Below are 113824 nucleotides of genomic sequence, written 5' to 3'. Positions count from 1 at the left end.
ACGTTATGCAGCAGGCTAGGTTGAACTCCATCACCGGCGTTATGCCTTGCTTCCGCGGCGGCGTCGTCGCGTCGGCGGCCGAGGGTTCCGCGCGGTCGGGTGAGCGCGTGGCGTTGTGCCGCCTAGGCGGCGCCCGGACCTGGACTCCGCGCTGCATTGCGCTTCCGGCTAGTCCACCAGGCCTGCTCGCCTCAGCCCTCGGCGGACTACAGCTTCGGCGGCATCGCGCTGCCACCATCGCCGTGGCTTCGAGTGCCGAGGCTCGGCATAACCGGTCATTCCAGCGGACGCCTTCGGCGCCCGCTGAACTTCGACGTTGAACCACAGAAGACCGCGCCATGCCGCCCATTTATCCGAGGTCGCCAATTGCGCTCGCCGACGCACGGGCAGTAGTAGTCGCGTGGGCTTTCTTGTTACTTCTTGGCGTCAACTGGCTTGCCCACATGTGGCTTCGTCCCGCCAACGAAGTGCTACTGCCAATCAACTTTGCGCTCTTTGCGGTTGCGGCCGTGGCTCATTTGGTCCTGAGCTTCCGCCACAAGTGTCCGGCTTGTGGGAAGCATCCCACCATCCAAGGCTTCACGCCGCCCCACTCGGAGTCAGTAGGCCAATCTCGCCTTTCAGGCTGGGGTGGCGTGGTCATCAATGTCATCCGTCGTCGCAGGCTCATCTGCATTCACTGCGGTGAGAAGTACCGCATCCAATGAGCACTACTGCAGGCCCGCTGTGGTTCAACCCGTCGCTGCAGCGGACGGCTACGCCGCCCGCTGAGCTTTATCGTTGAACAGCACGCCCGTGAAGAGCGTTCCACCGGGATCTGTCGTGGTCGTCGTCATTTCGCCGGACCAGAGACCTCAGCTCGTTGAACTATCAGAGGAAGATCAAGTTGCGACGACGTTGCTTCTGGGTGGCGTCGCGTTTACAGACACCGGAACAGGCGATTGGCAGGGCTTCTACGACTGGCTCAGAAACCAAGAAGGTCAGGTTCTTGGCGTCAGGCAGTGGGTTGACGATCCGAACTCACTCCTCTTGACGGGGAGCTTCTCGGGCGCAGAAGCAGATTCGAAACACGGTGTCCTGATGATCTACTTTGGGGATGAACGAAAGTTCGACGAAGCTTCTTCTGGCGATCAATGCTTTGGCAATAACCGCTTGCTGAGGGCCGGGAGCAAGGTCGCGGTTACGTTCTCGGCCAGCTATCTGGCATGAATCGATAATGGCCCGTACTCGAGCTGTCCAACCCTTCGCTCCAGCGGACGGCTTCGCCGCCCGCTGAGCTTTTACTACAAGGGCTTCCCCGGTAGTCAAACGAAACGAATCCGATGGACCGCTCTGCGGGCCATTTGTTCATCTGCATTTCCCTCAAGACCTGCAGCCGTGGCGTCGGTAGGCGCTGACAAGGACAACAAGGTGCGGACTGGCCAAACTACAAACGGTCATTCGTGTGGCACTCGATGCCACGGACCCTGATGAAGGACGCACGCGGGGGACCCATTCGTTAGCCGGCAAGTCTTGCGCCGCCCTTGAGCTCATCGGTCACGCCCCGCGCAGGTCCAAACCTGTTGTCATCAACGTTTGCCGTCACACGGCGGTGGTTCTGTGTTCCTTCGGGTTCAATGGGTGGCGAGTGGACGCCAGTTCAGGCAGGCAGCGCAAACGCTTCACCGCGCCTCAACACGGCCCAGGCCATGCGCGCGTTCTTGGCTGCAATCGCCACCGCGGCTCTCCAGTAGCCTCGTCGCTCGGCCAGCGCCACGGCCCAGCGGCTGATGGGGTCGGTCTTGTTCTTGGCCACCGCTAGCAGCGCCTTGGCACCGAGTACCAGCAGGTTGCGCAGGTAAGCGTCGCCGGCCTTGGTGATGCGCCCGAGCCGGGTCTTGCCACCCGAGCTGTACTGGCCCGGCGCCAGGCCCAGCCAGGCGGCGAACTGGCGTCCACAGTCGAAGTCGTGCCCGTTGCCGATCATGGCCAGCAGGCAGGTGGCCGTGGTCGGACCTACGCCGTCGAGCTGCATCAGCCGCTGGGCTCGCTCGTCGTCCTTGGCCATGGCCTGGATGTGGGCGTCGTACTGCGCGATGCGCTCGTCCAGCCGGGTGACTTCGCTGAGCAGGTCGCCGATGACGGTGTTGGCGTAGCCGGGCAGGTCTTCCAGGCACTCGCAGGCGCGGCAGCGCACGGTGGCGGCCTTGAGCGGCAGCACGATGCCGAACTCGCTGAGCAGGCCGCGGATGCGGTTGAGCGTGGCGGTGCGCTGCTCGACGAACCCCTGGCGGGCGCGATGCACCATAAGGCAGGACTGCTGGTCGACGTCCTTGAGCGGTACAAAGCGCATGTGCGGGCGCTGGATGGCCTCGCAAATGGCGGCCGCGTCGGCCGCGTCGTTCTTGCCGCGCTTGCCCGTCATGCGGTAGGGCGTGACGAACTTCGGGGCGATCAGGCGCACGGTGTGGCCCGAGGCCTGGAACAGCCGTGCCCAGTGGTGGGCGCCGGAGCAGGCCTCCATGCCGATGACGCACGGCGGCAGGCTGGCAATGAGCTCGTGGAGCTTGTCGCGTGGCACCGCCGGGCGGATCAACTCGGCCTTGCCCACCTCGTTGACGCCATGAACCGCGAAAACGTTCTTGGCGAGGTCGATACCCACGGTCAGAATCGTCATGGACTTCCCCTTCCGAATGAGTTGATGAGAGATCGCACTTCCCATCGTGGCACTTGGTTGCCGTTTGCCGCAACGCGGCTGGTTCGGGACGGGGAAGTCCCTTTCATTCGTTAGTCATCACCAGGACGCCGAACTGTGGACCGAACTTCATCCACCAAACTCAGCCGTGGGGCGGAAGTCTCCGTCATGCTGATCGGTGCCGTGGGCGCTGCCGCCCTTTCGGCGTGGCTGTACCTCGATGAAGGAGCGCTGTCGCCGACTGTCATTCTTCTCGCTGTGCTGTCTCTTTGTGCACTCGTTTCAGTTTGGCGAGGCGACCGAGTGGCTTCGCCATTGATTGGCGCCTCATTCGGGGTCTACTTTTTGTGGCTAGCAGTCCTTGGTTACAGCTCGGGAGTAGTTGGCTTTCCATCTCGAACGGTTCCCGCTGCACTAGTCTCCAGAATAGAGTGGCCAATATTCTTCTGGCTTCTGTTGGCCTTGCCGGCAATCATCGGGGGATTCTGTCTTTGGGGAGCTGTGAATGATCTTCGACCTAATCGCCGTCGGTTTCGGTGATGACTAACCTGCCTTTGGAGCGGACCGCCTTCGGCGTCCGCTCATCTTCACGTTGCGCTGCAAGATGGCCGTGAGCCCACGCTTACCTTGAAGCGATCTTCGATCTGAGAGGCATCCGTAAGGTCCCGACGAGCCTTATGACCGCATGGCGCGCCGGCGCCGTTTCCCTCGAGCCTCGAAAGCGTGCATGGTCATGGTGAAAAGCCGCCCTGGGTCAGGCCTGCCGCCGCAAAATCAACGCATGAGCACCTTCAACGGGTTGGCAACAGACGGCTTCGTGGACCTGGGCGTTTTTCTTCCCGGCCTGACCACGGCCGAGGCGGCCAAACAGATCGCCAGGCTGCTAGGCTGCAGCAGCTTCACTGAGGCAGACGTCCTGCGGCCTCACCATTCTGAGGAACGTCCGCTGAATACCTACGGGGGCAACTTTGGCCTGCAGTCACTGCCGCTGCACACCGACTTGGCGCACTGGCACAGGCCACCACGCTACGTCATGCTGCGCTGCGTCGTCGGGAGCGTCTGCGTACGAACGCCTCTCTTGCATCACATGCGCGCCCTGCAGGGGGTTAACCCAGCGATCGTCCGGCGCGCGCTATTTCGGCCGCGACGCCGCTTGGCGGGGCGCATGTTCTTCGTACGAATCCTGGACGACCAACTCTTCAGGTGGGATCAGCTTTTCTTAGAGCCCGAGAACGCGGAAGCCGATCAGGTTCGCGAAGTGCTGACCACCCTAGCCGCTACGACAGCTACATCGGTGGGGCTCGACGAGACGGCACACACACTACTGATCGACAACTGGGCTGTCATGCATGGCCGAGATGCCGTGCCTGCAACCGCGATGTCGCGCTGCATTGAACGGGTCTACTTCGAGGGAGGCGGGGTATGAACGCAAAGACACCGCACGAGTGGTCTGCGCCGGCGTTGATGGCCAAGGCGCAACGGTATGCGGACCTCATGCTCGACCAGCCACGGGAGGACTGGAAGTTCGGCTTCTGGTCATCCTTGTGCTTGGAGATGCTGATCCGCGCGGCGCTTGCGCACACGTCACCCGTGCTTCTTGCAGAGCCCAAGGATTGGACCAATATCGCGCACGCGCTGGGCTTGAGACCCGCCGGCGCCAAGGCTCCCAAGTCTATCGGCGTCATTGACGCCGCGAATCGCATCAGCGCTCTGTATGCGGAGTTCAGCCGTGACGACGTCAACTTCTGCACCATTCATCTCCAGTGGCGCAACGCGGAGTTGCACACCGGCGAGCTGGCATTCGACTCGCAAGGCACCGCCTGGCTTCCGCACTTCTATGTCTGCTGTGACAAGCTGCTGGGCCTTGCTGGCTCATCCTTGGGCGAGCTCTTTGGCGCTCACGAGGCAGCGGTTGCTGAAACACTGATCCAGGCAATGCAGGACGAGACTGCAAAGTCCGTGCAAGGCGTCATCGCGAAGCACAAGCAGGCGTGGCTCGCTTTGGCAGATACCGAGCGCCAAAAGCTCTTCACGCGGGCGGCGACGCTTGCCGAGCGCTCGGTGGGCCACCGCGTGGTCTGTCCAGCATGCCAGTCGGCTTCGCTGACAGTCGGCGTGGCGGCGGGCCCCGGGATCGTGCAAATGGAAGACAACGTCATCGTCACCCGCACGCCGATGCTGCCGATCCATTTTGAGTGCAAGGCCTGCGGTCTCAAGATCAACGGCCTCTCGAAGCTCAACGCTTGTGGCTTAGGCGACACCTACACGTCTGCGTCCTACGAGGACCCCGTCACCTACTTCGCAGTCGAGCCGGAGATCCGATATATGGAGGCCGATATGGAGGACGACAACAACGAGCCGTAGTGCGGCGGCCGCCGTGAGCCGTCTCCCGGCCATGAGCCAATGGCCTGCACCAGGCAGATCCCGGCCGCTAGACCGGGGTTTGGTTGTGCAGGGCACCGCTAGAGCACGCAGATACATGACGGATCGCCTTGCGTGAACACAAGCGCTACGGCGTTGTGATACTCGGCTAGCCACTGGTACTTGGCTTGGACTGAGGGGACGTTCGTGCCGCCATGCGCCATCTCAATCGTGCGAGCATGACCGGCGAACCAGTAGCGCAGGTTTTCCAGTCGCCAGGCCTCCATTTGCTGGTCGCGCGCTTCTTCAGGTAGGCCGAGCAGAAACGACCGATTCGAAGACGTAGGAGTCCAGTCGATTTCCCTTGCAAAGATGGATAGATAGTCGAGAAAGCGAACGTGAATGGATTTTCCGGCAACCACACCGGTGTACTCCCGAATCATGCGTGGCAACGGGTCACTGTCCGTCGAATAGGCCTTCCGCTCTTGATGTTTCGCTAAGAATTCATAGACGCGATCGGTGACCGCGATCACCGGAACGCACGCAGTACCTTCCTGCGCGTAGGCATTCGCTAGGCTCTTGCTGACTAGCGTTGACCCGTCGCGGTACCACCAATCCAGATCAACGCCACCCCGCAGAAACAGCGCGTGCTCGATACAGGACGCCTGCGCGCACGCCATGGAGTGCAGCTCGCTCATGAAGGCATCAAACGTGCCGCTGACCTCGGTCATCTTTGATGCCAGCGGCACATTGACGATGACGGAGTCCGAAAAGGCTAGAACCGTCTTGGCATAGGCCGCATGAATTTCCCGTTCGGCGGCGTCCCTGGGCTTGTGCTCGAAGGCCTTGCGGATCCGCTTGATGCTCTTCAGCAGCGCTTGTAGATCACCCTGTGTATTGGCAGTCGCCACCTGCGCGCCGAACCCGAGGATGTCGAGGAACGCCGTCAACCCGAATGAAAGCTTTGACTTCTTGATCACCTAAAGCTCCTCATCAATCGCGACCGCCAACAAAAGAAAACCCCCGGCATCGCCGAGGGTCTGAACGCCGTCGCCGTCATCGCGGGCGCCTGCTCAGGGAGGAAAAGCAGGGAGCGGATGCTCAATGCGGATCGTAGGGGCCATGGCTGACCCCACCCTTTCATCGATCCCTAAGCTGCACCCGCTCCTCGACCCACCTGCGAACCAGCGTGCTCGCGTCGTTGCGCGCGTCCTGCAAGGCCTGCTCCCGTGTGTCCCGGTGCCGGATGCATTCATGTCGCAGCGCTGTCCCGCTCGTGGTGTCCACAGCGAACCGGACCACCCCCAGGTACCCCAGCTCGTAGAACTGCACCGAGGCCAACGCGCAGGCCGACCCATCGGTTGCAAAGAACAGGTTGTCCATGGGTTCTCCTTGACGCTTGGCGAGCGTGTGTTTATCGAAGGGTAGGAGGGAGTCGCAACCGGTTCAAGTCATGACCATGGGAAGGCCCTATCGGAAGTCCCTGCTGCTGGTCTCCAACTCACCTAACCATCCTGTCAGGTCTTCCACTCTCTGGGCGATCAGGCTGCAGGCGTCACCCTGCCGCTGCCACCGTCCCCGGACAGCGAGTAGCCGTGACCCCAGCAACTCCTTGCGCTGTGCCTCCTTGACGCTTGGCCAGACGATGACCTGCACATTACCCGTCTCGTCTTCCAGACTGACGAACATCACGCCCTTGGCCGTCTCGGGTTGCTGGCGCAACGTGACGATGCCGCAGTAGTCCAGCTCGCGGCCGTCGCGCATCCGTGAGAGCTGCTGGGCCGTGACGAAGCGACGCTGCTTGAGCCTCGGCCTCAACAGCTGCAAGGGATGGCTGCGCAGCGTCAGGCCGAGGGTGCGGTAGTCCCACACCACCTCTTCACCTTCGGCAGCGGCTTGCAGCTCCAGCACCGGCTCGTCGACCGGCGCCTGGCGCAGCAGCTCGGGCGGCTTGCGCAGCGCGGCAGCGTCCCACACCTGCTGGCGCCGGTGGCCGCTGAGGCTCATCAACGCATCGGCCGCCGCGAGCTGCCGCAGATCCTGGTGCTCCAGATCCGCCAGGCGCGCAAGCTCCTCTGCGCTCTCGAAGTAGGCATGGGTGCGCGCTTCCATGATCCGACGAGCCGATGCCTCCTTCAGCCCCTGCACCAGCCGCAGTCCCAGCCGCACGGCGGGCTGGTGCTCAATGTCCTCCAGCGTGCAGTCCCAGTCGCTGTGCAGCACGTCGGCTGGCCGGACTTCGACGCCATGCCGGCGCGCATCCTGCACCAGCTGGCTCGGCGTGTAGAAACCCAGCGGCTGGCTGTTCAGCATCGCGCACAGGAACTCCGCCGGGTGATGCTTCTTCACCCAGCAGGAGGCATAAACCAGGATCGCAAAGCTGGCCGCATGGCTCTCGGGGAAACCGTAGCTGGAGAAGCCCTTCATCTGCTCGAACACATTCCTCGCGAAGTCAAGGCTGTAGCCGCGGGCCAGCATGCCTTCGATGATGCGCGGCTCGTACTTGTTGAGGCTGCCGGTGCGTCGCCAGGCTGCCATGGCGCGCCGGAGTCCGTCGGCCTCGCCCGGCGAGAAACCGGCACAGAGGATGGCCAGCTGCATGCACTGTTCCTGGAACAGCGGCACGCCGAGGGTGCGCCCCAGCGCCTTCTCGATCTCCGGGCTCGGGTAGGTCACCGGTTCCTGCCCGTTGCGGCGGTTCAGGTACGGGTGCACCGAGCCGCCTTGGATCGGCCCGGGCCGCACGATGGCCACCTGCACCACCAGGTCGTAAAAGCACCGCGGCTGGTGCCGAGGCAGCATCGACATCTGCGCCCGGCTCTCGATCTGGAAGACACCCACCGTGTCCGCCTTGCAGATCATGTCGTAGGTCTCCGGGTCCTCCGCCGGGATGTCCTGCATCTCAAAGACGTGACCCTTGCGCAGACCAATGAGGTCCAGCGACTTGTGCAGCGCCGTCAGCATCCCCAGGGCCAGCACGTCGACCTTCAGCAGCCCCATCAGGTCGAGATCATCCTTGTCCCACTGGATCACCGTGCGGTCTTCCATCGCGGCGTTCTCGATGGGCACGATGCGGCTGAGCGGCCCATTGGTCAGCACGAAGCCCCCCGGGTGCTGACTCAGGTGCCGCGGAAAACCCTGCAGCTGCTCGACCAGCGTGCGCAGCTGCTTGATGAGCAGGCTGTCCTTGTTGAGGCCGGCCTCAGCGATGACGTCGTCGCCGATGGCGGTGTCCCACTGGCTGACGCCCTTGCTGAGGCGCTCCAGCGCTTCCTCGTCCAGCCCGAGGGCTTTGCCGACATCCCGCAGCGCGCTCTTGGGCCGGTAGCTCGTCACGATGGCCGTGAGCGCGGCGCGATCGCGCCCGTACTTGCGGTAGAGGTACTGGATGACTTGTTCACGCTTCTCGTGCTCGAAGTCGACGTCGATGTCCGGCGGCTCACCACGCTCCTTGCTGATGAAGCGCTCGAACAGCATCGAGCTGCGCAGCGGGTCCACCTCCGTCACGCCGCAGCAGTAGCAGACCACGCTGTTGGCCGCCGACCCGCGACCCTGGCAGAGGATGCCTTGGCTGCGGGCGAAGGCGACGATGTCGTAGACGGTGAGGAAGTAGTGCTCGTACTGCATCTCCGCGATGAGGGCGAGCTCATGTTCGATCTGAGCCTGAGCCTCCGCCGGCACGCCATGCGGCCATCGCCGGCCCGCGCCCTCGTAGACGATGCGGCGGAGGTAGCTCTGCGGCGTCTCGCCGGCGGGGATGACTTCGTCCGGGTACTGGTACTTCAGCTCATCCAGGCTGAACTCACAGCGCTCGGCCACGCGCAGCGTCTCCAGCATCAGCTCCGGCGGGCAGCGCTCGGCGATGCGTCGGCGGGTCCGCAGGTGCTGCTCGGCGTTCTGGCGCAGCTTCAGGCCGCACTCACGGACGGGCATGCGCAGCCGCGTGGCGGTCAGCACGTCCTGAAGCGGCTTGCGCGAGCGGACGTGCATGTGCACGTCGCCGACCGCGACCACCGGCACGGCTGTCAGCTCGCTGCACTCGCGCAGCTTGTAGAGCTGGATCTCATCGTCGAGGCGCCGCAACTGCTCCCAGCCGAGCCAGCAACAGCCGGTCCAGTGCCGCAGCAGCCACTTGGCGATGGTCTGCATTTGCTCCAAGGTGCAGCTGCGGTCTGGCACCGCGATGACGACGCAGTCGGCGAGCGTCGTGCTGTCGATCTCATCCAGGTCGAGGTGATAGGTTCCCTTCTCGGATCGCCGGCGCAGGTGGGTGATGAACTCGCAGAGGTTGCCGTAGCCATTGCGGTTGGTGGCCAGCACGACGAAGCTGAACGGCGTGTCCGAGCGCACCTCGAACTGGCTGCCGACCAGCAGCTTGATGCCGGCCTCCTTGGCCGCCACGTGGGCGCGGACGATCCCGGCCAGGCTGCATTCGTCGACGATGGCGATGGCGCTGTAGCCCAGCGCCTTGGCGCGCTCCACCAGTTCCTCGGGGCGGCTCGCACCGCGCAGGAAGGTGAAGTTGCTGACGCAGCGCAGCTCGGCGTACGGTGGAATCACAGCGATGCCTCAACCGAAGATGCCGTGCAGGTACCAGGCGACGCTGTCGTCGAGCTTGGTTTGGAACACCCACAGCAGGCCGGCATGCTTCGACTCAGCGACCCAGTAGTCGCGAACGACCAGGCGGCCCGTGCCCGCGTCTTCGTCCCGGTCCCACCAGCCGGCCTCGATGCGCTGAGGGCCCGCCAGAAGTTGCAACTCGCCCTGATAGACCGGCCGGTGGTTGCGCACAGCGAGCTTCAGAGGCTCGCGCAACGCCCAGGTCGGTTGAGGCAGCTCCGTGGTGGCCACGGGCCGGCGGGGCAGCGGCTCCGCTGCAGGCTGCCAGTGCGCCATCCATTCCTGACGGTGGTCCTCATGCACCCGACAGCGCTTGATCGCGTCCGGCCCCAGGCGCGCCGCCATGCGCTCCAGCGTCAGGTGCGCCGCCTCACCCTCCTGCACGGTGTCCGGCAGCAGGGACAGGTTGGCATCTCCCTGGTCGTGCACCTCGTCGGCGGTCAACTCCAGGTCGCCAACCGGCGCGAGCAGCTGCAGCTTGGCCAGGTGCTCGGCCAGCAGCCGGCACAGGTGCTCGACATCCCGCGTGGGGTCGGCCGTGCCCACGGTCAGCTTGCCGCCCGATCCTGCCTCACGCGAACGCATGCTGTCGTGCCACCAGTGCAGTGTGAAGGCCGTCGTGCCGGCGTGTCGCGCCGCGAGCCAACCGCACATCTGGACCAGCAGACGGCGCGCACCTTGCAGGAGGGCCGGTGCGTGTTCGACCCGGAACGGCAGCTCCAGGCGTGCGCGGAAGGTGTCGGGCAGGACTTCCCACTCGTGCGCCTCCGGCTCGTGACCGTAGGCCCGGTCCAGTGCCTGGCGTAGCTCACGCCCGAAGCGCCTTGCGAGGCCGGCACGAGGCAGCGCGCGCAGATCGCCCAGCGTCCGGCACCCCGTCTGCGCAAGCGTCGTGGCGTGCGGCCGCACGTTGCTGAGGCTCTCCATCGGCAGCCGGTCCAGCAGATCCTGCAGCGGGCGTTTGAAGCCGTTCTCGATGTCGCAGCGGGCCAGTGCATGCGCTGCCAGGCTGGTGGAGGCCCAGGCGACCTTCTGGACGCCCAGCTCGTTCGCTTCCGCGACGACCCGGTCGCGCAAAGCCCGCTTGCCCCCGAACAGGCGTGTGCTGGCCTCGACCTCCATCAGGACGGCGTCTTCAGAGAGGGTCACCCGGGGCGTGAACTGCAACGCCCAGACGGCCACGGCACGAAGCGCGTCAAGGCTCGGAGGCTGGGGCGTGTTCGGATCGCTCGCGCACGGCGGCAGCAGCAGGGCTGACCACAGCATGGCTGGGCTCGACAGGGATGAGGCGGCTGGGCCAGCGCAGCCGCGGGGTCATGATCTTGTTCAGCCCACCTGGCACGGAGGACAACATCAATGTCGCGTCCAGCGGCGTGCCCTTGCGCTTGAGCACTTCGACGGCGATCAACCAATCGGTGAGCACACGCACCACCACGCGAAGCGGTGCGGCCGACGCGTCGCGGGCCGCGTTCAATGGCCGGCATAGGAACACCGGCCCCTTGCAGCGGCCTGCGAGGACCTGCAGCCGGCGGATCTGCTCGGCCCGCACGAGCGGCAGCCAGGCCACGGTGGCACCGAAGCTGCCGGACTTGACCAGCTGCTCGGTGGCCCACAGCCGGTCCCGGGGCGTGTCGACATCGACCCAGACCAGGTGGCGCTCGTCGATGCCGTCGTGCCGAAGGCCTGGGGCATGGGGCGCCATCGATGGTCCGACGAGGGCCACCGTGCGTCCGGCACCGGTCAGCGCCGACAACGCGGGGCTGAGCAGCCGAAGCTCGGCGACAGAGAACTGGGGCACCAGCACTTCAGTGAGTGATCCAAAGGGCCACCCGCTGCCAGGCAGCTCGGCGTCCAGCTTGGCGAAGCCACTGGCCAGCGTCTCGGCCACCGGGCCGCCCAGCTGATCGCCGCGCCACAGGGCTGCTTCCACCTGCGCAGGCAGCGGCTCGCCAAGGCTGGCGATGGCGTTCTGCGAGGGTGGAGGCAGGCTGGCGAGCGGCGGCGCCGTGTCCAGCCCGGCGATGGCGGGCGGCATGAGAGTGGCGAGTAAAACTGTATGGATATACAGTATATGGAACGTCGGCCGCCGTCCAGTAGGGCAAGATGCCCTGGACGGGCAGGAGTTGGCGAGCGAGGCTTCAGACTGCCCTCAAAACCCTGTGAGCCACCGTTGACGGGCCAACGCCCCCTGGACGAATCCCATGTGCTATTCCGCCCAGATCCGCGCCGACTACCGCGACTACACGCGGCTCTTCGGTGCGCACCTCAGCATCAAGGAGTTCGTGAAGCTCTTCTACGGCCGGCAGGAGGCCAGGCTCAAGATCCCCAAGGCGCTGGAAGCCGCGTTCGAGCGTGACGCGTCAACGCCTGAAGAGCTGGAGATCCGCGGCCTCATCGAGGCCTTCAAGGCGGATCGCGCGATGGCGCTGGAGCAGGAGCTGTTCGCGCAGCGCAAGCGCCTGGCGGACGCCGAGCGGACCCTGCAGACCAAGCAGACTAAGAGCGCGCTGGACAGCCAGCGCATCGCAACCGCGAAGATCTCGAAGGCGCGGCTCGACCTGGAAGACCTGCGACGCACCGAGCTGCTCGACCGGGATTCGCGCATCTTCCCGGGCGTCTACGCGCCGGTGATGGTCGTGCGGGATGGTCAGAAGGTGGTGCTGCCGATGCGCTATCAGTGCCGGCCGGCGGGACGGCCGGCGTCGTACGACGTCCAGTACCCCGGCACCTACAACGCCCGCCGCGACAACCTCGAGAAGTTCTGGCGTGGGCACTTCGGCGTCACTCACGGGATCATGATCGTCAATGCCTTCTACGAAAACGTGAAGCGACACGACATGGAGCACCGCGAACTGGCGCCTGACGAGAAGCCCGAGAACGTCGTGCTCGAGTTCAAGCCCAGTCCGCCGCAGGACATGCTCGTGGCCTGCCTGTGGTCGCACTGGACGCAGCACGGCGAGCCGGAACTGCTGTCCTTCGCGGCCATCACGGATGAGCCGCCGCCCGAGGTCGCCGCTGCCGGCCATGACCGCTGCATCATCCCGATCAAGCCAGAGCATGTCGACGCGTGGCTGAACCCCGACCCGTCCAACCTCAAAGCGCTCTACGACATCCTCGATGACCGCGCGCCCGCCTTCTACGAGCACCGACTCGCGGCCTGACGGAGAAGAAGATGAGCGCGCTGCAGGGGGGCAATGCCAGCCAACTGGCGCTGGGCGGCTTCGGCGAAGGGAGCGTCGTGAAGCTGGACGGCGGCAAGCGGCTGCGGCTGGATGACCGGGTGGACTTTTGTCCAGCGACACAGGCGTGGCAGACCACACGCGATGGCCCCGACGGCCCGGCGCAGGGCATCGGCTTCACGTCGTTGCTGGCGTACCTGAAACGGGTACGCGAGGCGGAAGGCCGCGCGGTGGAGGCACCCGCCGAGCGCGCTTCAGACCGGCAAGTGGTGTGCGACTACTGTGGCCGGCACGCCGAGCTGCACGGAGGCCTGGCGGTGTATCCGGATCGCAAGGATCTGGAGGACCGACAGTTTTGGGTGTGCTGGCCATGCAACGCCTGGGTGGGCTGCAAGAAGGGCACGGACGAGCCGTATGGAGAACTGGCGGATGAAGAGCTGCGTGAGGCCCGGATCTCAGCGCACAAGGCGTTCGATCCGGTCTGGCAGAACGAGCTGATGACAAAGTTGGACGCCTACAACTGGCTTGCGCAGGAGCTCGGTATCGCGCCGTCGGTATGCCAAATCGGACTGTTGACCCTTGAGGGCTGCATCATGGTCCGGGAGGCAGTTTGGGCGCGCTTTGGCGCGGTGGCCGCAACGCTACCGAGCCCACCAACACGCTGAGCGCACTCGAGCGGGCAGACGCCTGGGGTAGCTGGGTCGCCGTGACGGTTACGGTAATTACCGTAACGCGTTACGGTACCTGGCCGTGACGTCGATGGCACTGCGGCCACCCAGCAGCGCGTCGCGGCGGGTCTTCTGCTCTTGCAGCTCCTCTGGGGTCGCCGGCGGCCCCTCCAAGGTATAGATGCTGCCGGACCTGGTCAGGACCTGACCCCCTTCGACTTGCTCTACTGCGCTCGTTATCCTCAGCTTGCTTACGTTGACCCAACCGACGACGAGTCGCACCAAGCTGCCGTCGTCATCCACCACCTCAAGCACCGACCAGCAGCGCAGCGTGGCAGTTGACGGCGATTCAGGGAAACCAATGGGGGCCAATAGTTTCATCGCTCGTCCTCCTCCAGTCGAGTTGCGACTTTCATACCAAGTTGCGACTTCAACGCAGGTCGCAGCTGCTATCGGCGCTGCGGCAGCGCTCCCCCTCGGCTTTGAAAGGGTCAACGGCTTTCTTGACCCGGCCATCAGGCCCACTGAGTGGCGCGGCTCTTTCGCCATGAGATCGAGAACCTGCTCGCGCGTAAGGCCAGTGGCGAATATGCGTGCCGCTTTCGCCGCCAACTCAGGGGAGATGACGACGTGTTTGCCTGCGGCGATGCGCACTCGTTTCACTGGAAGTCCCTGGCAACCGTTCAGGCAGAAAGACCGCCGCTCATGCGCTCAAGAAGGACTTCCACCCGTTCAAGTCCGTCCTCGGTGAACAGCAACTCCGACGGTGTCGCGCCATTGAGCTCGGGCAACGGCTCAGTAAACCAGGCATCCAACCAATCGGACAGCGCCACGTCGTCGCGAGAGCCGCCGCTGCCTTCGATCATCTGCCCTAGCTTGCGCAAAAGCGTCGCCTTAGCTTGTGTGGGTACCTTCACGATGGCCGCCGCCCGAAGGTGATGCCCATGAAGTAGGGGCCTGCCCCGTTCACATGCAGCCCTTCCGGGCATTGGCGCGGCGCAACCGGCGGTTGGGCTTGGTGCGATGGCGCTGGCGCGGCGCCGTCGGCTCAACGCGCAGGATCAGCTCCTGCTCGATTGGCTGCTCGTGGTCCGGCACGACGCTGCAGTCGAATTTCTCGCCGGCTGTGTCCGCCAGCAAGACGCTGTTGCCGCCGGCTGACCTGCACCGCCACACCTCGCGGATCTCTCGCGAGGTCCATTGGTTCGTCGGCGACTTCCAGCCCGGCATCATGCAGACGATGCCCTTCACCCGGTGAGGTTCTATCGTGCTGAGCAGGTCGACTAGGTCGCTATCCCAAGCAATGCAAAGCGTGCGGGTGATGGTGCAGCCCGGGTGTTCTGCGTCAACATTCTCCACCGACACTAGAAACCAAGGAACGTGCAGAGTCAGTTCGATGACGCGCCAGTGCTGGCTGCCGGGTTGGGCCAGTTCGGGAGGAAAAGAAAACTCGAATTCCGGCTGGGAAACGAACATGTCGTGGTCGCCGTGAACGCTGATGGGATCACGGGCTCGATGTTGAACTCCAGCGGATTGTTCTGGCGGCCTCGCCATATCCAAATTCTTGATATGGCAAAGGGTCAGCTACGGTGCGAAGCTGAGAGATCCCCATGTTCAAAAGTCTGCACAGCCGCCACAACAAGATCTACCTGGACAAGCTCCGTCAGTTGCGGGAGTCCCGACAGCTTCGTCAGGCCGACCTCGGCAAGCTGCTCGGCCGCAGCCAGGGATGGGTGAGCTACGTCGAATGCGGCGAGACCACCCTTGACATCATCGAACTTCGCCAGTGGCTCGACGCCTTGGACTACAAGTTCCTGCGCTTCGTCAGGGAGCTCGATGCCGACCTCCGGGAGGTGGAGCAACTGCGCCTGCGCGTCAAGCCTCGCGAGCGGCGCCCGCGAGGCGCCTTGCACCAGCTCATCCAAGCCATTCCGAGGGATCAAGCCACTCCGGTGCCGGACCGCATCCGCAAGGGCACGAAGGGCTGATTCCTAGAGGACGGCTGAAGAACGCCATCGCAACCCCGGCTGGAGACTTGAGACACTGAACGAAGTCGCCCACGATGAAGCCTCGCCTACGGCTCGGCGAGGGGAGGCGCCGCCGCCAGGTCAGTGGCCGTCTTCGGCGTCGTCAGGCCGCAACAGGCCTGGCAGTTGATTGCTACGGATGCGCTTGTCCAGGCGCTTCACGAATTTTTCCATCGTCGTGCCGCAGGCTTGGCACCACAGTGCCAGTTCAAACACATCCAGGCGCCGCTTCCCCGACTCGGCGCGGCTCACCAGGTCCTGCCCAATGCCGAGCTCGGCCGCCAACTCTCGCTGATTCCAGCCTTTGCGCCTCCTCAGCTCCTGGAGTTCTTCCAGCAGGAAAGCGTATTTCTCGTTGTGAAGCGGGCTTCTCATCCAGCAGCAGTTGCCTATGCAACCCAGCAGGATCAGAGAGATGCCAAAATATGGGAAAACGCCATCAAACTGACTACCCGGGCGACACCGCGAATGGGGGGCGGCTGGTGCGCCGCAACGAGAGCACGCGCGTCGCGATTGACATCCCTTGCCCCTTTCGCCGTCGTCGATGGACGGGAGCGGCGGCAGGCCGCTGAGCCCGCAGGAGAGGAGGGCGCTGTCAGGAGACCGCCAGCGGCCGGCTCCGCAGCTGCAGCACGAACGCTAGGTGCAGTGCAGCAGGCAACGAGCATCGCCCCACTTCCTGCGCGGTCGGCATCGCGTTTTACCGCAGCCGGGACCGCCAGGTGCTGAACTCCAGCCTCGCGCAGATCTTCGACGAGCTGGGCAACGGGTTGATCCTTCGAGGCATGCCGATCGACATGTCGCGTGACGACCGGGTGCCGCACCTCAACGCGGACCGGGCATACGACCTTCTGACGGCGGCACTGAACGAGTACCGCGTCGCGCTACGCGCGTGCCGGCCCTCGCGCGTCAACCCCGACGGCCAGCCTCGTAGCACCTGAGCGTTCGTGATGACGCTGGCCAGCAGCCGCCACCATCGTCACCAGCAAACTGGACTTCACCGAGTGGGACCAAGCCTCCCGGGCCAACCGGCTGCTGGCCAGCGCGAGCCTGGACCGGCTGCGCCACAACGCCTACTGCCTGGTGCAGGACTCGCAGTCGTACCGGGCCCCGAAACAGATCGCCCAGGTCGCGAAATCGGCCTCGCAAAAGCCCTCTGAATGCACCCCGGCGTAGCCTCTCGGGACGCGCGTTTTACCCACCTGCTCCTGGCTCCAATATGCCCAACATCGGTGGCTCCATTACGGCGGTCGGTGACACCAATGACTTCGATGTCGTCGTGGCCGTATGACCGCACATCCTTCAACTGCGCTTTGAACCCTTGGATCCGCTTGATCTTCGCTGAGAGGGGGTGTTGTCAGGCAGCGGATCCAATAGCAGCTTTGTACCGCCGGGCAGCATCGAGGCGTTGTAGGCAAGTTGCCTGTGCCTGACGAGGAGCTTGTCGTACTTGCTCTTTAGCTCGTCGAATGCCGCCTGCAGGCGCTCGACTTCCGATTCCTCTGGATCATGATCGCGACTCCCACCAGCGGAGTCCGGAGCCACAAAGCGTGCATGGGCCTTGGTCCACGCATCGTTGATATCGTGGTTGCCGACGAGTGATTGCCTTGACCACGACTTCTCGCCGGCGAGTAGGTCGATTGAGATCTGCTGCTGCACATGGCTCCAGAACAAAGGTCGACGCTTCCACTTCTTCAGCAACTGCACGATGTGCTTGACATCGGCCTCTGTCATCTTGCGCATGGCTACTTCATTCCTACTGTGATTGCCATCTAGACACCGAACTTTCTGAGGCGTGAACGAAGCTCCGTACTTGAGAGTGCCGTCGGTGCTGGACTAAAGGTCACAATGGTTCCAAGTTTCACGGCGGGATCCGCTTCGACGCCAAGGATGAAGTCGCACCGATCAAGAATCTCCATCTTCTGCCGGAGATGCTTTTCAATGGACAGCAGTCGTGGGTTCTTGCGCAGCTTCTTGCCAGCGATCTGGATGATGCGAGTCGCCTCATCACGCATGTCGTTGATTCGGGGAAGTCGGCGCTGATCACCTTTTCTCCAAAGATGCTGGCCGCACCGCATGCAGTCCCCGAACATCTCGCAGGGATCTAAGGCCAGGTCCGAGCGGCAACCGCCAATCTCCGTGAACTGCTTCGGCGCGGCATTCTCGGCCAGAAAAATCTTCCGTTCCAACACACGTGCCGGTGATGGCGCCTGGTCAGCGATGGGGCCGATGAAGTCAGAGTCTTGATCGGGGTCGTACGTATCGATGGATTCTTTGACGATCTGGCTGGGTGTTCGATAGTCGTAGCTCTCGCCTGCCCAGCCGGACTCTCTGCCGGCGAGCTGGTTGGCAAACAGTGGGCTTACGCCAGCGATTAAGGCAGCCGTATGGTGATATCGACGGCTACGCTGGACCGACACCGAAGGAAAAGATCCATCCCCGTGACGGATCTCAAGGAGGCTGAACAGGACGGGTGCGTTGGCGCTGTTCCCAGCGACCCAGGCATTGAGAACCTGGATAGACAGCAGGGTTGGTAGCCACCACGTCCCCTTGCTCGCCCCACGAGCCAAGTGCGGGCTCTGCTCTGCACGGAAATGGACCGCCAATGCTGCATCCAGCCGCACGGACTTCTCGTTCGTGGTGTACGGCCAGTGCGGAAACTCGGAGCGCTTGAACTCGGCGAGAAGATGTGCAAGCAAGTCATCGCGCGAGATGTACGACCGGCACCTTCTCGCTTTTGGACCTGAGAAGACTTTGCGAAGCGCTTGTTGGACCGCTGCGCTTTTCGCGTTGGCTCCGATAAGCCTTCTCGCGGCCTGATTGTGGACGAACTGATCGCGTCGGGCCCCAACCGGAACTTTGATATCGACAGGAAGTCCATCGCAAGCCTCGATGAGATCGCGAATTCGGACCATGGTTGTCTTGCCGGGCTTGCCGAAAATGTCACCTGGCTTCTCGACAAAAAATGTGACGGGAACCTTTCCGTTTAGTCGTTGGGGGAACGTTGACCTGCTGGTCGCATCGGGGTTGATGATCTCGTGCATCTGCTCCTTGTTGAGGTACTCGCTTTTAAGCAGCGGCTTGATGCGATCGGGAATGAACAGCGTGTGAACGTCCTGTATGTCGTTGGGGGCCTGACTGATGTAGAACTTGAAGGCGGCTCGGGCGTCGCTGGTGTAGCTTCGGACCACATCGAAGATCTCTGCTGCCAGTGGGCCAAGCTTCTTGCTGACAGGAACGTCCTGCTCAATTGAAATCTTGGGCCGCGGTACGCGCAGTCGATAGCGACCGTTATTCGGATACAGAGCGTCGTGTCGCAGGGCCTGGAGATCCGACGGGCGCATCGACGCCGTCGTCAGGGAAAGCCCCATCAGCCCGGCGTAGTACGTGGGCATGCCGTCAGGCCCGAACTCCTCACGGGCTCGTCGATAGGCCAGCCCGATTGCGGCAACTTCCTCGCTCGTGAGATGCCCCTTGTCTTCGGGGGGCGCCTCGGTTTGTCGCTTCTTGCCAAACCTCGGTGGGGACTTGATAGCAGACCGAAACGCGAAGGGCGTGCCTAGCAGTTTGAAGCCGGGATACTTCTTGTGTTTTTGGTCCCCTTTGAAGCGCCCGCCGGCCTGCAACAGAAGAGCCATGTGCTCGAGCGCCTTGCCTGCGTCAAAGGCGACGGTGCGCGAGCCTTTCGACCTCTGCAGCGCGAGCGCTGCGCGATGGAAGGCAACATGCGAAAGATTCGATGGATCGTTGTCGCCGCCATTAAGACCGCGCAAGGCTTTCTCAAGAAAGATCAGTGCTCTGACGGAGGACTTTGGAATGCTGTCAAGACGCCGGATGACGCAGTACACGTTCAGGTAGGCCTTGGCGAATGACAAGAACCTACCTGGTCTGATGAGCGCCAGTGGATTCTTGATCTCTGGCTCGGTGTCGCCTCTTGCCCTTGAGAAGTACTGGCCGGCCGACGCGTTCTGCAGATACTCCTGCCTCACGAACCATGATCGGGTGTTCTTGTGGCTGTGCGGCAGTAGAGCATCGCTGTAGGCGAAGAATGGATCCTTGCGGTCGTACTTCGGTCGATGCGACTCGAACCCTGCGGTGCCGCCTGGCTCGGCCCACTCGATGAAATCGTCGATTCGCTGCTTTGTCGTTAGCGCATGGGATTCGAAGTCGAACGACAAGTACTCACGCATCTGCGGCCTTGATGATCCGAATAACGTTGCGGACTGCTGCGAGGATCCCAGCGCGGAGCTTCACAGTCTCCGCGGGCATCCCGGCCTTAATGGCTCGTTCCTGTTCTTCGACCAGCATCGCTTCGACGATCTCATGGGGACCATCAGAAAACGCCTCGAACTTTCGGCACCCATAGCATCCAAGGCAAAACAGCGCTTCGCAGGGGGTGCTGCCGCATGAGCCGACGTCGTCTTCCATGGATGGGGCGGCGATCCGATGCTCAGGGTCCTGGTAGGTCGCTTCAGATCGATCGACGACCTTCCCGCGGAAGGCTTTTTCAATCTCCTCGTGCACTGGCTCAAGGCGCGTCTCGTACTCGGCAAAGGCTTCCTCTGTCAGATTGACATACCGTACCAATGAGACCGTCGACGTCTGATAGCCGGCTCGTGCAAGAACTTCTAACGGAGCCCCAGCGACAGCAAGGTCGGTCAGCTTCGTGTGCTTCAGGCGTCTGCTAAATATTTCGGTCGCTTCGAGCTCGCCGGTCATGGCGCTCAGTGGGCGACGAGTGCGGATGATCAAGCTTGGAATCTGAATGCTGCTCTTCTCGGTGAAGAGTGCTCCACTGGTTCTACGGACACAGAACAGAGACCAGGTCCCAGGCACCTTTCCGCCGTGAACCTTCTCGACGTACTCAAGGTGATCGACGAGGGCCTGCGACACCCCGGGTGACATCCGAGTCCACCGCATGTAGTTGCGCGCAGGAACGCCAGACTGCTTAACCATGGGCACGTGCAGGCGTACATGAACAAGGCGACCATCGCTGTCTCTCAAGACCTCAACGTCTTTGAACTGAAGCTGACCCATCTGCGCAGGCCTCAATGCTTCGGAAATCATCAGACGCCAGAGCAAATGGTCCTGGGGGCTAAAGCGGCCCGACGTATAGAGATCCTCGACGTTCTCCAAGAGTCCATGCACTTGTGCGGTGGACAAAGGGCGCTCGCTCGGTACTGCGTTCTGCACCTCAATCATCCCGCGAGGCTTGCGCGGCGATGTTGACGAGAGGTGATCGCTCAAGTCCGGGTGAATCCCCGGTCCTAGTTCTTTCATCCAACGCAGTAGGGCACCTCGGAGGATCTTCTCCTGCGATGCAGACTTCTGCTTGGAGTACCAGAGGTACATCTTGAGTGTGATCGTCTTGATCTTCTGGCCGTTCAGCGCCTCGGATACCGTTCGAGTGAAAAGGCCTAGCTCTTCAAGCCACTTATCAACGGTCGAAGTCTTTCGCTTGCCGTCCAACGCCGCGAGGAGCGCATAGCTCGCGGTGGCGAGAGTCATCGGCGAGAGAGCCGCTAGCTTCCTTTTGAAACGGAATGCCGTCCTTCCCCTGTTGTCCGATGGGACATGCATTTCATCGAGGTTGACCGTGACAAAGCACCGACCGTCGACGGAGTAGATTCGCTCAGGGATCTGAACGACCTCCATCCACGTCCTTCGGTCGATGGGGGCGTCGAAGCCAGGAAAGTCAGGCATGTTTAAGCTTGCGGTCACGCTCCTCGACGTACTCGGCCGCCTCTCGCATCAACGACCGTGCAGCGTAGTGCGAAGGCATATTTGAGTTCGGCGCCCATCTGCCGCGCGGCACCATGCGCTCCTGAATCTCCTTGCCTTTCAGTCCCTTGGCAAGAAGCGAGTCATACAGTTCAGTCATGTGCGTATGTCTCAACGTGCACGGCACGAAACTCTCCGGCAGACCGAAGCGCCCCTTCAGCTTTGCCACTATCCGGTTGAGATTTCGCTGACCAAGCGGCCGGCCAATGAACCGGCCTTGCTGGTTTACAAACAAGTAGGGGGTCTCGAGGCCATCAGGCCTCGAGTCAATTGCTGCCCGCCGCTCGTCCAATACGTAGCGGATCAACGCGGAAGCCAACCGGCTGGGTATGGGGAGCATCCCAGGGTTCGTCTTGACTGCAGGCTCAATGACGCGCTCATCGTCAATGTCGTTGGCCCGTCTGACGACGGTGACGATTGCGCGGGAGCGACCTCGGTCTAGCTGGTACGCGTCATTCACGTCCGACACACGAAGCTTCAGTACTTCGCCGGCCCTGAGGCCTTGATCCAGCAACTGAAGGATCAGGTTGTCTCGACTGCGTGTGGCGTCGTTGGAGAAGAGATTCTCGTCATGCATGACCTGATGAAACGCATCAGCTTCTTCAGGACGAAGTGACGCAGGATCCGAAGCCTTGGGCTCTGCAAGGAGCTGCTTCTCAAACCAGCTCTCGATCTTGCGCTTGCGAACCTCTGTAAGCGCCACCTCCTGAACGTCATCTTCATCTCCAGTCGCCAGTGACGTGGTGAGCCACTGAAGATACTTCGAAGCGTTTCTGAGCCGCCGATTCCGGTACGGAGTTCCCACCACGTCGTCAGATGGGAGGTAACTCACATTTGATTTGGCCGCCTCAATCTCCTTCTCGATGCTCCTAGCATTTCGCTGACACCATCGACCGAAGTCTTCGACCTCACGCTGCGTGAGTGGTGCCTTGTCCGCAGCAGCTCGGTGCTCAGGAGGCACCCAGTTCTCGTCCCGCTGCCGCTTCATCTTGCACCATCGATCGAGAAACCGGAGATCGTCTAAGACGGCGACCTGAGCGTTGTACGAACATAGCCCATGTTCGTGATCGAGATATGCGGTTTGCAGCTCATTGAAGCAGCCGCTTTCGGGATCCATCGGAAAAAGCCGGCGGACTGCACGAGTGCGGCTGCCGCGACCCAATTGATCCAGCACAACCCGAACGCTCGGCTGATGACGAGGCAACGTGGCGGTCATCGCAAACGCTTCAATGCGGCGAGTTCGGCTGCCGATAAGGCAAGGCTGAGGTCATTGCGAGCGCTCTTCTCTCAGGCCTCGCGATACGTCGTTTGGCTCCGCAGATGAGACGAGGTGACACTGCACGCACCGTCCTTCCTTTCTACTCTGTGGGCGCGCCCTTGGACGCTGCGTGGGGCTGCATCGTCCGCGGCGTGTAAGATGGGCGTTGCCAGGATTGGGCGGAAGCTTCTTCAGAAGATTGCGCCAGCGCTGAACATGGGATTCAGCGATCTCCGCGTGCTCTGATGATGAAATGTTCATGCCAACGATCTCCGTTGACAGCGCGCAGTGCAAGTCGCTCCCAACCAGATGGAAGTGAGCGGTGGCGCGATTCGCGCAGTGCTCGAGGTGCTGCGACTGTCAGATTGCAGGTCGGCAGATTCTCAGTTCGACGCAAGCAACATGCAATTGGAAGCGCTTAAATACACAGAGAAGAGCGCACTCCGCATAACGCGTAGAAGTAATTGCTCTCTGTGGTGAAGTCGTACGACGTCCCGTCGCCGACTCGTCTTTGCTTGTCTGGCCTCGTGCGGTTCACTTTCCACTACTTCGTTGGCACGTCAACAGCATTCTTGGGCATCAAGCTTACAAAAATGCGGCTGTTCCAATAACTTTGCCGCCGGACAGGCAGACCATGACCTTGTCGCCGTCCTCGATCATGTTGAAGTCGGTGATGGCCTGGCCCACCTGGCGATGCAGGCGCTTGGACAGCTTGTTGATCTCGTGCGCGGCCTTCTTGTCGGCAGCGGCTTGATCTGTGATTTCTAGGACTTCGGACATGGCGTTCACCACGCACCCAGTTCGGTGCTGATTGAGACTTCGCAGTCGGGAAAGATTTCGAGCTTCGTCAGCTTCAGCCGCACGCCGACGACGCCGGGCAGGCTCATCAGTCGGTTGCTGAGCTTGCCGAGCAGGGCTTCGACGAGGTCGGTGTGCTCGGAGGTGCACTCGTCGATGATGGCCGTGCGTACGCGGCGGTAATCAAGCACGTGGCCGATGTCGGCGTCGCGCGCGACCACGGGCAGCGCGCCGAGGTTGACCTCGGCATCGACCTGTATGGGCTGCGGCCCGGTGCGCTCGAAGTCGAGCACGCCCAGATTGGCGCGAAAGCGCAGGCCCTGAAGATGGATGACCTGGCGGTTGTTGTAGCGCTGCGGCGCGGCAGCCACCTGCGGGCGCAGTGCCAGCTCGATCTGCTTGGCCGCCTGCACGCCGTCGGCCAGCGCCGTCTGCACGCAGGGGTGCCAGCGGCGGCTGGCGTCGCCGGCGACGAATACCCGTTGGCGCGAGGCCTCGTCCAGCAGCACGAAGGCCGAAGGCTCGGGCTCGAAGCCCAGCAGCGCGGCGACGACATCGAAGCGTTCGCCGCCGACTGTCACGCCCTTCGCGTCGGGCAGCAGCGCGTCGGGCAGCGGCGTAGCCAGCCGCACGCTGATGCGCGGGTGTGCCTCGGCGTGCTCAGCCAGATGGGCCTGGGCGCGCCAGCTGCCGCGCGACCAGACCGTCACGTCATGGCCGCGTTCTGCCAGGAAGATGGCGTTCTCGGCCGCGTTGTCGCCGGCGCCCAGCAGCAGCGCGCGACCCGGCGGCAGTGACTCGCGGCGGCTCGTGAGCTGGTGCGCGTCCAACACGCGGTCGTGCGGCACGGCGAAGTAGCGCGCCGGGTGCAGCAGCCGCAGTCCGGTGGCAATCAGCAGCGCCCGCGCCCGCACATGCTCGCCGGTGGCCAGCTGCAGCGCCCAGCCGTCGGGCGTGTGGCGAGCCGACTGGGCCTGCGTGCCCAGTCGCAGCGTGAGCCCCGGCGTCGCGCGGGCCTGAGCTGCGTAGTGCTCGCCCAGCGCTGCCAGGCGTGCCGCCGGTTCGCCCAGCACCCAGTCCTGCGCGAAGTTCAGGCCGGCCAGTGCGGCGCACAGGCGTGTTTCGCGCTCCACCAGCAGCGTCGTCATGCCCATTTGGCCGAGCCACGACGCGGCGCTGCAGCCGGCGGGGCCGCCGCCGAGGATGACGACGTCGACATGGGTGGTCGGCGGAGGGCTGGACATGGGGGTGACGCGCGCGGGCAAAGACCGCCATTGTCCCAAACTGCGCTCCGGCGTGCTGCCGGGGCGGCTTCGGCACTTCAGGCGACCTGCGCCTGGTAGCACACGGCGGCTTGCGCGCGGGTCGAGACGGCCAACTTGTCGAAGATGTTGGCGACGTGGCGCTTGACCGTGTGCGGGCTCAGGTCCAGCGCCTTGGCGATGACCTTGTTGCTCTCGCCGGCGGCCATGCGGGCCAGCACCTCGATCTCACGCGACGTCAGCTGCTGTGCGAGGCCCGCGTTCCGTTCAGCGGGCGCTTCGTCGGGCGCGCGGCGCGCGTCGTCCAGCAGCCGCAGCGCCGCGTCCAGCACTGCGCGCTCGGCGGGCGTGACGTCGGCACCATGGGCCAGCGCGATTAAGCGCGACAGCCGGGGCCGTCCCAACGTGCTGAGCGTCGGCACATAGCAGGCGGCGGCCTGTAGCGTGGTACGCAGTGCCTCGCGGGCTTCGGCCGCCAGGCCGGCGTCGTCGCGGGCCAGCGTCAGCAGGGCGGCGGCGTAGCCGCGGATGCCGACCGTGTCGAGCATCGCCAGCGCGTCCACCACATCGCGCAGCAGCTCGCAGCCCGCGGCGGCGTCGCCGCCGGCGAGCAGCGCGAGCGCCTGGGCCAGGCGACGCAGTTGCCGAGAGAACGGCCACTCGCCGGCGCTCTCGGTTTCGGCGGACAGCTGCTGTGCCAGCAGGTGCTGCACGGTCTCCGCATCGCCGACGCCATCGGCCATGCGGCTCCAGAAGTACAGCGTCGTGCGCCGCCACGGGCTGCCTGGCGGGAAGGCCGCAGCCACGGCCTCCATGCTCGCACGCACGCCGGCCCGGTCGCCGCGCAAGGCCGCCAACTGGCCGTTCAGGCAGCCGCACGACCACTGCAGATGGCCCGGCAGGCCGATCCAAGCGGCATCGGCCTGCGCCTGGGCCATCTGGACCTGCATCTCGGCCAGATCGCCCCGCGACAGCGCCAGCCACGCGGCCAGCAACCGCGCGCTCAGCCGCAGCGGCAACGCGTCCTCGCCGGCCACGGCCAGCGCCTGCTCGACGAACCGGCGTACCGGCGCCTGCAGACCGGGCAGCGTCGCGAAGCGGAAGTTGGGCACGCATTGAGTCCACAGCTCCGCCGAGGCCCCGGCCACCAGCGTGTCCGTCATGCGGGTGATGTCACCGGCTACCGCGGCATGCGACCCTTGCGCGGCGTGAAGCCATGACAGCGTGCTGTCGCGTTGCACCTGGCCGGCGGGGCTCAGCGCTGCATCGCGCAGCGGCTGCAGCAGTTCGTCGGCGGCATCAAGCCGCGCCAGGCCGATATCCGCCTGCGCCTGCAGCACGCCGGCCAGCGAGGCCATTTCGTACCAGCCCTCGGCGAGAAAGCCGGCCCGCGCCGCCGACATGGCGTGCTCCAGCGAGGACCAATCCCAACGCAGGCCCGCCAGACGCCCGCGCACGAACTGCCAGGCCGGCAGCCTTGCCGCGGGTTCGGGCGGAAAGCTGTCGAGCAGCCGTTGCACCGTACCCAGCTCGCCGCGTGCGAGCAGCCCGCTGGCGGCGTCCATCAGCGCCAGCGCCGCGCGTTCCAGCATGCCAGCTCGCAGCAGGTAAGCCACGCGCACGTCCGTGTCGGACTCGGTGTCGGCGGCGCGCAGCAGCAGCAATGGCAGTTCCTGCGGCATCTGCTCGGCCAGCCGGGCCTGCAGGAAGTCGCGGAACAGCTCGTGCATCAGCCATGCCGGCTCCAGTCCCGGGGCCCGGCGCATGAACAGCCCGCGGGCCTCGATGAGTTGCAGCCAGCGCCCCGCCTGCGGTTCGTGGGCCACGGCCGCGCAGCGCGGGGCCGACCACACCGGCAGCACCGAGCATCGCAGCATGAACGCCTGCGCCGCCGCCGGCAGCCCGTCCAGCAGCTCGCGCGCGAGCTGGTCGAACATGTCGTCGCGCTGCAGCAGCGCCAGCGCACCGGCGTCCTGCCCGCCCGGGTGCAGGCACTGCCACAGCGACACCGCCGCGGGCCAGCCCTGCGTCGCCTGCCACAGCCGTTCGGCCATGCCGGCGGCGCTGCCCTGGCGTGCCAGCAGCGTGGCCACTTCATCGGGCGTGAAGCGTAGTGCATCGGCCTGCAGCACGTCGGCCGCCACCGGTATAGGCGCGCGGCTGGCCATGACGAGGCGCCAATGCGCCGGTAGTCGCGCCGACAGCAGCTGCAGCAACAGCGGCAGGCTGGCATCGGCCAGGGCTTGCAGGTCGTCCACCACCAGCACACCCTCGGCGGGCTCGCCGGTGACCAGGGCCTGCACCAGCGCGTCGACGAAGGCGGCCAGCGGGCCGGCCTGGCCGTCCAGCGCGCGCACGAGCGCCTGCGGAGAACGCCGCCATGGCAGGTCGTAAGACTCCAGGCCAAGGCACCAGCCGGCGCACAGCTGGGCCACGTCCTGCCCTGGGCGAGACGAGAACCAAGACACGGCCCGTGCCGGTGCGCCGGCCTCGTCGAGCCAGCGCTGCAGCAGCGTCGCCAGCGCCACGGTCTTGCCATAGCCGGCGGGCGCGCAGAGCGCCAGCAGGCGTTGCTGCGCCAGCCGCTCGCGCAGCCGCTGCTGCAGCGCGGGGCGGGGCAGCAGCTCGGCCTGAAGCACGGCAGGCAGGCTGCCGCGGGCCTCCGCCGTGTCGGGGTCGATGGCTGACGGCATGTTCATGCCAGTCAGTTTAGGAAGCGGGCTGCGCCGCTGCCGGAAGCCATGGCCCGCCGCTGCGGGCGCATGGCCCATTCAGGCGATGCCGTCGGCGGACGCCATTCCTAGAGTCACCGCATGAACACCATCGCCGCCCCGCGCAGCTCCCGACTGCGCCTGTCCTATGTCGTCATCGAGACCCGCCGCCCCGAGCGGTGGCGCCGCCATTGCGAGCAGGTTCTGGGCCTTCCGCCGCCGCGGGAGGAGGCCGACGGCAGCCTCGGCTGGCAGCTGGATGGTGCCTGGCACCGCCTCATTGTCAAGCCGGGCAAGGCCGACGACCTCGCCGCGCTTGGGCTGGAGGCGGTGGACGAAGCGACGCTCGACGCGCTGCTGGCCGGCTTGCGCAGCGCCGGCGTCGAAGTGGGCAGTGCCCCCACCGGTCAGCGCATCAACCGCCATGTGCAACGTCTGCACGAGCTGAAGGACCCCGAGGGCAACGGCATCGAGCTGTGCTGGGGTCTGGCCGCGGCGCGCGAGCCCTTCAACAGCGACGCCTTCCCGGGCGGCTTCCATGGCGGCGACACCGGCTTCGGCCATGTGGCGCTGGTGGCGCGCGACCTGGCCGCGATGGAGGCGTTCTATACCGGGCTGCTAGGTTTTGGTGTCACCGAGCGACTGGCCACGCGGGTGGGGCCGCTCGACGTGCGCGGCACCTTCATGCACTGCAACGCGCGGCATCACACCGTTGCGCTGATGGCGTTGCCGCTGCGCCGCCGCCTGCACCACCTGATGCTCCAGGCGGCGGACTGGCGCGACGTGGGGGCCGCCCATGCCCGCGCCCGCGCGCACCGCGTGCCGATGAGTCTGGCGCTTGGTCAGCACCCCGACCCCGACGGCACCTTCAGCTTCTATGCCGCCAGTCCGTCGGGCTTCGACATCGAGATCGGCGCGGCCAGCGGCGAGATCGACCCCGTTCACTGGCGCGAGACGGCCACCAGCGTTACGAGCCGCTGGGGCCATGAACCGCAATGGCATCTGCAGTGGCAGATGGCCAAGGCGCTGCTGACGGCCTGGCTGCCCCGCCGCCGCACGGCTTGATCCCCCACCTTTCGATGGAGACCCCATGACCCGCATCCGCCCGTTGCTGGCGCTCACCGCGGTCGCCCTGGCCACGGCCGCCGCCGCCCAACCCGACACCACGCTGCAGCAGTTGCTCGACTCGCTGCCCGACCCTCCCGCCACGCCGCAGGAAGCGGCGCGGTGGCTCGATGCGCAAGAGCGCCCCGTGCATACCGGTCTGGCCGCGCATCGCCGCGCGGTCGAGGTGCACAAGGCCGCGATGGGGCGTCTGGCCAGCGCCGACGCTGCCGCGGGCCGCACGCAGGCCGGTGTCCAAACCGAGGCGCTGGCCGTGGGGCTGAACGACGTCGGCATCGACCTGCAGCGCATGCAGTCCGACTCGGCCTACGCCGCGCAAATGCAGCAGCGCCTGCAGCGCATGACGCCGGCCGAGCAGCTGGCCCTCGCGCAGCGCATGAACGCGTCGCTGCAGCAGGACCGCCGCATCGACAACGCCGCGCTGGCGATGGACCGCGACACGCCGGCCGCGAAGGCCGCGTTTGAGGCCGGCCAGCAGTTTGCCCAGGCCAACGCGATGGCCGAGCGGCGCGCCCGCGAGGCGCGGCTGTGGCGCGACACCGAGGCCGCCGTCGCGCAGGTCTACGCCCGCAAGCTGGAACCTGGTCTGCCGCGGCCCGCGATGGCCTTCGACAACATCGGCTGCCAGGCCGCCTGCCAGGCGCAGTGGCAGGCCTACGCCGCTCGCGTGCTGCCGTTGATGGTAGAGCGCGAGACCGAGATCCTGAAGCTGCGAGCGGCTGCGCTGCGGCAGCAACGGGCATGGGTGGCCGCAACGATCAAGCCGATCGATGCCCACCTGTCCGCCACCGCATTTGGCGACAAGTCGACCAGCCGCGTGCACCGCGAGCAGATCCTCGCCTACGACCTGAGCGCCGTGGGCGAGGTGGAGGCGGTGTCCGATCGCCTGCTGGACGCCGTGCGCCATGCCGCGGTCGTCGTGCGTTGCGACAAGCAGGCCGTGCTCGTGCCTGGAGCCGTCTGCAGCGGCTCTTGATCGGCTGCCAGTCGGTCTGCATGGGCGCCCGGCGTTTGCTGCGGCGCCCACACGCGCCAGCGCTGCGGTGGCGCGCATCTGCCCGCACGAGGGCGGGCCCGGCCGGCATCATCGGCGGCGTGTCCGCGCACCCAGCAGCGCCAGGCCGCCCAGCAGCAGTGCGGCGCTGGCAGGCTCGGGGACCGGCGAGGTCGGGGTCACGGCGCGCATGAAGGCGCCGGACTCCGATGTGTACGTCCACCCGGGCGGCAACTCCCAGTCGAACTTCATCGTGTTGGAGTAGTCCGTGACGGCACCCCCCTCGGCCCTGACGCTGATGCGTTCGAAGAAGTAGATTTTGAGCGGACCGGAGGTCGGCGCCTCGAACGTGCCTTCGACCACGCTGTCATCGTCGCCGCTCAGCCCGCTTGGATGAGTCCAGCCATTCGGGTCCACGCCGAAGTAATAGGAGGCATAGACCGCGTTCCAGCTCCACCATTTGCCGGGGGTCTTGGTGCCGTCGATCGAGAAGCTGTAGTTGAACGTGCTGGGCGCGCCCTGTGCGCTGGGCTTCAGCGTGATGACGTCCCATAGCGCTGCCGTCGCGGTGGTGCCCCAGTTGCATTGCAGTTCGTAGGGCGCGCAGCCGCTGCGCAGCACCGGGTCGTTCGTGGAATAGGCATAGGCATGCAGCGCGCCATGGTCGAGGTCCGCCGACGCGGTGGCCATCACGTTGACGCTGCTGTAGTTGACGGAGGCGCTGATCTGGTACGAGCCACCGCCTTCGTTGCGGTCAGCCCCGACATCGACGCCGTAGTCGGCATGGGCGGGCATGGCGACGGCCAGGCACAGGGGAATCGCGGCGAGCGCGGCAAGCGGGCGGGTCTTCATGGGCAGTTTTCCTTTGAGGCAGTGGCGAGAGAAGGCCGGCGGCGGGCCAACCGGCCGTGGAGATCAATCGGCAGGCCGGGCGATCCAGCGCACATTCAGGCCATCGGTGGGCGTGGGCGCGTCGCGCAGCTGTTCTGGCACGTAGAACAAGGCGTCCAGCTGTCCGGACGGCTCGAGACCAATGCTCCCGGTGCGCTCGCCCTGCAGGCGGCGCAGCACGGCTGCGTTGGCGTAGATCGGCGTAAAGCCCTTGGTCAGCCTGCCGATCCGCAGGACGAGCTCCTGGGTCTCGGGTGGGTTGTCCACACCGTTGAAGTAGTCGGTACGCTTTGTCGCCTGCACGGTGAACGACGAATCGATCAGGTAGGTGCAGTTCGTGTAGAGCACTTCCAGGATGGCTACGGAGCCTTCAGCAGGCGGCCCGTCGCCCATGGTCTGGGTGCGGGAGTAGAACTGGCGTTCGTCGTCATTGATCTGCACCCTGCCTGCGCCGCCATGGCCGTCCGACACCCAGGCGTCGATGTCCTTGGACTGGGTCTGCCTGCGCAGGCGCAAGGTCATCTGTCCGGCATGACGACTGTGCAGCCGGTCAGCGTCGTCGCCGGACTGCACGTCGATCGGGTCGAAGGAGATGTCCAGGTCCATCGCCTCCACATTGCGCAGCCATTCGCACGAAGTGGCCAGCGGCCGGTTCACGGCCACATGGCTGATCAGGATGGTGACCGGGCTGCCCGTGGTCGCCGGGTCGCGGACCTCCGCGGCGACGTCCACCACCAGCCGGTCGGCGTTGCCGGGCACTTCGGCCGGTGCGGTGTAGACGGCATCGGCCGGCGTCGTTGTGGAGGCGAGGCCGGTCACGGTGCCGATGCTGCTGTTGCCGCCCGGCGCGCCATTGACCTGCCACTGGATATCGCCGCCCGGGTTCGCCCAGGTCTTGCATGCCGCCAGGATAGTGACGAGCTTGCCGATGTCGTCCATTAGCACCTGCTCGCAGGATTGGATCTCCAGCGTTAGCGTCTGGCCTACCTCCAGCTCGCCGGCGGGCGGGCGTAGCTGCAGCCCGACGAACGCCGACCAGTCGCTGAAATGCGTGGTCTGGACCGTCACGGTGTGCTGCGTGGTGTCGATGACCGGCTGCGGCATCGGCCGCCACAGCCGATAGGCGTCCTGGTAGGCGACGCCCAGCTGCTGAGGCGTGGCGGCGATGGCGTCGCCCCCCGCGTCGTAGTGGAAGCTCAGGCGCATCGGCCGCGCCGTCTGCAGGCCCTCGGGCTGCAGGCGGTAGGCGCGGCCCAGGCCGCCGTGGGCGGTGTTGTCCAGCGGCTGGATGGACACCACCGTGTCAGTGCCCAGCGCGCCCGCCGGCACGGTCAGCGTGACGGCGCCGTCAGCGGAATTCAGGCTGCCGCCGGCCGGCCCGAGCGTTGCCTGTGCAACGTTGCCGGCCGGGCTGCCCTTGGCGGTGGCGTGCTGGGCCAGGTCGGCAGGTTTGGGCACGGGTGGTGGCGCGGGCGGCGGTGGTGTTGCGGGGGTGGTCGGTGTGGGGGGCGGTGCAGGCGGGAGCGTTGGGTTGCTGCTGCCGCCGCCGCAGGCGCTCAGCATGGCGGCCAGCGCCACCCCCGCGGCAAGCCAGCGGGCGCTCATGCCGCCCTCGCGCGGCGGCGTTGCATGGCCAGCCCGCCCAGCGCCAGGGCCAGCAGCGGCACGGTGGCCGGCTCTGGCAAGGCCGCCGGGCCTGCGGTGGTGCCCACGTCGAAGCGGATGTTGTCAATGCCGGTATTGCCGGCCACCTGCGGGTCGGCCCACTGGATGCGCAGGCCGGTCGCAGACGACAGGTTCAAGTCGAAGCCGGTGTGCGTGCCGGTCTGCACGCTGTCGCCGCGCGAGCCGATGGTGCCGACATAGCTCCACAGCAGCTCGCCCGTATCCAGCGCCAGGACGCTGACGGCCACGTCACGGCGCTCCGAGTGGTAGTAGCCGCCCAGGTCGAAGTGCGACAGCGTGACGGCGTCACCGGCGGCAAGCGGCATCAGGTCCACCCACGCCGGCTGGGCACGGCTCTCCACGTTGTTGAAGGCCACGCCGTACAGCTCGTTGTAGCCGATTGCGCGCCAGCTCAGCGTGCCGCCGTCGGCCGAATGGGTTCACGTCCACGACGCCAGCCACATCGCCGTAGCCGGGCAGCAGGCGCGCGTAGTCGCTGCAGGTGCCGCTGGTGGTGCGGCAGGCGTTGGTCGGCGGCTGGCCGGCGTTGCCGAAGCTGAGGAGGTAGGCGTGGGCGGCAGGGGCGGCCAGCGCGAGCGAGGCCAATGCGGCGGCCAGCCGCAGGGAGGTGCAGGGCTTCATCGGATGACGGGCGAGGAGTTGGGCCAGACGCACGCGAACGCGCGCCACGGTGGACCGCGCTGCTGCGCACGAGGCGCCGTCAACCGCAGTCCATGCCCGTCAGTGTTCCCGTCGCCGCTGCGGCGGCTCATCGCCCGAACGGGCCATGGCCCGCTCGGGCGGAGGTGATTTATGCCGTGCGCAGCCGCCGAATCACCCGCCAGCCCAACAGCACTGCCAGCAGGGCGCCGTACACCGCCGGCTCTGTGAAGTTGTGCTTGCCGGCGCGCATCCAGATGAAGTGCATCAGCGCGATGACGGCTACCGCGTACACCGCCTTGTGCAGCGTCTGCCAGCGCTTGGCACCCAGCGCCTTGATGGCCTTGTTGAAGCTGGTGGCGAACAGCGGCAGCATCAGCGCCCAAGCCGTGAAGCCCATCAGGATGAACGGCCGCTTGGCGATGTCACGACCGATGTCAGCCATGTCCAGCCCCATGTCCAGCCAGCCATAGGCCAGCAGGTGCAGCGTGGCGTAGACGAAGCTGTAGACGCCCAGCAGGCGCCGAAAACGCGCTAGCGCCGACAGCCCGGCTAGCTCGCGTAGCGGCGTGATGGCCAGCGTCAGCCACAGGCCGCGCAGCGTCCAGTCGCCCAGCCGGCGGATGAGCGCCTCGGCTGGGTTGGCGCCCAGCTGGTTGGTGGCCGCGGCGTAGAACAGCCAGGCCAGCGGCAGCAGGCATAGGAGAAACAGCAAGGGCTTGGCCGCCCGATGCAACAAGGCTCCTTGGACGACGCTCCGCGTCGTCCGTCCCCTGAGGGGCGCGGAGGCGCTTGGGGCTGCCCGGCGCTCGTCCGGCAGAGCCTTCGTCAGCACCTGCTTCATCAGTAGTTGCGCTTCAGGTCCATGCCCGCGTACAGCTGCCCGACCTGCGCCTCATAGCCGTTGAACATCAGCGTCGGCCGCTTCTTTGCGAACAGCCCGTCTTCGCCGATTCGGCGCTCGGTGGCCTGGCTCCAGCGCGGGTGCGGCACGTTCGGGTTCACGTTGGAATAGAAGCCGTACTCCTGCTGCGCGGCCTTCGTCCAGCTGGACACAGGCTCCTTCTCGGTGAAGCGGATCTTCACGATGCTCTTGGCCGACTTGAAGCCGTATTTCCAAGGCAGCGCCACCCGCAGCGGTGCGCCGTTCTGGTTGGGCAGCACCTCGCCGTACATGCCGAACACCAGCATCGCCAGCGGGTGCATGGCCTCATCGATGCGCAGGCCTTCGACGTAGGGCCAATCCAGCACGCCCGAGCGCACGCCGGGCATCTGCTGCTTGTCGGCCAGGCTCGTGAACTCCACGTACTTGGCCTTGGAGGTCGGTTCAGCCTTCTTCAGCAACTCCGACAGCGAGTAGCCGACCCACGGGATCACCATGCTCCAGCCTTCCACGCAGCGCAGCCGGTACAGTCGCTCCTCCATGGCACTGAGCTTGAGCAGCGTCTCGATGTCGAACCGGCCCGGCTTGGCGCACTCGCCCTCGATGCTCACCGTCCACGGCCGCGTCTTCAGCGTGTGGGCGTAGGAGGCGGGGTCGGCCTTGTCGGTACCGAATTCGTAGAAGTTGTTGTACGACGTGGCGTCCGTGTAGCTGGTGGGCTTGTCCATCACCATCGCACCGGGCACCGCCGAGCGCGCGCCCGGCAGCTTGGGCAGCTTGCCGCCGCCCGGCGCGACCTGTGCGAGCGCAAGCGGCGAGGCTGCCGCGAGGCCCAGCGCGGCGAGCGCGTCACGCCGGTTGAGATAGGCGTGACGCGGGGTGATCTCGCTGGGAAGCGGGTCGTGGAGGGCGGGTACTCGGATCAGCATGGAAACCTCTTTGCGGCGACTTACCGGATAAGTCGCGGCGCATCGGCAAGAACTTACAGCGGGGTCCAGAGAGTCTGCCTTGGATCGGATGGCCTGATGATCCCGTATGGCAAAGGTCATCGTGCCGCATGCCACCCAGGGAAGCCGCAGCCAGTATGGCCTGGAGCGATTGCCGTTCCTCAAAGGCGCCGGGCAAGAAGCCAACTGCGGCGATGTCATCGGCTCAAGCAGCAGGAGCACTACTAGGACCTGGGCAGTTGGTACTGCTTGATTGACCGGGAAGTCCCGGTAGACCCGCATGCACTCGTTGAGCACGTGGGAAATTGAATATTTATCGACTATAAATTGGAAATGCACACGCCTCGGCCGCCCATGGACGAACAAGACGATCACGAGAACAGTGGCGCGAAGGAGGCATCCCGTGCGCCCAAGCAGGCGCGAAGCCTCGCTCGGTACAACAAGCTTTTGGATGCTGCGCACGAGCTCCTGCAGACGCTGTCGCCCCAGGATCTTGGGGTCTATGTCGTCGCAAAGCACGCCGGGGTCCCGCCGGCTTCCGCCTACCATTTGTTCCCGACGCCAACAGCGATCGTCGGTGCGCTCGCGAGCCGATACCAAGCGGTAATTGAGGATCAGGTAGCGGCGGCTCAGGCACCCGCGGATGGCATGTGGCAGACCTTGCTGAAGGCGCACATGGCGGGCCTTGTGGCCACGTACAACGGTAATTTGCCGATGATGAAGGTGATGGTCGGGACACACTCCCGCTACGCCCGCAACCGCGACGGCGAATTCTTCATGGACGGTTTGGCGAGAGCGCTCGCGCAGGTCGGTGCGACGTTCTTTCACATGCCCATGGTCAAAGGTGCTCATGAGCGCTTTCTGGTGCTTCTGGGGCTCATCGATTCGGTGTGGGCACTGTCGTTCTCCCGACACGGCCGCATCACCCGCGAGTACGAGCTTGAGGCCGCCGCCGCCGCGGTGGCCTACTGCCGCACGTTCCTTCCCGAGTACCTGGAGCTCCGTTCCTGAAGGTGAAGGTAGACGTGCTCGCGCCGGAAGCGGCCCGTCGAGGCGAAGGTCACGAATTCCGGATAAATATCGGTTTTAAGGGAGCGTTTCGAGCTTTTGCCCCTTAGCATCCTTCTCCGTCAACGCTGTGAAGCGCCACGTCGCCTCAGGCCACGGGCTTCACCGAGAAAGAGAAAAGGAAAAATGGCTACGTTCGGGGCATCGCTTACTGTTGGGAAGAAGTTGGCCTTCGGTTTTGGAGCATCGCTCGCTCTTGGCCTGGCAATCGTGGCCTATGGCTCGTTCATGTTGCATCGCGCAACCGAGAGCACCGACTTTCTGTCGACCGACCGAATGGTCAAGATCGACAGGTACACGGAGGTGATGGACAACTACAACATCGCGGCAAGGGCGGTTCGCAACATCGCTCTGCTGGAAGATCCGGGGATGATCGCGAAAGAAAAGCGCGTCATCGGCGAGCTCCGCGAGAAAAACGCCGAGTTGCTTTCGCTCTTGCGCCAGACGGTCAAGGACCCTGAAGGGGTTCGCTTGCTCAACTTCATTGAGACCACCAACCCAACCTACGCGAAGGCGCTCGACAGGGTGATCGAGGAAGGGGAGAAGAACAATCACGTGGTGGTTACCGAGCTTCTCGTCAACGAGGTTCGTCCCCTTCAGTCGGCCCTCTTCAAGGCTGTGGACGATTCGCGGGATCGTCAACAAGCACTGGCTGCAACTCTCGCCAAGGAGACCGCCAAAAGCGCGCGTCAAGCTTCCATGGCGATGATCTTGCTGGGCATTTTGATGGCGGCCGTCGGCGGATGCGTATCGTGGTTAGTGGCACGCCAGATCTTGGATGCACTTGGCGCCGAGCCCTCGCAGCTCAGCCTCGCCGTGGCTCAGGTGTCGGAGGGCGACCTGAGCCAAGCGATCGCTGTCCGCGAGGGTGATCAGGTCAGTGTGATGGCCTCCATACAGCGGATGCGCGATTCTCTGCGCAGTGTGGTCAGCGCCGTCCGTGAAGGAGCAGACAACGTTGCGACGGCCAGTACCCAAATCGCACAAGGCAACGTCGACCTCAGCCAGCGCACGGAGGAGCAGGCGTCGGCGCTGCAGCAAACCGCGGCGACGATGGAACAACTTGGCTCAACCTCCGTGAGCAATACTGACAGCGCGCAACAGGCCAGCGAGTTGGCTCTCAAAGCCTCGGCCATCGCCGGAGAAGGCAGCGCGGAATTCAAGCAGGTTGTGGAGACCATGGACGGCATCAGTGAGAGTAGCCGTCAGATCTCGGACATCATTACCACGATTGACGGCATTGCTTTCCAGACGAACATCCTCGCGCTCAATGCTGCTGTAGAGGCTGCGAGAGCCGGCGAGCAGGGACGAGGATTCGCCGTCGTAGCGGGCGAAGTGCGGACTCTTGCGCAGCGCACTGCCGATTCGGCAAAGGAAATCAAGAGGCTCATCACGGCGAGCGTCGAGCGGGTCGAGCGAGGCGCTGCACTCGTCGAGAGTGCAGACAACACAATGAGACTGTTGGTCGGTTCGATCCAGCGTGTGACGGAGATCGTCAGCGAGATCAGCAACGCGTCCCACGAGCAGTCGTCGGGCGTACGGCAGGTAGGCGAGGCCGTGAGCCAGATGGACCAAGTCACGCAGCAGAACGCGGCATTGGTGGAAGAGGCCGCCGCGGCGGCTGAGAGCCTGAAGCAGCAGGCAGCAGCACTGGTAGAGATTGTTTGTGTGTTCCGTCTGCCGGTCGGTCTCGATCTGCGAACAGCAAATGGCGCCCATGGAGCCGTGGCGTGACACGGACACGTAGAGAAGCTTGCAGATGAGCCGGTGTCCGCTAAATCATCAGGGGTCAAGCAGCCGCTGCACCTCACTCGGCATGGTCCACTCCGCCCTGGCGGACAGCGCAACGTATCCCGAGGCGGAGCGCAAGTCGCAAGGTAAGGAGTAGTGATGACGATTCCATACCTCCCCACCTTGATCCTGGTCATTCCGCTGGCAGCGTTGCTTGTGATTGCGCTGGTCTTGCTGCGGCGGCGGGGACAGGACTACCGTCTGGCAAAGATTCAGGCTGAGCGACTTCGAAACTTCCTGCTGGCGCTTGCGCGCTCCAACCGGATGGTGCTTTGCGAACAGCGCGAAGAGCAACTCTTGCAAGAATCCTGTCGCATCTGCGTGGAGACAGGACATGCGTTGCTGGCCTGCGTCTATGTACGGGATGGTGACCTTGCTCATCGCGCAGCAATGGCAGGTCCTGCCTCGAGGGTATTGGAGAACGTACCCTCCCCGCTGCCTCTGCAAGACCCTGACGTGCAGGACTCCTACACCGTAAGGGTACTGAACAAGGGCGTGCGTCTCGTGAGCAACGACTATGTGCTGGACGGGCAAGCCGGGCGCTGGCGAGAGGAGGCCGTGGCGCAAGGCATTCGGGCGATTGCTTGGATTCCTCTGCACCGTGGCGGCAGCGTGCACGCTGTGCTCATGCTGTGCGCTGGCGAGCGCGGCTTCTTCGACGAGGAGTTGCTGAAGCTGCTGGATGAACTTGGGGCAGATCTGTCCTTTGCGCTGGATAGCATCGACATTCGAAATGAAGCGGAGCTTGCGCGGCTTGAGGTTGAAGCGGGCCACAAGCGTTTTCGCACTCTCTTCGACGCAGCACCGGTTCCTATGGCTATCGTATCGATACCAGATCGGCGTATTCGCGAAGCGAACGCAACGCTGCTGCGACTCTCCGGCCTGGATAAGTCCCAATTGCTGGGCACTGAAACGGCATCCAACGCCTATGCCATCTTGCCGGAGGACCGGGATTTGTTCTATCGCATCCTAAGCGAGACCGGGCATGTGCGCGATCTGGTGCTGCGTATCCGGCAGCCTGATGGAAGAGTGCAGCGCTCAGTGTTCAATGCAGAGCAGATCAACTACTCAGGCCAAGCCTGCTTCTTGGTTACTTCGGCCAACGTGGAGTTCATGCACTCCGGCCATTGACAACGGCGCAGCATTCCGGCCGGCTCCGGCTGCGAGATCGACTTGGGGCACGTTCCGCCCCCATGTGACTTGGCCTGCAACCCCTGAGCCTGCTGCACTTAGTTGGTCAGTCCTCGGGGACCACGGGCCACTGGTGCCGCTGAAGACGATGTGCTGACGGCTTACCTGAAATCCCGACTCTCCGTCGGCAACCTTCCCAGCCACGGATTGAGGTTCTTGAACCCGCGCGCCAGCAGGTGCCGCACATCGCCATCCCCGCGTTGCCACACGCCCTCCACGGCCAGCAACCGCGCGCCGAGGATGGTGTTGCGGTGTTCCTCGTAGACCTGGGGCCAGACGATGACCTGGACGTTGCCGGTCTCGTCTTCCAGCGTGACGAAGAGCGTGCCCTTGGCAGTCTGCGGTTTCTGGCGGCCGGTGACGATGCCGCAGGCCCTGGCGCGGCGGCCGCTCTTGACGTCTTCCAGCTGCCTGGCGCTCAGCCAGCCGTCGCGCGCAAGCCGCGGGCGCAGCAGGGCGAGCGGGTGTCGGCGCAGCGTGAGGCCGGTGGCGGCGTAGTCCCACAGCACTTCCTCGCCTTCTGGGGCGCTTGGCAGTTCGAGGTCGTCTTCGGGCAGCAGGCTGCCTTGCAATAACGCTGGCATCGCGTGCAACGCGGAGGCCTGCCAGACCTGCTGGCGGCGGTGGCCGGCGAGTGACGTGAGGGCGTCGGCCGCGGCGAGTTGCTGCATGTCGTGCTGGCTCAGGCGGGAGCGCAGCGCGAGGTCCTGCGGGCGGGCGAAGAGGCCGCCTTGCCGGCGCGCGCGTTCGATGCGCAGCGCGGCCTCGTCGCCCAGGCCGCTGACGAGGCGCAGGCCCAGGCGTACGGCGGGTTGCTCGCACCCGGGTATGCCGGCCGTGCCGTGGCCCGCCCCTTGATGGGCCAGGTGCTGCCCCTCGCGCGGTTCCAGCGTGCTGTCATGGTCGCTGTGGTTCACGTCGATGGACCGCACCTCGATGTGGTGCCGGCGCGCGTCCTGAACGAGCTGGCTGGGTGTGTAGAAGCCCAGCGGCTGGGAATTGAGCAGCGCGCACAGGAAGGCCGCGGGCTCGTGGCATTTGAGCCATGAGCTGACGTAGGTGAGCAGCGCAAAGCTGGCGGCATGGCTCTCGGGGAAGCCGTAGCTGGAGAAGCCCTTGATCTGGTCGAAGATGCGCTTGGCGAAGTCGTCGGTGTAGCCGCGCGCGCGCATGCCGTCGACGACCTTGTCGTAGTACTTCTCCAGCACGCCGGGGCGCTTCCAGGCGGCCATCGCGCGGCGCAGCTCGTCGGCCTCGCCGGCGCTGAAGCCCGCCGCGATCATGGCGACCTGCATGACCTGCTCCTGGAAGATGGGCACGCCGCGGGTGCGCCACAGGGCTTCCTTCAGCGCCTCGCTAGGGTACTCCACCTGGTCTTCGGGCAGCGCGCGGTTCTTCAGATATGGGTGCACCATGCCGCCCTCGATGGGGCCGGGACGCACGATGGCGACTTCCACCACCAGGTCGTAGTAGGTGCGGGGCTGAAGCCGCGGCAGCATGGACATCTGCGCGCGCGATTCGATCTGGAACACGCCGACGGTGTCGGCCTTGCAGATCATGTCGTAGGTGGCGGTGTCGTTGTCGGGGATGGTCAGGTCGATGGCCGTGCCGCGCAGCGGGTTGACGAGGTCGAAGCATTTGCGGATGGCCGTGAGCATGCCCAGCGCCAGCACGTCGACCTTCATCATCTTCAGCTCGTCGATGTCGTCCTTGTCCCATTCGATGACGCTGCGGTTCTCCATCGTCGCGTTCTCGATGGGCACGAGGCGTTCCAGCGGCCCTTCGGTCAGCACAAAGCCACCGACATGCTGGCTCAGGTGCCGTGGCAGGCCGTTGAGCTGGCGGGCCAGCGTGATGAGCTGCTGCAGCCGTGGGTCGTCGTCGGCCATACCCAGCTGCTGCAGCAGCGCCGCGCGGTGCTCCTCGGGCAGCACCTGGGTGGACCAGCCGCTGTGGTCGTTGCTCATGACGTCCAACTGCGCCTCGCTGAAGCCCAGCGCCTTGCCGACGTCGCGAATGGCGCTCTTTGGTCGGTAGCAGATGACGACGGCGGTCAGCGCAGCGCGGTCGCGGCCGTACTTCTTGTAGAGGTACTGGATGACCTCCTCGCGGCGCTCGTGCTCGAAGTCGACGTCAATGTCGGGCGGCTCGTTGCGCTCGCGGCTGATGAAGCGCTCGAACAGCAGCGTGCTGCGGTCAGGGTCCACCGACGTGACGTGCAGGCAGTAGCAGACGACGCTGTTGGCGGCCGAGCCGCGGCCCTGGCAGAGAATGTGGATGCTGCGCGCAAAGGCGACGATGTCGGCCACGGTCAGGAAGTAGTGCTCGTAGCCGAGGTCCTCGATCAGTTCGAGTTCGTGCTCGATGCGGTGCTTCCATTTGTCGGGCACGCCGCCCTGGCTCCAGGGCCAACGCTTCTCGGCCCCGGCGTAGGTGAGCGCGCGCAGGTGCTGGCGCGGCGTCACGCCTGCCGGCACGACCTCGCTGGGGTACTGGTAGCGGATCTCGTTGAGGCTGAAGCTGCAGCGCGCGGCCACGTGCAGCGTCTCTGCCATCAGCTCGGGCGGGTAGAGGCGTGAGAGGCGGTAGCGGCTGCGCAGGTGGCGCTCGGCATTGGGCTGCAGATCGAAGCCGCAGTCGGCCACCGGGCGGCCCAGGCGCGTGGCGGTCATCACGTCCTGCAGCGCCTTGCGCGAGCGCACGTGGAAGTGCACGTCGCCCGCTGCCACCAGCGGCAGCGCGGTGGCGTCGGACAGCGCCTGCAGCCGCGTCAGCCAGGCGGCATCGCCGGCCTCGCGCAGCAGCTCCACGGCCAGCCAGGCGCGGCCGGTGAAGTGCTGCAGCGCCCATTGCGCGGCGGGCAGCAGCTCGGCGTCGGGCGCCTCGCGCGGCAGCACGAGCAGGGCCAGGCAGTCGGCCAGCCGCTCCGAAGCGATCTGCCGCAGGTGCAGGGTGTACTCGCCCTTGACCGGGCTGGCGCGGCGCAACTGCGTGATGAACTGGCTGAGGTTGCCGTAGCCGCACAGGTTCTGCGCCAGCAGCACGAGCTTGAAGCGTGGTGTGCCGGCGTCGTCGCGCACGAGGAACTCACTGCCGATGAGGAGCTGCAGCAGTGGCGGTTGCGCGATGGCGGCGATGGCGTCCTCGGGCTCGCCGGCCTCGCGGGCGGCCTGCTGCAGATCGTGGTGGGCGGCCTCGCGCATCTCGCGCAGCTGCTTGTGCGCGCGCACGACGCCGGCCAGCGAGCATTCGTCGGTGAGGGCCAGCGCTTCGTAGCCCAGCGTGACGGCGCGCTCCACCAGCTCCTGCGGCTCGGACGCACCGCGCAGGAAGCTGAAGGCCGACAGGCAGTGCAGTTCGGCATGGCGCGGCAGCTGCGGGCCAGGCGGCACGCGGCGGGCGGGCGGGGGCGTGGTGTCGGCGGCGCGGCGCAGCTCGGTGTCGGAGGCGTAGCCCTGTGCGCGGAGTGCGCCCAGGCGCTCGTCGCGGTCGGACATCGGCGGGCTCACGCGACGCCCTTCGCTGAGCGAGTCCCGTCGAGCGGCGCGTGTGCTGGGCTGGCGCGGCCTGGCGCGGCGCTCATGCAAACACCCCGTGCAGGAACCAGCCCGAGCGCGCTGCGTGTGCCGTCGCCGCGTCCGTGTAGGGCATGCGCTCGTGGAAGACCCACAGTAGCCCGCGCGTGGCGCTGCGGTAGACGAAGTAGTCGCGCGTCTGCAGTGCGGCGCGGCCTTCCCACCAGCCTGCCTCCACGCGGTGCGGGCCGCTGATGCGCGTGAGCGGGCCGGCGTAGACCGGTTGCTCCTGCGTGTCGCAGCGCAGTGGCTGCGGCGGCTCGACGAGCCAGGTGGGCTGTGGCCCCGGCGGCGGGCGGGTGGCGGTCGGTGCCGGCGGCGCGGGCCAGGGCTGCCAGCGCTGCATGCGGTCCAGCCGGTGGTCTTCCAGCAACTGGCCTTCGCACACGCGGGCGGCGCCGAGGCGCACGGACAGCCGCTCCAGCAGCGCGTTCGTCGCGGCGCGCTCCTGCGGGTCGTGTGAGCCGCCGCGCTCGGGCAGCAGCGCGGCGCTGTCTTCCTCCAGCGGCAGCAGCGTGTCGGCGCGCAGCGTGATCTCGCCAGCCGGCGCGGCCAGCGTTGTGCGGGCAAGGTGCTCGGCCAGCAGCCGGATCAGGCGTGTCAGGTCGCGCGTGGTGTCGGCGGTGGCCAGCGTCAGCTCGCCGCTGCCGGCCACGTCGCGCGGGCGCATGGCGTCATACTGCCAGGCCAGCTGCAGCCCGCGCACGCCGGCATGACGCGCGGCCAAGAAGGCGCAGAGCTGGCGCAGCAGCGTCTCGGCAAAGTGCAGCAGCACCGGGGCGTGCTCCACGCGCCAGGGCAGCTCCAACCGGGCGCTGAAGCGGTCGGGCAGGGTCAGCCAGTCGTGGGCTTCGGGCTGCTCGCCGTAAGCGCGGTCCAGCGCCAGCAGCAGGCTGGGGCCGAAGCGCTTGGCCAGTGCCGCGCGCGGCAACCGGCGCAGTTCGCCCAGGCGGGTGCAGCCCAGGCGGGCGAGCATCGCGTGGTGGGCCTGCGCGGCGGTCAGTGCTCGCAGCGGCAGGGCGTCCAGCCGCTCGGCCAGCGGGCCGCGCGCCTGGAGCTCGGGGCAGCGAGCCAACGCGAGTGCCGCCAGCGCGGTAGGGGCCCAGGCCTGCGCGCCCAGCGCGAGGCCCGCGCCAGCGGCTTCGGCCTGCAACCGCTGGCGCAGCGCTCGGGCGCCGCGGAACAGGCGCAGGCTGGTGGACACCTCGGCTACGAGGGCCTCCTCCAGCCGGGCCACGCGCGGCGTGAAGCGCAGGGCCAGCCAGCCCAGCGCGTCGGCGTCGCCCGCGGTGGCATCAGCCGAGCAGCACAGCGCGAGCCAGCGCATCAGCGCGCTCCATCGACAGGTCGGCCGCCGCCGGGGCCGGCTCGGGCCGCGGCTGCACCGGCGGCAGCAGTTGGCGGCGATTGGCAGTTAGCAGCGGCTCCACCGCAGCTGGCACGGCCGGCAGCGACAGCCAGCCCTCGTGCGTCGGGCCACGGCGCTTGAACAGCTGCACGTCCAGCGCCCAGCCGTCGCCCGGCCGCACGGCCAGTCGCAGCGGCGCGGCGGACGACTGCTGCGCGGCGCGCTCGGGCCGCATCAGGAAGGCCGGCGCGTCCGACGCGAGGGCGCTGACCTGCAGCCGCCGCACCTGCTCCGGCCGCGCCTCGGGCAGCCAGGCCAGTACGGCCACGCGCGACTTGATGGCCTGCTCGGCTGCCCACAGGGCTTCGGCCGGCGTGTGGGACTGCACCCACACCAGAGCCGCGGCCGGCAGGCCCAGTGCTTGCAGGCCGGGCAGGTGGGGGCACCAGGGCGGGTTGACCAGCAGCAGCCGGCGCGGTGCGAGCTCGGTGCCGTGGGCGCGGCCCGGTGGCGGCGGGGCGGGCCGGCCGTTCTGGGCCCACCAGCCGCGCAGGCCTGGCGCCAGCAGCCGCCACTCCAGTACGCCGGCCTGCGGCGTCAGCAGCTCGGTGACGGCGCGCAGCGGCCAGCCGCCGCCGGGCAGCTGGGCGTCCAGCGCCGGGAAGCCGCTGGGCAGCGTGGGGTCGGCGGTGGCGCCCAGGCTGCTGCCGCGCCACAGCCGGCCTTGCAGCAGCGCGTCGTCCAGCGGCCCTGGCCCGCCCACCGGCGCGCCCGGCGGGCGGGCCGGGGCCGGGGTGAACGCGGAAGAAGAGGCGGTGTCGGGCAGCATGGGCCTGGGCGGAGAACAGTGGTCGGCGACAGTGGCACGAGGCGGAACTGAAGTGGCACGGGGAAGGAACCGGAGCTTGGATCAGAGCACAAGGCTGTATTTATATCCAGTATTTTCCTGTGCGCTGCTCGGGTTCTCGGGCCGCTCGCGGTTATCGTGCAAGCCCACCGCTGCCCCGACAGGACCGCGCATGAACGCCGACGAATCGCAGATCCGGGAGCTCGTCTCCCGCTGGATGGCCGCCACCCGGTCGGGTGACGTGGACGCCGTGCTGGCGCTGATGGCGGACGACGCTGTCTTCCTCGTCGCGGGCCGGCCGCCGATGCCCAAGGACGAGTTCGCCGCGCTGTCGCGCACGCAGGCGGCGCAGGGTCCGGCGATGGTGATCGACGGCGCCAGCGACATCCAGGAGATCGAGGTCCACGGCGACTGCGCCTTCATGCGGGCCCAGCTGCACGTGACGGTGCGCCCGCCCGGCGCCGCGCCCATCGAGCGCGCCGGCCCGACGCTAACGGTGCTGAGGAAAGTGGCTGGCCGCTGGCTGATCGCCCGCGACGCCAATCTGTTGACGCCGGTGAAGCCGGCGGCCTGACTCGCATAGGAGAGATTGCCGATGCCGACGAACGACTACTTGGTGCTGTCCCGCGGGCAGTGGGACGACGACGCCCGCCCGCAGGACGTGCAGGCCGCCATCGATGCCTTCTACGTCTGGTACGAGCGGGGCTTGGCCGAGGGCCGGCTCAAGCCCGGTAGCCGTCTGGAACCGGGCGCCCGTGTCGTCGGCAAGGGGCTGGTGTCAGACGGCCCCTTTGCCGAGACCAAGGAGTGGATCGGCGGCTTCTGGTTCATCGTGGCCGAGACGCTGGAGCAGGCCGCGGCCATCGCTGCCGGGAACCCCTGCCTGCAATACGGACTGACGCTGGAGATCCGTCAGCTGGACGGCAGCCGCGCCGACGTTTCGGTGCGCAGCAACGAGACGCCGCCGGCCTGGCGGCGCTAGCGGCGGCGTGGCTCAGGCGAAGCCGTCGCCGTCGAAGTCAGCGATGTCCTCGTCCCGCGCGAGCGTCGGCGGGGCGTCCTTGGGCTTCATCGCCTCCAGCTGCTCGCGCAGCTTGGCGACCTGATCCAGCCAGTAGTTGGGCGTGCCGAACCACGGGAAAGCGAGCGGGAAGGCCGGGTCGCCCCAGCGGCGGGCCAGCCAGGCACTGTGGTGAATCATGCGCATCGTGCGTAGCGGCTCCATGAGGCGCAGCTCGCGATCGTCGAACTCGGCGATCTGCTCGTAGCCATCGAGCACGGCGTTCAGCAGCCGGCGCGCGGCCTCGGCGTCGTCGCCGCCGGGCAGCAACATCCACAGGTCCTGCACGACCGGCCCCATGACGGCGTCGTCCAGGTCGACGAAATGCGGGCCGCGGTCGGGCGTCCACAGGATGTTGCCGGGGTGGCAGTCGCCGTGCAGCCGCGTGAGCTGCAGGTCGGGCAGGCTGTCGAAAGCGGCCTGGATGGCGTCGAGGCAGCGGCGCGCGGCGTCGTCCCAACTAGGAGCGATCTCGGGCGGGATGGCGTCGTGGCCGATGAGCCAGTCTCGCGCCGCCTGGGCCGGGGCAGCGCTGGCCCAGTGCAGTCGCTCGCCAAACGGCCGTTGCCGGCCCACGCCGTGCAGCCGGGCCAGCAACCGGCCGATCCAGCGCAGCACCTCGGGGTCTTCCAGCTCCGGCCCGCGCCCGCCCTGGCGCGGTGTGACGCCCAGGCGCTGGCCCTCGTAATGGAACAGCGTGGAGCCGCCCTCCAGCGTCCACGGCGCGGCCACCGGCACCTCGGCGGCGGCCAGCTCGGCGGCAAAGGCGTGTTCTTCGAGGATCTGCGCGTCGCTCCAGCGGGCGGGGCGGTAGAACTTGGCGACGGCGACCTGAGCGCCCTGGCGGCTGTCCTCCAGGTGAACCTGCAGCACGCGGTTCTCGAACGAGTTCAGCTGCAGCATCCGGCCATCGGCGCGCAGGCCGGCGGCGTCGAGCGCGTCGAGCATGAACTCCGGCGTCAGGTCGCCGAAGCTGAGGTCAGGGGTGGCAGCGTGCATCCGGCAAGTGTCGCCGGTCGGGCGCTGATCGACGCGGGCTTCAGCGGCGGCGCGGGCGCTCGCTGGCGTAGCGCGGGGCGTCCACCACGACGCCGACGATGTCGTCCATCATCGCCTCGTCATCGGCATCGTCCAGTACCGGCAGCGTGTGCGGGTTGAAGCGGTGGGGGTCGATGCTGCGCTGGGGCGCGCGACGCTGCGGCGGCATCGGAGCCGTGGGCAGGTACTGGGGATGGGGCGGGGCGGGTTGGCGCTCGCCGTAGCCGTCGGCCCCGCTGAAGACGCCGGCGTCCTGCCACAGCGGCAGTGGCTGCGAGAACTGGCCCCAATCGCTGCTGAACTCCTCGTCACTCCCCAATGCAGGGCGGCGCCGGGGCAGGCTGGCGGCAGCCACCACGGGCGCCGGCAGCGGGCCACGAGAGTTGCTGCCCTGCGGCACCAGCAGCTGCAGCTCGGCGATGCTGGGCAGGTGGTCGACCGCGCAGCGCAGGTAGCGCACGCGGCAGGCGGACAGCACGGCGTGCTTGATCTGAAGGCTGCGGGGCGTCACGCCGCGCTCGCCTTCGAGGTCGATGGCGGCCAGCACGCGGCCGTTGGGGCTGCAGACCGCGAAGGTGACGTGGGACGTGCCGAGGAGGTCGAACCAATAGCGTACTTCCTTGGCCTCGGTCGGCTGGCAGAAGCGCACCAGCGGCAGCTTGGACAGCACGACGTGGTGCGGCAGCGCCTCGCGAAGCAGCCTGAAGACACGCCGCTCGTCGCCGGTGAAAACCGGCCGGGCGGTGAGTGACCACTCCGCTGGCAGCCCCCTATTGGCGTAGGCGGGCCGGCGTAGCGCCCAGACCAGGCTGATAGCCAGGCCCAGCACGCAAACAGCCAGCGCGGCGATCCAGTAGGTGGCGTACGGCATGTCCCTCGGGCAGTTCGGCGGCATCGCCGACGACAGACGCGGCGCATTGGGAGTTCAATGTAGCGTAATCAGGTGACACGACATTGCTCGCAAATCCGGGGAGCCCCCGGGCTGGGGGATGCCGGGCGGTGCGCGGCTCACGCTGTCACTCCTTGGCCGCGCGACCGGTGGCGTCGAAGTGGGACTTGACCTCGGCCACGCTGTCGACGAACTCGCTGATCACCTGCGCCTGGCGCTTGAACTGGAAGTCGATCTCGCCGAGATGCCGCTCCAGCGCCTGCTCGACCTGCGAGCCGAAGGACTCGGGCGGCAACCGCAACCAGGCGGCGGACTCGCTGCCGCCCCGCTCGACCACGGCACCGGCCGCCGTGGCGATGTGCAGCATGGGGCGGTTTTCGGTCAGCGCGTGGATGAAGAGCGTGTCGATGCCGCGGTTGCGGGCATGCAGCGCCGCGGTGTCGAACAGCCGCCGTCCCAGGCCCCGGCCGCGTGATTGCGGCAGTACCGAGACGCCGAACTCGGCCATCGTGCGCGACGGGTCGGCCGGCAGCGGCTCGCCATAGGCCAGGTGGGCCAGCGCGACGAGCTGCAGGCGGCGGTTGAAGATGCCCAGCACCTCGTCGCGGTTGAAGTCGATGTTCAGCGCGTAGCGCCGGATCTGCTCGTCCGACGCCAGGTAGCCGAAGCGCAGATAGCGGTCGCGGTCGTCCAGCGCCAGCAGGTGGTCGACGATGCGGTGCCTGTGGCGCCGGCCGAGGGAGCGGATGGCCACCCAGGTAGACAGCCGTTCCAGTGCGGCGCGCGCAGTCGCCAGCGGGGCGGCCAGCGCGCCGGGCGGCGATGCCGGCTCCGCGACCGGTCGCGGCGGCCCGAAGGCCGACAGCGCGTCGTCCCAGTCCGCCGGTGCGTCGGCGGACTGTGTGGCGGGGGGAGCGGGTGGCTGGGAGGACATATGACGTCGCGGCTGCAGGCTAGGGTACTGCCGCGGCCTTTTCAAACCAAGGGCCGGGCTGCTACACTCGTGGGCTTTTCCGTCAAAAGGCTGCGGGAAAGAGCCGTGCCGAGAGGCTGTGCAACAGACACAGCACCGAGGCCGGTCGAAGTTTCAGCCATCCAACGCCGGTCTTTTCAAGGCCGGCACAGCGAAAGCAACTCTCATGAAGACCTTCAGCGCCAAGCCGGCCGAAGTGACGCACGAGTGGTTTGTGATTGACGCCACCGACAAGGTGCTCGGACGTGTTGCCAGCGAAGTGGCACTCCGTTTGCGCGGCAAGCACAAGGCCATCTACACGCCTCACGTCGATACGGGTGATTTCATCGTCATCGTCAACGCCGACAAACTCCGCGTCACCGGCAACAAGGCCACCGACAAGGTGTACTACCGTCACTCGGGCTTCCCTGGCGGCATCTACGCCACGAAGTTCAAGGACATGCAAGCCAAGCACCCCGGCCGCGCGCTGGAGAAGGCCGTCAAGGGCATGCTGCCCAAGGGCCCGCTGGGTTACGCCATGGTCAAGAAGCTGAAGGTCTATGCAGGTCCCACGCACCCGCACACCGCCCAGCAGCCCAAGGCTCTCGAGATCTAAGGAACGGCCATGATCGGAAACTGGAATTACGGTACCGGCCGTCGCAAGTCGTCGGTCGCTCGTGTCTTCATCAAGAAGGGCACGGGCCAGATCGTCGTCAACGGCAAGCCCATCGAGAGCTACTTCGGCCGCGGCACGTCCATCATGATCGCCAAGCAGCCCCTGCTGCTGACGAACAACGGTGAAGCCTTCGACATCAAGGTCAACGTGCACGGTGGCGGCGAGTCCGGCCAGGCCGGTGCGCTGCGCCTGGGCATCACCCGCGCGCTGATTGACTACGACGCGACGCTGAAGCCCGAACTGAGCCGCGCCGGCTTCGTCACGCGTGACGCGCGTGAAGTCGAGCGTAAGAAGGTCGGTCTGCACGGCGCCCGCCGCAGGAAGCAGTTCAGCAAGCGCTGATCGGCGTTTCCCGACTCGACAGAAAGGCCGCTTCATGCGGCCTTTTGCTTTTGCGCGGACAATCCCCACATTCGTTTTTCGACCGATTCCCACAGGAGCCCCGCCATGAGCGCCGTGCTTGATACCCCCACCGACATCCCCGCGCCCCTGGTCTTCACCGACAGCGCCGCTGACAAGGTGCGCGACCTCGTCGCCGAGGAAGGCAACCCGGACCTGAAGCTGCGCGTGTTCGTGCAGGGCGGCGGTTGCTCGGGCTTCCAGTACGGCTTCACGTTCGACGAGGCCGTCAACGACGACGACACGCAGATGCAGAAGAACGGCGTCACGTTGCTGATCGACTCGATGAGCCTGCAGTACCTGATGGGCGCAGAGATCGACTACAAGGAAGACCTGCAGGGCGCCCAGTTCGTCATCAAGAACCCGAACGCGACGACGACCTGCGGCTGCGGGTCCAGCTTCTCGGTCTGATCGCCGACCTCAGTCGCTGAAGAGCCGCCTCCGGGCGGCTCTTTGCTTTGCGTCTTCATCCTTGCCTTCTCTGCCCATGGATCAGGAACGTTCCCAGCGCGTGCTGCTGTGGCTGGTGGCCCTTGGCTTCTTCATGCAGACGCTGGACGCCACCATCGTCAATACCGCACTGCCGGCCATGGCGGCGAGCCTGGGCGAAAGCCCGCTGCGCATGCAGTCGGTCGTCGTCGCCTACTCGCTGACGATGGCCATCGTCATTCCGGCCACGGGCTGGATGGCCGACCGCTTCGGGACGCGGCGCGTCTACATCGGCGCCATCGTGCTGTTCGTGCTGGGCTCGGTGCTGTGCGCCTTGTCCGGCAGCCTGACGATGCTGGTGAGCGCGCGCGTCGTGCAGGGCGTGGGCGGCGCGCTGCTGCTGCCGGTGGGGCGGCTGGTCGTGCTGCGCACCTTCCCGCGCGAGCGCTTCCTGCAGGCGATGAGCTTCGTCGCCATCCCGGGCCTCGTCGGCCCGCTGATCGGCCCGACGCTGGGCGGCTGGCTTGTCGAGGCGGCGTCGTGGCACTGGATCTTCCTGATCAACCTGCCGGTGGGCCTCGTCGGCGTGCTGGCGACGCTGCGCTTCATGCCGCAGCCGCCGGCCGCCGAGCGCGTGCGCTTCGACGTGGGCGGCTACCTGATGCTGGCTTTCGGCATGGCGGCGCTGTCGCTGGCGCTGGATGGCCTGTCCAGCCTCGGCCTGCGCCAGGCGTCAGTGCTGGTGTTGATGATCTTCGGCCTGGCCAGCCTCGCCGCCTACTGGCTGCATGCGGCGCGCAAGCCGCGCCCGCTGTTCTCTCCGCGACTCTTCGGCATCGGCTCGCTGCGCATCGGCCTGCTGGGCAACCTGTTCTCGCGGCTGGGCAGCTCGTGCATGCCCTTCCTGATCCCGCTGCTGCTGCAGGTGACGATGGGGTATTCGCCGGCCCAGGCCGGCATGATGATGCTGCCGGTCGCACTGGCCAGCATGTCGGTCAAGCGCGTCGCGACGCCGCTGATCGTGCGCCACGGATACCGGCGCGTGCTGGTGGTCAATACCGGCCTCATCGGGCTGACGATGGCGAGCTTTGCCTTCTCGTCGCCGCAGCAGCCGCTGCTGTTCAGTGTGCTGCAGCTGGCCGCGTTCGGCGCGGTCAACTCGCTGCAGTTCACGGCCATGAACACGCTGACGCTGAAGGACCTGGAACCGGCCATGGCCAGCAGCGGCAACAGCCTGCTGAGCATGGTGCAGATGCTGGCGATGGGCATGGGCGTGGCGGCGGCCGGCGCGGTGCTGGCAGCGTTCACGGAGTTCTTCGGCGCCGGGCAGACGCTGCAGGCCTTCCGCGCGACCTTCGGCAGCATGGCGCTGATCACCGTCGCGTCGGCCGGCATCTTCTGGCAGCTCGACGCGGCCGACAGCCGGGCGGTGCCGTCGCGGCCGGAGACCGACCCGCCCGAGGCCGGCTGAGCGCCGGTCAGGCCGGGTACAGCGCGCCGAGCAGCCGCGGACCCGCGGCGCCGGTGACGGCCGGCAGGTTGCCCGGCAACCGCTCGACGAAGCGATGCGCCAGCCAGGCGAAGGCGGCCGCTTCCACCTGGTCGACCGGCAGGCCGCGCTCGGCGCTGGTCTGAAGCCTGACGCCGGGCAGCAGCGACGCCAGGCGGCGCAGCAGCGCCCCGTTGAGCGCGCCGCCGCCGCAGGCGATCAGTGTCGCCGCCTGCGGCATGTGCGCTTGCAGCGCATCGGCCACGCAGCGCGCGCTGAGCTCCAGCAGCGTGGCCTGCACGTTCTCGGGCGGCACGCCAGCCGGCAGCCGCGCCTGCAGCCAGCCGAGGTGGAAGAGGTCGCGGCCGGTGCTCTTGGGCGGCGCCGCAGCGAAGAAGGGCTCGGCCAGCAGTGTGGCCAGCAGCGCCGGCGAGACCCGGCCCGTGCTCGCCCAGGCGCCATCGGCGTCGAAGGCGCGGCCCTGGTGCTGGGCGATCCAGCCATCCATTAGGCAGTTGGCCGGCCCGCAATCGAAGCCGGTGGTGCGGCCTTCGCCGAACAGCAGACTCAGGTTGCTGATGCCACCCAGGTTGAGCACGGCGACGTCTTCGCCATCGCGCCCAAAGACGGCGCGGTGGAAGGCCGGCACCAGCGGCGCGCCCTGGCCGCCGGCGGCGACGTCGCGGCTGCGCAGGTCGCAGACGACGTCGATGCGGGCCTGCTCGGCCAGCAGCGCACCGTTGAGCAGCTGCGACGTGTAGCCATCGAAACCGCCGGGGCGGTGGCGCACGGTCTGGCCGTGGGCGCCGAGGGCGCGGACGTGCTCGCGCGGCGTGCCGGTCGCCTCCAGCAGCTGCGCGACGATATCGGCGTAGCTGCGGGCGACTGCATTCGCGGCCAGCGCGGCGCGGTGCAGTTCGTCGGAGCCGGGGGTGTTGAGTGCGAGCAGCTCGTCGCGCAGCGCCGGGCCGAACGGCGCGTGTACATGTTCCCGCACGGACAACTGGGCGGCGTCGAACAGCACGCCATCGATGCCGTCGAGCGACGTGCCCGACATCAGGCCGATGAACAGCCCGGCGGCCAACGCGTCACTCGGCGGCGGAAACGCCGCCCATCGTCTCGGCGACGGCCAGCTGCGTTTTCACACTGGCGACGGTCGCCTGGAACTGCGCCTTGGCAGACCCCGGCAGCGTGACGGCCTCGGACGCGCGGGCGATGGCGCGCGGGTCCACATGCCGGCCGCCGACGCGGAACTCGAAGTGCAGGTGCGGCCCGGTGGCCCAGCCGGTCATGCCGACGGCGCCCAGCCGCTGGCCCTGCTCGATGCGCTGGCCCTTCTTCACGTCGATCTTGCTCAGGTGGGCATAGACGGTGGAGCGGTCACCGCCGTGGCGGATCTGGACCACGTTGCCGAAGCCGTTCTGCCAGCCGGCCATCTCGACGACGCCGTCGCCCACCGAGCGCACGGCCGTGCCGGTCGGCGCGCCGTAGTCCACGCCGTTGTGCTGGCGCCAGGTGTTCAGGATGGGGTGAAAGCGCATCGCGAAACCGCTGGTGATGCGCGAGAACTCCATCGGGCTGGCCAGGAAGGCGCGGCGCTTGCTCTGGCCGTCGAAGCCGTAGAAGCTGGCCTTGCCGGTGGTGCTGTCCTTGAAATAGACGGCCGAGTAGGTGCGGCCGTTGTTCGTGAACTCGCCCGCCAGCAGGCGGCCCACGCCGCCGTCCCAGGTGATGGGTTCGCCGTCGGCGGTCAGAGTCTCATAGACGATGCTGAAGCGGTCGCCCTTGCGAAGCTCACGATGGAAGTCGATGTCGCCGGAGAACATGTCGGCCATCTGCGAAGCGATGGCGTCGGGGATGTTGGCGTCGTCGGTAGCAGCGAACAGCGAGCTGCGGATGGTGCCGTTGCCCAGCGCCACCTGGGACTGCAGCGGTGCGGTCTCGGTGCGGGCGGTGAAGCGGCTGCCGTCGCGCTCGATCGTCAGCCGCGTGAAGTGGCTCTGCTGCTGCTCGGTCTTCTCGGCCGGGAAGCGCACGACGATCTTCTGCACCTGGCCGGACGCGTCGGCCGTCAGGTGGACCATCTTGCCGGCGCGCCCCTGCAGCACGCGGCGGCCAAGCGGGTCGGTGCGCAGGAAGGCAGCCGCGGCGGTGTCGAAGGCGCCGGCGCGCTTGAGCAGGCTTTCGGGCGTGTCGCTGGAACGCGTGGCCTCGGCGCGGGTCAGCGCGACGGCATGGCTGGCGAGTTCATCCAGCTGCGAGGCGATGTCGTTCGTGGCGACCGTTTCGACCAGCGTGCGGCGCGGCAGGTCGGCGGCGTCGGGCGCCAGCGGGGCGATGCCGAAGGCCGTGACGGCGAAGCAGCTGAGCGTGCCGACGACCGAGGCGGTCAGCGCCCGGGGGTGCCTGGCAGCAAAGTTTTCGGCGCGGTGGAGGGCGGCTTGAAGCTGATGGAGACGTTGCTGGAAGACGGTCACGCTCGGCATCCCGGGGTTGTCGCTGGGGCAATCCCGGCCAGGCCGGTTCCACGCGAAGCGGCCGCCGTGACGCGGCCCTTAAAATCCAAGCCGGTGGCGTTGAAGCAACACCCCCGGTTCGAAGGGTGAATTCTACCGGCAATGTCCTACGACACATGCCGGTTTACCCCGACAGATCAACAACTTAACAATTTCGCCCGGTTCAGCGCCGGGCGGCGATGCGCCATGTCCGACGCCCCCCAGTTTCCCGTCACCGATGCCGTCCTGGAGGCACTGGCCATCACCCGCCGCGGCGTGGACGACCTGCTGCCGGAAGCCGAATGGACGAAGAAGCTGGCTCGTTCGGCGGCCACCGGTGTGCCGCTGCGAATCAAGCTGGGCCTGGACCCGACGGCGCCGGACATCCACCTCGGCCACACCGTGGTGCTCAACAAGATGCGTCAGCTGCAGGACCTCGGCCACCAGGTCATCTTCCTCATCGGCGACTTCACATCGCTCATCGGCGACCCGTCCGGCCGCAACGCCACCCGCCCGCCGCTGACGAAGGAGCAGATCCAGGCCAACGCCGAGACTTACTACGCCCAAGCCAAGCTGGTGCTGGACCCGGCGAAGACCGAGATTCGCTACAACTCCGAGTGGAGCGAGCCGCTGGGCGCGGCCGGCATGATCCAGCTGGCCGCCAAGTACACCGTGGCCCGCATGCTGGAGCGCGACGACTTCACGAAGCGTTTCCACAGCCAGACGCCGATCTCGGTGCACGAGTTCCTTTACCCGCTGATGCAGGGCTATGACTCGGTCGCGTTGAAGTCGGACCTGGAGCTGGGCGGCACTGACCAGCGCTTCAACCTGCTGATGGGCCGCCACCTGCAGCAGGAGTACGGCCAGGAGCCGCAGTGCATCCTGACGATGCCGCTGCTGGAAGGGCTGGACGGCGTCGAGAAGATGTCGAAGTCCAAGAACAACTACATCGGCATCACCGAGGCGCCCAACAGCATGTTCGCCAAGATCCTCTCGATCAGCGACGAGCAGATGTGGAAGTGGTACGAGCTGCTGTCGTTCAAGTCGATGGCCGACATCGCGGCGCTGAAGGCCGAGATCGCTGGCGGCCGCAACCCGAAGGATGCCAAGGTCGCGCTGGCCAAGGAGATCACGACGCGCTTCCACAGTGCGGCGGCGGCGGAGGCGGCCGAGGCCGACTTCAACAACCGCGCCAAGGGCGGCATCCCGGACGACATCCCGACGGTGCAGCTCAGCGGTGCGCCGATGGGCCTGGCCCAGGTCTTGAAGGCGGCGGGCCTGGTGGCGTCCACCAGCGAAGGCCTGCGCATGATCGAGCAAAGCGGCGTGCGACGCTCGGGCGAGGTGCTGTCGGACAAGGGCCTGAAGCTCGACGCCGGCGAGCATGTGCTGCAGGTGGGCAAGCGCAAGTTCGCGCGGGTGGTGCTCGGCTGAGTTGACTCGCTTGGTCGCGGCTGTCCGCCTGCGCATGCCGCCGCCAGGCGATGACTTGCGCCAGGCGTTCCAGGCGCAGGTGGCCCGCGGCGCGCTCGATGCCGCGCTGGACCTGAGCGTCGTGGAGTTCGACGAGCTGGCGCAGCTCACCACCGTTACCGTAATGGGCGTTGAAGTGACCGCCACGGCCATCGCGGTGCACTACACCGTATCGTGGTCGTCCTTCCATGCCTGCGACGACCGTACCTTCGGCGGCCAAAACGCCCGCGTGCTGAGAGGCCGTGCAGATGGGCAGGACTGGGTGTTCGATCCGCTTGAACCGATGCCCATCTCGCGCAGCGCCTTCGACGAGTTGTGAGCGCTTGGAGCAGCTAGCTGCTGAAGCGCTCGTTCCCCACCATGCCCATCTTCATCACGCGGTGGCGCTGTGCCGACCCCATCACTGCTGCAACGGCGGCGTAGTCCACCAACCGGTTCGGCTTGATGTAGACCTCGGGTTGTTCGCCCGGGGGCAAGGCGCCGACTTCCTGCATTTTGGCGTCGAGAGCGGTGCGGCCGGCCAGCGGCTGACCGTTCCAGGTGACCGTGCCGTCGAAATCCACCTCCACCACGGCCACCATCGGTTCCTTCGTTTTCCATGTCGGATGGCCTGTACCGATGTCGAGGTTGATCGAATGCAGCTGGATAGGAATCGTCAGGATCAGCATCACCAGCAGCACCAGCATCACATCGATCAGTGGCGTCGTGTTGACGTCCATCAGCGCTTCGGGTTCGGGGCCGCCCGACGAGGTCGAAAGCTTCATTCCCATGTTCCGGCTCCTAGGGTGACGGCCGCGCCGGGGTGACACGGCTGCCTCGATGATGCCGGCGCCGAGCCGCGCGAGGAAGCCGATTTCGTTCACGGTTTCACGGAGCAGGGGCGGCCCTCAACGCTGCCAGCGCCTCGGTGATCTCCCGCGCGTTGCCCGGCCGCACGACGCGCGCCACCTCGCGCCCCTCCTTCAGCATGACCAGCGTCGGCCACAGCTTGATGCCGAACGAGCGGCCCAGCGGCCGGCCGCGGCCGTCTTCGACTTTCAGGTGGCGCAGCGGCAGCCCCGCATGCGCCGCGAGCGTGTCGGTGATGACCGGCTGCGCGGCCTGGCAGATGCTGCACCAGTTCGCGCCGAATTCCAGGACCGTGCTTCCCGGCATGGCATCGACTTCGCGGCGGCTCGGTTCGTCGAGGGTGTAGGGCGGAAAGAGTGGCATGGCGTGCTCCGGTTCGGGGTGCAGGATGGGGCAAGGGCGGTGCCCGTGAGCGCCATTGGACCGGGCCGGCCGGCGGTTCACTCCACGCGCTGTCGATTCGTCGCAGGCCGCTCGCGGCCGGCCAGGTGCCGTCGCAAAGTTCAGCCATCGCAACCCCACCCGGACAACTGCCATGCACCCCACGATGCCCCTCTGGCCCTTCGCCATCCTCGCCATCCTCATGCTCGTGGGCTGGCGGCAGTCGCGGGACCGGGTGGTCCGGCCATCGACGCTGGTCAAGGTGGCGCTCGGCATGTTGGCGCTGTCGCTGTACGGCGTGCTGACGGCGTTTGGGGCGAACCTCGTGCCACTGCTGGCCTGGGCCGCCGGCTTCGCTGCCTGCGTGAAGCTGGGCGGTCAGCTGCTGGCGCCGCGCGGCCTGTCGCATGAAGGCGCCGCGGTGCGCGTGCCGGGCAGCTGGTGGCCGATGGGCCTGATGATGGGCATCTTCATCGCCAAGTTCGCGCTGGGCTTCGCCACCGGTGTCGATGCGCATGTCGTGCACGAGACCTGGTTCATCGCCGCGATGAGCCTGCTGTTCGGCCTGCTCAGCGGCGCCTTCTCGGCGCGGGCGAAGGCGGTGCAGCGATTCGCCGAGACGCAGCCCGCCGTGTGAGCGAGCCGCGCGCGAACTGCAGGGGAGGCTTTGGCCTCCCTTCGTCGTTCAGCGGCGCTGTTTCTAGGGAGGTCGTGCATCCAAGGTTGCGGCCCGGGCCGTAGAGCCCCGCAGATGCCAAGCCGGCATCGCCCGAACGCAAGGATGCCCTCATGAATGCCCGACTCACCCGTAGCGCCCTCGGCGCCGCGCTGCTCTGCCTGGCCGCCGGTGCCCAGGCGTCCAGCCACCGCGAAGCGCCCTTCATCACCACCGTGCCCAAGGTGGACGCGACGGATTTCTACATGTTCCGCAGCTACGAGGCCGGCCGCGACGGCATGGTCACGCTGATCGCCAACTACCTGCCGCTGCAGGACGCCTATGGCGGGCCGAACTACTTCGCGCTAGACCCGAACGCGCTATACGAGATCCACATCGACAACGACGGCGATGCCAAGGAAGACCTGACCTTTCAGTTCCGCTTCAAGAACAAGCTGTCCAACAACGGCGCCGGCACGTCGCTCAACGTGGGCGGCAAGATGGTCGACATCCCGTTGATCCAGAGCGGCGCGGTTTCCGGCGTGAAGGATGCGAACCTGCAGGTCAACGAGAGCTACACGCTGACCGTCGTGCGCGGCGACCGCCGCAGCGGCACGGCGCAGGCGGTGACGAACGCGACCACCGGCGCCACGACGTTCGACAAGCCCGTCGACAACATCGGCAGGAAGACCATCGCCGACTACGCGGCCTATGCCGCCAAGCACATCTACACCGTCGCCATTCCCGGCTGCACGACACCGGCCAAGGTGTTCGTCGGCCAGCGGCAGGACCCGTTCGCCGTCAACCTCGGCACGATCTTCGACCTCGTCAATGCGCCGGTCTCCGTCATCACTGACCCGGCGCTCATCAATGCCGCACCCAACACGCTGGCCGACAAGAACGTGACAACGCTGGCGCTGGAGGTACACAAAGACTGCCTGAAGTCGTCGCCCGCCGGGGACGACGTCATCGGTGGCTGGACGACGGCCAGCCTGCGCCAGGGCCGGCTGCTCAACCCCAAGCCCGGCAGCGGCCACCAGGCCAGCGAAAAGCCGGGCGGCGCCTGGGTGCAGGTGTCGCGGCTGGGCATGCCGCTGGTCAACGAGGTCGTCATCGGCCTGAAGGACAAGGATAAGTTCAACGGCGCCAAGCCCAAGGATGACGCGCAGTTCGCCGACTACGTGACCAACCCGACGCTGCCCGCGCTGCTGGAGACCGTGCTGGCGTTGCCCAACACGGCGCCCACCAACTTCCCGCGCAACGACCTCGTGACGACCTTCCTGACCGGCATCAAGGGCGTGAACCAGCCCAAGACCGTGACAGCCTCCGAGATGCTGCGGCTGAATACGGCCATCGCCCCCGTGCCGTTCGCGCAGCAGAACCGGCTGGGCATCGTCGGCAATATCCTTGCTGGCGGCAGCGACAACGCCGGCTATCCCAACGGCCGCCGGCCGAAGGACGACGTCGTCGACATTTCGCTCGTTGCGGTGATGGGCGGTCTGTGCATGGCCAATGGCGACACCGACAAGCTCGGCTTCGGCGCGGCCTGCAAGCCCAGCGCCGTGCCGCTGGGCGCCACCGCCTTCAAGCTGCATGACGCGGTGGACCAGGCCCAGGTGCCGCTGCTCGCCAGCTTCCCCTACCTGAACACGCCCCTCGCGGGCTCACAGTGAAGGAGGCCGCCATGAAGACCTGGATGACTGCCGCGGCCGCCACTGCTGCGTGCCTGGGCCTCGCAGGCTGCGGAGGTGGCTCGGGCGATGCGCCCGCGCCACCGCCCCCACCGCCGCCGCCCGTCGTGACGGCGGTGCCCGACAGCGCCATCGCATCGCCCACCGCGCTGGTGAGCTACCTCGGCGCTCAAGCCGCCGCCGACGAGACCAGCGAGGCGCTGACGTTGCCGGCCGGCGAAGCCGCCACCAGCGAGACCGACGAGCCTCTGTCCGTCGCGCCATGAAGCTCTTGCTCGCGCTCGCGCTCGCGCTGGCCCTGCCGCTGCTGGCCGCGGCCGAGCCCTTCGTGCCAAAGGACGATGCCGCCGCCGTGCAGCGGCTGCCCTACCGCATGGACGCCGCCGAGCGCGCCCGCCGTGCGGCGCTGGCGCGGGACCCGGCGCAACTGCCCCTCGCGCTGGACGCCGCCCGCGCGGCGCTCGACCGGGCCCGCGCGCTGGGCGACCCGCGCGAGCTGGGGGCCGCCCAGGCGGCGCTTGCGCCGTGGTGGGCGCGCGCCGATGCGCCGCCCGAGGCTGTGCTGCTGCGGGCCCGCGTCAAGCAGGCTCGGCACGACTTCGACGCCGCGCAGGCCGAGCTGCAGTCGCTGCTGCAGCGCGGCGACCTGCCCGCCGCCTTGCGCGCGCAGGCGCTGTTGGATGCGGCCGCCATTCACCAGCTCCGCGGCGAACTGGCCGAAGCCCGCGCGCTGTGCGAGCCCTTGCGGTCGCTCGCCCCGCTGCCGGCCTCCGCGTGCCTGGCCGAGCTGGCCAGCCTGTCGGGCGACGCGCCCGCGGCGGCCATGAAGCTCGCGCAATTGAGTCCCGGCCGCATCACGCCGCCGTGGCTGGCGTTGATGCGTGCCGAGCTCGCCGAGCGGCGGGGAGACCCGGCCGCCGCTGCCCTCTACCGCCTGGCGCTCACCGGTGCCGACGAGGTCTACACCCGAGCCGCTTTGGCCGACTGGCTGCTGGACCATGACCAGCCGGCCGAGGCGCTCGCGCTGGCCACCGGGGAGGCCGATGCGCTGCTGCTGCGCCGCGTCATCGCGCTGCACCGCCTGGGCCGCGAAGCGGCGGCGCCGACCGCCAGGCTGCGCGACGCGCTGGCCGCCGTCGACCGCCGTGAGCCAGGCAAGCATGCCCGCGAGCAGGCCCGCTTCGCGCTGGACGTGACGGGTGATGCGCGCGAGGCACTGCGGCTGGCCCGGCTGAACTGGGCGCTGCAGCGCGAGCCGGCGGACGCCGTGCTGCTGCTGCGTGCCGCCCGCGCTGCCGGCCGCGACGGCGAGGCCACGCGCCAGGAACTCGCCAACTTCGTGCGTCAGCGGGGCTGGCAGGATGTGCGCCTGGCCGCCCTCGACCGGAGCCTCGCGTCGTGATCCGCCTTTTTCTGCCCTTGCTGTTGCTGCTGCTCGCCACTGCCGCGCAGGCCCACCAGGCCAGCGAGGCCTACCTGCGCTATCACGTGGACGGCGCCGACGTGGAGCAGCGTCTGGACATCGCGCTGCGCGACCTGGACCGCGACCTGGCGCTGGACGCCGATGGCGACGGCACGCTGAGCTGGGGCGAGGTGCGCGGCCGCTGGGCCGACATCGAGCGGCTGGCCGCCGATGGCGTGCGTTTCACGGCCGACGGCGCTGCGTGCCGGCGGCTGGGGGACGACGGCCCGCAGCTCGACGAGCACAGCGACGGCATGCATGCGGTGCTTGTGTCGCACTGGCGCTGCCCTACAACCGTGCAGGCGCTGGACATCGACTACCGACTGTTCGCCGTGACGGACGCCGGCCACCGCGGCCTCGTGCGGCTGGCCGGCGCCGGCGGCGAGCCGCGGGTGCTGGTGCCGGGCGCCGGGCCGCAGCGGCTGGCCGCGCACGGCCCGGGCTGGGGTAGCTTCGTCGTCGAGGGCATGACGCACATCGCCAGCGGCCTGGACCATCTGCTGTTCCTCGCCACACTCATCCTCGTGGCCGTCTGGCGTCGCGACGGGCAGGCCTGGGTGCCGAGAGCCGACGCCCGCAGCGCGCTGGCCGAGACGCTGAAGCTCGTCACCGCCTTCACGGTGGCGCACTCGGTCACGCTGGGGCTGGCCGCCAGTGGCGCCATCGACCCGCCGTCGCGCTGGGTGGAGTCGCTGATCGCGCTTACCGTGCTGCTGGCTGCGCTGGACAATCTGCGGCCCTTCATGCCGGGGCCGCGCTGGGGCATGGTGGCCGTCTTCGGCCTGGTTCATGGGGTCGGCTTTGCCGGGCCGCTGAAGGACCTGGGCCTGCAGGGCCGCGAGCTGATGCTGCCGCTGCTGGGCTTCAACGTCGGCGTGGAGCTAGGCCAGCTGGCCGCCGTGGCGCTGCTGCTGCCGCTGGCCCTGGCGTTGCGTGGCCGCGCCGCCTACAGGCGCTGGATCGTGCCAGGCGGGTCCAGCGCCATCGCCGCGCTGGCCACGCTGTGGCTGGCCGAGCGCAGCCTGGCATTGCAGCTGCTGCCCTGATATCGCAGCGGGTACGTGTACCGCCCATGTCCGGATCGTGACGCGCAGCGCCGGAGCGTCCCGTGAAGGCATTTCAGGTTGACCCTTGTGCGCAGCCGGCCGCCCCAGGCGGATAGTGAACGCCCTCATGTCACCCGGGGAGGGCTTCGCATGGCACGTCATCTCATCACGCTCGCGCTGTGCCTCGGCACGTCCCTGGCCCGGGCGCATGGCGGCGAGCCGCCTGCCCGGCCGCTCACCGGGCTGACGGCGCCGGTCGAGCTGTCGCGCGACCGCAGCGGCGTCGTGCACGTGCAGGCCCGCAACGAGGCGGACCTGTGGTTCATGCAGGGCTTCGTGCATGCGCGTGACCGGCTGTTCCAGATGGACGAGTTCCGCCGCACCGCCAGCGGCACGCTGGCCGAACTGCTGGGTACCGCGGCGCTGGCGTCCGACGTGCAGTTGCGCACGCTGGGCCTGCGCCGGGCGGCGGAGAGATCGCTGGCGGCGCTGTCGCCCGAGGCGCGCGCAACGCTCGAGGCCTTTGCCCGTGGCGTCAACGCCTACCTCGCCGCCTACCCATTGCCGATGCAGTACGCGGCGCTGGAGATCACCCGCGTGGCGCCGTGGACACCGCTGGACAGCGTCGTCATCGGCAAGCTGTTCGCCGTGCAGCTGTCGCTGGAGACCGACATCGACAGCACGCTCGCGCTGGCCGCCTACCAGCGTGCCGGCGCGCTGGCCGGCTTCGACGGCAAGGCGCTGTATTTCGACGATCTCGACCGCGTCGCCCCGCTCGACCCGGCCGCCACCATCCCGGATGCGATGCAGCGCCCGCCACGCCCGCATAGCGGTCACCACGGCCCGCACCGGCCGCGTGCGGCCGACAGCGCGGCAGTAGAGGACGACGTCGCCCGGCTCGCGAAACGCTGGCGCGAGCAGCTGCGTCAGGTGCCGGCGCTGCGCGGCGTCATGCAGCGCGACCACCGCGCAGGCTCCAACCTGTGGGCCGTCAGCGGACGCCTGACCGACAGCGGCCGGCCGCTGATCGCCAACGACAAGCACCTTCCGCTGACGGCGCCGGGCGTCTGGTACCCCATCGGCCTGAGCCTCAGCGGCCCGGGCGGCAGTACGCTGCGCGCGGCGGGTGACAGCTTTGCCGGCGTGCCCGCGCTGCTGGGCGGCTACAACCAGCACATCGCCTGGGGCGGTACGAACTCGCTGTTCGACGTGACCGACACCTACCAGGAGCGCCTGGTGCCCGACGCCACGTCGCCCAGCGGCCTCAGCAGCGTCTACCAGGGGCGGTTGGAGCCGGTCATCCCGATCCCCGAGACCTACCGCGCCAACCAGCCGGGCGACGGCGTGCCCGACAACCTCGTCACCGTGCCCGCCGGTGGCGCCATCCCGGCGGTGACGCTGCTGGTGCCGCGGCACGGCCCCGTCGTGCAGTTCGATGCCACCACCGGCACCGCGCTGACGCTGCAATGGGCGGGCGCCGCCCCCACGCGTGAGGTGGACGCGCTGCTGCGCATGGTGCGCGCGACGACCGTGGACGAGTTCAAGGCTGCGCTGCAGTTCTTCGACGTGGGTGCACAGAACTGGGTCGTGGCCGATGGCCGCGGCGACCTCGGCTACTTCACCAGCGGCGAGGTGCCTGTGCGCGAGGACCTGCAGGCCGGCTATGTGGACGGCCTGCCGCCGCACTTCATCCGCAACGGCCAGGGCGGCAACGAATGGCTGCCCGTACGCAATCCGCAGCCGCAGCAGGCGCTGCCCTACGAGGTGCTGCCGTTTGCCGAACTGCCACAGATCGTCAACCCGCCGGCCGGCTTCCTCGTCAACGGCAACAACGACCCACTGGGCGTCACGCGCGACAACAACCCTTTCAACGAGACGCGGCCCGGTGGCGGCATCTACTACCTGTCGTTCAACTTCAACGACTCCACCGGCCTGCGCGCCGGGCAGATCACCGCCCGGCTCAAGGAGGTGCTGTCGCGCCGGCGCGTCCGATTCGAGGACATGCAGGCTATCCAGTCCGACAGCACCATCCGAGACGCCCAGGTGCTGCTGCCGCACCTGCTGGCCGCCTTCGACCGCGCCCGCCGGCCTGGCGCGCTGCCGGCGCTGGCCGCGCTGGCCGCCCAGCCCGGCGTGGCCGAGGCGGCCTGGCGGCTGCGCCGCTGGGATTTCACCAGCCCCACCGGCCTGACCGAGGGCTGGGACGCCGACAAGCCCGCCGGCCGCCGGCCAGACGCCGACAGCATCCGTGCGTCCGTGGCGGCCACGCTCTACAACCTGTGGCGCAGCCGGCTGGCTGCCAACACCGTCGACCGCGTCGTGGGCGGCGCCGGGCTGCCGGTGCCCGAGGCCGGGCCACTGGTCATTGCACTGGGTTATCTGCTGCAGAGCTTCCCGCAGAACGGCGGCCGTGGCGCCTCGGGGCTGGATTTCTTCCCCGTGCCGGGAGTCGCCGCCGCCGAGGACCGGCGCGACCTCTTGTTGTTGCAGAGCCTGGACGACGCGCTGACGCTGGCGGCCAGCGACACCTTCAAGCCGGCGTTCGGCAACTCCACGAACCTGGCCGACTACCGCTGGGGCAAGCTGCACCGCGTGGAGCTGAAGAGCGATCTCGGCGCGCCGTTCACGCTGCCGTCGCCCGGCAGCGTCTACCCGCCTCCGCTGCCCGGCCGCGCCGGCATCCCTGTCGACGGCGGCTACCAGACGGTGGACGTCGCCGGCTTCGAGCCGCGCGCAGCCAGGCCCGACGACTTCATCAGCCGCCACGCTGCATCCCAGCGCCTCGTCGCCGAGGTCGCGCCCTGGGGCACGTCACGCGTCGAAAACATCTGGCCCGGCGGCTTGAGCGAGCAGCCCGGCGGCGTGGGCTATGCGCGCTACCTGAACGACTGGTTGGGCAACCAGGCGGTGCCGCTGCGGCTGCAGGGCGGGGAGGCGGTGGAGCGGTTCAGGCCCTAGCTGCTGTGCGGCTCGTGTATGCGTTCGCGCAGCAGTTCCAGCAGCCTGGGACACGCCGACGCGCACGATCCAGCCCGGCTGGTGAGTGTGGCACCGTCGTCCCGTCATCTCGGCCTGCCCGCGCTCAGCCGATTGCAACTCGACGTCCATGCACTTCCCTTCAGTTCGCCTGCTGCCTTCACGCGCTGCACCCGTAAGGCGTTACGCGGACAGCGTGGCGACGTGGGCCGCCTTGGCAAATGGCCCTCGCATCGTTCACCGTCTTCACATGCGCCAAGTGCGGGCTGAGGTTTGAGCCCTCTGCCGGTGGCCATTGCGGCGCGTGCGGGAAGCTCTTCTGCCGTGCCCACTTGTCGTTCTCCGATGCGTCGCGAATCGAGGGCCGCGCAGTCATGCGCTGCGCGGCATGTCGCCCGACTCGGCACTCCAGTGGACTGCCTTCAGCAGCCGCTGAGCTTGATGGTTAGAGCCCGGTTCGGGCTCGATGTACGCCGTCCGCACCAGTCGATTCGAGGGATCCGCGCGCCGGTTCAAGGCAGCTTGCCCCGCTACCCCGCTGCCACGCCCGCCGCCACCTGGCCCGCCGGCACATGAACCGCCGCGCTTTCGACATGACCCGCCTGGTCGTCGAAGAAGAAGTCGGGCTCGAACTCGCGCAGGAACTCGCCCTTGGGCAGGCCGCCGAGGAACATGGCTTCGTCGACCTCGATCTGCCAGTCCATCAGCGTGCGGATGGCGCGTTCGTGGGCCGGGGCGCTTCGGGCGGTGACGAGCGCCGTGCGCACGCGCATGCCCGGCGTGTGCTGCAGGCCATGCAGCGCCTGCAGCACCGGCTTGAACGGGCCGGCCGGCAGCGGCTGGTGGGCGCGCTGGCTTTCGTGCTCGCGGAAGGCGGCCAGGCCGTCGCGCTGGAAGACCTGCTCGGCCTCGTCGGAGAACAGCACCGCGTCGCCGTCAAAGGCGATGCGCAATTCGTCCGGATGGTGGGCCGAGGCCTGGCGTGACAGCGGCATCACGCGGGCCGCTGCCACGCCGGCGGCCAGGGCCTGGCGCACGTCTGCGTCGTTGGCCGACAGGAACAGCTGCGCCGACAGCGGCTTCAGGTAGCGCCACGGCGCCGCGCCGCGAGTGAATACGCCGCGTTCGATGGCCAGTCCGTAGTGGGCGGCGGAGCGAAACACGCGCAGGCCGGAGATGGGGTCGTTGCGCGACAGCACCACCACCTCCACACGAGGCGTGCCGCCGGCGTTGAAGGCCAGCAGCTTGCGCACGAGTGAGAAGGCCACGCCTGGCGCCGCCGGCTGATCCAGCAGGCGCTGCTGCAGCGCCATGTAAGCGGTGTCGTCGCCGGATTCGAACACCTGGTTCTCGGCTTCGAAGTCGAACAGGGCGCGTGAGGAGATGGCGATGACCAACTGGCCATGGAGATTCGCGGGCATGCGGCATTGTCGGTCGGGCACGGCATGGGGCACTGCCCATTTGATCCTGGCGAGAGGCGTTGCCGAGGGCTGGCCTCTGCAGCCCTGCCGTTCACTGGCACAGTGCACTAGGATGGTTCGATGGCCCAGGGAGACGCGCTATGAAGCGCCGTGCATGCCTGGCCGCATGGGCGGCCAGCCCCTGGCTCGTGCGCGCCGAGCCGCCGTGGATGCCGACGGCGCCGCTGGTGTTCGGCTTCGACGAGGGTAGCCTGCCGACGATGTACCGCGTGCCGGGCCGGGTGGCCGCGCAGGGGCTGTATCCGGCCGTGGTGGGCGCCGCCTGCGCTGCGCTGGGCTGGGCCTGCGAGTTGCGTGCGCTGCCGTTCCGTCGCGTCCTCGCCGAAGTGGGCGTGAACCAGCAGCTGGCCGGCGCGGTCATCCGCACGCCGGAGCGCGAGCAGCGCTGGCTGTTCAGCCAGCCTTACTACCTGGAGCGGCTGTCGGTGTTCTCTGCCGGAGCGCCGTACCGCGGGCTGGGCGATCTGTCGGCGCGGCGCGTCGGCGTGATCCGCGGCTGGTCGTATGGCGTGGCGTTCGATACGGCACGTGCGCGGGGCGACTTCACCTGCGAGGAGGTGGCCGCGGACGCGCACAACTTCGCGAAGCTCGTGCGCGGTCGGCTGGACTTCGTCATCGCCACCGAGCTGGGCGGCCGCCTGCTGACGCAACTGCCGCCCTTCGTCGGCCGGCTGGTGGAGGGCATCGTGCCACTGGGCGCGACGCCCATCCACGTCGCGCTGGCGCGCGGCCAGGCCGGCGCGGGCGAGCTGCTGTCCGGGTTCAACGCGGCGGTCGAGCGGTTGCAGCGCGATGGGCAGGTGGTGGCGCTGGTGGCCCGCGAGATGGCGGCGGCCGTGGAGGTCATGGCCGCCCACCCGCCTGCCGGGTGATCCCCGCGGGCGCTGCCGCCGCCGCTTACTGCATGAAGCCGATGCGCGACTTGCGGGCCGGGCCTGTTGGCAGGTCCTCGCACAGCACGGTGCCGCGCTGGCCCAGTCGGGCGTTGCCGAAAGCGGTCATCCAGGCGCGCCGCATCTCGCGCGGAGCGAGCTCGGCCATGCGGTCCAGCACAGCGTCGCTGGGCTGATCGTCGAAGCGCCGACCCCAGTCGTGGCTGCCGCGCAGCTTCTGGTACAGGCGCAGCGCGATGGCGCGGGCGGCGGCGAAGTCCGGCGCCTGCACCTCGTAGACGTTGACGCGATTGAGGATGGGGTCGGGAATGGCCCGCGCGTCGTTGGCGGTGGCCACCCAGATCACCTGGCTGGCGTCCACGGCCACCTCGGCGAACTCGTCAATGAAGGCGCTGGCGGTGTCGTGCTCCAGCAGGCTGTAGAGCGAGCCGAGCGGGTCGTAGACCGCCTCGCCGCCGGCCTTGTCGATCTCGTCGATGACCATGACGGGGTTGGCGTAGTCGCCCTCCACGAGCGCTTCGAACACCTTGCCGGCGCGCGCGCCCTTCCACTGGCTGCTGGCGCCGGACAGCACCCAGCCGGCGGTCAGCGAGCTCATCGACACGAAGCCCATGCCGGTCCCCAGCAGCTCTGCGAGCTGGCGGGCGAAGTGCGTCTTGCCGACGCCGGGCGGGCCCAGCAGCAGCAGCGGTGTGATCTCCAGCGCGTCGCTGCTGTCGTTGCACAGCGCGATCTGGCGGCGCACGTCGTCCAGCACGTCATGGAAGTTGGGCAGCTCGTCGTACAGCGCTTCCATCGCCGGCAGCCCCGAGGGCTTTACCTGGAAGCGCTCCTCGCCCTTCTCAAGCATGCGCTCGTAGGTGGCGCGCAACGACTCGTGGTCCTTGGGCGGGAGCCTGTCCAGCCGCTTGGAGACATCCTCCAGCCGGTAGATGCTGCGCATGCGCGCCAGCGGGATGCGGGGGGTGACACAGGTGATGGCGGTACTGCTGCTCATGGCGTGGATCCTCGGCGTCACCGCGATTCAAGCAAAACCGGGGGCGTTTGTGGACTCCGAGGAAGCACCGATTCGTGTGCTTGTTGGGCAACCGATGTGCCCGTCATGCGGACAGGTTCAATCCGCTCGGCGCCGCGGTGTGAAGCAATGCGCGGGATTTCCGGGTTAACCCTTCCGGAGGCTTGGCACGCGGCGGCCTCAGCGCCGAACATGCGCGGCTAACCGGAGAGTTTTGATGTCTATGTTGTCTTCCGCCCAGCGCTCGATCGGCCGGCGCATGGCGCTCGTGTTGTCCGTCATCCTGGGATTGCTGCTGGTCAGCAGTGGCCTGGCCGTCTGGGAGTTGCGCAAGCTCGGTGCCGAGGTGGACGCGAGCTTCCACCGCGACCTGCGAGTCGAGCGGGCGGCAGCCGACTGGATGCGCAACACCACGGCAGGTATCCAGCGCGCCGCCGCGATCGCCAAGAGCAGCGATACCGCGCTGGTGGCGTACTTCGCACCGGCCTCGGCGGCGTCCATCCAAGAAACCAACGAGCTGCAGAAGATGATCGAGTCCGAGCTGGATTCGCCCGAGGAGCGCGAGCTGTTCGCCCGCATCGGGGAACTCCGCAAGACGTATCTGGCCGCGCGTGATGCGGTCAACAACGCCAAGAAGGCTGGTGACCTGGAGGGTGCGGGCAAGATCTTTGCGGATCAGTTCGAGCCGACATCCAAGAGCTACCAGGCCGGCGTGGCCGAGCTGGCCGCGCGCCAGCGCGCGCAGCTCGATGCGTCGGCCGACCGCGTGGAAGCGCTGCGCACGCGCACGGTCACCGTGCTGGTCGGCGCCACCGGCCTGGCGCTGGTCATCGGCATCGTGCTGAGCGTGACTCTGACGCGCAGCATCACCGGCCCGCTGCGCACCGCCGAACAGGCCGCGCGGCAGATCGCTGACATGGACCTGAGTGGCGAGGCGCAGCGCCACTACGGTGGCGACGAGACCGGCCAGCTGATGCGTGCGCTGGACGCCATGCGCGACGCGTTGCGCGGCGCGTTGCTGCAGGTGCGAGGCGTCGTCGACAACATCACGACGGCCAGCACCGAGATCGCCAGCGGCAACACGGACCTGAGCGCCCGCACCGAGCAGGCCGCCTCCAATCTGGAGGAGACCGCCAGCGCGATGGAGGAGCTGACCAGCACCGTCCGCCACAGCGCCGACTCGGCTGCGCAAGCCAACCAGCTGACCGGCTCCGCTGCGGAAGTCGCGCGGCGAGGCGGCAAGGTCGTGGCCGAAGTGGTCAGCACGATGAATGACATCCAGACCTCCAGCCGCAAGATCGGCGACATCATCGGCACGATCGACGGCATCGCGTTCCAGACCAACATCCTGGCGCTGAATGCCGCGGTGGAGGCCGCGCGTGCCGGCGAGCAGGGCCGCGGCTTCGCCGTCGTGGCGGGCGAGGTGCGCACGCTGGCGCAGCGCAGCGCCGAGGCGGCGCGCGAGATCAAGGCGCTCATCGGCGCGAGCGTGGACCGTGTCGAAGCCGGCTCGCGCCTCGTCGCGGATGCCGGCAGCACGATGGACGAGATCGTCAACAGCGTGCAGCGCGTGACCGACATCGTCGGCGAGATCAGCACCGCCGCGAAGGAGCAGAGCGAAGGCATCGGCCAGGTCAATCTAGCCGTGGCCGACCTCGACAAGATGACGCAGCAGAACGCCGCCCTCGTCGAGGAATCTACCGCCGCTGCCGAAAGCCTGAAGGAACAGGCCAGCCGCCTCAGCGACGTTGTCGCGACCTTCCGCTTGAACTGAAGCCCCCGGTCCACGAGGACCTGGGCCCACCCCGAGGAGGTGGCGATGCTTGCGGCATCGAGCCGCCAGCACATCGCCGACGCGGGCCGGCTTGCGAGCGGCCCGGCGCTCGGCCTGAAATGTCGACGCGCCCGATGTGCGCGCAGTGCCGCAACCCTTCCAATGACCGCAAAGACCCGGCTCCGCCGGTCACCCGCGGGCTTGTCGATTGCGGGTGGATGACTGAGACGTCCAGCCCGTCGGCAGCGATGCGCGCGCAGCGCCGCATCCCCTCCAGCGAACACCGTGGATCCGGCTCTGCCGGTCCACCGGTGTTGCCCCCTTGAGGGGGGCAGCATCGCCGCGGTAGGGGGTGGTCTATTTCACCCAGGTATTGAGCTGAATGATCGGCAGCAGCACCGCCAGCACGATCAGCAGCACGACGGCGCCCATCGCAACGATCAGCAGCGGCTCCAGCAGCGTGGCCACGGCCATCGAGCGGCGTTGCACCTCGGTGCCGAGCTGGCGCGCGGCGCGCCCGAGCATTTCGGGCAGCTGGCCCGTCTGCTCGCCAAGGCGGGCGAACATCGCCAGGATGCCCGGAAAGCGCTTCTTGCCGGCGAGCGCGGAGCCCAGCGGCGCGCCCTCGCGCACCTGAACCAGCGCGTCCAGCGCATCGGCCTGCATCGCGCGGTTGGACAGCGTCTCGGCCGCGGCCTGCAGCGCCTTCAGGATGGGCACGCCCGACCCCGCCAGCATCGCCAGCGTGCCGGCAAAGCGCGCGGCGTTGTAGCCGCGGGCCAGCCGGCCCAGCAACGGCAGCCCGAGGATGCCGGCGTCGAAGCGCAGCCGGAAGGCCGGCGCCTTCAGTGCCTGGCGCAGCAGCAGCCCGGCGGCCACCAGCGCGCCCAGCATCACCCAGCCCCAGCTGCGCACGAAGCCGCTGATCGCCAGCATGGCGACCGTCAGCGCGGGCAGAGCCCGCTTGGAGCTGGTGAACACCGTCGCGATCTGCGGCACGACGTAGGTGACGAGGAAGATGACGATGAACACCGAAATCAGCGACACGATGGCCGGGTAGGCCATCGCGCCGACCAGTTTTGCCTTGAGGTCCTGGCGCTCCTCCAGGTCGTCGGCGAGCTTCTCCAGTACCTGGCCCAGTGCGCCGCTCTGCTCGCCGGCGGCCACGACGCCGCGGTAGACCTCGTCGAACTCGCGCGGCGCGCTGGCCAGCGCCCGGGCGAAGGCCGAACCGGCATTGACCTCGGCCTTGAGCTGGCTGACGAGCTCGCGCTGCCGGCGGTCCTCGCTCTCGTCGGCCAGTGCCGTCAGCGCCCGCTCGATGGGCAGGCCCGAGCCAACCAGGCCGGCCAACTGGCGCGTCCACACGGCCAGTGCGGTCGCGCTGAACACGCGGCGCGCGAAGCGGCTGCCTTCCTGCGCGCCATGCTGCTGCACCGGCTCGATGGACAGAGGCGTGAGCCCCTGCGTGCGCAGGGCGGCCCGGGCGGCGCGCGGGTTGTCGGCCTCGATGAGGCCGGTCGCCGGCCGGCCGGAATCGCGCAGGGCTTCGTACTTGTAGGCAGGCATGTCAGTTCAACCCATCGGGCCGAGCGCCGGCCGCGTGGAAGCCGGCCGGTTGTGACGATGTGCTCGTCGCTCAATACCGCGAGCATCGCCGCCCCGCAGGGGGCTGAGGCTGGACAGGTCGCGCCAAGCGGGCGCCATGTGCCTGCCGAAGGGCTTCGGCACGGTCTGCAAGACCGGCCAAGGTACACCGTGGACGAGGAGCGTCATGACTCGCGCGTGACGCGGAGAACTTCCTCCAGCGACGTCACGCCGGAGGTGATGAGCCGCTCGCCGTCTTCGCGCATGGAGCGCAGGCCGTTGGCCACGGCGGCAGCCTGCAGCTGGCTCTCGGGCGCGCGGTTGTGAATGAGGCTGCGTACCGCGTCGTCGGCCACCATCAGCTCGTAGACGCCCGTGCGGCCCTTGTAGCCGGTGTGCCCGCAGGCCTCGCAGCCGACCGGATGCCAGCGGCCGTGGTCGTCCTCGGTCTTGCACACGGGGCACAGCCGGCGCACGAGGCGCTGCGCCAGCACGCCCAGCAGCGAGCTTGACAGCAGGAAGGGCTCCACGCCCATGTCGGTCAGCCGCGTGACGGCGCTGGGGGCGTCGTTGGTATGCAGCGTGGCCAGCACCAGGTGGCCCGTCAGCGACGCCTGGATGGCGATCTGCGCGGTCTCGTAGTCGCGGATCTCGCCGATCATGATGACGTCCGGGTCCTGCCGCAGGATGGCGCGCAGCGCCTTGGCGAAGGTCAGCTCGATCTTCGCGTTGACCTGCGTCTGGCCGATGCCCGGCAGCTCGTATTCGATTGGGTCTTCCACCGTCAGCACGTTGGTGGTGCTGGTGTCGATGGTCTGCAGCGATGCGTACAGCGACGTCGTCTTGCCGGAGCCGGTGGGGCCGGTGACGAGCACGATGCCGTGCGGCTGGTTGACGAGGCGCTTAAAGGCGGACAGCACGTTGCCGTCCATGCCCAGTCCTTCGAGCGTGAACTTGGATTCGGTCTTGTCCAGCAGCCGCAGCACGGCGCGCTCGCCGTGGGCCGATGGCAGCGTCGACACGCGCACGTCGATGGCCCGGCCGCCGATGCGCAGCGAGATGCGGCCGTCCTGCGGCAGGCGCTTCTCGGCGATGTCGAGCTCGGCCATGATCTTCAGCCGCGAGATCAGCGCGGCGTGCAGCGCGCGGTTGGGCTGCACGACCTCGCGCAGCGTGCCGTCCACGCGGAAGCGCACCGACGACGCGCGCTCGTAGGGCTCGATGTGGATGTCGCTCGCGCCGTCCTTGGCCGCTTGTGTCAGCAGCGCGTTGAGCATGCGGATGATGGGCGCGTCGTTGGCCGCTTCCAGCAGGTCTTCCACAGCGGGCAGGTCCTGCATCATGCGCGACAGGTCCACGGCGCTCTCGACCTCGCCGATGACGACGGCCGCGCTGCTCTCGCTGCCGGCATAGGCTGCGTTGATGCGCTCGGCCAGCGACGGCGCCGGTTCTGGCTCCAGTCGGTCCACCGCGTAGAGGCGCTGCACTTCGGACAGCGTCGCCCAGCCGACATCGGGCGGCGCCCACAGCGTCAGATGGCTGCCGTCGTCCTCGAGCAGCACGCAGTTGGCCTTCGCGAAGGCGTAGGGCAGGGGGTGGCGGGTGTTGGCCATGGCGGCTCGGGCGCTTACTGCTGCGGCTGCTGCAACGGCTGCGACGGCGCCTTGCTGCCCGGGGCCTTGGGTTCGGGCAGCACCGGTGCGCCGGTGTCGGGCAGCAGCACGTTGGTGGCCGGCTGTTTGGACTGCTGCAGTGCGCGGATGCTCTCGTAGCGGTCCAGCGACAGCTGGTTGGTGCTCTCGGCCGTGCGCAGCACGACCGGACGCAGGAACACCATCAGGTTGGTTTTCACGCGGCTGCGGTTCTTGGTGCCGAACAGGTTGCCCAACAGCGGAATCTTGGACAGTCCGGGCACACCGTTCTCGCCGTCGCTGTACTCGTCCTTCATCAGGCCGCCCAGCACGATGACGTCGCCATCCTCCACCACGACCGAGGTCTCGATGGCGCTCTTGTCCAGCGTCGGGCCGTTGACGCCCTGGGCCGTGACGTTGGAGTTCTCCTGATAGACCTGCATGCGCACGGTGCCGCGCTCGCCGATCTGGCTCTTGATCTTCAGCGTCAGACCCACGTCCTTGCGGTCCACCGTCTGGAAGGGGTTGACCGTGCCGCCCGAGGCACCGGTGGAGGCGTAGGACCCGGTCACGAACGGCACGTTCTGGCCGATGACGATGCGGGCCTCCTCGTTGTCCAGCGACAGCAGGTTGGGCGTGGACAGCACGTTGGCGCCGCTCTGGCCTTCGAAGAAGTTGGCGACCGCTCCCAGCGTGTAGAAGCTGCCGAATTTCTTCAGCAGGCCGACGTTCAGGCCGGTCGGCGCGGGCGTGCTGCCCTGAGCCGTGGCGACGGCCGTCGTTCCCTGTGAGATGGCCCCGGTGGCATTGATGATGTTGGCCAGGCCCGTGCCGTAGTTGGTGCCGGCGCCATAGATCGTCGCGTCGCCCTTGTCGCCGAACAGGTTCTGCCACTGCACGCCGAACTGGCCGGACTTGCTGTTGTCGATCTTGACGATCAGCGACTCGACGTAGATCTGCGCTCGGCGGGAGTCCAACTGCTCGATGACGGCGCGCACCTGCCGGTACAGCGGCTCGGGCGCGGTGATGATGAGCGAGTTGGTGGCCGGGTCGGCCTGCACGAAACCGCCGGTGGACGGGCCGCTCGACGCGTTCAGCGGCGACGTGGCGGCCGTGGAGCTCATGCCGCCGGTGCCTGTCGTGCCGGTGTTCGTGCCGGTGAGCGCGTTGTTCGTGCCGCCGAAGCTGTTGGTCGTGCCCGTCAGCCCGCCGGTGTTGCCGGTGGAGCTGCCGTTGTTGCCGGCGCTGCTGCTGCCGCTGGCTCCGAAGGCGGCGCGCAGCACGGTGGCCAGCTTCACGGCGTCGGCGTTCTTCAGGTAGACGACGCGGATGTTGTTGCCGGCGTCGGTGCTGGGCTGGTCCAGCTTCTCCACCATGGAGCGCACGGCGGCCAGCCGCGTTGGGTTGCTGGCGCGCAGGATGAGGCCGTTGGAGCGCGGGTCCACCAGCACGTTGACGGCGCTGCTGCCGCCCTGGCCGGGCACCGCGGCGCCGGCCGCCTGCCCGCCGTCAGCCAGGCGCTGCACCAGCGGCGCCAGGTCGGCTGCGACGGCATGCTTCAGCGGCACGATCTCGATGTCGCTGGTGCCGGGCGTGTCCATCGCCGCGATGATCTTGGCCAGCCGGTTCAGGTTGTCCGCGTAGTCGGTGATGACGAGGCTGTTGTTGCCCGGGTTGGCGTTGATCGTGTTGTTGGGGCTGATCAGCGGGCGCAGCACGGCGACGAGGTTGTTCGCGTTCTCGTGCTGGATGCGGAAGATCTGCGTGAGGATCTGGTCGCCGCGGGTGTTGGAGCTTTCCACGGCCACCGAGCCGGCCTGCAGCTTGGCATCGGCCTCGGGCAGCACCTTCAGCAGGCCGGCGGTCTCGACGACGGTGAAGGTCAGGCCGCGCAGCGCCGCGAGGTAGTTGCGGTAGGCCTCGGCCACGGACACCGGCTGCTCGCTGTAGACGGTGATCGTGCCCTTGACGCGCGGGTCGATGATGATCTGGCGGTCCAGCATGACGCCGATGGCGCGCGTGACGGCCTCGATGTCCGCGTTGACGAAGTTCAGCGTGACGGGCGAGCTGGCCTTGACGGCCGGACCGGGCCTGGCGCCAGGGCGTGCGCGCTGAACCGTCGCGTTGTCGGGCTGGGCAAACGCGGTGCCGGCGGCCAGCAGCAGCAGGGCCGTGATCGCAGCGGCAGCGGTGGCGGTGCGTTGGAGATTCATGATCATCCGATCGTCAGGACGGAACGCGCGCCTTGGCGGCGCCCGATGATGTTCAGCAGGTTGTTCAACGCTTCCTCGCGGCCCGGTGCGGCCGAGGCCTCGCCGGAGAAGCGGCTCTTGCCACCGGCGCTCAAGGTGCCGACGCCGTTGAGCAGCAGCGCGCCGTCCATCGTCGACAGCTGCAGCGTGCTGACGCCAGGGTTGGCGGCGTCGGCGTTCAAGCTCAGCCGGTAGCTGCCCAGCGGTGCCACCGGCGAGATGCGGGAGGACAGGTTGACGAGGTCCAGGTCAAACCCGCCCAGCTGCCGCCAGCGGCCCTGGGCGGACTCCAGTCGCAGGTCGCGAGTGGTCAGCCGCAGCGAGCCGCCCAACTGCAGCGTGTTCCACGGCGTGCCCAGGCCCGCCAGCACGCTGGCCGGCAGCCGGGCGAGCCAGTCAGCGCGGTTGTCGATGCTGACGGCCACGCGGCCCAGCCCTGGCTGGATGCCCACCAGCAGCTCGCCGTTGAGGCAGCAGTCCTGGCGCGCGGCCAGCTGCAGCGCCAGGCCCTTGAGGCTCATCTTCCAGCGCAGGCGGCCGGGCAGGGAGGCCGCATCGCGGCTGCCGGCGCCGCCGGTCAGCACGACGACGCCCGAGCCGTTCCAGACGCTGCCCTGCGTGTCGACGATGAGCAGGTGCTCGTTGGTGGCCGCGGCCAGCCAGCGCGCCAGCCAGCTGGCCGGCGCGAACAGCACCAGTGCGCCTAGCAGGCCCAGCGTCACGCCAGTGATCGCCCAGCGCCGTGGCGCGCCGTGGCGCACGGCGCGGCCGCCGGCCTGCAGCGTGCTCGCGGCGAACGTCGAGTCCTGCACCGTCGTCAGCGACGGCGCGGTGTTCCTTTTCCTGAGCCAGGCCATCACGCGCCCCCTCCGACGACGAGCACGAGCGTGCCGGTGAAGCCCCTGGGGCTGCGCGTCAGTTGCGCCTCGACGGGCCGAGCGCGCGCGGCAGCGCGCACTTCGGCGAGCCAGGCCTGCAGCGCGGGCGGGGCGATGTCGGCGAGCGTGACGGTTGCCCGGTCGCCGACGAGGTTGAGTCGGGCGGTGCTGCCAAGGTGCTCGACCGAGGCCTTCAGCGCCGCTGTGGCCTGGGCCGGGGGCACGGGCGATGCGCCGTGCAGCAGCCGGGCTTCCTGCGCCTGCGCCTGCATGCGCTGCAACTCCAGCTCCAGCGCTTCAAGTTCGGCCGGTGCAGCCTTGAGCGTGCGCAACGCCGGCGCCAGCAGCACGCTCCAGGCCAGCAGCAGACCCAGCAACACGCCGACGACGCCCAACGCGAGCCGGTCACGTTCGCTCAGCGCTCGCCATTGCGTGCGGGCCTGGGCCAGCGCCTGGCGCAGCTGGGCAGCGGCGCCGTTGCCGGCGGCGGGGGAGGGAAGGCGTGCCATCAGCGTCGTCCTTGGGGGGCGGCCGGGCTCACGGTGAGCTTGCCGTCGGCGGCATCCAACTGCCAGCCTGCGCTCTGCAGCTGGGTGCGGAAGTTGTCGATCTGCGGCGGGCTCCAGCCGGCGGCGGCCAGCGTCAGCCTGCCGGGCTCGAAGGTGAGGGCGTCCGCGGGCGGGCGGTCCGCCGGCCAGGCGGTGGCGGCGGCGGCCAGCAGAGCCTCGAAATCCTGTTCGCCGATGCTGCCGGCGCTCGCGCGCAGCAGGTCCAGCTGCTTCTGCATCTGCGCCGGTGCGTCGAGGATGGCGCGCACCTGCGGGAAGGCGCCAGTCAGCGTGGCCGTGACGGCCTCGCGGCGCGCGGCCAGCTCGCGGTGCTGGTGCCAGGCCCAGAGGTTCAGGCCCAGCACCTGCACGGCCACCAGAGCCGCCAGGCCGTAGCGCACCGGCTGCCAGGGCTTGCGCATCAGCGTGCGGCCCAGCATGCGCAGCCCGCGCGTGCCGCGGGCGCGGGAAGCGAGGTCGAATTGGCGCAGGTTCCACGGGCCTTCGAGCGCGGCCAGCGCGCGCTGGGCTGGCGTCTGCACGCCGACAGCCGCGCCCAGCCAGCGCTCAGCCCGCGTCGCGATGGCCGGTGTGGCCGTCCATTGCGCAGCCTGCACGAGGTCGGGCGTCAGCAACTGGCGCGACAGGCCGCCTTCCAGCGGCAGCGTCACGACGCCGTCGGCATGGCTCCAGCGCAGCGCGGCACCGTCGCTGCCATGCTCATGGAAATGCCCGCGCGCCGTGGCATCGGGCCAGGACAGCGGGGCGACGCGGTCGATGAAGACATGCGACGCGTCGAGCCGGGCGAGGTGGTCGGCCAGCCAGGGCCGGGCCATGACGGCCACCCAGGCGGTGTCGCCGCCGACGGCATCTGGCTCGATGGCGAAGTGCAGCGTGTCCGGGTCGTCCAGTAGCGCGTCTTCGAGCTTGCCGGCGAGGGCGGCGCGCATCTGCCGGCCGGCGCGGGGCAGCTCGATGCGGCGCCAGGCGAGGTCCGACTCGCCGACGACGGCGACGACCGCATCGGCGCGCGGCAGCGCCGTGGCCGCGCTGCGGCCCTCGCGTTCGACCTGGCGGCCATCGATGGTCAGCACCCAGTCGTACTCCTGCGACGCACCGGGACGGGCGGCGTCGGATGCGGGATGTCCCTGGGCGTGCAGGCGCGTGAGGGGCGGCAGGAACAGCAGCAGGGTGCTCATAGGGGCTTCAGGCGGCGGCGCATTCTAGGAGGGGGCCGCAGGCGGGCGCATGGTGAAGACGGGCAACGTTCGGCATGTCAGCGCTCGATCAGCTGGTTGATGCGCTCGCGCGCCAGCACGACGGTGTTCATGCCCTGGCGCTCGATCAGCGAGCGCTGTTCCAGCTGGCGCTCGTCCAGCCGCAGCCGGCCGGTGACGAGGAAATAGGACGACTGGACGGACGCGCGGGCCGGGTCGACCTGCGTGTTGGCCGGCAGGTAGGTGGCCGCGTCGCCGACCTCCTGCAGCGGCCGCGCCTTGCGGGCCTGGACGAGACGCTCGGCCGACGCGAGGTCGACACCGTCGAACAGCGCCGCGATGACCTCGCGCGGCGCGGTGTTCAGGTTGACCGGCGTGAGCTTGGGCAGCAGCACGACGTAAGGCTGCAGGCGCTGCAGCGTCTCGGCGTCCAGGCCCAGCCAGGCGAGCTGGTCGACGCCGGCGGGCTGCAGCGGGCCGGTTTCGGCGACGTCGGGGCTGCTGGCGCCGCTGGCGGGCACCGGGAAGGCCGCGCGCAGGCCGGCGATGATGACGCCCGCCGTGCCTGGCGGCGCGTTGACCTGGCTGCACAGACGCTCAAGCACGCGCTGCTCCAGCGGCGACACCTGCTCGCCGACAGCGAGCGCGCGCAGGTTGTAGCGGCCCTGCGCGTCTTCGATGACGCCGGACAGGAAGGCCTCGGGGCCTTCGTCGCTGGTGGCTTCGGTGCGGTCGCTGGCGAGGAAGGTCGACAGCCGTGCCTCGGCCAGTGGCACGGCCCAGGGTTCGCCGAGGTGGTCCACCGGTTTCTGCCGGTTCGCTTGGGCGTCCTCGCGCAGGATGAGGCGCGCCCAGTCGAGCGCGCCCTGCAGGATCCACGCGCTTTGCGCGCGCGCCCGGTCGGCGGCTTCGATCTGTACGGCGCGGTACTGCTGCCACACCATGCCTGCGGCCAGGCTGGCGATGAGCGTGACGATGATCATCGCCGTCAGCAGCGCGGCGCCGGATTGCTCGCGCCTCATCGGACGGTGACTTCCATCTCGCGGGTCAGAGTGCCGGCCAGGCCGCTTTCTTCGCCGAACTGCACGGCGATGCGCAGACCCGACGGCGGCTGGTTGGCCGTCTTCGGGTTGACGGGGCCGGCGGGCGCCTGCTGGGCCTGGCCGGTGCCGCCGGTGGACTGGCAGTTGCTCCAGGCATTGCCCCAGAAGCAATAGAACTGCCAGCCGGCCACGCCGTCGAAGGCGCGCAGCGCCGGGTTGCGCTCGGCCAGCTGCTGCAGGCCGCGCTGGCGCTGGTCCACGAGTTCCTGGATGGTGCGCAGCGGCGGGCTCTCCCAGCGCCACAGGCTGCCGGTGCGCAGGCTCCAAACGACGACCTGCAGCCCGGCGGGCGCTTGTCGCGTCAAGACGAGGTTGCCGCCGTCGAAGGCCAGTGGCGGCACGGGGCTGCGGCTGTCCTGCAGTGCGCGCAGGTCGGCCTCCCACTGGGCCAACACCGTCTGCAGCCGGGCCGTCTGGGCCAGGTGCTGCTGCGCGATCTCGCGGCCGCGCGTCAGCGCGTCGATGCCGCGCCAGGCCATGGCGGCCATCGTCGCCATGATGACGAGGGCGACGAGCACCTCGACGAGCGTGAAGCCGCGGGCGCGTCGGGTCATGACAGCTTGCCCATGATGGTGGACAGCGTCAGCATCGGCCGCCCGTCCTCATCGGCCACGTCGGCGTCGACGCGGCGGAACAGCGGATTGGGCGTCGTGCTGACACGCAGCTTGCCGCCATAGCTTCGGCCCAGCTGCTCGCAGGAGAACGGCGTCTCGCCGACGTCGGGGAACTGCTTGGTCAGGCGCAGCTCGGTCAGCATGTTCTCGGCGCACCACTGCGCCGCGCTGACCTGCGCCAATCGCTCGGCGTTGCCCGCCAGCGCGCCGGCGGCCTTGATGCCGGCGCCAAGCGCGATGGCCACGATGACGAGCGCCACCAGCACCTCGATCAGCGTGAAGCCGCGGGCGCGTGCCTTCATGGCGTGACCACGTCGAAAGCCGCGAGGCCGTCGGTGGCGAGCACGACACGCTGGTTGCCGAGTTGCAACTGCACGCGCTGCGCCGGGATGACCGGCTCAGGCCCCAGCACGACGCCGGCGTTGGCGGTTGTCGCATGCTCGACCGTCACGGCCACCGGGTCGCCGAGCCAGCGCGTCGGCAACTGGATGGACGCCGGCAGGCCCTCGAAGCGGAAGTCCTCGCCCGGCTTGGCGCCTCGGGGCAGCCAGCGCACGGTCAGGCCCGAGGCCCGGCTTTCAGCGCGGGCCGTCTCCAGCAGCGCGGCCAGTCGCTGGGCCTCACGCTCCAATTGGAGTTCGGCGGGGTCGCGCATCGCGAGCATGACGGTGGCGCTGGCGATGGCAATCAGCGCGACGACAACAAGCAGCTCGATCAGCGTGAACCCGGCGCGGCGGCGCGGGCCCGCTGCGCTCAGGTCGACTGCGTACCCCCGGGCGGCGGGCACGTGGAGGTCACTGCCAGGAGCCGATGTCCGCGTCACGGCCCTCGCCGCCAGCGCGACCATCGGCGCCAAAGCTGTAAACATCGACCTCGCCCTTCACGCCGGGGTTGGCGTACTGGTAGGGATGGCCCCAGGGGTCGTTGGGCAGCTTGTCGATGTAGGGCTTCCAGTTAGGCGGCGGTGTGCCGACGGTAGGCTTGTGCACCAATGCATCCAGGCCCTGCTCGGCGCTGGGGAAGCGCTGGTTGTCCAGCTTGTAGACCTTGAGCTGCTGCATCAGCATGTTGACGTCGGTGCGTGCGGCGCTGACGCGGGCGTCTTCGGCGCGGTCCAGCACGTTCGGCACGACGAGGGCCGCCAGCACGCCGATGATGACGAGGACGACCAGCAGTTCGATCAGCGTGAAGCCGCGGACAGGGGAGAAACGGCGCATGGCGAGAGCGTGGGAGCGCAGGTGGGGCAGTGAGCGGGCCATCATAATGGGCCGATGCTTGCACGATTCATGACGTTCGCTGTCTGGCTGCTGCTGGGCGGCTCGGTCGCCTACTGGGGACTGCAACTGTTCGCGCGACCCCTGGCCATGCCGGGCTCCGTGCTGCCGGCCGGCGAAGGCCAGTCGGGGCCGGTCGACCTGAGCCGGCTGCTGGGTGTCGTCGCGGCCGATCCTGTGCCGGAAGCCCAGGCCCCCGTCTCCACGCGGCTGCGCCTGCTGGGCGTCGTCGCGCCGAAGAATGCGCGGGCGGCCGAGGCCGGCGAAGGCGTTGCGCTGATCGACGTCGATGGCGTTGCCCGCACCGTGCGGGTGGGCGCCGTCGTCGATGGCGATCTGCGCCTGCTGCGCGTCGATGCCCGCAGTGCCAGCCTGGGTCTGGCCGGCCAGGCGCCCAGCCAGGTGCTGCAGCTGAGCCCGCCGCCGGCACCGATGACGGGGGCGTTGCCCACCGCCGCGCCGTCGCCCGTCGTGCTGGGTGGCAACCCACCGGGGACGATGCAGGACATGTCGCCACAGCGCCAGGGCGCGCCGGGCATCGTCGGCATGCCGCCGGGCGCCGTGCCGCAGACGCCGCCGGCCGGCGTGCCGCTGGCCGCCTCGGCGCCGGGCGAACAGTTCCACTGAGGGCGCGACGCCGCGCCGGTGCTCAGGCGCCGAGCGTCGGGACGTGGGCGCCCGGCTCGGGGCGCGGTATCGCCAGGCGGGCCTCGGCCACCTCGTGCAGATCCGTCAGCAGCGCCGCCGCCGAGCGGATCATGGGCCAGGCGAGCGCCGCGCCGGTGCCGTCGGCGCTGTCCATGCCCAGTTCGAGCAGCGCCGACGCGTGGAACAAAGCCAGCGCTTCGTCCAGGCCGCGGTGTACATGGCTGCGGCAGAACACCGCGTAGTCAGTCACCGGCGCGCAGATCAGCGAGGCCAGCTTCAGCGCCGCGCAGGCCGCGATGCCGTCCACGATGATGAGGCTGCGCTTGCTGGCCGCCACCAGCATGGCGCCCACCATGACCGCCAGCTCATGGCCACCGAAGGCCGCGAGCAGGTCCATGGGCTCCTTCGCGTCGCGGTGACGCGCCTGGGCGCCGTGCAGCACGTCGAGCAGGTGGGTGAGGTCGTCCTGGCGCATCGTGGGCCCGGACACGACGAAGTCCCGCACGGGTTGGTCGGCCAGGCGCGACAGCACGAGCGCCGCACACTCCGCCGAGCCCTGGCCCAGGGCGGCGCAGGCCAGGACGTTGCCCGGCAGGTTGTCGGCGATCTCCATGCCCACGCGGACGCCGGCGTGCGCCTGCTCCAGGCTCATCGCCAGCGCCGTGCGCGCGTTGCGCGTGCCGTGGGCCACCTTGCGGGCCAGAAGGCGGGCGTGGGGCGGCAGGTTGTCGGCCACGCCGCAGTCCACGACGGTCAGGTGCAGGCCTTGCAGCCGTGCGAACACGGAGACGGGCAGTTGCGCGTGGAGCGCCATCTGCACCTGGTCCCGAGTGGCGCGGCCCCACTGGGCGCCGACGCCATCGACGACGATGCCGTGGTCGGCCGCGAAGAGGGCCAGCACCGGGTCGCGGAAGCGCGGGGTGAGGCTGTTCTGCACGAGACCCAGGCGCACGGCCAGCGGCTCCAGCTCGCCGAGCCCGCCCGCAATGGCGGAACGCCGATCGACGCGATCACGCAGGGCCTTCTCCAGCTCGGGATTGGCGGTGGGGGAGATCAGCGACTGTTGGGCGACGGTCATGGCGCGGGCGTGGTCAGACCCTTGATTTCAACTCAACCGAGGAACAAGCGGTAGACGGGGTTTGCCGTTTCATCCTCGAAGGGATAGTTCAGCCCCCCCAGGAACCGGCGCAGCGCGGCGGTGTCGCGCCGGGGCACCTGGATGCCGACGAGGATGCGGCCGTAGTCCGCGCCCTGGTTGCGGTAGTGGAAGAGGCTGATGTTCCAGTCCGGATGCATGCTGGACAGGAACTTCATCAGCGCGCCCGGTCGCTCCGGGAAGACGAAGCGGTACAGCCGCTCGTCCCTGGCCAGTTCGCTGCGCCCGCCCACCATGTGACGCACGTGCTGCTTGGCCAGCTCGTCGTTGGTCAGGTCCAGCGTCTGGAAGCCGGCCTTGGTGAAGGTGCGCGCGAGCTTGGCGGCTTCGTCCGGCTTCGTGATGCCGATGCCCACGAAGATGTGGGCGACGTTGGCGTCGGCGATGCGGTAGTTGAACTCGGTGACGCTGCGCGGGCCCAGCAACTCGCAGAAGCGCTTGAAGCTGCCGCGCGCTTCGGGGATCGTGACGGCGAACAACGCCTCGCGGTGCTCGCCGACCTCGGCCCGCTCGGCGACGAAGCGCAGGCGGTCGAAGTTCATGTTCGCGCCGCAGGTGATGGCGATCAGCGTCTGGCCCTTGGCGCCGGTCTTCGCGACGTACTGCTTGACGGCAGCGACGCTCATCGCACCCGATGGCTCCAGGATGGAGCGCGTGTCCTCGAAGACGTCCTTGATGGCGGCGCAGACGGCATCGGTGTCGACGACGATGTAGTCGTCCACCAGCTCGCGGGCGATGCGGAAGGTCTCCTCCCCCACCACCTTGACGGCCGTGCCGTCGGCGAACAGGCCGACGTCGCTCAGCATGACGCGCTTGCCGGCCTTGACCGAGCGCAGCATGGCGTCGGAGTCGGTCGTCTGCACGCCGATGATCTTGATCTCCGGCCGCAGTGCCTTGACGTAGGCCGCAACGCCTGAGATCAGGCCGCCACCGCCGATGGCGACGAAGATCGCGTCGATCGGGCCGGGGTGCTGGCGCAGCAGCTCCATCGCGATCGTGCCCTGGCCGGCGATGACGTCCGGGTCGTCAAAGGGGTGGACGAAGGTCAGGCTCTGGGCCTGCTCCAGTTCCTTGGCGTGGCCGAAGGCGTCGGTGAAGCTCTCGCCGAACAGCACGACCTCGCCACCCAGGGCCTTCACGGCGTCGACCTTGAGCTGAGGCGTCGTCAGCGGCATGACTATGACGGCGCGGCAGCCGAGCTTGCGCGCCGACAGCGCGACGCCCTGCGCGTGGTTGCCGGCCGAGGCACAGATGACGCCGGCGTCGCGCTGTGCGGCCGTCAGATGCGCCATCTTGTTGTAGGCGCCGCGCAGCTTGAAGCTGAAGACGTCCTGCTCGTCCTCACGCTTGAGCCAGACCTTGTTGGACAGCCGCCGGGACAGCTTCGCTGCGGGGCTCAGGTCCGTCTCGCGGGCGACCTCGTAGACCTTGGCGTTCAGGATCCGCTGCAGGTAGCTGCTGCCAGGGGGGAGCATGGTGGGCACGTGGGGCGCGGGCTTGGCAGCGGGCGAACGGCGGCGCGAGGGGCGCTCATCAGGTCTCCAGGGGGATCATTGCGGCGGCGCATGATAAGAGACGCCCTGAAAACGCAGCCCGGCGCGCCACGTCGCGAGGCTTGATGCCTGTAGTGCCCGTGATCCCCGATTGGACGAAAAAAAACCCGAGCTCTTTCAAGCTCGGGTTGAATCCACCATGGAGGCGGTGGAGGAGACAATCGGTGCGAAACGTTTTCGCGTGTTTGAAGTTTAGCGCCGAGTTATGCTGCGGTGCAATATTTTTCTGTGACGAATTGAGCACTCTCCCTAAATGAGCATGGAATGCACAGTCAGTTGGCTGGGCCCTGAGGGCCCGAGCGGCATGAGCTTCGTGGCCGAGACGGGCAGCGGGCATGTGCTGTCGATGGATGGCGCGCCGGATGGCGGCGGTCGCAACCTGGCGCCGCGCCCGATGGAGACCGTGCTGGCCGGCACGGGAGGCTGCACGGCCTATGACGTGGTGCTCATCCTCAAGCGCGGCCGCCACGACGTGCGCGGCTGCAAGGTCACGCTGAAGGCCGAGCGCGCCACCAGTGATCCCAAGGTGTTCACGGCCATCCACTTCCACTTCGTCGTCAGCGGCAAGGGGTTGAAGCCGGAGATCGTGGAGCGTGCCGTGGCGCTGTCGCACGAGAAATACTGTTCTGCGACGGCCATGCTCGCCAAGACCTCGGCCATCAGCACCTCGTTCGAGGTCGTCGAGGCTTGATCAGATGCGGTGCGCCACGGTCGTCATGACCCTGGCCGCCAACCGCATCAAACCCTGAACCGGCGCGGGCAGCGGTGCCGCGCCGGCAGCCAGCGCGGCTTCGGCGTGTGCCGCTTCTTCCTGCTTCATCTGGTCCACGATGGCGCGCGAGGTCGTGTCTGCCTCGGGAAGCCGGTCGAGATGCGAAGCCAGATGTGCCTCGACCTGGCGTTCGGTCTCGACAACGAAGCCCAGGCTCCAGCGATCGCCAGCCAAACCGGCCGCGCTGCCCCACATGAAGGCGCCTGCCCACCACAGCGGTGCGAGGTGGCTCGTGTGGGTGCCCAGCTCCGCGACACGTTCGGCTGTCCAGGCCAGATGGTCCAGTTCTTCCTGTCCGGCCTCCTCGAAGTGCTGGCGCAACTCGGCGCTGCGACTGAATAGCGCCTGTGATTGGTACAGCGCCTGCGCACAGATTTCGCCGACGTGATTGACGCGCATCAGCGCGCCCGACAGCCTCGCCTCTTCCTCAGACAACCGGGTCTGTGCCAGCGGCGTCGCCGGCGACGGTCGGCTGGCGCGCACCGGCACGAAGACCGTCCGCAGCCCTGAATCGAGGGCGCTGAAACAACGGTCGGCCCAGCTCAGCGACCGGGTACGGGATGTGCTTATGGAGGCTTGCATTCAGCCGATTCTCTTCCGATGACCAATTCGTGACATTCGATGCACCGTTGTGGGCGGACAACGCTCGGGCGTGTTTTTGATATCCGTGAATTCCCGAGCCCGCCAACCTGTAGTGGAATAGCCGGACTTCCCAACGGAGGTGAGTCCCGGCTCGATTCCAGGCCGGCGGCTCCGCGATGAATACCTAGGAGTATCGAATGAAGAAAGCTCTGATTGCCCTGGCCGTCCTCGGTCTGACCGGTGGCGCCGCCGTTGCGCAATCCTCGGTCACGTTGTTCGGTGTTATCGACGCCGATCTGCGTTACACGAAGTCCAGCGGTCAATCGCTGAAGAAGCTGGATTCCAGCGGTCTGAACACCAGCCGTTTCGGCCTGCGTGGCACGGAAGATCTGGGCGGCGGCCTGAAGGCCGGTTTCTGGCTCGAGTCCGAAATCAACACCGACACCGGCGTCGCCGGCGCTGCTTCCGGCGGTGCCTTCTGGGGCCGTCGCGCCACGGTGAGCCTGTCTGGTGACTTCGGCGAAATCCGTCTGGGCCGCAACAAGACGACCTCCCGCCTGCACCTGGAAGACTTTGACCCGTATGCCTTCACCGGCCTGGGCAATGTCGGCGCCGTGTACAGCAACCTGGGCAGCGGCAATGGCACGGCATACGGCCGCGCCGACAACCTGGCTTCCTACTCCCTGCCGGAAGGCCTGGGCGGCTTCTACGGCAGCGTGGACGTCGCGGCGCCGGAAGGCAACCTGGCGAACAAGTACCAAGGCGCTCGCCTGGGCTACAAGGCGGGTCCCCTGCACGTGTCCGGCACGTACGCCAACGCCAATGGCCCGACTGACAAGTACAAGCTGGCGTCCGTCGGCGGCGCCTACGACTTCGGCGTGGCTCGTCCCTCGCTGGTCTACTCGCAAGCCAAGTTCGGTGCTCGCAAGCAGACCATCATCACGGCTGCCGTGACGGTGCCGCTGGGCCAAGGCCAGATCATCGCGTCGTACACCGACGCCAAGGCCAACGACGCTGCCGAAGCCGTGACCGCGGGCAGCGCTCGCATCGGCGACAGCAAGCTGTTCGCCGCTGGCTATGTGTACAACCTGTCCAAGCGCACCGCGCTGTACACGACCGTGTCGCAGATCAAGAACGACGGCGCTGCCAAGTTCGCTGTCGCCGGTTCTCCGACGGTTGCTGCAGGCGCCAAGTCCAGCGGCTTCGACGTCGGCATCCGCCACAACTTCTGATCATGAGCGGCCTTTGGGCCGCTGTCGATCGAGCCAGGCCGCCTTCGGGCGGCTTTTTTTCGTCTGCGGTTCTGTGCCGGCAGGGCAGGGGAAGTGCTGTGACCCTGATGCAACAACGCCGGTATTGCGCTGCCGAGCCCGAAACAGAATGAAGTTGCACAGACCGTGAGGAGCCCCGCTTGAAGACCCATGTCAGTCTGGTGATTGCCCTGCTCTTAGCGAGTGCGTCGGGTGCTCGGGCGCAATCCGGCGTCACGCTGAACGGCGTTGTCGATGCCGCGGTCCGCTACACGACGAACGCGAACGCGAGCACGTCCAGGAAGCAGATGGTGCCAGGCGGCATGTCGCACAGCCGATTGGGCATCAACGTCGTCGAGGACATGGGTGGTGGTGTGACGGGCCTGGTGGGCCTGGAGCATCGCTTTCTTGTCGACACCGGCGTCACGGCAAACAACCCAGCGCCCAGCCCGGCGGACTTCTGGCGCCTCGCCTGGGTGGGGCTGCAATCGAAAGACCTGGGGCAGCTGCGGCTTGGCCGGCAGTACAACATCCTGTTCGACCTGTACTCGACGAGCTTCGCGTCCTTCCGCCATTCGCCGTATATCGAGCAGTACAAGCCGGAGCTGGGGCTGTCGCTGGCCTCGCGGCAGGACAACATGGTCAAGTACCTCGCGCAGGTCGGTGATTTCTACGTCGAGGCGCAGCTGAGCGCTGGCGAAGGGCAGGCGAATGCAACGCTGCCCAACAAGTCGGCCGGCCTGATGGCGCGCTACAACGATGGCATCTACGCCGCTGGTGCTGCCTATCTTCAGGTGACGGAGCAGAGCGGCAAGACGATCAAGGCGCTGGTCTTTGGCGCGTCCTATACCGACGGTCCGTTCTACCTGCACGCCGGCTGGGCGGAGAACCGGTTCGACAACCCCTTCACGCTGTTGACGCTGACGCCCGGCGGCTTCGCTGCGTCCGCCGGCAGCGCCAGCAACCCGACTGCGTTCTACGGCGCCGCGATGACGCGGCTGCTCTACACGACGGGCCTCGTCGGCAACGTGTTGAACGGCGATGCCAACGACGTGAAGACGCGCGACATGCTGATGTTCGGCGCGACCTATCAGCTGACGGGCCGGCTCAACATCGGCGCCAGTGTCTGGCTGACGCGTCAAAGGCACTGGGGCACGCTGCAGAACCTCGGCCCGTTCGCGGCGGCGTTCGGCGCGGCACCGGGCGGGTATCTCACCGACGCTGCCTTCGCATCGAAGGCCAACTTCCTGGCCGCGGTGGCGGACTACGCCTTGTCCAAGCGCACGGACGCCTATGTCGAGGTCGACTACACACGGATGACCGGCGAGGTCCGCTTTGCCAATGGTGCGTCCAGGCGTGGTGGCGCGATGCTGGGCCTGCGACATCGCTTTTGAGCGCGGCGGCCGCGCAGCTGGCACTGCTCTTGCCAGTGCGGGCGGTGCCCAACGTTCGCCATACTCGCGCCTTCCTGCAACGTTGCAGCAGTGCGCCGCCCGCTGACCTTTCTTCATGCTCATCTTCATCCTTCGCCGTCTGGTTCAGGCCCTTGTGGTGATGGGCGCGGTGGCGTTCATCGCCTTCATGCTGTTCCAGTACGTCGGTGACCCGGTCAACAACCTGCTGGGCCAGGACGCCACGGAAGAGCAGCGCGTCGCGCTCCGCCGTGACCTGGGGCTGGACCAGCCCTTTCCGGTGCAGTTCGCACGCTTCGCGGCCAATGCAGCCCGTGGCGAATTCGGCATCAGCCTGAAGCAGGGCCGCAAAGTCTCTGCCCTCATCGTCGAGCGCTTTCCGGCGACGCTGGAGCTCGCCGTCGCGGCGGGTGCGATCGCCTTGTGCCTGGGCATCCCGCTGGGCGTGTACGCGGCGCTGCGACGTGGCCGGGCCAGTGCGCAGCTGCTGATGACGGGCACGCTGTTCGGCGTCAGCCTGCCGAACTTCGTCATCGGCATCGTGCTGATCTGGGTGTTCGCCGTCGAGCTCAAGTGGCTGCCCAGCTTCGGCCGTGGCGACGTGGTGGCGCTGGGATCGTGGACGTCTGGCCTGTTGACGCGCGACGGCCTGCTGCACCTGGTCCTGCCCGCGCTGACGCTGTCGATCTTCCAGCTGACACTGATCATGCGGCTGGTGCGTGCAGAGATGCTGGAGGTGCTGCGCACCGACTACATCCGCTTTGCGCGAGCCCGCGGTCTCACCGACCGCAGCGTCTACTTCGGCCATGCGCTGAAGAACACGCTTGTGCCGGTCCTCACAATCACCGGGTTGCAGCTTGGCTCGTTGATCGCGTTCTCCATCATCACGGAGCAGGTCTTCCAGTGGCCCGGCATGGGGCTGCTGTTCATCCAAGCCGTGCAGTTCGCCGACATCCCCGTCATGGCGGCCTACCTGTGCCTGATCTCGCTGGTCTTCGTCGTCATCAACCTCGGCGTGGACCTGCTGTATTTCGCCGTCGACCCGCGCCTGCGCGTCGAAGGCAAAGCCGACACCTGAGCCCATGCCTGTTGACGCCAGTCCCCGCCCCACTGCGTCCGCCAGCGCGCTGCGTGGCTTCTTCGACGGCGACGTGTGGCATTCGTTCCGCACGTCACCCGTGGCCATCGGCGCCGCCGTCGTCGCGCTGCTGTGCCTGGCGTGCGCCGTGCTGGCCGACGCCATCGCGCCTCACAACCCCTTCGACCTGGCCACGCTGGACCTGATGGATGCACTGAAACCGCCCGCGTGGCTGGATGGCGGCGAGCGCCGCTATCTGATTGGCACCGATGGCCAGGGCCGCGACATCCTGTCGGCGCTGATGTACGGTACGCGCATCTCGCTGTTCGTCGGCATCGCGTCGGTGCTGCTGTCGCTGCTGATCGGCGTCGGCCTCGGCCTGCTGGCTGGATTCGTTGGCGGGCGCGTGGATGCCTTCGTCATGCGCTTCTGCGACGTGATGCTGTCCTTCCCGCCCATCCTCGTCGCGCTGATGATCAGTGGCGTCGGTCGCGGTCTGTTTCCTGATGCGCCGGATGCGCTGGCCTTTGTCGTGCTCGTGCTCGCCATCGCGCTGACTGGCTGGGTGCAGTACGCCCGCACCGTGCGCGGCTCGACGCTGGTGGAGCGCAACAAGGAATACGTGCAGGCCGCGCGCGTCATCGGCGTCAGCAGCTTTCGCATCATGCGCCGCCATGTGCTTCCCAACGTGTTGGGGCCGGTGCTGGTGCTGGCGACCATCCAGGTCGCGTCCGCCATCGTCACCGAGGCGACGCTGTCCTTCCTCGGCGTGGGCGTGCCAGTCACGAGCCCCTCGCTCGGCACGCTGATTCGCAATGGCAATGACTACCTGTTCTCCGGCGAATGGTGGATCACCGCCTGGCCGAGCCTGACGCTGGTGCTCATCACGCTCAGCGTGAACCTGCTGGGCGACTGGCTGCGCGACGCGCTGAACCCGAGGCTGCGATGACGGCGCCGCTGCTGGAAGTCCGCCACCTTCGTGTGGAGTTCGCCACCCGTCACGGCACGCTGCGGGCGCTGGACGACGTGTCCTTCTCGATCGCTGCCGGCGAGATCCTCGGCGTCGTTGGTGAGTCCGGCGCCGGCAAGTCGCTGACGGGCGCGGCCATCATCGGCCTGCTCGACCCGCCCGGCCGCATCACGGCCGGCGAGATCCGGCTGGCCGCGCGGCGTATCGACGACCTGCCACCCGAGCAGATGCGGCGTGTGCGCGGCCGCGAGATCGGAGCGGTCTTCCAGGATCCGCTGACCTCGCTGAACCCGCTCTACACGGTGGGTCAGCAGCTCGTCGAGACCATCAGGACGCACCTGAACCTGAGCACCGCGCAGGCGCGCGCCCGCGCCGTCGAGTTGCTTGCGTCCACCGGCATTCCGGCGCCGGAGGCACGTGTGGACCATTACCCGCACCAGTTCTCCGGTGGCATGCGCCAGCGCGTCGTCATCGCGTTGGCGCTGGCGGCGCAGCCGAAGCTCATCGTGGCCGACGAGCCGACGACGGCGCTGGACGTGTCCATCCAGGCGCAGATCATTGCGCTGCTGAAGAAGGTCTGCCGCGAGCAGGGCGCGGCCGTCATGCTCGTCACGCACGACATGGGCGTCATCGCCGAGACTTGCGACCGCGTGGCCGTCATGTACGCGGGACGCATCGCCGAGATCGGGCCGGTGGCTGACGTCATCCACCGGCCGGCCCACCCCTACACCGTCGGCCTCATGGGCTCCATCCCGGCCATGGACGAGGATCGCGAGCGGCTGCTGCAGATCGACGGCTCCATGCCGCGGCTGACGGCCATCCCGCCAGGCTGTGCCTACCACCCCCGCTGCCCGCGCGCGGCCGACCGCTGTCGGGTGGAGCGGCCCGAGCTGGCCGACGTGGGCGCGACGCGCGCCGCCTGTTGGCTGCCTGAGGGGCGGGAGATGGCGCGATGAGCCGGCCGCTCGTGGAGGTCGACGACCTCGCCAAGACCTTCGACGTGTCGGCGCCTTGGCTGAACCGCGTCGTCGAGCGCAAGCCCAAGGCCTTCGTCCATGCGGTCGATGGCGTCTCCTTCGCCATCGAGCGCGGCCGGACGCTGGCCCTTGTCGGCGAGAGCGGCTGCGGCAAGAGCACCGTGGCGCGGCTGCTCGTGGGCCTGTATGGCGCCACGCGCGGGAGTGTCAGCTTCGATGGCGAGGACATTGCCCGCACGCTGGCCGGCGCCGGAGCTGGCGCGTTGCGTCGGCGCATGCAGATGATCTTCCAGGACCCGTACGCGTCGCTGAACCCGCGCTGGCAGGTGCTGGACATCGTCGCCGAGCCGCTGCGCGAACACGGCCTCGTGCGGCACGATGCCGAGGCGCGCGAGCGGGTGGCGGCGCTGCTGGCATCCGTGGGCCTGGCGGCCGCGGATGCCGCCAAGTTCCCGCACCAGTTCTCAGGCGGCCAGCGCCAGCGCATCTCCATCGCGCGGGCGCTCGCGACGCAGCCGGAGTTCCTGGTCTGCGACGAGCCCACGTCGGCGTTGGACGTCTCGGTGCAGGCGCAGGTTTTGAATCTGATGAAGGACCTGCAGCGCGGCCAGGGGCTGACCTATCTGTTCATCTCCCACAACCTCGCCGTCGTGCGCCACATGGCCGATGAGGTCGGCGTCATGTACCTGGGGCGCTTGGTGGAGGTTGCCGGCAAGGCCGAGCTGTTCGCCCGTCCGCGCCATCCCTACACGCGCATGTTGCTGGACGCGATCCCGGACATCCACATGACCGGCCGTGCCCGAACCCCGGTTCAGGGGGAAGTGCCCAACCCACTTCAGCCGCCCACCGGCTGCAGCTTCCACCCGCGCTGCCCGCTGGCGAACGCGCGCTGCAAGGCGGAGCGGCCGGCGCTGCTGGAGACGGGGGGCGTGCGCGTGGCCTGCCACGCGGTCGAAGAAGGTCGCGGCTAGCGCGCAGGCGCTGAGGCCGGGCCGGGCGACGAGGCGGCCGCCGCGGCCGGTGCCGGCAGCGTCAGCGGCCCCTTCTGGCCGCAACCCGCCGATGCGATGAGGGTGATCGCCAGGGCCGCCATCCTCGCGATGGCGCGGCCCCCTACACTGACGACAGTCGTTTTCATCCGGTCAGTTTATGTCCCTCTCCGACGCCGAATACCACGCCAGGGCCCACGCCTTGCTCGCCCGCATCGAGACGCAGATCGACGCCTGGCTGGAGAGCGACGTCGTGGACATCGACACCCACCGCACTGGCGGCCTGCTGGAACTGAGTCTGCCGGGCGGCAGCAAGATCGTCATCAACACCCAGCCGCCGCTGCAGGAGATCTGGCTGGCGGCGCGCTCGGGCGGCTACCACTTCAGGTGGGACGGTGCGCAGTGGGTGGACCGCGAGGGCCAGGAATTCCTGGCCCGGCTGTCCCGCAGCACCAGCGAGCAGGCCGGCAAGGCGCTGACGTTCAGCGCCTGAGTTGCCGGCAGGCTCCTAGCGCTTGAAGAGGTCGAGGATCGACTTCTTCTCGTCCTCGGTGGCCGCCGGCGGTGCATTCGGCTCGTTGGCCAGCTCGCGCACGCCGTTGCCGGCGGTGTATTCCTCGTAGAACCATTCGCCATTGATGTTGACGACGCCTTCGGGCGGCGCCACCTCGTCGACTGGCTTGTTCTTCAACGCCGTCTGCATGTACTCGATCCACACCGGCAGGCTCAGGCCGCCGCCGGTCTCGCGGTCGCCCAGCTTGCGTGGCTGGTCGTAGCCGATCCAGACGATGGCGACCAGGTCCTTCTGGTAGCCGGCGAACCAGGCGTCCATCGAGTCGTTGGTCGTGCCGGTTTTGCCGTAGATGTCGGGCCGCTTGAGCGTCGCCTGCGCGCGGGCCGCCGTGCCGCTGCGCGCGACCTCCTGCAGCAGCGTGCTCATCATGAAGGCATTGCGCGGCTCGATGGCCCGGGCGTCTTCGCCCAGCGTCGTCGGCAGCGCCTCGTAGAGCAGGCGGCCCTTGTTGTCGGTGATGCGGGCGATGAGCTGCGGACTGACGCGGAAGCCGCCGTTGGCAAACACCGAATAGGCCTGTGCCATCTGCATCGGCGTGACGGAGCCGGCACCGAGCGCCATCGTCAGGTAGGCCGGGTGCTTCTCAGCCTCGAAACCGAAGCGCGTGATCCAGTCCTGCGCGTACTTCACGCCGATGGAGTGCAGCACGCGGATGGACACCATGTTCTTGGACTTGGCGAGCGCCACGTGCAGCGGCATCGGGCCCTCGAACTTGCCGTCGTAGTTCTTGGGTTCCCACGGCTGGCTGCCGGTCGTGCCGGCGTCGAAGAACAGCGGTGCATCGTTAACGACGGTGGCCGGCGTGAAGCCCTTCTCAAGCGCGGCCGAGTAGATGAACGGCTTGAAGCTGGAGCCGGGCTGGCGCCAGGCCTGCGTCACGTGGTTGAACTTGTTCTTGTTGTAGTCAAAGCCGCCAACCATGGCGCGCACCTGGCCGTTGTGCGGGTCCAGCGACACAAAGGCGCCCTCGACCTCGGGCAGCTGCGTGATCGTCCACTCGTTGCCGTCCTTCTGCTTGGCCACCTTGACGACGCGGATGACGGCGCCACGGCGGATGCGTGTCTTGGGGTTGCCCTTGTCGGACAGTCCAGAGGTGGCGGGCTTGAGGCCGTCGCCAGTGACGGTGATCGCATCGCCACTTTGCAGCACGGCGGTCACTTTCTTGGGATCGGCGTCCAGCACGACGGCAGCGAGCAGCTCGTCGTTGGCCGGGTGGTCGGCCAGCAGCTCGGCGATGCGCGCATCCAGCGCCTTGGCGTCGCCCGGCAGGTCGGCATAGGCCTCGGGGCCGCGATAGACCTGGCGCCGCTCGTAGTCCAGGATGCCGCGGCGCAGCGCGCGGTAGGCGGTGTTCTGCTCGGCGCTGTTGAGCGTCAGGTAGACGTTCAGCCCCCGGGAGTAGGCCTCGTCGCCGTACTGGTTGAAGATCAGCTGCCGCGCCGCCTCGGCGACGAACTCGGCATGCGAGACCGACTCGTTGACCGGTCGGATGCGCAGCTTCTCAGCCTTGGCCTCGTCGCGCTGCTCCTCGGTGATGTAACCGGTCTCGTACATCCGCTCGATGATGTACTGCTGGCGGATGGCGGCCCGGCGCGGGTTGTTGATCGGGTTGTAAGCGGACGGTGCCTTGGGCAGGCCGGCCAGCATCGCCGCCTCGGCGACGCTGAGCTTGTCCAGCGTCTTGCCAAAGTAGACCTCGCTCGCCGCCGCGAAGCCATGCGCGCGGTGTCCCAGGAAGATCTGGTTCATGTAGATCTCGAGGATCTTCTCCTTGGGCAGCGCCGACTCGATCTTCAGCGCCAGCAGGATCTCGTAGATCTTGCGAGTGAATGTCTTCTCCGTGGACAGGTAGAAGTTGCGCGCCACCTGCATCGTGATCGTGGACGCGCCCTGGCTGCGCGACTCGCTGACGTTGGCCAGCCCGGCGCGGATGACGCCGAGGTAGTCCACGCCGCCGTGCTGGTAGAAGCGTGCGTCTTCAATGGCCAGCACGGCTTCCTGCATGACCTTGGGGATTTGCTCGATCGGCAGATAGCTGCGGCGCTCCTCGCCGAACTCGCCTAGCAGCACCCCATCGCTGGACAGCACGCGCATCGGCAGCTTGGGGCGGTAGTCGGTCAGCCCGTTGATGTCGGGCAGCTTGGGGTAGGCCAGCGCCAGGCCCAGCGCCAGCAGTAGCGCGATGGCCAGGATGCCGCCAGCCAGCAGTCCGACTGCCCAAAGGGCCAGCCGCCGCAGGCGTCTGCTCCAGGAAGGGGCGGGGGAGGAAGGAATGGCGGGGCCGGCGGAGGGGGTGGCGGGAGAAGGCGCGGCGGGGCGAGGCTTGTCGTTCATGAGCCGGCAGAAGCGCGCCCTTGGCGCAGGGGATCGAGGCGTTGGATTATAGGAAGCGGCTGTTGACTAACCTGTATACGAAAGAAGCTTGTAAACAGTGTGCCAAACGACCGCTGTACGGGCGTTTCCCAGGAGCCTTTCCATGGGGAGGTTGGTGTATGTTTAGCAACGTGGCGTTACCAGCTGGCGCCGAATTTGCGTTCGGTGTCAAAGGCTTTGCTGCTAGCATTCAAGTAACTTATTAATAGTCCGATACGTAACTCGACGCATCGGCAACAAAGGGCATGGGAATACTTGACGCACTTTTGGGGCGCACGCACCCACCCTTGATTGGGCTGGATATCAGTTCTTCCAGCGTCAAGCTGGTGGAGCTGAGCCAGACCAAGAGCGGCGAGTTCGTCTTGGAGCGTTTCGCAAGCGAGCCCTTCGAGAAGGGCTGGATTGCTGACGGCCAGATCGAGAAGTTCGATGAGGTGGCTGACGCCGTGCGCCGTGTCGTGGCCCGAAGCGGCTCCAGGACGCGTGATGCCGCGCTCGCGATGCCGCAGTCGGCCGTCATCACCAAGAAGATCATGCTGCCCGCCGGCCTTCGCGAGGAAGAGCTGGAGTTGCAGGTCGAGGCGGAGGCCAATCAGTACATCCCGTTCTCGCTGGATGAAGTCAGCCTGGACTTCTGCGTCATCGGCCCCAGCCCCACGTCCGTCGGCGACGTCGAGGTGCTGATTGCCGCATCGCGCAAGGACCGGGTGCAGGACCGCCAGGGCTTGGCCGAAGCCGCCGGCCTGCGTCCCGTCGTGCTCGACATCGAGTCCCACGCCTCCCGCATGGCGATGGGCCGGCTCGTCGCAGCGCTGCCCAACGAGGGCAAGGATGCGCTGGTGGCGCTCTTTGAAATCGGTGCCGACACGACCAGCCTCAAAGTGCTGCGCGATGAGGAACTGCTCTATGACCGTGACCAGTCCTTCGGCGGTTCGCAGCTGACGCAGCTCATCTCACGCCAGTACGGTTTCTCCTTCGAGGAGGCCGAGCAGAAGAAGCTTTCCAGTGACCTGCCGGACGACTACGAAGTCAGCGTGCTCAATCCCTTCGTGGACAGCCTGTCGCAGGAAATCGGTCGTGCGCTGCAGTATTTCTTCACCAGCACGCCGCATCACAAGGTGCACTACGTGATGCTGGCCGGCGGCACTGCCACGCTGCCAGGCCTCAAGGAGCGTGTGACTGACCTGACCGGTTTCGCCTGCATGGTCGTCAACCCCTTCGAGAACATGGCCATGGGCTCCGCGGTGCGCGAGTCCAAGCTGCAGCGTGAGGCGCCGTCCTACCTGACCGCCTGCGGCCTCGCGATGCGGAGGTTCTTCCAGTGATCCTGATCAACCTGCTGCCTTACCGTGAGGAAAGGCGCAAGCGGCGCAAAGTCGCGTTCTTCGCCGGCCTGGGGCTGGCGGCCCTGGTCGGCGCGGGCATCGTCGTGGCTGCCTACTTGCTGCTGCAGTTCCTCACGCAGGAGCAGCAGTCGCACAACCAGTACATCCAGAGCGAAATCACGCGGCTGGAGGCGCAGATCAAGGACATCGCCAACTTGAAGGCCGAGATCGAGGCGCTGAAGTCGCGGCAGCGCGCGGTCGAAGACCTGCAGACCGATCGCAACACGCCGGTGCAGTTGCTCAACGACCTCGCGCGGCTGGCTCCTGAAGGCATCTATCTGACGGCCATCCGGCAGACGGACAAGGTCGTCACCATCAGCGGCATCGCCCAGACGAACGAGCGCGTGTCGGAATTCCTGCGCAACGTGTCGCGCAGTTCGGAATGGCTTGAGAAACCCGATCTCATCGAGGTCAAGCTGGCCAACGTCAGCACCAACACAAGGGACCAGCGCCGTCTGCTCGACTTCTCCATGAAGGTCTCGATCAAGGCGCCGCCGCGCGACGCCGCATCCGGTGCCTCGGCGCCGAAGAAGGGTTGACCGACATGGCGACTTCCATGCCCAAGATCGACCTGAATGCCTGGTTCGCGAACCTCTCGGAGCAGTTCCAGGGTCTCAACCCCAAGGAGCCCGGCCAATGGCCGCTGGCGCCCAAGCTGGCATCTGCTCTCGCGGTCGTGCTGGCTGTCGTGGCGGCAGGCTATTTCTTCCTGCTGTCAGATGTGCAGGCCAACCTGGAGGCCGAGCGCAACCGTGAGCCGCAGCTGCGCGAGGATTTCCGCAACAAGCTGGGGCAGGCGGTGAATCTGCCTGAGCTGCGCAAGCAGAAGAGCCAGGTCGAGGAGTACGTGACGCAGCTTGAGAAGCAACTGCCTGGCAAGGCAGAGATCGACTCGCTGTTGTCGGACATCAGCAGCGCGGGTGTCGGCCGTGGGCTTCAGTTCGAGCTGTTCCGCCCGGGGCAGGAAGTGGTCAAGGACTACTACGCCGAATTGCCCATCTCGCTGCGCGTTTCGGGCCGCTATCACGACATCGGCTCCTTCGCGGCCGACGTGTCCAACCTCTCGCGCATCGTGACGCTGCACAACCTCATCGTCGTCGCGCCCCCCAATCCCAATGCGCCGTTGAGCATGGAAGTGACCGCCCGGACCTATCGCTACCTCGATGCCGCTGAAGTGGCCGAGCAGCGCAAGGCCGCCGCCAAGGCCGGAGGCAAGAAATGAGGCGTATGCTGATTTGCCTGGGTGCCGCGGCTGGGCTGGCCGGCTGCAGCAGCGATATCGACGAGCTGCGCCAGTGGATGGACCAGCAGCGCAAGGAGGCGAAGCCCTCGGTGCCGCCGCTGTTGCCTCCCAAGAAATTCCTGCCGCAGCCCTATGAGGCCGGCACCGGGGTGGACCCGTTCAGCACGCAGAAGCTCAGCGTGGCTATCAAACAGGAAGCCGCGCAGCCAAGCTCGCTGCTGACGGCCGAGATCAACCGTCGCAAGGAACCGCTGGAGGCCTACCCGCTCGATGGCATGGCCATGGTGGGCAGCCTGACGCGCGACAAGCAGCGCTATGCGCTGCTGCAGGTCGACGGGCTGCTCTATCAGGTCAAGGCCGGGGACCACCTCGGCCAGAACTTCGGGCGGATCACGAAGATCAGCGAAACCGAAATCACGTTGCGAGAAGTCGTCCAGGACGCTGCGGGCGAGTGGATCGAGCGCACCAGTACCCTCCAGCTGCAGGAGAAGGGACGATGAAGACATTGGAGAACATCTCGATGGGCCGTAGCTGGTTGCTGGGAGCCGCCTTTGCGCTGTTGAGCGCGCCTGCCGCCTGGGCACAGACCCAGATCAAGGCGATCAACACCAGCCAGCAGGCGGGTGTGGATGTGGTGCGCATCGAGCTCAGTGAGCCGCTGTCCGCCGTTCCGACGGGCTTCACCATCCAGACGCCGCCCCGCATCGCCATCGACCTGCCGGGCGTCGTCAACGGCATCGGTCGCAACCAGCTCGAGCTGAACCAGGGCAACTTGCGTTCGGCTGCGGTGGCCCAGGCCGGCGAACGTTCCCGCATCGTGCTGAACCTGCGCCAGGCTGCGAACTACAGCGCCAAGCTGGAGGGCAATGCACTGGTGCTCGTCGTGGGCGGCGCGGCCCCGGCGGCGCAGGCGGCCGGTGAGCCGGTGCACTTCGCGCAGAGCCTCAATACGGCGCCGCAGTCGCTGCGCGACGTCGATTTCCGCCGCGGTTCCGATGGCGCCGGTCGCGTGATCGTCAACCTGCCCAGCAACCAGGTGGGTGTCGACATCCAGCAGCAGGGCCAGAGCCTCGTCGTCGAGTTCCTGCGCTCCAGCCTGCCGGAGAACCTGCGTCGCAAGATCGATGTGACCGACTTCGGCACGCCGGTCCAGATGATCACGACGACGCAGTCCGGCGACCGCGTTCGCATGGTCGTCGAGCCCAAGGGCAACTGGGAACACAGCGCCTACCAGAGCGACAACCAGTTCGTGCTGGAGGTACGGCCCCAGAAGGTCGATCCCAACAAGTTGACGCAAGGCCCCGGCTACGCGGGCGACAAGCTGTCGCTGAACTTCCAGAACATCGAAGTTCGCGCGCTGCTGCAGGTCATCGCCGACTTCACGAACTTCAACGTCGTCACCAGCGATACGGTGACGGGCAACGTCACGTTGCGGTTGAAGGACGTGCCGTGGGACCAGGCGCTGGACATCATCATGCAGGCCAAGGGCCTCGGCCTGAAGAAGTCCGGCAACGTGCTGTGGATCGCGCCGAAGGATGAGTTGGCGACGAAGGAGAAGCTGGATCTGCAGGCCAAGGCCGATATCGCTCAGCTCGAGCCGGTGCGGACGCAGTCCTTCCAGCTCAACTACGTGAAGGCCGAGGAACTCGCCAAGGGCCTGGCAGGGCAAAGCACCGGCAGCAGCGGCAGTTCGTCCGGCACGACGACCAAGATCCTGTCGCCGCGTGGCAGCGTCATCTCCGAGTCGCGTACGAACCAGCTGTTTGTCTCCGACATCCCGAGCAAGCTCGAAGAGATCCAGGCGATGATCGCCAAGATCGACGTGCCGGTGCGGCAGGTGCTGATCGAGGCCCGCATCGTCGAAGCCAACGATCGTTTCGGCCGGGCGCTGGGTGTCAAGCTGGGGACGAACGACATTCGCGGTCAACAGGGGGGCGTTCCTGGCTACAGCGTGGGTGGCGGTAACTACCTGACCTTGGGCGGCAACTACAACGGCGTCACCTACCAGACCAATCAGCCGGGTTCAGCGGCCCCCTCCAACTCAGCCAACCCCGGTGCGTTCAACAACCCGAACTTCGTGAACCTGGGCGCCAACGTCTCGTCGGACAGCTTTGCAGGTGCAGTTGCGCAGACCTTCGCGGTCTCGCTGTTCAGCGCGACGGCGAACCGGTTCCTGAACCTGGAGCTGTCCGCTCTCGAGTCCGACGGCAAGGGCAAGATCGTGTCAAGCCCGCGTGTCATCACGGCCGATCAGGTCAAGGCGCTCATCGAGCAAGGCGAAGAACTGCCCTACCAGGTCGCCACGTCCAGCGGCGCGACGTCCATCGCCTTCCGCAAGGCCAACCTGAAGCTGGAAGTCACGCCGCAGATCACGCCCGAGGGCAGTGTCATTCTCAGCGTCGATGTCAACAAGGACAGCCGCGGTACGCTGACGCCTCAGGGTTATGCGATCAACACCAAGCATGTGCAGACCCAGGTGCTGGTCGAGAACGGTGGCACGGTCGTCATCGGCGGCATCTATACCCAGGACGAGGGTGAGTCGGTTGACAAGGTGCCGTTGCTCGGCGACGTGCCCTTCGTCGGCAACCTGTTCAAGAACAAGACGCGCACCTCCTCCAAGACCGAGCTGTTGATCTTTCTGACGCCCAAGGTCGTCAGTGAGCGGGCCGCGGTGCGCTAAGACATTCAGAGATTTCAGGAGTTTGAGCATGTTGCAATCCATCGTCACGCAGGGCTGGCGCCGACTGGCGCAGGCCGTGCTGGGGCTGGGAATGGCCGCCCTTTTGTCGGCCTGTGGGGGCGGTGGTGGGAGCGCCGGTGATACGGTGTTCCCGGCGCCGGGAAGCGGTGGCGGCACGGGCGGCGGTGGTACTACCGGGCCAACGGCCGCTGATCTCGTCGTCACGCTCAGCGGCTCCACGCTGCCGACTGATGGCACCGGCTCCGTGCTGGTCACCGTCTATGCGGTCGACGCCAAGCGCAACACGATTGCCGATGTGCCGGTGTCGATTTCCGTCGACTCCAACGCACTGATCTCCACCAGCGCTGCCAAGACGGACTCGACTGGTGTCGTGACGGGTTCCGTCAAGATCGGTTCCGATCAATCGAAGCGCACGATCACAGTTACGGCAGCCAGCGGCTCCATCACGAAGACGGCACAGGTTTCGGTTGTCACGCCATCGCCGACGGGCAATACCAGCGGTCCTTCGCTCACCGTGGGCTTGTCGGCGACGCAGATCACGCCAGCGGTCGGCTCCACCGTCACGGTGCAGCTCAAGTCTGCTACTGGCGTGGCGTTGTCCGATGTGGTGGTGAGTCTGGCGACCGGCCGTGGCAATCTGGCAGACCTCTCGGTCGCCACAGTACGTACCGATGGCAGCGGCCAGGCGACAGCTCAGTTGAAGGCTGGTACCGCCGGCATTACCGGCGCCGACTACGTGACGGCATTCGCGACGATCGGCTCCACCACGGTCAGCGCTCAGCAGGCCTTCACCGTCACCGGCGCTTTGCCGACGTTGACCGTGAGCCCGGCGAACGTGACGCTGCGACTATCCCAGCCGGCACCCCAGGTGACGGCTACGTTGCGCGATGCCGCCGGCAACCCGGTGGCGAATCAGGTGGTTACGTTCACACCCTCGTCCACCATCAACGTGACGCCGACGCCGGGTTCGGCGCCAACGGATACCAACGGCATCGTGGGCAGCACGCTGAAGCTGAGCAACTTCGCCGGCACCAGCTCGTCGACTGACACGCTCCGTGTCACGGCCAACTATGCGGACCAATTCCTGGCCAGCAACGTCGTCGTGCAGATCGTCGGCGAGACGCCGACTGCCACGATGACGCTTGCCAACTCCAACATCGGCGGATCCATCACATCGTCGACGGCCAGCGTGCTCGTGCGCGACGTGAGTGGCGTTGCGGTCGCGGGCCAACTGGTTCAGTTCACCTCGCAGTTCGGGCTCGTCAAGTTCGACGCCTCCACCGCGCTGACCGATGGGACTGGTGTCGCCAAGGTCACGGTGACTCCTTCCAACTCCACTTCGAACGGTGCTGACGTCGTCAAGGCCACGGTTACGGTCAACGGCATCGATGCGACCGATAGCAAGCCGGTCCAAGTCGTCAGTGCAACGTCGCCGGGCGCGCCAGTGCTGCAGCTGGGCTTGTCTTCTGCTTCAGTGAGCGCGGCGGTGCCTGCCACAGTGACCGCGACATTGACCGACTCACGCGGACAGCCGGTACCCGGCCAGGTCGTCACCTTCGCCGTCGTGCGCGGCCTGGGTAAGACCAATGTCGGCACGGCCCTTACGGATGTCAACGGCAAGGCAGTGGCGTTGCTGTCGCCGGCGACGGCGGCCTCCGCCGGGGCGGATGAGGTCACGGCTGCGGTCCAGTACGGCGGAACGTCGCTGTCGGCGACGCAAGGTTTCCAAGTCCAGGCAACCAACGCGACGATCGTCAGCTTCACCGGGCCTACTTCTTTGTCGGCCTATGCGCAGGACACGCTGACACTGACGTTGGCCGGTGCATCCGTTGATTCGCCGGTGAAACTGAGCGTGTCGTCCTCATGCGCAGCAGTAGGTAAGGCGACCGTTTCGCCGGCCTCCATCTCGGCGACCAGCAACACCATTTCGCTGCAATACCGTGACAACGGTTGCGGTGCAGTGCAGCCGTCCGACCTGTTGCAGGTCGTCATCGACGGCACGTCAACGGCCAAGCAGCTGACGATGTCCATTGCAGCGCCAGCCGCCGTCAGCCTGGCGTTCATCGAGTCGAAGCCGGAGCAGATTTTCCTGAAGGGCTCCGGTTTTACCGAGTCGTCCATCGTGACTTTCGAGGTGCGTGACGCCGCGGGCAACCCGCTGCCGAACAAGACGGTTGAGCTGCGGCTGCAAACCGGTGCCGGCGGCGTGACGATGGAAGGGCGTGCGGTCGAATCGGTGAACCCGCCGTCAGCCAATCCGTTCACGCAGACGTCTAATGCACTGGGCCGCGTGTCGGTGCGTGTGAACTCCGGTACCCAGCCGACACCCGTGCGTGTCCATGCCTGCCTGGCGCCTTGCACGGCCAGCGGGTCGATCGCCACGGTGTCGAGCAACCTGAGCGTGGGTATCGGTCTGCCATCGCAGCTGAACTTCTCGATGTCGCAGCAAACTATCAACATCGAGGGCTACAACAGGGACAACGAGCCGAACACCTACACGCTGATAGCGGCCGACCGCTCGGGCAACCCGGTGCCGATCGGTACGACGATCAACTTCGTGACCGAAGGTGGCCAGGTCGAGTCGAGTAAGCAGATCTCCCAGACGAACGGGATTTCGCAGGCAACGGCCAACTTCGCTTCGGCACAACCGAAGCCTGTTGATGGCCGGGTGACTGTCGTGGCTTACGCGTTGGGTGAGGAGTCGTTCATCGATACGAACGGCAACAACATCTACGACGCGGGCGAAGAGTTCCAGGACCTGGGCAACATCTTCAAGGATCGCAACTACGACGGTTTCTACGACGCGAGCTTCGACGAGTTCATCGGCACCAATCTCGCGGGTAATACCAACACGGCCTGCGTCCCGCCGACGACGGTCGCGATCTTTGGCTTGACGGCTTACACGCCGAGCGTCCCTGGCACCTGTGACGGCAAGTGGACTGGCTCTGGCCAGATCTACGTGCGCCGTGCGGTTGAGACGGTGTTGTCCACTTCGACGGCTCGGCCGCTTTGGCCGGGCGGTGACTCGCGCATCGTCAACGTCAACGGCACGCTTCCCATGCAGACCGGGCCGACGACCAGCCAGGTGAGCAACCTGTACGTCGCTTCTGGAGACACCATCTGCAATGCTGGAGCGACGGGCAGCTTTAGCTTGCTGGCGTCGGATGCAAATGCTGGCCTGCTGAAGTCGGGTCTGGCTCTGCCCATCAATTACAGTGATCAGAACAGCTACATCGTGCTGCCGCGCCTGAACCCGATGCCTGCGGGCACCGTCGTGTCTGCTGCCACGCCGACGCAAGGTTTCTCGGTCACCGTTGCCGGTGGCTCCCCGGTGCCTAGCACCAGCCAGGCCAATCTGGTGTCGATCGGCTACAACTTCGACACGGCGTCTGCGGGTTCAGTGACAGTGACCTTCACCAGCCCCCGTGGTACCGGAACGTCCTACAACTTCACGGTGAAGAGGACTTGCCCTTAAAGCTCTCGCTCGTCGGCATGCCCGGCGGTGGCAAGTCCACCGTCGGGAAACAACTGGCACGCCACATCGGCGTGCCTTTTGTCGATTCGGACCACGAAATCGAGCAGCGCATCGGCGGCAGCATCAAGCAGTTCTTCGAGCGTCACGGCGAAGAAGCGTTCAGGGACATCGAGACGGAAGTCATTGGCGATTTGACGGCCCGTCCCGGTGACTGCGTGCTGGCCACCGGCGGCGGTGCCGTGCTGCGGGAGCGCAATCGAGAACTGCTTCATGCCGGCACGACCGTGCTGTATCTGCGCTCCACGCCAGAGGACCTGTATCGCCGGCTTCGGCACGACACGACCCGGCCGCTTCTTCAAGTGAAGGATCCGCTCGCGAGGTTGCGGGAGCTGCACCACCAGCGCGACCCGCTCTACCGTCGCTGCGCGCACTACGTGCTGGAGAGCGCGCGGCCCACGGTGCAGGCCCTCGTCAACATGGCGCTGATGCAACTGGAACTTGCGGGCCTGCTGGACCCGGCGCGCGTTGCCGCGACCGTCGGCGCCGAACCGCAGTAACGGGCCGGGTGGCCGTGGAGGGCTCTTACACTCCCTCGCATGCCTGCCCCTGACACCGTCCGCATCCACCTCCCCGACGCTCGCAGCTACGACATCCGCATCGGCGCCGGATTGCTGGACGATGCGAACAGCTGGCAAGGCCTGCCCAAGGCGGCCACGGCGGTCATCGTCACCAACGAAACGGTCGCCCCGCTCTACGCCGAGCGGCTTTGTGGACAACTGCGCGGCGTCTATGGGCGCGTGGATCTGGTCGTGCTGCCCGATGGCGAGCAACACAAGGACTGGAACAGCCTTAACCAGGTGTTCGACCACTTGCTTGGCCAGGCACTCGACCGCAAGACGGTCCTGTTCGCACTGGGCGGTGGCGTCATCGGCGACATGACGGGATTCGCCGCGGCGATCTACATGCGCGGTGTACCTTTCGTGCAGGTGCCCACTACGCTGCTGGCGCAGGTGGACTCTTCTGTCGGCGGCAAGACGGCGATCAATCATCCGCTCGGCAAGAACATGGTCGGCGCGTTCTACCAGCCCGAGCGCGTCATCGCGGACCTGGACACGCTGGACACGCTGCCCGAACGCGAACTGCGCGCCGGCCTTGCGGAGATCATCAAGTACGGGCCCATCGCGGATGCCGCCTTCCTCGACTGGATCGAAGTCCACCTTGATGCGCTGCTGGCGCGCGACAAGGCGGCGCTGGCCCACGCGGTGCGGCGCAGCTGCGAGATCAAGGCCGACGTGGTGAGCCAGGACGAACGCGAGCAAGGGCTGCGGGCCATCCTCAATTTCGGACACACCATTGGCCATGCGATTGAGGCCGGCCTCGGCTATGGCGCCTGGCTGCACGGCGAAGCGGTAGCCTGCGGCATGGTGCTGGCGGCCGATTTGTCACGGCGCGTCGGCTTGATGCCGGAGAGCTTTGTCGAGCGTCTGCGCCGGCTTGTCGAGCGTGCCGGGTTGCCCACGCAACCACCCCGATTGGGCGCTGACCGCTATCTGCAGCTGATGCGCGTAGACAAGAAGGCGGAGTCGGGCGCCATCCGCTTCGTGCTCGTTGAGGCGCTGGGCCGTGCCGGATTGCACTCGGTGCCCGACGCGGTGATCGCCGAAACCCTGGTGGCGTACGGGGCGGCGTGATGCGCCAGGCGCGCCCGGTCTACGCCGCAGACCCGGCGCGCAGCCGCGGGCGCCGACTGGCCGAGCCCCCGGCGCCGACGCGCAGCGATTTCCAGCGCGACCGCGACCGCATCATCCACAGCACCGCCTTCCGGCGCCTGGTCTACAAGACACAGGTCTTCCTCAACCACGAGGGCGACCTGTTCCGCACGCGGCTGACGCATTCGCTGGAGGTGGCCCAGCTGGGGCGTTCCATCGCGCGCAGTCTAGGTCTCGATGAGGACCTCGTCGAAGCTGTCGCGCTGGCCCATGATCTGGGTCATACGCCCTTCGGCCATGCCGGGCAGGACGTGCTGGATGAATGCATGGCGGGGCACGGCGGGTTCGAGCACAACCTGCAGTCGCTGCGCGTCGTAGATCATCTGGAGCAGCGGTATCCGCTTTTCGACGGACTGAACCTGTGCTTCGAGACCCGGGAGGGGATCCTGAAGCATTGCTCGCGTCGCAACGCGGAATTGATCGAGCAAGCCGAGCCGGGCGGCATCGCAGCACGCTTTCTGCGCGGCGGCCAGCCCAGCCTTGAGGCGCAGTTGTGCAACCTCGCCGATGAGGTCGCCTACAACGCCCACGACGTCGATGACGGCGTCCGCTCGGGCCTCATCGAGCTGGAGCAGTTGCTGGACGTGGAACTCGTGCGCGAACACTGGCAGGCGTCGCTGGACGCGCACCCTGCATTGACCGGCAAGCGGCTGCTCTTCGAGACCATCCGCCGCATGCTGTCCGCCCAGGTCTACGACATCATCGATGCCAGCAGTCAGGCAATTGCCGAGGCTGCGCCGGCGACCGCCGACGACGTGCGGTGCTGCGAACGGCCGCTGATGAGGTTCAGCGTCGACATGCGCACGAAGAGCACGGCGCTCAAGCGCTTTTTGTTTGCCAACCTGTACCGGCACTCTCAGGTACAGGCCACGCGGGCGCGGGCCGAGGAAGTGTTGCGCGACTTGTTCGCCATCTACGCGACCGACCCTGCGCAGCTGCCGACCGACTTTCGCCAGCGCCCGGATCGTGAGCGTGCATGTGCCGACTACATCGCGGGCATGACCGACCGGTTTGCCATCCGCGAACACCAGAGGCTGACGGGCAAGCTGCTCTTCTGAAAATGGGGTCGGAGTCAACTATCCTCAAGGCTTCTCCTTGTGGCTTTGTGGACCATGGCTCGCCTCCCTCGTCTGATCCTCCCTGATCAACCGCATCATGTGATCCTGCGCGGCAACAACCGGCAGCCTATCTTCCACAGTGACGGGGATCGCCGGCAACTGCTGGAGACGCTCGCAGAAGCGGCGAAGCTGTATCTGGTCGCCATTCACGCCTACGTGTTGATGGACAACCATTTCCATCTGTTGGTGACGCCCTCAGACGCCGACGGCCTGAGCCGGATGATGCAATCGCTCGGGCGGCGTTACGTGGGCTGGTTCAATGCACGGCATCAGCGGAGCGGGACGTTGTGGGAAGGCCGCTTTCGCGCAGGCCTCGTCGAAGGCGAACGTCATCTGTTGGCGTGCATGCGCTATATCGAACTCAACCCCGTTCGGTCCGGCCTGTGTGCCGCGCCGGAGGAGTGGCCGTGGTCGAGTGTCACGCATCACCTGGGGCTGGCGCGAAGCATGCTGATCACGGAGCACCCGCTGTACTGGGCCCTCGGCAACACACCGTTCGAGCGTGAGCATGCCTACAGGGAGTTCATCTCGCAGGGAGTTCCGCGCGCCGAACAGGTGCAATTCACCGAGGCGGTGCTGAGGGGGCGGCCACTGGCAAGCGAGGACTTCCTAAGGCCGCTGGTCGCGACGCACGCAGCGGTCGTGACACGGCGTCCAAGGGGGCGGCCTCGAAAAGCGACGGCCGCCTCCGATCAACTATGACCCTATTTATTCTTTTGCCGAGAGGTGCGGCAATTTAAATCGACTCCGACCCCATTTTATTCGGGTTGCTGCGTTTTGCAGCATGAATTACGCTCGCCTCTGTTGTGTTCCAGGAGGCCGACATGAGCCAAGCCGCGCAGATTCAATCCGAACTTCATGACCTCGCCGAGCACGGGCTCTACCGGCCAGCCAATGAAAAGGACGCCTGCGGCCTGGGCTTCGTAGCTCATATCAAGGGTCACAAGGCCCACAACATCGTCCAGCAGGGTCTGAAGATCCTCGAGAACCTGGACCATCGGGGCGCCGTCGGTGCCGACAAGCTGATGGGCGACGGTGCCGGCATCCTGATCCAGATCCCCGACGAGTTCTATCGCGAGGAGATGGCCAAGCAGGGCATCTCCCTGCCGCCGCCCGGCGAGTACGGCGTCGGCATGATCTTCCTGCCGAAGGAAGCCGCCTCGCGCCTGGCTTGCGAGCAGGAACTGGCCCGCGCCATCAAGGCCGAAGGTCAGGTGCTGATCGGCTGGCGCGACGTACCGGTCGACCGTGACATGCCCATGTCACCCACCGTCCGCGAGAAGGAGCCGGTGATCCGCCAGATCTTCATCGGCCGCGGCCCGGACATCATCGTCCCCGACGCACTGGAGCGGAAGCTCTACGTCATCCGCAAGACGGCCTCCAGCGCCATCCAGGCGCTGCAGCTGACGCACAGCCGCGAGTACTACGTGCCCAGCATGAGCTGCCGCACAGTCATCTACAAGGGCCTGCTGCTTGCCGACCAGGTCGGCAAGTACTACCAGGACCTGGCCGACCCGCGCGTCGTGTCCGCCATCGCCCTGGTCCACCAGCGCTTCTCGACCAACACCTTCCCCGAGTGGCCGCTGGCCCACCCGTATCGAATGGTCTGCCATAACGGCGAGATCAACACGGTCAAGGGCAACTTCAACTGGATGCGCGCCCGCGAAGGCGTCATGAAGTCGCCGGTGCTGGGTGACGACCTGCAGAAGCTCTACCCGATCAGCTTCGAACACCAATCCGACACGGCCACGTTCGACAACGCCATCGAGCTGCTGACGATGGCCGGCTACCCGCTCGCGCACGCCGCGATGATGATGATCCCGGAAGCCTGGGAGCAGCACGAAGGCATGGATGAGCGCCGCCGCGCGTTCTACGAGTACCACGCCGCCATGATGGAGCCGTGGGACGGCCCCGCGGCGATGGCCTTCACCGACGGCCGCCAAGTCTGCGCCGCGCTGGACCGCAACGGTCTGCGCCCGGCCCGCTACTGCATCACCGACGACGACCTCGTCGTCATGGCGTCCGAGTCCGGCGTGCTGCCCATCCCAGAAAGCAAGATCGTCAAAAAGTGGCGCCTGCAGCCGGGCAAGATGTTCCTCATCGACCTGGAGCAGGGCCGCATCGTCGATGACGAAGAGCTGAAGAACCAGTACGCCAACGCCCGTCCCTACCGCCAGTGGATCGAGAACGTCCGCGTCAAGTTGGACGACATCGCCGTGGCGCCCGAGGCCGCTCGCCCGGCCTTTGCCACGCCGCTGCTGCAGCGCCAGCAAGCCTTCGGCACGACGCAGGAAGACATCAAGTTCCTGCTCGCCCCGATGGCCGCCAACGGCGAAGAAGGCATCGGCTCGATGGGCAACGACTCACCGCTGGCGGTGCTGTCGGGCAAGAACAAGCCGCTCTACAACTACTTCAAGCAGCTCTTCGCCCAAGTCACAAACCCGCCGATCGACCCGATCCGCGAAAACATCGTGATGTCGCTGAACAGCTTCATCGGCCCCAAGCCGAACCTGCTTGACATCAACGCGATCAACCCGCCGATGCGCCTCGAAGTCAGCCAGCCCGTGCTGGACTTCGACGACATGGCCCGCCTGCGCCATATCGAAGGTCCGACCAACGGCAAGTTCAAGTCCTGCGAACTGGACATCACCTACCCGGTCGGCTGGGGCCGCGCCGGTGTCGAAGCGCAACTGGCCTCGCTTTGCGCCTCGGCCGTGGACGCCATCAAGACCGGCCACAACATCCTCATCATCACGGACCGCAATGTCAGTGCCGACCGCATCGCGATTCCCGCGCTGCTGGCCTTGTCCGCCGTCCACCACCACTTGGTGCGTGAAGGCCTGCGCACGACGGCCGGCCTGGTCGTCGAGACCGGCACCGCCCGTGAAGTGCACCACTTCGCCGTGCTGGCCGGTTACGGCGCCGAAGCCGTCCACCCCTACCTCGCGCTGGAAACGCTCGAGGCCATGAAGGACGAGCTGCCGCCCAAGCTGACCGCCGAGCAAGCCCGCTACAACTACATCAAGGCTGTCGGCAAGGGCCTGTCGAAGATCATGTCCAAGATGGGCATCTCGACCTACATGTCCTACTGCGGCGCACAGATCTTCGAGGCCATCGGCCTGAAGGCGGACTTCGTCGAGAAGTACTTCCGCGGCACGGCCACACAAGTGGGCGGCATCGGCGTGTTCGAGGTCGCTGAAGAAGCCATCCGCATGCACGAAGGCGCCTTCGGCGACGACCCGCTGCTCGAGACGATGCTGGAGACCGGCGGCGAGTACGCCTGGCGCAGTCGCGGCGAAGAGCACATGTGGACGCCGGATGCCATCGCCAAGCTGCAGCACAGCGCGCGCAGCGGCAAGTTCGAGACGTACAAGGAATACGCGCAGATCGTCAACGACCAGAGCAAGCGTCACATGACGTTGCGCGGTCTGTTCGAGTTCAAGTTCGATCCGTCCAAGGCGGTGCCGCTGGAAGAAGTCGAATCAGCGGCCGAGATCGTCAAGCGCTTCGCCACCGGCGCCATGTCGCTGGGCTCCATCTCCACCGAAGCTCACGCGACGCTGGCCGTCGCGATGAACCGCATCGGCGGCAAGAGCAACACGGGCGAGGGCGGTGAAGACCCGGCCCGCTACCGCAACGAGCTCAAGGGCATCAAGATCGTTGGCGGCGCCAAGATCGGCGACGTGCTCGGCCACAAGATCATGGAGGCCGACTACGAGCTGCAAGAAGGCGACAGCCTGCGCTCCAAGATCAAGCAGGTCGCGTCGGGCCGCTTCGGTGTCACCACCGAATACCTCGTCAGCGCCGACCAGATCCAGATCAAGATGGCCCAGGGCGCCAAGCCCGGAGAAGGCGGCCAGCTGCCCGGCGGCAAGGTGTCCGAGTACATCGGCTTTCTGCGCCACTCGGTGCCGGGTGTGGGCCTCATCAGCCCTCCGCCGCACCACGACATCTATTCCATCGAAGACCTGGCCCAGCTCATCCATGACCTGAAGAACGTCAACCCCAAGGCGGACGTGTCGGTCAAGCTGGTGTCGGAAGTCGGCGTCGGTACCGTTGCGACCGGCGTGGCCAAGTGCAAGGCCGACCACATCGTCATCGCCGGCCACGACGGCGGCACGGGCGCCTCGCCCTGGTCGTCCATCAAGCACTGCGGCACGCCGTGGGAGCTGGGCCTGGCCGAGACGCAGCAGACGCTGGTCGTCAACCGCCTGCGTGGCCGCGTGCGCGTCCAGGCCGACGGCCAGATGAAGACTGGCCGCGACGTTGTCATCGGCGCACTGCTGGGTGCCGACGAGTTCGGCTTCGCGACCGCGCCGCTGGTGGCCGAGGGCTGCATCATGATGCGCAAGTGCCACCTGAACACCTGCCCGGTGGGCGTGGCGACGCAAGACCCGGTGCTGCGCAAGAAGTTCACCGGCCGCCCCGAGCATGTCGTCAACTACTTCTTCTTCGTCGCTGAAGAGGCGCGCCAGATCATGGCCCAGCTCGGCGTGCGCAAGTTCGACGAGCTGATCGGCCGCAGCGACTGGCTGGACACCAAGAAGGCGATCTCGCACTGGAAGGCCAAGGGCCTGGACTTCGCCCGCATCTTCCACCGTCCGAACGTGCCGGCCGACGTGGCCCGCATCCACAACGACGTTCAGGACCACGGCCTGGAGCGCGCGCTCGACGTGAAGCTCATCGAGAAGTGCCTGCCCGCCTTCGAGAAGGGCGAGAAGGTGCAGTTCATGCAGGAGGTGACCAACGTCCGCCGCTCGGTCGGCGCGCGCCTGTCCGGCGAGCTGATCCGCCTCAGGCCCGAAGGGCTGCCCGACCACACCATCTTCATCCAGATGGAAGGCACGGGCGGCCAGAGCTTCGGCGCCTTCCTGGCGCAGGGCATCAGCTTCTACCTGATCGGTGACGCCAACGACTACACCGGTAAGGGTCTGTCGGGTGGCCGCGTCGTCGTGCGTCCCAGCATCGACTTCCGCGGCGACGCGACGAAGAACATCATCGTCGGCAACACCGCGCTGATCGGCGCGACGCGCGGCGAGGCCTTCTTCCGCGGCGTGGCGGGCGAGCGGTTCGCGGTGCGCCTGTCGGGCGCCACGGCGGTCGTCGAAGGCACCGGCGACCACGGCTGCGAGTACATGACCGGCGGCACCGTGGCCGTGCTGGGAAAGACCGGCCGCAACTTCGCCGCCGGCATGAGCGGTGGCATCGCCTACGTCTACGACGAGGACGGCCACTTCGCCAAGCGCTGCAACACCAGCATGGTCACGCTGGAGAAGCTGATGACGGCGCAGGAGCAGGAAGCCAGCGTCGACAAGGCGATCTGGCACCGCACCAAGGGTGTCGACGGCGTGGACCGCGAGGCCCAGACCGACGAGGCCATCCTGCGCAAGCTGCTGGAAGACCACCACCGCTGGACCGGCAGCCAGCGTGCGCGCGACATCCTCGACCACTGGGCCGAGTCGCGCACCAAGTTCGTCAAGGTGTTCCCGAACGAATACCGCCGCGCCCTGGGCGAGCTCAATGCCGCCAAGGAAGCCGCCACCACCATCGCCCAGGCCAAGGCGCCTGTGGCCGCCAAGGTCTAAGGAGTCGCGTCATGGGGAAAGTCACTGGCTTCCTGGAATACGAGCGTCTGGAAGAGGGCTACGAGCCCGTCACCGCTCGCGTCAAGAACTACAAGGAATTCGTCATCGGTCTGAACGTCGAGCAGGCCAAGCAGCAGGGCGCCCGCTGCATGGACTGCGGCACGCCGTTCTGCAACAACGGCTGCCCGGTCAACAACGTCATCCCGGACTTCAACGACCTGGTCTACAAGGGCCGACCGGAAGACTGGAAGAACGCCATCACCGTTCTGCACAGCACCAACAACTTCCCCGAGTTCACCGGCCGCATCTGCCCTGCGCCCTGCGAGGCAGCCTGCACGCTCAACGTCAATGACGACGCGGTGGGTATCAAGTCCATCGAGCACGCCATCATCGATCGTGCCTGGGCCGAAGGCTGGGTGCAGCCGCAGCCGCCCAAGGTCAAGACCGGCAAAAAAGTGGCCATCGTCGGCGCCGGGCCCGCCGGCCTGGCGGCCGCTCAGCAGCTGGCGCGCGTCGGCCACAGCGTCACCGTGTTCGAGAAGAACGACCGCGTCGGTGGCCTGCTGCGTTACGGCATCCCGGACTTCAAGATGGAGAAGTCCCATATCGACCGCCGCGTCGAGCAGATGAAGGCCGAGGGCGTCGAGTTCCGCACCGGCGTCATGGTTGCCGCGCTGCCCGAAGGTTCCAAGGTCACCAACTGGGCCAAGGACACCATCTCGGCCGACGAGCTGAAGAGCCAGTTCGACGCCGTGCTGCTGACCGGCGGTGCCGAGCAGTCGCGCGACCTTCCCGTGCCGGGCCGTGACCTGGCCGGCGTGCACTTCGCGATGGAGTTCCTGCCGCAGCAGAACAAGGTCAACGCCGGCGACAAGCTGAAGAACCAGATCCGCGCCGATGGCAAGCATGTCATCGTCATCGGCGGTGGTGACACCGGCTCCGACTGCGTCGGTACCAGCAACCGTCATGGCGCCAAGAGCGTCGTGCAGTTCGAGCTGATGCCCCAGCCGCCGGAAGTGGAAGATCGCCCGCTGACCTGGCCCTACTGGCCGATCAAGCTGCGTACGTCGTCCAGCCATGAAGAGGGCTGCGAACGCGAGTTCGCAATCGCCACGAAGGAATTCATCGGCGAGAAGGGCAAGCTCACCGGCGTCAAGACAGTGCGCCTGCAATGGCAGGGCGGCAAGATGACCGAGGTTGAAGGCAGCGAGCAGGTCCTGAAGGCCGACCTGGCCTTCCTGGCGATGGGTTTCGTGTCGCCGGTCGCGACCATCCTGGACGCCTTCGGTGTCGACAAAGACCAGCGCGGCAATGGCAAGGCATCGACCGAAGGCGCCAATGCCTACAAGACCAACGTCGACAAGGTGTTTGCCGCTGGCGACATGCGTCGCGGCCAGAGCCTCGTGGTCTGGGCCATCCGCGAGGGCCGCCAGGCTGCCAAGGCGGTGGACGAATTCCTGATGGGAGCGAGCAGCCTGCCGCGCTGAGCGTTCTGACACTCGCAAATGAAGAAAGCCGCCCGTGAGGGCGGCTTTCTTGTTTTGTGCGCTCAGCATGAGCGCACTTCTCGCGGGTGCAAGTCCCGTCGTAAGTTGATCACAGCGAACGAAGCGAAGCGCAACTGCATGAGGGTGACCGGGTGTGGGAAGGAAGCGTGGAGCGA

The 113824-nt window shown here is 67.2% G+C and carries 99 protein-coding genes and 2 pseudogenes; 50 read left to right on the top strand and 51 right to left on the bottom strand.

Going from position 1 to position 113824, the window contains the following annotated elements:
• The first annotated feature begins 780 nt into the window (after positions 1-780).
• Positions 781-1209, top strand: coding sequence for a hypothetical protein (locus tag LXT13_RS17900; RefSeq protein WP_233373316.1), 429 nt, complete (start codon positions 781-783; stop codon positions 1207-1209).
• Positions 1210-1639: 430 nt separating this feature from the next.
• On the opposite strand, the gene LXT13_RS17895 is transcribed toward LXT13_RS17900, so the two are convergent.
• Positions 1640-2656: an IS110 family RNA-guided transposase gene (locus LXT13_RS17895; RefSeq protein WP_233373315.1), complete on the bottom strand. Its 1017-nt coding sequence runs from the start codon at positions 2654-2656 to the stop codon at positions 1640-1642.
• A 799-nt stretch (positions 2657-3455) separates the two neighbouring features.
• Here LXT13_RS17895 and LXT13_RS17890 point away from each other — a divergent pair.
• Positions 3456-4100, top strand: a complete 645-nt coding sequence (locus LXT13_RS17890; RefSeq protein ID WP_233373314.1) for a Fe(II)-2OG oxygenase family protein — start codon at positions 3456-3458, stop codon at positions 4098-4100.
• Complete coding sequence (locus LXT13_RS17885; protein WP_233373313.1) at positions 4097-5038, top strand: hypothetical protein; 942 nt, start codon at positions 4097-4099, stop codon at positions 5036-5038. The genes LXT13_RS17890 and LXT13_RS17885 overlap by 4 nt, the downstream gene beginning before the upstream one ends.
• Positions 5039-5136: 98 nt before the next feature.
• On the opposite strand, the gene LXT13_RS17880 is transcribed toward LXT13_RS17885, so the two are convergent.
• From LXT13_RS17880 to imuA (LXT13_RS17860), 5 genes are all read right to left on the bottom strand, one after another.
• Positions 5137-6015: a hypothetical protein gene (locus LXT13_RS17880; protein ID WP_233373312.1), complete on the bottom strand. Its 879-nt coding sequence runs from the start codon at positions 6013-6015 to the stop codon at positions 5137-5139.
• A 160-nt stretch (positions 6016-6175) separates the two neighbouring features.
• A complete protein-coding gene (locus LXT13_RS17875) occupies positions 6176-6418 on the bottom strand; it encodes a hypothetical protein (protein WP_233373311.1) in 243 nt (80 codons plus the stop codon).
• A gap of 87 nt (positions 6419-6505) precedes the next feature.
• On the bottom strand, positions 6506-9601 hold the full coding sequence (locus tag LXT13_RS17870; protein WP_233373576.1) for an error-prone DNA polymerase: 3096 nt from the start codon (positions 9599-9601) through the stop codon (positions 6506-6508).
• A gap of 3 nt (positions 9602-9604) precedes the next feature.
• Positions 9605-10921: a Y-family DNA polymerase gene (locus tag LXT13_RS17865; protein WP_233373310.1), complete on the bottom strand. Its 1317-nt coding sequence runs from the start codon at positions 10919-10921 to the stop codon at positions 9605-9607.
• A complete protein-coding gene (gene imuA, locus LXT13_RS17860) occupies positions 10851-11690 on the bottom strand; it encodes a translesion DNA synthesis-associated protein ImuA (protein WP_233373309.1) in 840 nt (279 codons plus the stop codon). Before imuA (LXT13_RS17860) ends, LXT13_RS17865 begins: the two co-directional genes overlap by 71 nt.
• 166 nt (positions 11691-11856) lie before the next feature.
• Between imuA (LXT13_RS17860) and LXT13_RS17855 the strand changes: the two genes are divergently transcribed.
• Together LXT13_RS17855 and LXT13_RS17850 are read left to right on the top strand one after the other, a co-directional pair.
• Positions 11857-12816, top strand: coding sequence for an SOS response-associated peptidase family protein (locus tag LXT13_RS17855; protein WP_233373308.1), 960 nt, complete (start codon positions 11857-11859; stop codon positions 12814-12816).
• Positions 12817-12827: 11 nt separating this feature from the next.
• The gene (locus LXT13_RS17850) at positions 12828-13499 is read left to right on the top strand and encodes a zinc-finger-containing protein (protein ID WP_233373307.1); all 672 of its coding nucleotides are present in this window, start codon (positions 12828-12830) and stop codon (positions 13497-13499) included.
• Positions 13500-13556: 57 nt separating this feature from the next.
• Here LXT13_RS17850 and LXT13_RS17845 read toward each other — a convergent pair whose 3' ends face one another.
• From LXT13_RS17845 to LXT13_RS17835, 3 genes are all read right to left on the bottom strand, one after another.
• Positions 13557-13883: a hypothetical protein gene (locus tag LXT13_RS17845; RefSeq protein WP_233373306.1), complete on the bottom strand. Its 327-nt coding sequence runs from the start codon at positions 13881-13883 to the stop codon at positions 13557-13559.
• A gap of 302 nt (positions 13884-14185) precedes the next feature.
• Positions 14186-14419, bottom strand: coding sequence for an antitoxin Xre/MbcA/ParS toxin-binding domain-containing protein (locus LXT13_RS17840; protein ID WP_233373305.1), 234 nt, complete (start codon positions 14417-14419; stop codon positions 14186-14188).
• Between the two features lie 49 nt (positions 14420-14468).
• Positions 14469-14978: a hypothetical protein gene (locus LXT13_RS17835; RefSeq protein WP_233373304.1), complete on the bottom strand. Its 510-nt coding sequence runs from the start codon at positions 14976-14978 to the stop codon at positions 14469-14471.
• Positions 14979-15112: 134 nt separating this feature from the next.
• Here LXT13_RS17835 and LXT13_RS17830 point away from each other — a divergent pair, with 134 nt between their 5' ends.
• Positions 15113-15490: a helix-turn-helix domain-containing protein gene (locus LXT13_RS17830; RefSeq protein WP_233373303.1), complete on the top strand. Its 378-nt coding sequence runs from the start codon at positions 15113-15115 to the stop codon at positions 15488-15490.
• A gap of 120 nt (positions 15491-15610) precedes the next feature.
• Here LXT13_RS17830 and LXT13_RS17825 read toward each other — a convergent pair whose 3' ends face one another.
• A complete protein-coding gene (locus LXT13_RS17825; RefSeq protein ID WP_233373302.1) occupies positions 15611-15904 on the bottom strand; it encodes a helix-turn-helix domain-containing protein in 294 nt (97 codons plus the stop codon).
• A gap of 347 nt (positions 15905-16251) precedes the next feature.
• Between LXT13_RS17825 and LXT13_RS17820 the strand changes: the two genes are divergently transcribed.
• Positions 16252-16470: a hypothetical protein gene (locus tag LXT13_RS17820; protein WP_233373301.1), complete on the top strand. Its 219-nt coding sequence runs from the start codon at positions 16252-16254 to the stop codon at positions 16468-16470.
• A gap of 34 nt (positions 16471-16504) precedes the next feature.
• Positions 16505-16705: an ATP-binding protein gene (locus LXT13_RS17815; protein ID WP_349254846.1), complete on the top strand. Its 201-nt coding sequence runs from the start codon at positions 16505-16507 to the stop codon at positions 16703-16705.
• A gap of 126 nt (positions 16706-16831) precedes the next feature.
• Here LXT13_RS17815 and LXT13_RS17810 read toward each other — a convergent pair whose 3' ends face one another.
• The 8 genes and pseudogenes from LXT13_RS17810 to LXT13_RS17775 form a co-directional block, all read right to left on the bottom strand.
• Complete coding sequence (locus LXT13_RS17810) at positions 16832-17272, bottom strand: hypothetical protein (RefSeq protein WP_233373300.1); 441 nt, start codon at positions 17270-17272, stop codon at positions 16832-16834.
• A gap of 29 nt (positions 17273-17301) precedes the next feature.
• On the bottom strand, positions 17302-19719 hold the full coding sequence (locus LXT13_RS17805) for a hypothetical protein (RefSeq protein ID WP_233373299.1): 2418 nt from the start codon (positions 19717-19719) through the stop codon (positions 17302-17304).
• Entirely contained in the window at positions 19712-21232 is a 1521-nt protein-coding gene (locus LXT13_RS17800) for a site-specific integrase (RefSeq protein WP_233373298.1), read from the bottom strand. The genes LXT13_RS17805 and LXT13_RS17800 overlap by 8 nt, the downstream gene beginning before the upstream one ends.
• Complete coding sequence (locus LXT13_RS17795) at positions 21225-22526, bottom strand: tyrosine-type recombinase/integrase (protein WP_233373297.1); 1302 nt, start codon at positions 22524-22526, stop codon at positions 21225-21227. The genes LXT13_RS17800 and LXT13_RS17795 overlap by 8 nt, the downstream gene beginning before the upstream one ends.
• A gap of 654 nt (positions 22527-23180) precedes the next feature.
• Positions 23181-23348: pseudogene (locus LXT13_RS17790) on the bottom strand (tRNA 2-thiocytidine(32) synthetase TtcA); the annotation flags it as partial.
• Positions 23349-23353: 5 nt separating this feature from the next.
• Entirely contained in the window at positions 23354-23737 is a 384-nt protein-coding gene (locus tag LXT13_RS17785) for a dihydroneopterin aldolase (RefSeq protein WP_233373574.1), read from the bottom strand.
• Between the two features lie 300 nt (positions 23738-24037).
• Positions 24038-24610, bottom strand: a pseudogene (locus LXT13_RS17780) (FAD-dependent oxidoreductase); the annotation flags it as partial.
• A gap of 77 nt (positions 24611-24687) precedes the next feature.
• A complete protein-coding gene (locus LXT13_RS17775; RefSeq protein ID WP_233373296.1) occupies positions 24688-27327 on the bottom strand; it encodes a helix-turn-helix transcriptional regulator in 2640 nt (879 codons plus the stop codon).
• A 114-nt stretch (positions 27328-27441) separates the two neighbouring features.
• Here LXT13_RS17775 and LXT13_RS17770 point away from each other — a divergent pair, with 114 nt between their 5' ends.
• Complete coding sequence (locus LXT13_RS17770) at positions 27442-28404, top strand: VOC family protein (RefSeq protein ID WP_233373295.1); 963 nt, start codon at positions 27442-27444, stop codon at positions 28402-28404.
• Between the two features lie 25 nt (positions 28405-28429).
• Complete coding sequence (locus tag LXT13_RS17765; RefSeq protein ID WP_233373294.1) at positions 28430-29440, top strand: hypothetical protein; 1011 nt, start codon at positions 28430-28432, stop codon at positions 29438-29440.
• 108 nt (positions 29441-29548) lie between these two features.
• Here LXT13_RS17765 and LXT13_RS17760 read toward each other — a convergent pair whose 3' ends face one another.
• From LXT13_RS17760 to msrP, 5 genes are all read right to left on the bottom strand, one after another.
• Positions 29549-30310 carry a PEP-CTERM sorting domain-containing protein gene (locus LXT13_RS17760; protein WP_233373293.1) on the bottom strand — a complete coding sequence of 254 codons (762 nt, stop codon included), beginning with the start codon at positions 30308-30310 and terminating at the stop codon, positions 29549-29551.
• A 63-nt stretch (positions 30311-30373) separates the two neighbouring features.
• Entirely contained in the window at positions 30374-31954 is a 1581-nt protein-coding gene (locus LXT13_RS17755) for a hypothetical protein (protein ID WP_233373292.1), read from the bottom strand.
• Positions 31951-32391, bottom strand: a complete 441-nt coding sequence (locus LXT13_RS17750; protein WP_233373291.1) for a PEP-CTERM sorting domain-containing protein — start codon at positions 32389-32391, stop codon at positions 31951-31953. The genes LXT13_RS17755 and LXT13_RS17750 overlap by 4 nt, the downstream gene beginning before the upstream one ends.
• Before the next feature lie 434 nt (positions 32392-32825).
• Complete coding sequence (locus tag LXT13_RS17745) at positions 32826-33389, bottom strand: protein-methionine-sulfoxide reductase heme-binding subunit MsrQ (protein ID WP_233373290.1); 564 nt, start codon at positions 33387-33389, stop codon at positions 32826-32828.
• 128 nt (positions 33390-33517) lie between these two features.
• Positions 33518-34486 (bottom strand): protein-methionine-sulfoxide reductase catalytic subunit MsrP, encoded by a 969-nt coding sequence (gene msrP / locus LXT13_RS17740; protein ID WP_233373289.1) that lies wholly within the window; start codon positions 34484-34486, stop codon positions 33518-33520.
• Between the two features lie 372 nt (positions 34487-34858).
• On the opposite strand from msrP, the gene LXT13_RS17735 reads away from it, so the two are divergent.
• The 3 genes from LXT13_RS17735 (at position 34859) to LXT13_RS17720 (ending at position 38494) form a co-directional block, all read left to right on the top strand.
• Positions 34859-35515, top strand: a complete 657-nt coding sequence (locus LXT13_RS17735) for a TetR/AcrR family transcriptional regulator (protein WP_233373288.1) — start codon at positions 34859-34861, stop codon at positions 35513-35515.
• Between the two features lie 183 nt (positions 35516-35698).
• Complete coding sequence (locus LXT13_RS28705) at positions 35699-37306, top strand: methyl-accepting chemotaxis protein (protein ID WP_304622822.1); 1608 nt, start codon at positions 35699-35701, stop codon at positions 37304-37306.
• Between the two features lie 156 nt (positions 37307-37462).
• The gene (locus tag LXT13_RS17720; RefSeq protein ID WP_233373287.1) at positions 37463-38494 is read left to right on the top strand and encodes a GAF domain-containing protein; all 1032 of its coding nucleotides are present in this window, start codon (positions 37463-37465) and stop codon (positions 38492-38494) included.
• 161 nt (positions 38495-38655) lie between these two features.
• Here LXT13_RS17720 and LXT13_RS17715 read toward each other — a convergent pair whose 3' ends face one another.
• From LXT13_RS17715 to imuA (LXT13_RS17705), 3 genes are all read right to left on the bottom strand, one after another.
• Complete coding sequence (locus LXT13_RS17715; RefSeq protein WP_233373286.1) at positions 38656-42051, bottom strand: error-prone DNA polymerase; 3396 nt, start codon at positions 42049-42051, stop codon at positions 38656-38658.
• Between the two features lie 82 nt (positions 42052-42133).
• On the bottom strand, positions 42134-43456 hold the full coding sequence (locus LXT13_RS17710; protein ID WP_233373285.1) for a DNA polymerase Y subunit UmuC family protein: 1323 nt from the start codon (positions 43454-43456) through the stop codon (positions 42134-42136).
• Positions 43425-44306, bottom strand: a complete 882-nt coding sequence (gene imuA / locus LXT13_RS17705) for a translesion DNA synthesis-associated protein ImuA (protein ID WP_233373284.1) — start codon at positions 44304-44306, stop codon at positions 43425-43427. Before imuA (LXT13_RS17705) ends, LXT13_RS17710 begins: the two co-directional genes overlap by 32 nt.
• Before the next feature lie 190 nt (positions 44307-44496).
• Here imuA (LXT13_RS17705) and LXT13_RS17700 point away from each other — a divergent pair, with 190 nt between their 5' ends.
• Positions 44497-44898 (top strand): YybH family protein, encoded by a 402-nt coding sequence (locus LXT13_RS17700; protein WP_233373283.1) that lies wholly within the window; start codon positions 44497-44499, stop codon positions 44896-44898.
• A gap of 21 nt (positions 44899-44919) precedes the next feature.
• A complete protein-coding gene (locus tag LXT13_RS17695; protein WP_233373282.1) occupies positions 44920-45306 on the top strand; it encodes a YciI family protein in 387 nt (128 codons plus the stop codon).
• Between the two features lie 12 nt (positions 45307-45318).
• On the opposite strand, the gene LXT13_RS17690 is transcribed toward LXT13_RS17695, so the two are convergent.
• The 3 genes from LXT13_RS17690 to LXT13_RS17680 all read right to left on the bottom strand — a co-directional run bounded on the left by LXT13_RS17690 (position 45319) and on the right by LXT13_RS17680 (position 48245).
• Positions 45319-46383 (bottom strand): serine/threonine protein kinase, encoded by a 1065-nt coding sequence (locus tag LXT13_RS17690; protein WP_233373281.1) that lies wholly within the window; start codon positions 46381-46383, stop codon positions 45319-45321.
• Positions 46384-46423: 40 nt separating this feature from the next.
• Positions 46424-47293: a DUF2726 domain-containing protein gene (locus LXT13_RS17685; protein WP_233373280.1), complete on the bottom strand. Its 870-nt coding sequence runs from the start codon at positions 47291-47293 to the stop codon at positions 46424-46426.
• Positions 47294-47438: 145 nt separating this feature from the next.
• On the bottom strand, positions 47439-48245 hold the full coding sequence (locus LXT13_RS17680) for a GNAT family N-acetyltransferase (protein ID WP_233373279.1): 807 nt from the start codon (positions 48243-48245) through the stop codon (positions 47439-47441).
• 205 nt (positions 48246-48450) lie between these two features.
• Between LXT13_RS17680 and rplM the strand changes: the two genes are divergently transcribed.
• The 4 genes from rplM to mdtD all read left to right on the top strand — a co-directional run bounded on the left by rplM (position 48451) and on the right by mdtD (position 51238).
• Positions 48451-48879, top strand: coding sequence for a 50S ribosomal protein L13 (gene rplM / locus LXT13_RS17675; protein ID WP_088482271.1), 429 nt, complete (start codon positions 48451-48453; stop codon positions 48877-48879).
• 9 nt (positions 48880-48888) lie between these two features.
• Positions 48889-49281 carry a 30S ribosomal protein S9 gene (gene rpsI, locus LXT13_RS17670; protein WP_233373278.1) on the top strand — a complete coding sequence of 131 codons (393 nt, stop codon included), beginning with the start codon at positions 48889-48891 and terminating at the stop codon, positions 49279-49281.
• A gap of 105 nt (positions 49282-49386) precedes the next feature.
• Positions 49387-49749 carry an iron-sulfur cluster insertion protein ErpA gene (gene erpA / locus LXT13_RS17665; protein WP_233373277.1) on the top strand — a complete coding sequence of 121 codons (363 nt, stop codon included), beginning with the start codon at positions 49387-49389 and terminating at the stop codon, positions 49747-49749.
• 76 nt (positions 49750-49825) lie between these two features.
• On the top strand, positions 49826-51238 hold the full coding sequence (gene mdtD / locus LXT13_RS17660; RefSeq protein WP_233373276.1) for a multidrug transporter subunit MdtD: 1413 nt from the start codon (positions 49826-49828) through the stop codon (positions 51236-51238).
• Between the two features lie 7 nt (positions 51239-51245).
• On the opposite strand, the gene LXT13_RS17655 is transcribed toward mdtD, so the two are convergent.
• Both LXT13_RS17655 and LXT13_RS17650 read right to left on the bottom strand, forming a co-directional pair.
• Positions 51246-52340, bottom strand: coding sequence for an anhydro-N-acetylmuramic acid kinase (locus tag LXT13_RS17655; RefSeq protein ID WP_255719563.1), 1095 nt, complete (start codon positions 52338-52340; stop codon positions 51246-51248).
• 4 nt (positions 52341-52344) lie between these two features.
• Positions 52345-53742, bottom strand: coding sequence for a M23 family metallopeptidase (locus tag LXT13_RS17650; RefSeq protein ID WP_233373275.1), 1398 nt, complete (start codon positions 53740-53742; stop codon positions 52345-52347).
• A 216-nt stretch (positions 53743-53958) separates the two neighbouring features.
• On the opposite strand from LXT13_RS17650, the gene tyrS reads away from it, so the two are divergent.
• Both tyrS and LXT13_RS17640 read left to right on the top strand, forming a co-directional pair.
• Positions 53959-55185, top strand: coding sequence for a tyrosine--tRNA ligase (tyrS, locus tag LXT13_RS17645; protein WP_233373274.1), 1227 nt, complete (start codon positions 53959-53961; stop codon positions 55183-55185).
• Positions 55186-55219: 34 nt separating this feature from the next.
• Positions 55220-55543, top strand: coding sequence for a hypothetical protein (locus LXT13_RS17640; protein ID WP_233373273.1), 324 nt, complete (start codon positions 55220-55222; stop codon positions 55541-55543).
• Between the two features lie 13 nt (positions 55544-55556).
• Here LXT13_RS17640 and LXT13_RS17635 read toward each other — a convergent pair whose 3' ends face one another.
• Both LXT13_RS17635 and LXT13_RS17630 read right to left on the bottom strand, forming a co-directional pair.
• On the bottom strand, positions 55557-55994 hold the full coding sequence (locus LXT13_RS17635; RefSeq protein WP_233373572.1) for an ExbD/TolR family protein: 438 nt from the start codon (positions 55992-55994) through the stop codon (positions 55557-55559).
• Between the two features lie 97 nt (positions 55995-56091).
• A complete protein-coding gene (locus LXT13_RS17630; protein WP_233373272.1) occupies positions 56092-56436 on the bottom strand; it encodes a thioredoxin family protein in 345 nt (114 codons plus the stop codon).
• Positions 56437-56620: 184 nt separating this feature from the next.
• On the opposite strand from LXT13_RS17630, the gene LXT13_RS17625 reads away from it, so the two are divergent.
• The 6 genes from LXT13_RS17625 to LXT13_RS17600 all read left to right on the top strand — a co-directional run bounded on the left by LXT13_RS17625 (position 56621) and on the right by LXT13_RS17600 (position 64266).
• Positions 56621-57091: a DUF6622 family protein gene (locus tag LXT13_RS17625; RefSeq protein WP_233373271.1), complete on the top strand. Its 471-nt coding sequence runs from the start codon at positions 56621-56623 to the stop codon at positions 57089-57091.
• 152 nt (positions 57092-57243) lie between these two features.
• On the top strand, positions 57244-58782 hold the full coding sequence (locus LXT13_RS17620; protein WP_233373270.1) for a DUF4331 domain-containing protein: 1539 nt from the start codon (positions 57244-57246) through the stop codon (positions 58780-58782).
• Positions 58783-58793: 11 nt separating this feature from the next.
• Positions 58794-59066: a hypothetical protein gene (locus tag LXT13_RS17615; protein WP_233373269.1), complete on the top strand. Its 273-nt coding sequence runs from the start codon at positions 58794-58796 to the stop codon at positions 59064-59066.
• Complete coding sequence (locus LXT13_RS17610; protein ID WP_233373268.1) at positions 59063-60202, top strand: hypothetical protein; 1140 nt, start codon at positions 59063-59065, stop codon at positions 60200-60202. Before LXT13_RS17615 ends, LXT13_RS17610 begins: the two co-directional genes overlap by 4 nt.
• Positions 60199-61308, top strand: coding sequence for a HupE/UreJ family protein (locus LXT13_RS17605; protein WP_233373267.1), 1110 nt, complete (start codon positions 60199-60201; stop codon positions 61306-61308). The genes LXT13_RS17610 and LXT13_RS17605 overlap by 4 nt, the downstream gene beginning before the upstream one ends.
• A gap of 150 nt (positions 61309-61458) precedes the next feature.
• The gene (locus LXT13_RS17600) at positions 61459-64266 is read left to right on the top strand and encodes a penicillin acylase family protein (RefSeq protein ID WP_233373266.1); all 2808 of its coding nucleotides are present in this window, start codon (positions 61459-61461) and stop codon (positions 64264-64266) included.
• Between the two features lie 548 nt (positions 64267-64814).
• On the opposite strand, the gene LXT13_RS17595 is transcribed toward LXT13_RS17600, so the two are convergent.
• Positions 64815-65705 (bottom strand): 5'-nucleotidase, encoded by an 891-nt coding sequence (locus tag LXT13_RS17595; protein ID WP_233373265.1) that lies wholly within the window; start codon positions 65703-65705, stop codon positions 64815-64817.
• A 140-nt stretch (positions 65706-65845) separates the two neighbouring features.
• Here LXT13_RS17595 and LXT13_RS17590 point away from each other — a divergent pair, with 140 nt between their 5' ends.
• Complete coding sequence (locus LXT13_RS17590) at positions 65846-66637, top strand: substrate-binding periplasmic protein (protein WP_233373264.1); 792 nt, start codon at positions 65846-65848, stop codon at positions 66635-66637.
• 25 nt (positions 66638-66662) lie between these two features.
• Here LXT13_RS17590 and LXT13_RS17585 read toward each other — a convergent pair whose 3' ends face one another.
• Entirely contained in the window at positions 66663-67655 is a 993-nt protein-coding gene (locus LXT13_RS17585; RefSeq protein WP_233373263.1) for an AAA family ATPase, read from the bottom strand.
• A gap of 241 nt (positions 67656-67896) precedes the next feature.
• Between LXT13_RS17585 and LXT13_RS17580 the strand changes: the two genes are divergently transcribed.
• A complete protein-coding gene (locus LXT13_RS17580; RefSeq protein WP_304622826.1) occupies positions 67897-69447 on the top strand; it encodes a methyl-accepting chemotaxis protein in 1551 nt (516 codons plus the stop codon).
• Between the two features lie 357 nt (positions 69448-69804).
• Here LXT13_RS17580 and gspF read toward each other — a convergent pair whose 3' ends face one another.
• The 11 genes from gspF to gspG form a co-directional block, all read right to left on the bottom strand.
• Positions 69805-71016: a type II secretion system inner membrane protein GspF gene (gspF, locus tag LXT13_RS17575; protein ID WP_233373262.1), complete on the bottom strand. Its 1212-nt coding sequence runs from the start codon at positions 71014-71016 to the stop codon at positions 69805-69807.
• 203 nt (positions 71017-71219) lie between these two features.
• Positions 71220-72647, bottom strand: coding sequence for a type II secretion system ATPase GspE (gene gspE, locus LXT13_RS17570; RefSeq protein ID WP_233373261.1), 1428 nt, complete (start codon positions 72645-72647; stop codon positions 71220-71222).
• Positions 72648-72661: 14 nt separating this feature from the next.
• Positions 72662-74878, bottom strand: coding sequence for a type II secretion system secretin GspD (gspD, locus tag LXT13_RS17565; protein ID WP_233373260.1), 2217 nt, complete (start codon positions 74876-74878; stop codon positions 72662-72664).
• A 2-nt stretch (positions 74879-74880) separates the two neighbouring features.
• Entirely contained in the window at positions 74881-75774 is an 894-nt protein-coding gene (gspN, locus tag LXT13_RS17560; RefSeq protein WP_233373259.1) for a type II secretion system protein N, read from the bottom strand.
• Positions 75774-76304: a type II secretion system protein GspM gene (gene gspM / locus LXT13_RS17555; RefSeq protein ID WP_233373258.1), complete on the bottom strand. Its 531-nt coding sequence runs from the start codon at positions 76302-76304 to the stop codon at positions 75774-75776. Before gspM ends, gspN begins: the two co-directional genes overlap by 1 nt.
• Positions 76304-77542 carry a type II secretion system protein GspL gene (gene gspL, locus LXT13_RS17550; protein WP_233373257.1) on the bottom strand — a complete coding sequence of 413 codons (1239 nt, stop codon included), beginning with the start codon at positions 77540-77542 and terminating at the stop codon, positions 76304-76306. The genes gspM and gspL overlap by 1 nt, the downstream gene beginning before the upstream one ends.
• Positions 77543-77619: 77 nt before the next feature.
• The gene (gene gspK / locus LXT13_RS17545) at positions 77620-78582 is read right to left on the bottom strand and encodes a type II secretion system minor pseudopilin GspK (protein WP_233373256.1); all 963 of its coding nucleotides are present in this window, start codon (positions 78580-78582) and stop codon (positions 77620-77622) included.
• Complete coding sequence (locus tag LXT13_RS17540; RefSeq protein WP_233373255.1) at positions 78579-79217, bottom strand: PulJ/GspJ family protein; 639 nt, start codon at positions 79215-79217, stop codon at positions 78579-78581. The genes gspK and LXT13_RS17540 overlap by 4 nt, the downstream gene beginning before the upstream one ends.
• Entirely contained in the window at positions 79214-79579 is a 366-nt protein-coding gene (gene gspI, locus LXT13_RS17535) for a type II secretion system minor pseudopilin GspI (protein ID WP_233373254.1), read from the bottom strand. Before gspI ends, LXT13_RS17540 begins: the two co-directional genes overlap by 4 nt.
• Positions 79576-80064: a pilus assembly FimT family protein gene (locus tag LXT13_RS17530; RefSeq protein ID WP_233373253.1), complete on the bottom strand. Its 489-nt coding sequence runs from the start codon at positions 80062-80064 to the stop codon at positions 79576-79578. Before LXT13_RS17530 ends, gspI begins: the two co-directional genes overlap by 4 nt.
• Positions 80065-80071: 7 nt before the next feature.
• The gene (gene gspG, locus LXT13_RS17525; protein ID WP_233373252.1) at positions 80072-80494 is read right to left on the bottom strand and encodes a type II secretion system major pseudopilin GspG; all 423 of its coding nucleotides are present in this window, start codon (positions 80492-80494) and stop codon (positions 80072-80074) included.
• A 54-nt stretch (positions 80495-80548) separates the two neighbouring features.
• Between gspG and LXT13_RS17520 the strand changes: the two genes are divergently transcribed.
• Positions 80549-81178, top strand: coding sequence for a hypothetical protein (locus LXT13_RS17520; protein WP_233373251.1), 630 nt, complete (start codon positions 80549-80551; stop codon positions 81176-81178).
• Between the two features lie 22 nt (positions 81179-81200).
• On the opposite strand, the gene LXT13_RS17515 is transcribed toward LXT13_RS17520, so the two are convergent.
• Together LXT13_RS17515 and ilvA are read right to left on the bottom strand one after the other, a co-directional pair.
• On the bottom strand, positions 81201-82277 hold the full coding sequence (locus LXT13_RS17515; protein ID WP_233373250.1) for a nicotinate-nucleotide--dimethylbenzimidazole phosphoribosyltransferase: 1077 nt from the start codon (positions 82275-82277) through the stop codon (positions 81201-81203).
• A gap of 32 nt (positions 82278-82309) precedes the next feature.
• Positions 82310-83830 carry a threonine ammonia-lyase, biosynthetic gene (gene ilvA, locus LXT13_RS17510; RefSeq protein ID WP_233373249.1) on the bottom strand — a complete coding sequence of 507 codons (1521 nt, stop codon included), beginning with the start codon at positions 83828-83830 and terminating at the stop codon, positions 82310-82312.
• Positions 83831-84167: 337 nt separating this feature from the next.
• On the opposite strand from ilvA, the gene LXT13_RS17505 reads away from it, so the two are divergent.
• Complete coding sequence (locus LXT13_RS17505) at positions 84168-84599, top strand: OsmC family protein (RefSeq protein WP_233373248.1); 432 nt, start codon at positions 84168-84170, stop codon at positions 84597-84599.
• Here LXT13_RS17505 and coq7 read toward each other — a convergent pair whose 3' ends face one another.
• On the bottom strand, positions 84600-85262 hold the full coding sequence (gene coq7 / locus LXT13_RS17500) for a 2-polyprenyl-3-methyl-6-methoxy-1,4-benzoquinone monooxygenase (protein WP_233373247.1): 663 nt from the start codon (positions 85260-85262) through the stop codon (positions 84600-84602). It abuts the gene before it with no gap.
• A gap of 197 nt (positions 85263-85459) precedes the next feature.
• On the opposite strand from coq7, the gene LXT13_RS17495 reads away from it, so the two are divergent.
• From LXT13_RS17495 to LXT13_RS17470, 6 genes are all read left to right on the top strand, one after another.
• Positions 85460-86494 carry a porin gene (locus tag LXT13_RS17495; protein WP_233373246.1) on the top strand — a complete coding sequence of 345 codons (1035 nt, stop codon included), beginning with the start codon at positions 85460-85462 and terminating at the stop codon, positions 86492-86494.
• Positions 86495-86673: 179 nt separating this feature from the next.
• Positions 86674-87906, top strand: a complete 1233-nt coding sequence (locus LXT13_RS17490) for a porin (protein ID WP_233373245.1) — start codon at positions 86674-86676, stop codon at positions 87904-87906.
• A gap of 115 nt (positions 87907-88021) precedes the next feature.
• Positions 88022-89002, top strand: coding sequence for an ABC transporter permease (locus LXT13_RS17485; protein ID WP_233373244.1), 981 nt, complete (start codon positions 88022-88024; stop codon positions 89000-89002).
• Between the two features lie 4 nt (positions 89003-89006).
• Positions 89007-89951, top strand: a complete 945-nt coding sequence (locus LXT13_RS17480; protein ID WP_233373243.1) for an ABC transporter permease — start codon at positions 89007-89009, stop codon at positions 89949-89951.
• On the top strand, positions 89948-90928 hold the full coding sequence (locus LXT13_RS17475) for an ABC transporter ATP-binding protein (RefSeq protein ID WP_233373242.1): 981 nt from the start codon (positions 89948-89950) through the stop codon (positions 90926-90928). Before LXT13_RS17480 ends, LXT13_RS17475 begins: the two co-directional genes overlap by 4 nt.
• Positions 90925-91920: an ABC transporter ATP-binding protein gene (locus tag LXT13_RS17470; RefSeq protein WP_233373241.1), complete on the top strand. Its 996-nt coding sequence runs from the start codon at positions 90925-90927 to the stop codon at positions 91918-91920. Before LXT13_RS17475 ends, LXT13_RS17470 begins: the two co-directional genes overlap by 4 nt.
• Here the strand turns inward: LXT13_RS17470 and lptM are convergent.
• The gene (gene lptM / locus LXT13_RS17465) at positions 91917-92042 is read right to left on the bottom strand and encodes an LPS translocon maturation chaperone LptM (RefSeq protein WP_233373570.1); all 126 of its coding nucleotides are present in this window, start codon (positions 92040-92042) and stop codon (positions 91917-91919) included. The two genes, LXT13_RS17470 and lptM, sit on opposite strands and share 4 nt — an antisense overlap.
• A gap of 56 nt (positions 92043-92098) precedes the next feature.
• Between lptM and cyaY the strand changes: the two genes are divergently transcribed.
• Entirely contained in the window at positions 92099-92431 is a 333-nt protein-coding gene (gene cyaY, locus LXT13_RS17460; RefSeq protein WP_233373240.1) for an iron donor protein CyaY, read from the top strand.
• Positions 92432-92446: 15 nt separating this feature from the next.
• Here cyaY and LXT13_RS17455 read toward each other — a convergent pair whose 3' ends face one another.
• The gene (locus tag LXT13_RS17455) at positions 92447-94846 is read right to left on the bottom strand and encodes a penicillin-binding protein 1A (protein WP_233373239.1); all 2400 of its coding nucleotides are present in this window, start codon (positions 94844-94846) and stop codon (positions 92447-92449) included.
• A 284-nt stretch (positions 94847-95130) separates the two neighbouring features.
• Here LXT13_RS17455 and LXT13_RS17450 point away from each other — a divergent pair, with 284 nt between their 5' ends.
• The 12 genes from LXT13_RS17450 (at position 95131) to LXT13_RS17395 (ending at position 113648) form a co-directional block, all read left to right on the top strand.
• Complete coding sequence (locus LXT13_RS17450; RefSeq protein ID WP_233373238.1) at positions 95131-96210, top strand: pilus assembly protein PilM; 1080 nt, start codon at positions 95131-95133, stop codon at positions 96208-96210.
• On the top strand, positions 96207-96809 hold the full coding sequence (locus tag LXT13_RS17445) for a PilN domain-containing protein (RefSeq protein ID WP_233373237.1): 603 nt from the start codon (positions 96207-96209) through the stop codon (positions 96807-96809). Before LXT13_RS17450 ends, LXT13_RS17445 begins: the two co-directional genes overlap by 4 nt.
• Positions 96810-96826: 17 nt before the next feature.
• Positions 96827-97492, top strand: a complete 666-nt coding sequence (locus tag LXT13_RS17440; RefSeq protein WP_233373236.1) for a type IV pilus inner membrane component PilO — start codon at positions 96827-96829, stop codon at positions 97490-97492.
• Between the two features lie 5 nt (positions 97493-97497).
• Positions 97498-98013 (top strand): pilus assembly protein PilP, encoded by a 516-nt coding sequence (locus LXT13_RS17435; RefSeq protein WP_419964688.1) that lies wholly within the window; start codon positions 97498-97500, stop codon positions 98011-98013.
• A complete protein-coding gene (locus LXT13_RS17430) occupies positions 98010-100193 on the top strand; it encodes a type IV pilus secretin PilQ (protein WP_233373234.1) in 2184 nt (727 codons plus the stop codon). Before LXT13_RS17435 ends, LXT13_RS17430 begins: the two co-directional genes overlap by 4 nt.
• 28 nt (positions 100194-100221) lie before the next feature.
• Entirely contained in the window at positions 100222-103689 is a 3468-nt protein-coding gene (locus LXT13_RS17425; RefSeq protein WP_233373233.1) for a beta strand repeat-containing protein, read from the top strand.
• Positions 103690-103706: 17 nt separating this feature from the next.
• The gene (locus LXT13_RS17420) at positions 103707-104246 is read left to right on the top strand and encodes a shikimate kinase (protein WP_233373232.1); all 540 of its coding nucleotides are present in this window, start codon (positions 103707-103709) and stop codon (positions 104244-104246) included.
• Positions 104247-104285: 39 nt separating this feature from the next.
• Positions 104286-105380 carry a 3-dehydroquinate synthase gene (aroB, locus tag LXT13_RS17415; RefSeq protein WP_233373231.1) on the top strand — a complete coding sequence of 365 codons (1095 nt, stop codon included), beginning with the start codon at positions 104286-104288 and terminating at the stop codon, positions 105378-105380.
• Positions 105380-106516, top strand: a complete 1137-nt coding sequence (locus tag LXT13_RS17410) for a deoxyguanosinetriphosphate triphosphohydrolase (protein WP_233373230.1) — start codon at positions 105380-105382, stop codon at positions 106514-106516. Before aroB ends, LXT13_RS17410 begins: the two co-directional genes overlap by 1 nt.
• Positions 106517-106570: 54 nt before the next feature.
• On the top strand, positions 106571-107278 hold the full coding sequence (locus tag LXT13_RS17405) for an REP-associated tyrosine transposase (RefSeq protein WP_233373229.1): 708 nt from the start codon (positions 106571-106573) through the stop codon (positions 107276-107278).
• 122 nt (positions 107279-107400) lie between these two features.
• Positions 107401-112161 carry a glutamate synthase-related protein gene (locus LXT13_RS17400; protein ID WP_233373228.1) on the top strand — a complete coding sequence of 1587 codons (4761 nt, stop codon included), beginning with the start codon at positions 107401-107403 and terminating at the stop codon, positions 112159-112161.
• Between the two features lie 11 nt (positions 112162-112172).
• Positions 112173-113648 carry a glutamate synthase subunit beta gene (locus LXT13_RS17395; RefSeq protein WP_233373227.1) on the top strand — a complete coding sequence of 492 codons (1476 nt, stop codon included), beginning with the start codon at positions 112173-112175 and terminating at the stop codon, positions 113646-113648.
• Positions 113649-113824: the final 176 nt, after the last annotated feature.

The sequence above is a fragment of the Pelomonas cellulosilytica genome (assembly GCF_021353265.1).
In the GTDB taxonomy this organism is placed as follows: Bacteria; Pseudomonadota; Gammaproteobacteria; order Burkholderiales; family Burkholderiaceae_C; genus Pelomonas; species Pelomonas cellulosilytica.
This window is presented reverse-complemented; position numbering and strand designations above follow the sequence as displayed.

Coding starts and splice junctions, on each gene's coding strand:
- LXT13_RS17590 (WP_233373264.1), top strand. CDS start 65,846: ATGAAGCGCCGTGCATGCCTGGCCGCATGGGCGGCCAGCCCCTGGCTC.
- LXT13_RS17695 (WP_233373282.1), top strand. CDS start 44,920: ATGCCGACGAACGACTACTTGGTGCTGTCCCGCGGGCAGTGGGACGAC.
- erpA (WP_233373277.1), top strand. CDS start 49,387: ATGAGCGCCGTGCTTGATACCCCCACCGACATCCCCGCGCCCCTGGTC.
- LXT13_RS17760 (WP_233373293.1), bottom strand. CDS start 30,310: ATGAAGACCCGCCCGCTTGCCGCGCTCGCCGCGATTCCCCTGTGCCTG.
- LXT13_RS17435 (WP_419964688.1), top strand. CDS start 97,498: ATGCTGATTTGCCTGGGTGCCGCGGCTGGGCTGGCCGGCTGCAGCAGC.
- LXT13_RS17715 (WP_233373286.1), bottom strand. CDS start 42,051: ATGTCCGACCGCGACGAGCGCCTGGGCGCACTCCGCGCACAGGGCTAC.
- LXT13_RS17400 (WP_233373228.1), top strand. CDS start 107,401: ATGAGCCAAGCCGCGCAGATTCAATCCGAACTTCATGACCTCGCCGAG.
- LXT13_RS17515 (WP_233373250.1), bottom strand. CDS start 82,277: ATGACCGTCGCCCAACAGTCGCTGATCTCCCCCACCGCCAATCCCGAG.
- LXT13_RS17395 (WP_233373227.1), top strand. CDS start 112,173: ATGGGGAAAGTCACTGGCTTCCTGGAATACGAGCGTCTGGAAGAGGGC.
- LXT13_RS17455 (WP_233373239.1), bottom strand. CDS start 94,846: ATGAACGACAAGCCTCGCCCCGCCGCGCCTTCTCCCGCCACCCCCTCC.
- rplM (WP_088482271.1), top strand. CDS start 48,451: ATGAAGACCTTCAGCGCCAAGCCGGCCGAAGTGACGCACGAGTGGTTT.
- gspM (WP_233373258.1), bottom strand. CDS start 76,304: ATGGCACGCCTTCCCTCCCCCGCCGCCGGCAACGGCGCCGCTGCCCAG.
- LXT13_RS17825 (WP_233373302.1), bottom strand. CDS start 15,904: ATGAGAAGCCCGCTTCACAACGAGAAATACGCTTTCCTGCTGGAAGAA.
- LXT13_RS17430 (WP_233373234.1), top strand. CDS start 98,010: ATGAAGACATTGGAGAACATCTCGATGGGCCGTAGCTGGTTGCTGGGA.
- LXT13_RS17425 (WP_233373233.1), top strand. CDS start 100,222: ATGTTGCAATCCATCGTCACGCAGGGCTGGCGCCGACTGGCGCAGGCC.
- LXT13_RS17620 (WP_233373270.1), top strand. CDS start 57,244: ATGAATGCCCGACTCACCCGTAGCGCCCTCGGCGCCGCGCTGCTCTGC.
- LXT13_RS17765 (WP_233373294.1), top strand. CDS start 28,430: ATGACCCGCATCCGCCCGTTGCTGGCGCTCACCGCGGTCGCCCTGGCC.
- LXT13_RS17895 (WP_233373315.1), bottom strand. CDS start 2,656: ATGACGATTCTGACCGTGGGTATCGACCTCGCCAAGAACGTTTTCGCG.
- LXT13_RS17650 (WP_233373275.1), bottom strand. CDS start 53,742: ATGCCGAGCGTGACCGTCTTCCAGCAACGTCTCCATCAGCTTCAAGCC.
- cyaY (WP_233373240.1), top strand. CDS start 92,099: ATGTCCCTCTCCGACGCCGAATACCACGCCAGGGCCCACGCCTTGCTC.
- LXT13_RS17755 (WP_233373292.1), bottom strand. CDS start 31,954: ATGAGCGCCCGCTGGCTTGCCGCGGGGGTGGCGCTGGCCGCCATGCTG.
- imuA (WP_233373284.1), bottom strand. CDS start 44,306: ATGCTGCCCGACACCGCCTCTTCTTCCGCGTTCACCCCGGCCCCGGCC.
- gspG (WP_233373252.1), bottom strand. CDS start 80,494: ATGCGCCGTTTCTCCCCTGTCCGCGGCTTCACGCTGATCGAACTGCTG.
- LXT13_RS17865 (WP_233373310.1), bottom strand. CDS start 10,921: ATGCTGTGGTCAGCCCTGCTGCTGCCGCCGTGCGCGAGCGATCCGAAC.
- LXT13_RS17585 (WP_233373263.1), bottom strand. CDS start 67,655: ATGAGCAGCAGTACCGCCATCACCTGTGTCACCCCCCGCATCCCGCTG.
- LXT13_RS17735 (WP_233373288.1), top strand. CDS start 34,859: ATGGACGAACAAGACGATCACGAGAACAGTGGCGCGAAGGAGGCATCC.
- LXT13_RS17775 (WP_233373296.1), bottom strand. CDS start 27,327: ATGAACATGCCGTCAGCCATCGACCCCGACACGGCGGAGGCCCGCGGC.
- gspD (WP_233373260.1), bottom strand. CDS start 74,878: ATGAATCTCCAACGCACCGCCACCGCTGCCGCTGCGATCACGGCCCTG.
- LXT13_RS17595 (WP_233373265.1), bottom strand. CDS start 65,705: ATGCCCGCGAATCTCCATGGCCAGTTGGTCATCGCCATCTCCTCACGC.
- LXT13_RS17835 (WP_233373304.1), bottom strand. CDS start 14,978: ATGTTCGTTTCCCAGCCGGAATTCGAGTTTTCTTTTCCTCCCGAACTG.
- LXT13_RS17720 (WP_233373287.1), top strand. CDS start 37,463: ATGACGATTCCATACCTCCCCACCTTGATCCTGGTCATTCCGCTGGCA.
- LXT13_RS17615 (WP_233373269.1), top strand. CDS start 58,794: ATGAAGACCTGGATGACTGCCGCGGCCGCCACTGCTGCGTGCCTGGGC.
- LXT13_RS17685 (WP_233373280.1), bottom strand. CDS start 47,293: ATGCCGTACGCCACCTACTGGATCGCCGCGCTGGCTGTTTGCGTGCTG.
- msrP (WP_233373289.1), bottom strand. CDS start 34,486: ATGCTGATCCGAGTACCCGCCCTCCACGACCCGCTTCCCAGCGAGATC.
- gspL (WP_233373257.1), bottom strand. CDS start 77,542: ATGAGCACCCTGCTGCTGTTCCTGCCGCCCCTCACGCGCCTGCACGCC.
- LXT13_RS17475 (WP_233373242.1), top strand. CDS start 89,948: ATGACGGCGCCGCTGCTGGAAGTCCGCCACCTTCGTGTGGAGTTCGCC.
- tyrS (WP_233373274.1), top strand. CDS start 53,959: ATGTCCGACGCCCCCCAGTTTCCCGTCACCGATGCCGTCCTGGAGGCA.
- gspI (WP_233373254.1), bottom strand. CDS start 79,579: ATGAAGGCACGCGCCCGCGGCTTCACGCTGATCGAGGTGCTGGTGGCG.
- gspN (WP_233373259.1), bottom strand. CDS start 75,774: ATGGCCTGGCTCAGGAAAAGGAACACCGCGCCGTCGCTGACGACGGTG.
- LXT13_RS17480 (WP_233373243.1), top strand. CDS start 89,007: ATGCCTGTTGACGCCAGTCCCCGCCCCACTGCGTCCGCCAGCGCGCTG.
- lptM (WP_233373570.1), bottom strand. CDS start 92,042: ATGGCGGCCCTGGCGATCACCCTCATCGCATCGGCGGGTTGCGGCCAG.
- LXT13_RS17700 (WP_233373283.1), top strand. CDS start 44,497: ATGAACGCCGACGAATCGCAGATCCGGGAGCTCGTCTCCCGCTGGATG.
- LXT13_RS17505 (WP_233373248.1), top strand. CDS start 84,168: ATGGAATGCACAGTCAGTTGGCTGGGCCCTGAGGGCCCGAGCGGCATG.
- LXT13_RS17410 (WP_233373230.1), top strand. CDS start 105,380: ATGCGCCAGGCGCGCCCGGTCTACGCCGCAGACCCGGCGCGCAGCCGC.
- LXT13_RS28705 (WP_304622822.1), top strand. CDS start 35,699: ATGGCTACGTTCGGGGCATCGCTTACTGTTGGGAAGAAGTTGGCCTTC.
- LXT13_RS17630 (WP_233373272.1), bottom strand. CDS start 56,436: ATGCCACTCTTTCCGCCCTACACCCTCGACGAACCGAGCCGCCGCGAA.
- LXT13_RS17470 (WP_233373241.1), top strand. CDS start 90,925: ATGAGCCGGCCGCTCGTGGAGGTCGACGACCTCGCCAAGACCTTCGAC.
- LXT13_RS17610 (WP_233373268.1), top strand. CDS start 59,063: ATGAAGCTCTTGCTCGCGCTCGCGCTCGCGCTGGCCCTGCCGCTGCTG.
- LXT13_RS17830 (WP_233373303.1), top strand. CDS start 15,113: ATGTTCAAAAGTCTGCACAGCCGCCACAACAAGATCTACCTGGACAAG.
- LXT13_RS17885 (WP_233373313.1), top strand. CDS start 4,097: ATGAACGCAAAGACACCGCACGAGTGGTCTGCGCCGGCGTTGATGGCC.
- LXT13_RS17600 (WP_233373266.1), top strand. CDS start 61,459: ATGGCACGTCATCTCATCACGCTCGCGCTGTGCCTCGGCACGTCCCTG.
- LXT13_RS17810 (WP_233373300.1), bottom strand. CDS start 17,272: ATGCGCAAGATGACAGAGGCCGATGTCAAGCACATCGTGCAGTTGCTG.
- LXT13_RS17540 (WP_233373255.1), bottom strand. CDS start 79,217: ATGACCCGACGCGCCCGCGGCTTCACGCTCGTCGAGGTGCTCGTCGCC.
- LXT13_RS17875 (WP_233373311.1), bottom strand. CDS start 6,418: ATGGACAACCTGTTCTTTGCAACCGATGGGTCGGCCTGCGCGTTGGCC.
- LXT13_RS17450 (WP_233373238.1), top strand. CDS start 95,131: ATGGGAATACTTGACGCACTTTTGGGGCGCACGCACCCACCCTTGATT.
- LXT13_RS17805 (WP_233373299.1), bottom strand. CDS start 19,719: ATGCGTGAGTACTTGTCGTTCGACTTCGAATCCCATGCGCTAACGACA.
- LXT13_RS17770 (WP_233373295.1), top strand. CDS start 27,442: ATGAACACCATCGCCGCCCCGCGCAGCTCCCGACTGCGCCTGTCCTAT.
- LXT13_RS17640 (WP_233373273.1), top strand. CDS start 55,220: ATGCCGCCGCCAGGCGATGACTTGCGCCAGGCGTTCCAGGCGCAGGTG.
- LXT13_RS17520 (WP_233373251.1), top strand. CDS start 80,549: ATGCTTGCACGATTCATGACGTTCGCTGTCTGGCTGCTGCTGGGCGGC.
- LXT13_RS17440 (WP_233373236.1), top strand. CDS start 96,827: ATGCCCAAGATCGACCTGAATGCCTGGTTCGCGAACCTCTCGGAGCAG.
- LXT13_RS17625 (WP_233373271.1), top strand. CDS start 56,621: ATGCCCCTCTGGCCCTTCGCCATCCTCGCCATCCTCATGCTCGTGGGC.
- coq7 (WP_233373247.1), bottom strand. CDS start 85,262: ATGCAAGCCTCCATAAGCACATCCCGTACCCGGTCGCTGAGCTGGGCC.
- LXT13_RS17580 (WP_304622826.1), top strand. CDS start 67,897: ATGTTGTCTTCCGCCCAGCGCTCGATCGGCCGGCGCATGGCGCTCGTG.
- LXT13_RS17890 (WP_233373314.1), top strand. CDS start 3,456: ATGAGCACCTTCAACGGGTTGGCAACAGACGGCTTCGTGGACCTGGGC.
- mdtD (WP_233373276.1), top strand. CDS start 49,826: ATGGATCAGGAACGTTCCCAGCGCGTGCTGCTGTGGCTGGTGGCCCTT.
- gspE (WP_233373261.1), bottom strand. CDS start 72,647: ATGGCCAACACCCGCCACCCCCTGCCCTACGCCTTCGCGAAGGCCAAC.
- LXT13_RS17710 (WP_233373285.1), bottom strand. CDS start 43,456: ATGCGCTGGCTCGCGCTGTGCTGCTCGGCTGATGCCACCGCGGGCGAC.
- ilvA (WP_233373249.1), bottom strand. CDS start 83,830: ATGCTCCCCCCTGGCAGCAGCTACCTGCAGCGGATCCTGAACGCCAAG.
- LXT13_RS17690 (WP_233373281.1), bottom strand. CDS start 46,383: ATGCACGCTGCCACCCCTGACCTCAGCTTCGGCGACCTGACGCCGGAG.
- LXT13_RS17855 (WP_233373308.1), top strand. CDS start 11,857: ATGTGCTATTCCGCCCAGATCCGCGCCGACTACCGCGACTACACGCGG.
- gspF (WP_233373262.1), bottom strand. CDS start 71,016: ATGCCTGCCTACAAGTACGAAGCCCTGCGCGATTCCGGCCGGCCGGCG.
- LXT13_RS17795 (WP_233373297.1), bottom strand. CDS start 22,526: ATGACCGCCACGTTGCCTCGTCATCAGCCGAGCGTTCGGGTTGTGCTG.
- LXT13_RS17485 (WP_233373244.1), top strand. CDS start 88,022: ATGCTCATCTTCATCCTTCGCCGTCTGGTTCAGGCCCTTGTGGTGATG.
- LXT13_RS17405 (WP_233373229.1), top strand. CDS start 106,571: ATGGCTCGCCTCCCTCGTCTGATCCTCCCTGATCAACCGCATCATGTG.
- LXT13_RS17850 (WP_233373307.1), top strand. CDS start 12,828: ATGAGCGCGCTGCAGGGGGGCAATGCCAGCCAACTGGCGCTGGGCGGC.
- aroB (WP_233373231.1), top strand. CDS start 104,286: ATGCCTGCCCCTGACACCGTCCGCATCCACCTCCCCGACGCTCGCAGC.
- LXT13_RS17845 (WP_233373306.1), bottom strand. CDS start 13,883: ATGAAACTATTGGCCCCCATTGGTTTCCCTGAATCGCCGTCAACTGCC.
- LXT13_RS17420 (WP_233373232.1), top strand. CDS start 103,707: ATGCCCGGCGGTGGCAAGTCCACCGTCGGGAAACAACTGGCACGCCAC.
- imuA (WP_233373309.1), bottom strand. CDS start 11,690: ATGCCGCCCGCCATCGCCGGGCTGGACACGGCGCCGCCGCTCGCCAGC.
- LXT13_RS17635 (WP_233373572.1), bottom strand. CDS start 55,994: ATGGGAATGAAGCTTTCGACCTCGTCGGGCGGCCCCGAACCCGAAGCG.
- gspK (WP_233373256.1), bottom strand. CDS start 78,582: ATGAGGCGCGAGCAATCCGGCGCCGCGCTGCTGACGGCGATGATCATC.
- LXT13_RS17495 (WP_233373246.1), top strand. CDS start 85,460: ATGAAGAAAGCTCTGATTGCCCTGGCCGTCCTCGGTCTGACCGGTGGC.
- LXT13_RS17800 (WP_233373298.1), bottom strand. CDS start 21,232: ATGCCTGACTTTCCTGGCTTCGACGCCCCCATCGACCGAAGGACGTGG.
- rpsI (WP_233373278.1), top strand. CDS start 48,889: ATGATCGGAAACTGGAATTACGGTACCGGCCGTCGCAAGTCGTCGGTC.
- LXT13_RS17680 (WP_233373279.1), bottom strand. CDS start 48,245: ATGTCCTCCCAGCCACCCGCTCCCCCCGCCACACAGTCCGCCGACGCA.